The following is a 104,050-nucleotide window of genomic DNA, read 5'->3' as shown; positions in this document are numbered from 1 at the left end:
TTGGGGGTTTTGGGGGGTGGGGGGGGGGGTCCCCCCCCGCGGGGTTGGGGGGCAGCACTCGCCCAATTGTGCGTACACCTTTCCCGCGCGGTGCCGCGCCCCCCCCCCCCCCGGCGCACCCCCGACCCACCCCGCACCCCCAGGCGAACGCGAACCCCCACCCACCCCCAGCGGCCGCCGCAGGCATCCCCCACCCCACGCAGCCCGCCGCAGCCACCGTCACCCCCCAACCGCAGGCACCCCCGACCCCGCACCCCCCGTCGCCCTCGTACTCTTGAGCCCGTGCAGGAACGACACGACGCCCCCCTCGCCCCGCTGACCACCTTCCGCCTGGGCGGCCCCGCGACCCGGCTGTTGACCGCGACCACCGACGCCGAGGTGATCGACGCGGTGCGGGAGGCCGACGCCGCCGGGACGCCGTTGCTCGTGATCGGCGGCGGGTCGAACCTGGTGATCGGCGACAAGGGCTTCGCGGGGACCGCACTGCGCATCGCCACGCGCGGCTTCGAGCTCAGCGGCACCCAGCTGGAACTCGCGGCCGGTGAAGTGTGGACCGACGCAGTGGCCCGGACCGTCGAGGCGGGCCTCGCGGGCGTCGAATGCCTCGCCGGCATCCCCGGTTCGGCCGGGGCGACCCCGATCCAGAACGTGGGGGCGTACGGCCAGGAGGTCTCCTCCACGATCACCGAGGTGATCGCCTACGACCGCCGCGCCGGCGAGACGGTCGCCCTCACCAACACCGACTGCGCCTTCTCCTACCGCCACAGCCGCTTCAAGGCCGACCCGGAGCGCTACGTCGTCCTGCGCGTCCGCTTCGAACTGGAGGACGCGAACGGACTGTCGACACCCCTGAAGTACGCCGAGACGGCCCGCGCCCTCGGCGTCGAGGCCGGCGACCGCGTGCCGCTCTCCGACGCCCGCGACACCGTGCTCAAACTGCGCGCCGGCAAGGGCATGGTGCTGGACCCCGAGGACCACGACACCTGGTCGGCGGGATCCTTCTTCACGAACCCGATCCTCACCGACGCCGACTTCGCCGTCTTCCACGCGCGTGTGAAGGAGCGCCTGGGCGCCGACGTCGAGCCGCCCGCCTACCCGGCGGGCGCCGGACACACCAAGACATCCGCCGCCTGGCTGATCGACAAGGCCGGCTTCACCAAGGGTTACGGCACCGGCCCCGCCCGCATCTCCACCAAGCACACACTCGCTCTCACCAACCGCGGCGAGGCGACCACCGAGGATCTGCTGGCACTGGCCCGCGAGGTCGTCGCCGGAGTCCACGAGGCCTTCGGCATCACCCTGGTCAACGAGCCGGTGACCATCGGGGTCAGCCTCTAGACCGGCTGCTGGATCGGCTGGACCGGCTGGACCGGCTGGACCGGTTGCCGGACCGGCTGCGCCACCCAGTCGTCCACTCCCGCCAGCAGCTTCGCCTTCACGTCCTCCGGGGCCGCGGAACCCCGTACCGACTGACGCGCCAACTCCGCCAGCTCCTCGTCCGTGAAGCCGTGGTGGCGCCTGGCGATGTCGTACTGGGCGGCCAACCGGGAGCCGAACAGAAGGGGGTCGTCGGCGCCGAGGGCCAGCGGGACACCCGCGTCGAAGAGGGTGCGCAGAGGGACGTCCTCCGGCTTCTCGTAGACCCCCAGGGCCACGTTCGACGCCGGGCACACCTCGCAGGTGATGCCCCGCTCCGCCAACCGCCTCAGCACGCGCGGGTCCTCCGCGGCCCGCACCCCGTGACCGATGCGCTGCGCGTGCAGGTCGTCCAGACAGTCGCGCACCGAGGACGGCCCGGTCAGCTCGCCGCCGTGCGGCGCGGACAGCAGGCCGCCGTCCCGCGCGATCGCGAAGGCACGGTCGAAGTCCCTCGCCATGCCCCGGCGCTCGTCGTTGGAGAGCCCGAAACCGACCACACCACGGTCGGCGTAGCGGACGGCGAGCCGCGCCAGGGTGCGGGCGTCCAGCGGGTGCTTCATACGGTTCGCGGCCACCAGCACCCGCATACCGAGGCCCGTTTCCCGCGACGCCGTCTCGACCGCGTCCAGGATGATCTCCAGTGCGGGGATCAGCCCGCCCAGCCGAGGGGCGTACGACGTCGGGTCCACCTGGATCTCCAGCCAGCCCGAGCCGTCCCTGACGTCCTCCTCGGCGGCCTCCCGGACCAGCCGCTGGATGTCCTCCGGCTCCCGCAGACACGAGCGCGCCGCGTCGTACAACCGCTGGAAGCGGAACCATCCACGCTCGTCCGTGGCCCGCAGCCGCGGCGGCTCCCCGCTGGTCAGCGCCTCACTCAGCGCGTCGGGCAGCCGTACCCCGTACTTGTCGGCCAGTTCCAGAACCGTCCCCGGGCGCATCGACCCGGTGAAGTGCAGGTGCAGATGGGCCTTCGGCAGTTCAGAGAGATCACGTACACGCTCCATCGCCCGATCCTGCCGCACGCCGCCGCCGTCCCGGTAGCGGAATCCCTGAACGTGGTCTTGCTCGCACACATGACTCGCACCGATGAAGGGGGGCGGGCACCTCCCGAGTCAGGAAGGTGCCCGCCCCCCGGGGCGGCCCGGCGGCGGAACGTCAGTCCGTCGCCTCGGCCAGCAGCTTCTGGATCCGCGACACGCCCTCGACGAGGTCCTCGTCACCCAGCGCGTACGACAGCCGCAGGTACCCCGGCGTGCCGAAGGCCTCGCCCGGCACGACCGCCACCTCGGCCTCCTCCAGGATCAGCGCGGCCAGCTCGACCGTGTTCCGCGGCCGCTTGCCCCGGATCTCCTTGCCGATCAGCGCCTTCACCGACGGGTAGGCGTAGAACGCGCCCTCGGGCTCCGGGCAGAGGACGCCGTCGATCTCGTTGAGCATCCGCACGATGGTCTTGCGGCGCCGGTCGAAGGCCTCCCGCATCGTCGCCACGGCGTCCAGGTCGCCGGAGACGGCGGCGAGGGCGGCCGCCTGGGCGACGTTGGACACGTTGGAGGTGGCGTGCGACTGGAGGTTGGTCGCGGCCTTCACCACGTCCTTCGGGCCGATGATCCACCCGACGCGCCAGCCGGTCATCGCGTACGTCTTGGCGACGCCGTTGACCACGATGCACTTGTCGCGCAGCTCGGGCAGGAGCGCGGGCAGCGAGGTGAACGTCGCGTCCCCGTAGACGAGGTGCTCGTAGATCTCGTCCGTCATCACCCACAGGCCGTGCTCGACGGCCCAGCGGCCGATCGCCTCGGCGTCCTCGGCGCTGTAGACCGCGCCGGTCGGGTTGGAGGGGGAGACGAAGAGGACGACCTTCGTCTTCTCGGTGCGCGCGGCCTCCAGCTGCTCGACGGAGACGCGGTACCCGGTGGTCTCGTCGGCGACCACCTCGACGGGGACACCGCCTGCCAGACGGATCGACTCCGGGTACGTCGTCCAGTACGGCGCCGGGACGATCACCTCGTCGCCCGGGTCGAGGATCGCGGCGAACGCCTCGTAGATGGCCTGCTTGCCGCCGTTGGTGACGAGGATCTGCGCCGGGTCGACCTCGTAGCCCGAGTCGCGCAGCGTCTTGGCGGCGATCGCGGCCTTCAGCTCGGGCAGACCACCGGCCGGCGTGTAGCGGTGGTACTTCGGGTTCTTGCAGGCCTCGACCGCCGCCTCGACGATGTAGTCGGGGGTCGGGAAGTCGGGCTCACCGGCGCCGAAGCCGATCACCGGACGTCCGGCGGCCTTGAGGGCCTTGGCCTTGGCGTCGACGGCGAGGGTCGCGGACTCGGAGATCGCGCCGATGCGGGCGGAGACCCGGCGCTCGGTGGGAGGGATTGCAGCGCTCATGGGGCCCATCGTTCCAGACCGGAAACGAGCCCGGCACGCGGGTTTCACAGACTGAACAGCACAGGAACAACCGTCCGTATCCGGACGCGACGACCGTCGATCTTCGCCGGGCAACGCCCCTGCGGACGCCTTCTGTTCGACGACGGGCCCCGGACCACGTACACTCTCACCTCGTTGGCCTTCGGCGGCCGCGCCCGGCAGGTGCACACCGAGCACCCGGTCGGATGCGGTACGTTGGGGGAGAACCACAAAGGGTCGTAGCTCAATTGGTAGAGCACTGGTCTCCAAAACCAGCGGTTGGGGGTTCAAGTCCCTCCGGCCCTGCTACACACTCCTCACGCCAGGATGATGTGTGCGCATGTACGTACAGAAATGTTCCGCCGTGCGGCTCAGACCGGGCGCGGCACGGCCATGGACCCGGACCGGAATCAGGTGAGGATGAATGACGGACGCCGTGGGCTCCATCGACACGCCTGATGCCCAGGACGAGGTGCCCGAGGACAAGAAGAAGACCCGTAAGGGCGGCAAGCGCGCCAAGAAGGGCCCGCTGAAGCGCCTCGCGCTCTTCTACCGCCAGATCGTCGCGGAGCTGCGGAAGGTCGTCTGGCCCACCCGCTCCCAGCTGACGACCTACACCACCGTGGTCATCGTCTTCGTCGTCATCATGATCGGTCTGGTGACTGTGATTGACTTCGGACTCGACAAGGCCGCCAAGTACGTCTTCGGCTGAGCCGATCGCGAAGGGCGCCGTGCCAGGCGCCCCTTTCGCGTGTTCCACCCCTTGTATCCAGGAAGAAGCAGCCACAGTGTCTGACCCGAACCTGAACGACGCCATCGAGCCGGACCAGTCCGTGGATGATGAGCTCGACATCGTCGAGGGAGCGGACGAGGTCGACGAGTTCGAGGCTGCGGAAGCCGAGGCGGGGGAGCCGGCCGAGGAAGAGGCCGTGCACGTCGTGGACGACGAGGCAGAGGCCGCCGAAGACGAGACCGCCGAAGACGAGGCCGAGGCCGAGCCCGTCGAAGAGGAAGCAGAGGCCGAGCCGGTCGACCCGGTCGAGGCCCTCCGCGAGGAACTGCGGACCCTGCCCGGCGAGTGGTACGTCATCCACACCTACGCCGGTTACGAGAACCGCGTGAAGACCAACCTGGAGCAGCGCGCCGTCTCGCTGAACGTCGAGGACTACATCTTCCAGGCCGAGGTGCCGCAGGAGGAGGTCGTCCAGATCAAGAACGGCGACCGCAAGACCATCCGTCAGAACAAGCTCCCCGGCTACGTCCTGGTGCGCATGGACCTGACGAACGAGTCCTGGGGCGTCGTCCGCAACACCCCCGGCGTCACCGGCTTCGTGGGCAACGCCTACGACCCGTACCCGCTGACCCTGGACGAGATCGTCAAGATGCTGGCGCCGGAGGCCGAGGAGAAGGCCGCCCGCGAGGCCGCCGAGGCCGAGGGCAAGCCCGCTCCGCAGCGCAAGGTCGAGGTCCAGGTGCTGGACTTCGAGGTCGGCGACTCGGTCACCGTCACCGACGGCCCCTTCGCCACGCTGCAGGCGACGATCAACGAGATCAACGCCGACTCCAAGAAGGTCAAGGGCCTGGTGGAGATCTTCGGCCGCGAGACCCCGGTCGAGCTTTCCTTCGACCAGATCCAGAAGAACTGACAGAGCTCGAAAGCAGCAGGTCAGGTCGGGTCCTCGTGGGCCCTCCTGACCTGCTCGTTTTTGGCCGCGCATCCATACCCGTTATCGTTGTGCGGTATGCCTTCATCTGGCCGCGAACCGGATGAGGGCGCACTCGAATCGAAAGGACCCGGAGAGCTATGCCTCCCAAGAAGAAGAAGGTCACGGGGCTCATCAAGCTCCAGATCAACGCCGGCGCGGCGAACCCGGCTCCGCCGGTCGGCCCCGCGCTCGGTCAGCACGGCGTCAACATCATGGAGTTCTGCAAGGCCTACAACGCGGCGACCGAGTCGCAGCGTGGCTGGGTGATCCCGGTGGAGATCACGGTCTACGAAGACCGCTCCTTCACCTTCGTCACGAAGACCCCGCCGGCCGCGAAGATGATCCTCAAGGCCGCTGGTGTCGAGAAGGGCTCCGGCGAGCCGCACAAGACCAAGGTCGCCAAGATCACCGAGGCGCAGGTCCGCGAGATCGCCCAGACCAAGCTGCCCGACCTGAACGCCAACGACCTGGACGCCGCGTCGAAGATCATCGCCGGCACCGCCCGTTCCATGGGCATCACGGTCGAGGGCTGACCTCAGCCCGCGGCACCTTCGTAGAACCATGCGGCCTCGGCCGCACGTGGCAGGGCCTGCTCGGCCCGTACCACGACTCCTTTCAGAACACACAGGAGCAGTTGTGAGCAAGCGCAGCAAGGCTCTCCGCGCTGCGGACGCCAAGGTCGACCGGGAGAAGCTGTACGCCCCGCTCGAGGCCGTCCGTCTCGCCAAGGAGACCTCCACGACCAAGTTCGACGGCACCGTCGAGGTCGCCTTCCGTCTGGGTGTCGACCCTCGTAAGGCCGACCAGATGGTCCGTGGCACCGTGAACCTCCCGCACGGCACCGGTAAGACCGCCCGGGTCCTGGTCTTCGCGACCGGTGACCGTGCCGAGGCCGCTCGTGCCGCGGGCGCCGACATCGTCGGCGCCGACGAGCTCATCGACGAGGTGTCGAAGGGCCGTCTGGACTTCGACGCCGTCGTCGCCACCCCGGACCTCATGGGCAAGGTCGGCCGCCTCGGCCGCGTGCTCGGTCCCCGTGGTCTGATGCCGAACCCCAAGACCGGCACCGTGACCCCGGACACCGCCAAGGCTGTCACCGAGATCAAGGGTGGCAAGATCGAGTTCCGCGTCGACAAGCACTCGAACCTGCACTTCATCATCGGCAAGACGTCCTTCGAGGACGACAAGCTGGTGGAGAACTACGCGGCGGCCCTGGAAGAGATCACGCGTCTCAAGCCGTCCGCCGCCAAGGGTCGCTACATCAAGAAGGCCGCCATCAGCACCACGATGGGCCCCGGCATCCCGATCGACCCGAACCGCACCCGCAACCTCCTCGTCGAGGAGGACCCGGCCGCCGTCTGAGCCCACCGCTCACCCGGCAGCCGCGTCGCGCACGCGTAGCACGGACGAGCCCCGCACCTTCCGAGGTGCGGGGCTCGTCCCGTTCCGGCAACCGTCTCGACGGAGAGCCGGCCCGCGAGCGTACGGGGCGCCTTCTCCGCCCTACGGGCGGGCAGAGCCGCACCCGTGTGCCGCCCGGGCGACGGTCGGCCACCGGAAACCGCTCAGTACCCCGCCGGCCCCCTGAAACCCGGGGACAGCCGGGATCGCGCCGCGCTAATGTCCCCTCGGCCCCCACACAGGTGGGGCAGGAGTTCACGGGGGGACACATGAGGTTTTCCACGGCCGGGTCCGTACGCCGTCGCAGAGCGGCCGTCACGGCTCTCGCCGTCGCACTGCTCGGGGGCAGCACCGCCTGCGGCTCGGACACGGGCGCCGGGCCGGATCCCGAGCTGACGCCCGGCGAGGCGGTGTCCCGGGCCGCGGAGACGACGACGGACATCACCTCGCTGACGTACCGCGTGACGGGCACTCTGCCCCGGCACGGAAAAGTGCGGGCCCAGGCGTCCATGGGCCGGAAACCGCATGTCATGCGCATGAAAATCACCGGGCTCGGCGCGAGCGAGGACAAGCCCCTGGAGGTCCGGTTCGTCGGCGGTGCCATGTACACCGAGGGGGCGGCCGCCCTCGGGGACGCCGGGAAACGCTGGCTCAAGGCCGAGCCGGCCGTGTGGGGCCGCGGCAGCGCGTACAACCAGACCTACCGGGTCCTGCCGCGTCAGCTGGAGGGCAGCCCGCTCGTGCAGTCCACGATCCTGGGCGGCTCGGAGGACGTGCGGAAAGCCGGCTCCGAGACCGTGGACGGCACCCCGACCACCCACTACCGGGGAACCGTCACGGGCAGGGGCCTGCGGAAGTACCAGTCGGCGGCCGAGGGCAAGAAGGCCCACAAGCTCCGGACGGACAGCTTCGACCAGTTCATGGCGCTGGGACTGAAGGTCGGGAGCGCCCTCACCATGGACCTGTGGGTCGACGAGGACGGCCGTGCCAGGCAGTTCCGGATGCGGGGGCGGACCAACGCACTGGACGGCAAGGGGCGCTGGGTCGACACCGGACCGCTCGACATGACCGTCACCTTCCTCGACATCGACCCGTCGGTGGACGTCGAGCCCCCGGCGGCCGACGACACGGTGGACGTCGGCGAGCTGGTGGACGGGGCTCAAACGGGCTGATCACCGGCCCCGGGGAGCGGATTTGCCTGACGGCGCCGAGGTCCCGTACTCTTCCGAGGAAGCCAAAGACCGCTGGTCGTTGCCGTGTGCTCGTTGAGAGGGCTCGGTGGCCGAAGGATCCGCTGACTGCGGACGACCCGCGCAGGTGACTGTGGAAGTTGCTCCTGGATCAGTTCCGTGTCCCACGGAATTCATTCGGTTGAGCTACGCCCCGTGCGCCTGCGCCGGGGCGTTTCGTTTTGACGCAGCCCCTTCCGAGCGGTCCTCATCACCCGGAAGGAGGCCGACGCTCTATGGCAAGGCCCGACAAGGCTGCCGCGGTGGCCGAGCTCACGGAGCAGTTCCGTAGCTCGAACGCCGCCGTGCTGACCGAGTACCGGGGTCTCACCGTGGCGCAGCTCAAGACGCTGCGCCGTTCGCTCGGTGAGAACGCCCAGTACGCCGTGGTGAAGAACACGCTGACCAAGATTGCGGCCAACGAGGCCGGGATCACGACGCTCGACGACCTGTTCAACGGTCCGACGGCGGTCGCCTTCGTCACCGGTGACCCGGTGGAGTCGGCGAAGGGTCTTCGTGACTTCGCCAAGGACAACCCGAACCTCGTCATCAAGGGCGGTGTCCTTGACGGCAAGGCGCTGTCCGCCGACGAGATCAAGAAGCTCGCGGACCTCGAGTCCCGCGAGGTTCTGCTCGCCAAGCTGGCGGGCGCTCTGAAGGGCAAGCAGACGCAGGCTGCTCAGGTCTTCCAGGCGCTCCCGTCGAAGCTCGTCCGCACCGTGGACGCGCTTCGTGCCAAGCAGGACGAGCAGGGCGGTGCCGAGTAACTCGGCTCGCGAAATGACCGCGGCCTGAGGCGCTGAGCCACAGGCACCGGTCGTAGCGGGCCGCACGTACGCCCGCCAGACATGTACATCCGGCACCAGCCGAATTTAGTGGAAGGAAAGCCATCGTGGCTCTCACCCAGGACGAACTGCTCGCCGAGTTCGAGGGCATGACCCTCATCCAGCTCTCCGAGTTCGTGAAGGCGTTCGAGGAGAAGTTCGACGTCACCGCCGCCGCCGCGGTCGCCGTTGCCGGTCCCGCCGTTCCCGGCGCCCCCGCCGAGGCCGTCGAGGAGAAGGACGAGTTCGACGTCATCCTCACGGGTGCCGGCGACAAGAAGATCCAGGTCATCAAGGTCGTGCGTGAGCTCACCTCCCTCGGCCTGAAGGAGGCCAAGGACCTGGTCGACGGTGCGCCGAAGCCGGTTCTGGAGAAGGTCAACAAGGAGGCCGCGGACAAGGCCAAGGAGTCCCTCGAGGGCGCCGGCGCCTCCGTCGAGGTCAAGTAAGGCCTCGCTGGTCCGCCAGCTTCCAGGGCCCGCGAGGGCCCGTGCGACACAGATCTGAGACGAGTCGCAAAAACTCGTTCGAATCTGTAACGCGAACCTACTGAAGGGCGATCACCCAACTGGGTGGTCGCCCTTCGGCGTTCGGAACGTCGAGCGACGGCTGCCTTGCACTGTCGGTGGCGACGAGTATGGTGATCTTCGTCGTGCCTCCGAGCGCCCTGGGTGACGGGCCGCGAGTGACGATCGCGGCATGCGGATCGGGTGAGAGGGGCCTTGACGAACCGCACGCAGCGCGCAATTCTCAGGACGCGTCGTCACACCGATCCGAACTCCGAGGCATGGATCGACGGCGAAGAGGGCAGTATCAACGTGCATTGAGGGCGTGGGCTTGCGCAGGTGTCGAGAACGACGAGGGTCTCGAAAAACCCGCACTGGACATCAGTGTGCCAACTGGCTACACTGACCCTTTGCGCTGCCTGTTAGCTGTCCCCTGCCCGTCACCAGGGGCATGCCCTCACTTGAGCATCGACGAAGAGACCATTCCTGACCTGGCGATATCTGTCGGTTCAGGAGCAGCCTGTTCGCTTTGCGCAGGAGAGGGGCCGGTACGCGCGTAGTGAGTCCGAGCCCTCGGAAGGACCCCCTCTTGGCCGCCTCGCGCAACGCCTCGACCGCGAATACGAACAACGGCGCCAGCACCGCCCCGCTGCGCATCTCCTTTGCAAAGATCAAGGAGCCTCTCGAGGTTCCCAACCTGCTCGCGCTGCAGACCGAGAGCTTCGACTGGCTGCTCGGCAACACCGCTTGGCAGAGTCGGGTCGAGGAGGCTCTGGAGAACGGACAGGACGTCCCCACCAAGTCCGGTCTGGAGGAGATCTTCGAGGAGATCTCCCCGATCGAGGACTTCTCCGGGTCGATGTCGCTGACCTTCCGCGACCACCGCTTCGAGCCGCCGAAGAACAGCATCGACGAGTGCAAGGAGCGCGACTTCACGTACGCCGCCCCGCTCTTCGTCACGGCCGAGTTCACCAACAACGAGACCGGTGAGATCAAGTCCCAGACGGTCTTCATGGGCGACTTCCCGCTCATGACGAACAAGGGCACCTTCGTCATCAACGGCACCGAGCGTGTCGTGGTGTCGCAGCTGGTCCGTTCGCCCGGTGTCTACTTCGACTCCTCCATCGACAAGACGTCCGACAAGGACATCTTCTCCGCCAAGATCATCCCGTCCCGGGGTGCCTGGCTTGAGATGGAGATCGACAAGCGCGACATGGTCGGTGTGCGTATCGACCGCAAGCGCAAGCAGTCCGTGACCGTCCTCCTCAAGGCCCTCGGTTGGACCACCGAGCAGATCCTGGAGGAGTTCGGCGAGTACGAGTCCATGCGCGCCACCCTGGAGAAGGACCACACCCAGGGCCAGGACGACGCGCTGCTCGACATCTACCGCAAGCTGCGCCCGGGCGAGCCCCCCACGCGTGAGGCCGCGCAGACGCTCCTTGAGAACCTGTACTTCAACCCCAAGCGCTACGACCTCGCGAAGGTCGGCCGTTACAAGGTCAACAAGAAGCTGGGTGCGGACGCCCCGCTCGACGCGGGCATCCTGACCGTCGAGGACATCATCTCGACGATCAAGTACCTGGTGAAGCTGCACGCGGGCGAGACCGAGACGGTCGGCGACAGCGGCGGCACCATCGTCGTCGAGACCGACGACATCGACCACTTCGGCAACCGTCGTCTGCGCAGCGTCGGCGAGCTCATCCAGAACCAGGTCCGCACCGGTCTGGCTCGTATGGAGCGCGTCGTCCGCGAGCGCATGACGACCCAGGACGTCGAGGCGATCACGCCGCAGACCCTGATCAACATCCGGCCGGTCGTCGCCTCCATCAAGGAGTTCTTCGGCACCAGCCAGCTCTCGCAGTTCATGGACCAGAACAACCCGCTGTCGGGGCTGACGCACAAGCGTCGTCTCTCGGCACTGGGTCCCGGTGGTCTGTCGCGTGAGCGGGCCGGCTTCGAGGTCCGTGACGTGCACCCGTCGCACTACGGCCGTATGTGCCCGATCGAGACGCCCGAAGGCCCGAACATCGGTCTGATCGGCTCGCTCGCCTCCTACGGCCGCGTCAACGCGTTCGGTTTCGTGGAGACGCCGTACCGCAAGGTCGTCGAGGGCCAGGTCACCGACGAGGTCGACTACCTCACGGCCGACGAAGAGGACCGCTTCGTCATCGCGCAGGCCAACGCCACGCTCAACGACGACATGCGCTTCGCCGAGAACCGCGTGCTCGTCCGCCGTCGTGGCGGCGAGGTCGACTACGTCGCCGGTGACGACGTGGACTACATGGACGTCTCGCCGCGCCAGATGGTGTCGGTCGCGACCGCCATGATCCCGTTCCTCGAGCACGACGACGCCAACCGTGCCCTCATGGGCGCGAACATGATGCGCCAGGCCGTTCCGCTCATCAAGGCGGAGGCCCCGCTCGTCGGCACCGGCATGGAGTACCGCTCCGCCGTCGACGCCGGCGACGTCGTCAAGGCCGAGAAGGCCGGTGTGGTCCAGGAGGTCTCCGCGGACTACATCACCACCGCCAACGACGACGGCACCTACATCACGTACCGCCTGGCCAAGTTCGCCCGCTCCAACCAGGGCACCTCGGTCAACCAGAAGGTCATCGTCCACGAGGGCGACCGCATCATCGAGGGCCAGGTCCTCGCCGACGGTCCCGCCACCGAGAACGGTGAGATGGCGCTGGGCAAGAACCTGCTCGTGGCGTTCATGCCGTGGGAGGGTCACAACTACGAGGACGCGATCATCCTGTCGCAGCGCCTCGTGCAGGACGACGTCCTCTCCTCGATCCACATCGAGGAGCACGAGGTCGACGCCCGTGACACCAAGCTCGGCCCCGAGGAGATCACCCGGGACATCCCGAACGTCTCCGAGGAGGTCCTCGCCGACCTCGACGAGCGCGGCATCATCCGTATCGGTGCCGAGGTCATCGCCGGTGACATCCTCGTCGGCAAGGTCACCCCGAAGGGTGAGACCGAGCTGACGCCCGAGGAGCGCCTGCTCCGCGCGATCTTCGGTGAGAAGGCCCGTGAGGTCCGCGACACCTCGCTGAAGGTGCCGCACGGCGAGACCGGCAAGGTCATCGGCGTGCGCGTCTTCGACCGCGAGGAGGGCGACGAGCTTCCCCCCGGTGTCAACCAGCTGGTGCGCGTCTACGTCGCGCAGAAGCGTAAGATCACCGACGGTGACAAGCTCGCCGGCCGTCACGGCAACAAGGGTGTCATCTCCAAGATCCTGCCCATCGAGGACATGCCGTTCCTCGAGGACGGGACCCCGGTCGACATCATCCTCAACCCGCTCGGTGTGCCGTCCCGAATGAACCCGGGACAGGTCCTGGAGATCCACCTCGGCTGGCTCGCCAGCCGCGGCTGGGACGTCTCCGGTCTCGCCGACGAGTGGGCCCAGCGTCTCCAGGCCATCGGCGCCGACAGTGTCGCCCCCGGCACCAACGTCGCCACCCCGGTCTTCGACGGTGCCCGCGAGGACGAGCTGGCGGGTCTGCTGCAGCACACCATCCCGAACCGCGACGGCGAGCGCATGGTGCTCCCGTCCGGCAAGGCGCGGCTGTTCGACGGCCGTAGCGGTGAGCCGTTCCCGGACCCGATCTCGGTCGGCTACATGTACATCCTCAAGCTGCACCACCTGGTCGACGACAAGCTGCACGCCCGCTCGACCGGCCCGTACTCGATGATCACCCAGCAGCCGCTGGGTGGTAAGGCCCAGTTCGGTGGCCAGCGCTTCGGTGAGATGGAGGTGTGGGCGCTGGAGGCGTACGGCGCCGCTTACGCCCTCCAGGAGCTGCTGACCATCAAGTCCGACGACGTCACCGGCCGCGTGAAGGTCTACGAGGCCATCGTCAAGGGCGAGAACATCCCCGAGCCCGGCATCCCCGAGTCCTTCAAGGTTCTCATCAAGGAGATGCAGTCCCTGTGCCTCAACGTGGAGGTGCTGTCCTCGGACGGCATGTCCATCGAGATGCGCGACACCGACGAGGACGTCTTCCGCGCTGCGGAGGAGCTTGGCATCGACCTGTCCCGGCGTGAGCCGAGCAGCGTCGAAGAGGTCTGACGGGAGTCCGGCGGCCTTCGCCATGAAGGCCGCCGGCCCCAGGACCCCCGTATCAGACCCCATGACTTACAACCCTGAGAGGGATTGACGCATAGTGCTCGACGTCAACTTCTTCGACGAGCTCCGGATCGGTCTGGCCACCGCTGACGACATCCGTCAGTGGAGCCACGGCGAGGTCAAGAAGCCCGAGACGATCAACTACCGCACGCTCAAGCCCGAAAAGGACGGACTCTTCTGCGAGAAGATCTTCGGTCCGACCCGGGACTGGGAGTGCTACTGCGGCAAGTACAAGCGTGTCCGCTTCAAGGGCATCATCTGCGAGCGCTGCGGCGTCGAGGTGACCCGCGCCAAGGTGCGCCGTGAGCGGATGGGCCACATCGAGCTGGCCGCTCCCGTCACCCACATCTGGTACTTCAAGGGCGTTCCGTCGCGGCTGGGCTACCTGCTCGACCTCGCCCCGAAGGACCTGGAGAAGGTCATCTACTTCGCGGCGTACATGATCACGTACGTCGACGAGGAGCGCCGTACGCGTGACCTGCCCTCCCTGGAGGCGCACGTCTCCGTCGAGCGGCAGCAGATCGAGAACCGCCGGGACGCCGACCTGGAGGCCCGCGCCAAGAAGCTCGAGACCGACCTGGCCGAGCTGGAGGCCGAGGGCGCCAAGGCCGACGTGCGCCGCAAGGTGCGCGAGGGCGCCGAGCGCGAGATGAAGCAGCTGCGCGACCGTTCGCAGCGCGAGATCGACCGTCTCGACGAGGTGTGGACCCGGTTCAAGAACCTCAAGGTCCAGGACCTGGAGGGTGACGAGCTCCTCTACCGCGAGCTGCGTGACCGCTTCGGCACGTACTTCGACGGTTCGATGGGCGCCGCGGCGCTGCAGAAGCGCCTGGAGTCCTTCGACCTGGACGAGGAGGCCGAGCGCCTCCGCGAGATCATCCGCACCGGCAAGGGCCAGAAGAAGACCCGTGCGCTCAAGCGCCTCAAGGTCGTCTCCGCGTTCCTGCAGACCAGCAACAGCCCCAAGGGCATGGTGCTCGACTGCGTCCCGGTCATCCCGCCGGACCTGCGTCCGATGGTGCAGCTGGACGGTGGCCGCTTCGCGACCTCCGACCTGAACGACCTGTACCGCCGTGTGATCAACCGCAACAACCGTCTGAAGCGCCTGCTCGACCTGGGTGCTCCGGAGATCATCGTCAACAACGAGAAGCGCATGCTTCAGGAGGCCGTTGACGCCCTCTTCGACAACGGTCGTCGCGGCCGCCCGGTGACCGGTCCCGGTAACCGCCCGCTGAAGTCCCTCAGCGACATGCTGAAGGGCAAGCAGGGCCGTTTCCGCCAGAACCTGCTCGGCAAGCGTGTGGACTACTCCGCGCGTTCCGTGATCGTCGTCGGTCCGCAGCTGAAGCTGCACCAGTGCGGTCTGCCGAAGGCGATGGCGCTGGAGCTGTTCAAGCCGTTCGTGATGAAGCGCCTGGTCGACCTGAACCACGCGCAGAACATCAAGAGCGCCAAGCGCATGGTGGAGCGCGGCCGCACGGTCGTGTACGACGTCCTCGAAGAGGTCATCGCCGAGCACCCGGTTCTGCTGAACCGTGCTCCCACCCTGCACCGCCTCGGCATCCAGGCCTTCGAGCCGCAGCTGGTCGAGGGCAAGGCCATCCAGATCCACCCGCTCGTCTGCACCGCGTTCAACGCGGACTTCGACGGTGACCAGATGGCCGTGCACCTGCCGCTGTCCGCGGAGGCGCAGGCCGAGGCCCGCATCCTGATGCTGTCCTCGAACAACATCCTCAAGCCGGCCGACGGCCGTCCGGTGACGATGCCGACCCAGGACATGGTCCTCGGTCTGTTCTTCCTCACCACCGACGGCGAGATGCGGAACGTGAAGGGCGAGGACCGCTCCTTCTCCTCCGTGGCCGAGGCGATCATGGCGTTCGACGCCGGCGAGCTCTCGCTGCAGTCGCGCGTGGACATCCGCTTCCCGGTGGGCACCATCCCGCCGCGCGGCTGGACCCCGCCGGCGCGCGAGGAGGGCGAGCCGGAGTGGCAGCAGGGTGACACCTTCACCCTGAGGACCACGCTGGGCCGCGCGCTCTTCAACGAGCTGCTGCCCGAGGACTACCCGTTCGTCGACTACGAGGTCGGCAAGAAGCAGCTCTCCGAGATCGTCAACGACCTCGCCGAGCGCTACCCCAAGGTCATCGTGGCGGCGACGCTCGACAACCTGAAGGCGGCCGGCTTCTACTGGGCGACCCGTTCCGGTGTCACCGTGGCCATCTCCGACGTCGTCGTCCCCGAGGCGAAGAAGGAGATCGTCCGCGGGTACGAGGCGCAGGACGAGAAGGTCCAGAAGCAGTACGAGCGCGGTCTGATCACCAAGGACGAGCGCACGCAGGAGCTCATCGCGATCTGGACCAAGGCGACCAACGAGGTCGCCGAGGCGATGAACGACAACTTCCCGAAGACCAACCCGATCTTCATGATGGTGAACTCGGGTGCACGAGGCAACATGATGCAGATGCGTCAGATCGCCGGTATGCGTGGTCTGGTGTCGAACGCGAAGAACGAGACGATCCCGCGTCCCATCAAGGCCTCGTTCCGTGAGGGCCTGTCCGTGCTGGAGTACTTCATCTCCACGCACGGTGCCCGTAAGGGTCTGGCGGACACCGCCCTGCGTACCGCCGACTCGGGTTACCTGACCCGTCGTCTGGTGGACGTCTCGCAGGACGTCATCATCCGCGAGGAGGACTGCGGCACCGAGCGCGGTCTGAAGCTGCGGATCGCCTCGAAGGACGAGACCGGCGTCCTGCGCAAGGCCGACGACGTCGAGACCAGCGTCTACGCCCGCATGCTCGCCGAGGACGTCGTCATCGACGGCAAGGTGATCGCGCCGGCCAACGTGGACCTCGGCGACGTGCTCATCGACCAGCTCGTGCACCACGGTGTCGAGGAGGTCAAGACCCGCTCGATCCTGACCTGTGAGTCCAAGGTCGGTACGTGTGCCATGTGCTACGGCCGCTCCCTGGCCACCGGCAAGCTGGTCGACATCGGTGAGGCGGTCGGCATCATCGCCGCCCAGTCCATCGGTGAGCCCGGTACCCAGCTGACGATGCGTACCTTCCACACCGGTGGTGTGGCCGGTGACGACATCACCCAGGGTCTGCCGCGTGTCGTCGAGCTCTTCGAGGCCCGTACCCCGAAGGGTGTCGCCCCGATCTCCGAGGCGGCCGGTCGCGTCCGCATCGAGGAGACCGAGAAGACCAAGAAGATCGTCATCACGCCGGACGACGGCAGCGACGAGACGGCCTACCCGATCTCGAAGCGCGCCCGACTCCTGGTCGGCGAGGGCGAGCACGTCGAGGTGGGCCAGAAGCTCACCGTGGGTGCCACCAACCCGCACGACGTGCTGCGCATCCTGGGTCAGCGTGCCGTCCAGGTCCACCTGGTCGGCGAGGTCCAGAAGGTGTACAACTCGCAGGGTGTGTCGATCCACGACAAGCACATCGAGATCATCATCCGGCAGATGCTCCGCCGCGTGACGATCATCGAGTCCGGCGACGCCGAGCTGCTGCCCGGCGAGCTGGTCGAGCGCTCCCGCTTCGAGCAGGAGAACCGTCGTGTGGTCCAGGAGGGCGGTCACCCGGCCTCCGGTCGTCCGCAGCTCATGGGTATCACCAAGGCCTCGCTGGCCACGGAGTCCTGGCTGTCGGCGGCGTCCTTCCAGGAGACGACGCGAGTCCTCACGGACGCGGCGATCAACGCCAAGTCCGACTCGCTGATCGGCCTCAAGGAGAACGTCATCATCGGTAAGCTCATCCCGGCCGGTACGGGTCTGTCCCGCTACCGCAACATCCGGGTCGAGCCGACCGAGGAGGCCAAGGCCGCGATGTACTCGGCCGTCGGCTACGACGACATCGACTACTCGCCGTTCGGCACGGGCTCCGGCCAGGCCGTTCCGCTGGAGGACTACGACTACGGTCCGTACAACCAGTAAGGCGTACGTCCACCGAGGGGCGCCCACTCCGCTTCGTGCGGGGTGGGCGCCCCTCGGCGTTGTCCGGGGCGGTGCGCCCGCCGGTTGGTCCGCCGGTTCGCCGGCCGGGGCGGGCGGGTCAGCGCCCGCGGTCCAGGTGGCTCTGCAGGCGGTGGATCCGGGTGTGGACGTCGGGGTGCGAGGCGAGGAGCCGGGCGAGTACTCCCTCCGCCTCGACGCGGACGCCCATGGCCGCGGCGCCCACCCGGGTCGCCTGCTCGTTGGCGAGGTCCTGGCGCAGCACGGCCATCAGCTGCGGGGCGAAGCCGAGTCCGGCCGCGTGTTCGTCGGCACGGAGTTCCGAGCGGCGGGACAGCGCGGCGACCAGGCAGGGCGTGGCCAGGGGGAGGAGGACCAGGCCGTAGGTGGCGGTCGCCAGGGCGAACAGGGCGGCGCCCAGCACGCCGGTCACCACGGCGGCGGTGCCCACGGACAGGCGGTCGACATGTGCGGCCAGCCATCGGAGCAGGCGCCAGGCGAGCTTGGCCGGCAGGGTGTACCAGAAGGCCAGCAGCGAGGCCCAGGCGTGCCCTCCCACGTGGTGGCCCAGCTCGTGCGCGAGCACCCCGGCGAGCTGGGCCGGCGTCAGGGTTCCGAGGGAGTGGCTGGTGACGCCCACGATGTGCCCAGCGGCCGCCATGGCGTTGACGTCGTCGCCGTCCTGGACCCACAGCTGGTACGCGTCCGGGTCCACACCGGCCCGGGCGGTGACCTTCCGCCAGACCGAGGCCAGCCTTCGTTCCTCCTCCGGCGTGGGATGGCGCAGCCGGTACAGCCGGCGGGCGAGGAGGCGTTCGCAGGGCCGGTGGAAGGCCAGCGCGCCGCTCGCCGTCCAGCAGCCGACCGGGATCCACCAGGGAGGGCCGAGCAGGGCGTCGACGACGTACGACACCGCGAAGACCACGGCCAGGCCGGTCAGCAGGTGCGGCAGCTGGACGGCCAGCGTTCCGAGCGCGGTGGCGTCGACGCCCCGGTGCCGGGCCGATATGTGGATACGGCCCGCCGGGGGCCTCAGGTCGGCGCCGGGGTCGTGGGCGGGGTCCGGGTCGGGAGGTTTCCTGCGGCTCTCGGAGCCGTGCGGGGCGGACATGGCGCTCCTTGTCGGGTCGGGTACGCGGGTGGGTCCGGCGGGTGGATCCGGCAGGCGTGTCCGGTGGATGCCGGTGCGGGCCCCGGGCTCGGAGATGTCTGCTCAGGCCATGAGGGCGGAGACGGGCAGCAGGAGGGCCGCGCAGCCGAAGGCGACCAGACCGGTGCGGATCCAGAGGTGTTTGCGGGCCACGATGCGGCTGGTCTCCGCCAGCGCGGAACAGAGGCCGGCGGCGGGGTCGCGTCCGGTCTCCGCCACGGCCGCGACGAGCCCGCCGGAACGGGCCGCGCGCCGGACGTCCCCGAAGTAGGTGAGGGGCCGGCCGGGCTCCCAGCTGCTTCGGCGGTAGCGGGGGAGGACGGCGAGGAGCAGGGCGAACATCGCGGTGAAGAGGGAGGCCGCGCCCATCCACCACAGGACGGCGGCGGTCGGGGAGAGCGCGGCCGGGCCCCGGCCGTGTCCGCCGAGCAGCCCGGCCGTGATGCCGAGGGCTCCGACCAGGACGGAGGCCTTGGTGTCGGCGCGTGCGATCTCCGCCCGGAGGTCGCCGAGCAGCTGCAGGCCGGCCTGCACCTCGGGTGTGGGCGTCCGGGCGGGTACGGCGTTCATGCCGGGGCCTCGGGGATCTCGTCCTGGGGAGCGGCGCCGGACTTGAGCACGGTCGTCATCCACCGGGCCGTGAGCCGGCGGGGCTCCTCCATCTGGTAGCTCTCCAGGCCGTCCTTGTCGAGCACGCGGCCGATCAGATGGCGCTGGGTCTCGAACAGCTCCTTGCGCTGCTCACCGAGCTGCTTCAGGACGAGCTGGGTGTCCTCGGGGTGCTCGGTCAGATGCAGGGCCAGCGCGGCGGTGTCGCCTCTGGCCAGGCAGTCCTCGTAGAACTTGATCCGCTCGGACCTGATGCGGGCCTCGTGTCGCAGCCGGTGGACCATGACCGCGTGCTCGGGCGGCGCCGCCTCGGCCTCATGGCGCGCGACGCGCAGCCGTTCCTGGTGCGTGCGTTCGGTGGCGTCGCGCCGCAGGCGGACGGTGACGGTGGCGCGCAGTCCCTGGCCGGCGCCGATCGGCGCGGCGTCGTCCAGCGCCCGCTGTACCGCCCGCTCGGCACGGGCGCTGTCGCCGATGGCGTGGTCACGGCTCGCCGCGCGCATCAGCGGGACGAGTTCCCGCGTCAGGAGTCCCGGTACGTCGCGTTCCTGGCTGGCGACGAAGCGGGCGGGGTCGGTGACCCGCCAGGTGATGTCGGCGGCGAGGTCGAACTCGAAGCTGTCGACCTCGCTGGGCAGTTGTTCCCGCAGCTGGAAGAAGTGCGGGTCGGTGTTCACCTCGTACAGGGCGACATAGCGGCGGACGGTCGTGGGCCGGGCCGGGGGCAGGTAGGTCTCGTGCGAGCCCTTGCGGGTCACGAAGACCAGGGCGCTGTCGATCCGCCCGGTGAACCGCCGGCCGCCGAGACGGAGGCGGGGCAGTTGCCGGACGCTGATGACGGGGTCGGGGCGAGAGGCGGGGAGAGGGGCGTCTTCGTCGAGCCAGTCGGGTGCGTCGGGCTGGGGGTGCGTTTCTGACATGAGCAGCTCCGTATGCCAGGGCCAGGTTCAGGCGACGGTCGTGAGCAGCCGTGCGGCCACTCCGGTGGTGTCCTCGTCCGAGTCGCGCAGGGTGCGCAGGAGATGGGTGACGCGCTGCCGGTTGGCCGGGGTGCCCGTGAGCGCGGGCAGCAGGGAGGCGAGGGTGACCTCGGACCTCCGGTCCCGGCCGGCGGTGAGGACCCAGCTGCGCAGTGCTTGCAGGGCCTGGACGGTCAGCTCGTGGTCGCCGAGGGCGGTCTCCCAGAAGGCGGTCAGACAACGGGCGTCCGCCTCGTCCCGGTCCTCCACCGCCTGGGCGTACCAGTCGAGGACGATCGGGCGGTCGCCGTCCTCCTCGTACCGCTCGCAGGCCTGGACGAAGGCGCGCAGCGCACGGTCACGGACGGCACGGTCGGGGTGGGGCGGCAGGTACGCGGCCAGAGTGGCGAGCACCGGCCCCTTGACCGTGAGGAGGAGCAGCTCCAGGGCGTCGGCGAGTTGCCCGGCGTCCTCCTCCTCGTCGTCGCCGTCGCCTTTGAGGGGCCGGCGGACGGCGTCGAGCAGGGCGCGCAGGGTGGCCTCGTGGTGGGCCGGGCCCAGCAGGCCGTAGGCCCTGATGGCCGTCCAGCGCCGACTCTTGAGTTCGCCCGTGCACCAGTGGTGCAGGATCGCCGGGACCTGAGGAACCTCCAGGAGCACGGCCAGGGTCAGGGCGTTCGCGGCGGTCAGCCAGGCGGTGCGGCTGCCGGAGTCGGCCCAGGGCTCGACGAGGTGCGCCATCGCGGAGGCCGGTTCGGCGTGCGCGAGCAGAGCGGCGGCACCGGCCGCCCGGGTCCGCACGAGGGGGCGTCCGTCCTTGGCGAGCTGCTTGATCCAGCTCACGAGGGAGGGGCGCGCCGAGGGATGGAGGTTCCACAGTTCACGCAGGAGCAGTCGGGGGATCCGCTCGTCCTGGAAGCGTGCGACGAAGTGGCCGACCAGGACCGACTCACCCGGCTCGGTCTCCCACTGGCCCTCGGCACGGGCGAGTCGCAGCCGTTCGGCGCGGGAGCTGCCGAACACCGGGATGCGCGGTGGCTCGTCCGGGTTCTCGGTCCGGTGGAGGAGCTTGAAGAGCCTGTCTCCCAGCTCCGCGGCCACCGCGTAGGGAGCGCCGTCGAAGACGGCGAGTGAGACGAGGAACGCCTTGTCGAGCAGGTTCGGTGTCTCGCCCGTGAGCCACCGTTCGATCTGGGCCTCCGCGGCGGCCTCACCGTGGGCGGCGAGGGTCCGCTCGTCGATCTCTCCCCGGTGAAGGGCCACCAGGCGCTTCGCGAACTGGGCGGTCTCGTGCGGTGGATGCTCGCGTGCGAGGAACTCCTTGACGTACGGCAGCCCGCTCAGCTCCGTCCAGGGCGCCTCCCCGACAGCGTGGGTGACGTGGGAGTGCAGCACGTCGCAGGTCGGTGGCGGCTCCCAGCGCACATAGGGGACGTCCGTCGGCAGTGCGGATGACTCGACGGTGATGACCAGGTGGCCGCCGACGCGCTCCAACTGCTCGCGCAACCCCGAGAGGTGCGGGGTCCGCAGCGGATGGCGGCGGCGGGTGGTCCAGTCGCAGAGGAGGTACCCGACGGGCCGGTCCAGCTCGTCGCGCAGTGCGGGAGGTGAGCCGGGCGGTTCCAGCTCGCGCAGTTGCTCGACACCCAGCCGGGACAGCAACATCATCGCGGCCGACCGGCGTCCTGTCGCCTGCCCGCCGCTCAGGATCACGATCCGGTCGGCGCGCAGGCGGGTGAGCGCCTGGTCGAAGTGGGCTCCACCCCGGAAGACGGCTGCCAGCTCGGCGATCTCCTTCGGGGGGACCGGCCCGGAGGACCCGCCGCGGGGCGCCGCGCCGACGCCCCCGAAGTTGAAGATCGTGTCGCCGTAGTGCCGGCCCCCCGTCTGCCCGAACTGATCCCCGTCGATCAGCGTGGAGGCGAACGCGCGGGCCGTGTGTCTGACCAGGTCCTGGCGTGCGTCCCAGGCCTTCTGGCGCTGTTCGGGGGCCTGGGGCGACTCCTCCTGCCCCTCGTTCTCGTCCTTCGGCTGTTCGACGGCCTTCGCCGGGCCGGCGGTCACGGCCGCCGCCTCCTGGGTCAACGCCTCTCACCCCCGTCGGGCATGCCGAAGTGCAGGCTGCCGTGGACGGTGCCGCCGGTCACTCCGTACTGGTCGCCGCCGACCTGGGTGTGGTTGGCGGGGGAGGCGGGAGGCGTCGCGGCGGCCGACGGGGCCTGCGCGGTGGGAGTCGCCGCCGTCCCCGCGGCCGGTCCGCCGTGCAGCCAGGCGACCGTCGGCCCCTCCTTCGTGTCGACGGTGACGCGGTGGAAGTCGTCCGGGCGCACACCCAGGGGGCCGTGGCGCACGACGCCTTGGTAGACGCCGTCCGACACGCACAGGACGCTGCCGGCGTCGGACTGCTTGAGGGCGTCGCGCAGGGGGTCGGCATCGAGCAGCCGTACGGCGTGGTTGAGGTCGGAGCCGACCCAGCCGTCGAGTTCGTCCACGGCGACGTAGCCGGAGGAGAGCACGATCCGCAGGCGCATCCGCGCGCTGCTCGCGAGCAGGCGGTTCTTGCTGTGCAGGAGTGCGGGCGTCTCGGTGAGGAGGGTCTTCACCAACGCGGGTACGGAGACCCGGGTGTCGATGAGCTCCATCACCGAGTCGCCGCGGTCGGCGCGCAGCGAGGCCGTCTCGTCGACGTCGGCTGCGGTGAGCGTGGCGTCGACGACGTCGTACAGGACCCGGCGCAGGAACGCCTGTTCCACGTCGTCGCGGCTGCCGAACTGTTCGATGTCGAAGAGCAGGAGCGTGCGGTATACGGGGTCGGCCATCTGTCCCTGTCTGCCTCTCGCGAGTCGGTCCCTTTCGGCGGGCACGAAGCACGATGGCGTGCGGACGGCGCCGGGCCGAGGACCGATGACACGGACGGACTGTGACCATGTGCACAGAGCGGCACGTGGTCCTTCCGGGAGGGGACCGGGTCAGGAGGCGCCCTCGCCGACGATGCGGCGCAGGACGTCGGGGCGGAGCACGACGATGCGGCGGCGTCTGGTGATGACGACCTGCTTGGCGCGCAGTTCCTTGAGCAGGCGCGCGACCGCCTCCCGGGAGGAGCCCACCGAGCCGGCGAACTCCTGCTGGCTGAGCCCGAGGGTGAGTTCGATGCCCTCGTCGGTGCGGTTGCCGTGGGTGCGGACGAGTTCCAGCAGCAGGACGGCGAGCCGTTCCCGTACGGTGAGCGCCGCCCACTCCAGCCGGCGGCGGTCGGTCGCCCGCTGCCGGTCGGTGGCCAGACCCAGCAGTTGCAGGGACACCTGGGGGCTGCCCGAGAGGAACGCGGTGAAGCGGGCCTGGTCGATGACGACCGCCTCGACCGGCTCCAGTGCCGTCACCGTGGCCGAGCGGTGGTGCCCGCTGAGCGCGGCGCCCTCACCGAGGATGTCTCCGGGGCCGCGCAGGGCGAGCAGCGCCTCGTAGCCGTTGGCGGCGATGGCCGTCACCTTGGTCCAGCCGTGCAGGAGCAGCAGCACATGGGTGGACGGCTCGTCCTGGTGCATGATCACGGCGCGCTCCCGGTAGCGCAGGGGCCGGCCCACGGCCAGCAGGGCCGCGCGATCCTCCTTCTCCAGCCGGGCGAGGAAGGGCACGCGGTCGTCGAACCCGTCGTCGTCCCATGCGCGCGTACGCCCCCCGGTCATGCCCTCGCCCCCGCGTTCACCTGTAGCGACGTCGTCGATTCCGCAACCACTCAACGTACTTGAGGCGGCCGGGCGGGAAACCGGCGGCAACCGGCCGCTGGCCGACATACGCCCCCGATCACGTCGTCGTCGCGGAAGCCGATCGTCCGGTCGGCTCGCCGAATCGGGACACGGGCAGTCGCCGAACCGGGACACCGGTAGCGGAAACGAAACACAACCGGCGCCCGGGAACCTGTGCCGGGGGGCGTGCGTTGGAGCATCATTGGAGGCACAACCAGTCCGGGGGAGTGTTTCTCGTGTCGAACCCGTCGTGGCAGCCGATGCCGTGGCAGGCGCAGGGCAGTAGTCCGTCGCTGCTCGCCGCCCATGCCGATCGTGAGCGTGCCGTGGATGTCCTGCGTGCCGGATTCAGTGAGGGCCGCCTCCAGCAGGACGAGTATGAGAAGCGCATCGAGCGGGCCTACACGGCGCGCACGGTGGGCGAGTTGGCTCTCCTGGTCGCCGACCTGCCCCAGGGGCCCTCGGCCATGCAGCCGGCCGCCATGCCCGTCGCGCCCCCCATGGTCCCGAGAACGTTCATGCCGGCCCCGGTTCTGCCCCCGCCCACCAACGGCAAGGCCGTCGGCGCGATGGTCTGCGGTGTGCTCACCACCATGACCATGGGCCTCACCGGCATCCCGGCCGTCATCCTCGGCCACACCGCCCGTTCCGAGATCAAGCGCACCGGCGAGGGCGGCGAGGGCTTCGCCCTGGCGGGCATCATCCTCGGCTGGCTCTCGGTCGCCGGCTGGGCCTTCTTCCTCGCCATCATGATCATCGCCGGAGTGGCCTCGGAAAGCGGAGTGTGAGGACGGCCGGGCCGTTTGCCATGGTGTGAGCCCGGGAGACCCCAGGGGCGCGGGGAACTGCGCGACCGGCCACGGACGTCTCGCACGCACCCGGCAGCCCTCTCGCCCCGCCGGCGGCGAGGCGCCCCCGGCCGGGCACAGCGCGGTGGCTACCCATTTGTTTTGACCGTAGCGAATGCGATAGGTACGCTCAGACCTTGTGCCTGGGGTGTGCCCTGGCTCTCGTGCGTGCCTTGAACCGCACAGGTGGGAGCCGTAAGCGGCCGCCGTAATCTGCGCTCTTCTGCCTTGCGGCGGGACCCGCAGTATTCGACACACCCGACCGCGTGGGTCGGAGATGTTCCGGGTTAGCTTCACCATTCGGCACACAGAAACCGGAGAAGTAGTGCCTACGATCCAGCAGCTGGTCCGCAAGGGCCGGCAGGACAAGGTCGAGAAGAACAAGACGCCCGCACTCGAGGGTTCCCCTCAGCGTCGCGGCGTCTGCACGCGTGTGTTCACGACCACCCCGAAGAAGCCGAACTCGGCCCTGCGTAAGGTCGCGCGTGTGCGTCTGACCAGCGGGATCGAGGTCACCGCTTACATTCCGGGTGAGGGACACAACCTGCAGGAGCACTCCATCGTGCTCGTGCGTGGTGGCCGTGTGAAGGACCTGCCGGGTGTTCGCTACAAGATCATCCGCGGCTCGCTCGACACCCAGGGTGTCAAGAACCGCAAGCAGGCCCGCAGCCGCTACGGCGCCAAGAAGGAGAAGTAAGAATGCCTCGTAAGGGCCCCGCCCCGAAGCGCCCGGTCATCATCGACCCGGTCTACGGTTCTCCTCTTGTCACGTCGCTCATCAACAAGGTGCTGCTGAACGGCAAGCGCTCCACCGCCGAGCGCATCGTCTACGGCGCCATGGAGGGCCTGCGTGAGAAGACGGGCAACGACCCGATCATCACGCTGAAGCGCGCTCTGGAGAACATCAAGCCGACCCTCGAGGTCAAGTCCCGCCGTGTCGGTGGTGCGACGTACCAGGTTCCGATCGAGGTCAAGCCCGGTCGTGCCAACACGCTCGCGCTGCGCTGGCTCGTCGGTTACTCCCGCGCCCGTCGCGAGAAGACGATGACCGAGCGTCTGCTCAACGAGCTTCTCGACGCGTCCAACGGCCTCGGTGCCGCTGTGAAGAAGCGCGAGGACACCCACAAGATGGCCGAGTCCAACAAGGCCTTCGCGCACTACCGCTGGTAGTCGCAGACCCCATCGAGACCGAGAGAAGACCGAAGCCTTATGGCTACCACTTCACTTGACCTGGCCAGGGTCCGCAACATCGGGATCATGGCCCACATCGACGCGGGCAAGACGACCACCACCGAGCGGATCCTCTTCTACACCGGCGTCAGCTACAAGATCGGTGAGGTCCACGACGGCGCCGCCACCATGGACTGGATGGAGCAGGAGCAGGAGCGTGGCATCACGATCACCTCTGCTGCCACCACCTGTCACTGGCCGCTTGAGGGTGTCGACCACACCATCAACATCATCGACACCCCGGGTCACGTCGACTTCACCGTCGAGGTGGAGCGTTCGCTCCGCGTCCTCGACGGCGCCGTGACGGTGTTCGACGGCGTTGCCGGCGTGGAGCCGCAGTCCGAGACGGTGTGGCGTCAGGCCGACCGTTACGGCGTGCCCCGCATCTGCTTCGTCAACAAGCTGGACCGTACCGGCGCCGAGTTCCACCGCTGCGTGGACATGATCTCGGACCGCCTGGGCGCCCAGCCGCTCGTCATGCAGCTCCCCATCGGCGCTGAGGCCGACTTCAAGGGCGTCGTGGACCTGGTCCGCATGAAGGCGCTCGTGTGGTCCGCCGAGGCCGCCAAGGGCGAGATGTACGACGTCGTCGACATCCCGGCCACGCACACCGAGGCCGCCGAGGAGTGGCGCGGCAAGCTGCTCGAGGCCGTCGCCGAGAACGACGAAGAGCTGATGGAGCTGTACCTGGAGGGCGAGGAGCCCACCGAGGAGCAGCTCTACGCGGCGATCCGTCGCATCACCATCGCCTCCGGCAAGGGCACCGGCACCACGGTGACCCCGGTGTTCTGCGGCACCGCGTTCAAGAACAAGGGCGTCCAGCCCCTGCTCGACGCGGTCGTGCGCTACCTCCCGACGCCGCTTGACGTCGAGGCCATCGAGGGCCACGCCGTCAACGACCCGGAAGAGGTCATCAAGCGCAAGCCGTCCGACGACGAGCCGCTGTCCGCGCTGGCGTTCAAGATCATGAGCGACCCGCACCTCGGCAAGCTCACCTTCGTCCGGATCTACTCCGGTCGCCTGGAGTCCGGCACCGCCGTGCTGAACTCCGTCAAGGGCAAGAAGGAGCGCATCGGCAAGATCTACCGCATGCACGCGAACAAGCGTGAGGAGATCGACTCGGTGGGCGCCGGCGACATCGTCGCCGTCATGGGCCTGAAGCAGACCACCACCGGTGAGACGCTGGCCGACGACAAGCAGCCGGTGATCCTGGAGTCCATGGACTTCCCGGCCCCGGTCATCCAGGTCGCCATCGAGCCCAAGTCGAAGGGCGACCAGGAGAAGCTCGGCGTCGCGATCCAGCGCCTGGCCGAGGAGGACCCCTCCTTCCAGGTCCACTCCGACGAGGAGACCGGCCAGACCATCATCGGCGGCATGGGCGAGCTGCACCTCGAGGTGCTGGTCGACCGTATGCGCCGTGAGTTCAAGGTCGAGGCCAACGTCGGCAAGCCGCAGGTCGCCTACCGCGAGACGATCCGCAAGGCCGTCGAGCGCGTCGACTACACGCACAAGAAGCAGACTGGTGGTACCGGCCAGTTCGCCAAGGTGCAGATCGCGATCGAGCCGATCGAGGGCGGCGACGCGTCGTACGAGTTCGTGAACAAGGTGACCGGTGGCCGCATCCCGAAGGAGTACATCCCTTCGGTGGACGCCGGTGCGCAGGAGGCCATGCAGTTCGGCATCCTCGCCGGGTACGAGATGACGGGCGTCCGCGTCACGCTTCTCGACGGTGCCTACCACGAGGTCGACTCCTCCGAGCTGGCGTTCAAGATCGCCGGTTCGCAGGCCTTCAAGGAGGCCGCTCGCAAGGCCAGCCCCGTGCTGCTCGAGCCCATGATGGCCGTCGAGGTCACCACGCCCGAGGACTACATGGGTGAGGTCATCGGCGACATCAACTCCCGCCGTGGTCAGATCCAGGCCATGGAGGAGCGGGCCGGTGCCCGTGTCGTGAAGGGCCTCGTGCCCCTCTCGGAGATGTTCGGCTACGTCGGCGACCTGCGCAGCAAGACGTCCGGCCGCGCCAGCTACTCCATGCAGTTCGACTCCTACGCCGAGGTTCCGCGGAACGTCGCCGAGGAGATCATCGCGAAGGCCAAGGGCGAGTAACTCAGCCGAGTTCCAGCCCTTAGGCTTGACTCCGGAGCCTTACGGGGTCAAACCCCCGCGAACGCGGATGTTTGACCCCGGGGCCCGGGCTTTCCAGCAAAGATCACCTGGCGCCGATGAAGCAAGGCGTTCAGAACCACTCCACAGGAGGACCCCGTGGCGAAGGCGAAGTTCGAGCGGACTAAGCCCCACGTCAACATCGGCACCATCGGTCACATCGACCACGGTAAGACGACCCTCACGGCCGCCATTACCAAGGTGCTGCACGACAAGTACCCGGACCTGAACGAGGCCTCGGCCTTCGACCAGATCGACAAGGCTCCTGAGGAGCGTCAGCGCGGTATCACCATCTCCATCGCGCACGTCGAGTACCAGACGGAGTCGCGTCACTACGCGCACGTCGACTGCCCGGGTCACGCCGACTACATCAAGAACATGATCACCGGTGCTGCCCAGATGGACGGCGCCATCCTCGTGGTCGCCGCCACCGACGGCCCGATGCCGCAGACCAAGGAGCACGTGCTCCTGGCCCGCCAGGTCGGCGTTCCGTACATCGTCGTCGCCCTGAACAAGGCCGACATGGTGGACGACGAGGAGATCCTGGAGCTCGTCGAGCTCGAGGTCCGTGAGCTCCTCTCCGAGTACGAGTTCCCGGGCGACGACCTGCCGGTCGTCAAGGTCTCGGCGCTCAAGGCGCTCGAGGGCGACAAGGAGTGGGGCCAGTCGGTCCTGGACCTGATGGACGCCGTCGACTCCGCCATCCCGGAGCCGGAGCGCGACGTCGACAAGCCGTTCCTGATGCCGATCGAGGACGTCTTCACCATCACCGGTCGCGGTACGGTCGTCACCGGCCGTATCGAGCGTGGTGTCCTCAAGGTCAACGAGACCGTCGACATCATCGGCATCAAGACCGAGAAGACCACCACCACGGTCACCGGTATCGAGATGTTCCGCAAGCTGCTCGACGAGGGCCAGGCCGGTGAGAACGTCGGTCTGCTCCTCCGTGGCATCAAGCGCGAGGACGTCGAGCGCGGCCAGGTCATCATCAAGCCGGGCTCGGTCACCCCGCACACCGAGTTCGAGGCCCAGGCCTACATCCTGTCCAAGGACGAGGGTGGCCGCCACACGCCGTTCTTCAACAACTACCGTCCGCAGTTCTACTTCCGTACGACTGACGTGACCGGTGTTGTGACCCTCCCCGAGGGCACGGAGATGGTCATGCCGGGCGACAACACCGAGATGAAGGTCGAGCTCATCCAGCCCATCGCCATGGAAGAGGGCCTGAAGTTCGCCATCCGTGAGGGTGGCCGGACCGTGGGCGCCGGCCAGGTCACCAAGATCAACAAGTAAGTCCGTTGATCTGACCTGGTAGCTCCAGCACGAGCTCCAGAAGGGGCCCGTACGACTTCGGTCGTACGGGCCCTTTCGCTTGCCCTTTCGATGAAGTCGGTTCCTGGAGACCGGGACTCGGGGACTCTTCGAAACTATTCGACGCGTGCGACCCGTTGTCCCCTCGCTTCACTCCCTCCACCATTTGTCATGTCGCTGAGCAAATCCCGGCTTCGGGACGACCGGTCGAGGGGTGTGGCATGTCCGCGGACGTCAGCCGTAGAACCGTTCTGGGAGTGGGCGCGGGGCTTGCCGTTGGCCCCGCGCTGCCGGGGGCCGCGTCGGCGGGCGACGGTCCCAGGGCCGGCGGCGGCGCCGGGGCGCTGCGGGTGACGGACGCGGGGGCCTATCTGTCCTTCACCCCGGCCCCCGGCGCGTTCCCGCTGGTCGGGGTGCCGGTCGTGGTGAGTCCGGAGGACCACCCCGGGGTCGTACGGGCCGCGGGGGATCTGCGGGACGACATCGAGCGGGTGACGGGGGTGCGCCCGGGGGGCTCGATGGGCCGGGAGGTGGTCCTGGTGGGGACCATCGGGCTCAGTCCGCTGATCGACGGGCTGGTGGAGGCGGGGAAGCTCGACGTCGGCGGGGTGCGGGGGAAGTGGGAGACCTCGTTGCAGACGGTCGTGGAGCGGCCGATGCCCGGGGTGGAGCGGGCGTTCGTCGTCGCGGGGAGCGATCCGCGCGGCACGATCTACGGGGCGTACGACGTGTCGTACGGCATCGGGGTCTCCCCCTGGTACTGGTGGGACGACGTTCCGCCGGTGCGCCGGGACGAGGTGTACGTGCTGCCGGGCCGGTACAGCCAGGGCACGCCGGCGGTGAAGTACCGGGGGGTCTTCATCAACGACGAGAATCCGGCGCTCGGGACCTGGGCGCCGGCGTTCTTCGGGCCCGGCAAGGCGCCCGGGTACCCCGGCGGGTTCAACGCCGGCTTCTGGGCCAAGGTCTTCGAGGTGCTGCTCCGGCTGAAGGGGAACTACGTCTGGCCGGCGGTGTGGGGGCGGGCCTTCGCGGAGGACGACCCGGAGAACCACGCGCGGGCCAAGGAATACGGGATTGTCATGGGCACGTCTCATGAGGCGCCCATGATGCGGGGGATCGAGGAGTGGAACCGGCATGCCGTGCCGGCGGTCAGGGACTCCTCCGGGGCGATCGTGACCCCCGGTCGCGACCCCTACGGGGGGACGGGGGAGTGGTCGTACCGGCGTAACGCCGAGGCCATCAGGGCCTATTGGCGGGACGGTATCCGGCGCATGGTCGACGAGGACTTCGAGGGCGTCGTCACTCTCGGTATGCGCGGGAACGGCGACACCAGCCTCCCCGACGGCGACGGCATCGAGCTGATGACGGAGATCATCGAGACGCAGCGCCGGATCATCGAGGAGGTGACCGGGAGGCCGGCGGAGGAGACCCCGCAGGTGTGGACCCTCTACAAGGAGGTCCAGCGGTACTGGGACCGGGGCCTGCGCGCGCCCGATGACGTGACCGTCGTCCTGACGGACGACAACTGGGGGAACATCCGCAAGCACCCCGACCCGCGGGAGCCCCGGCCCGGCGGGTACGGGTTGTACTACCACTTCGACTACGTGGGCGTCGGCCGCAACTACAAGTGGGTCGACACGGCGAACCTCGCCAACCTCTGGGAGCAGCTCCACGAGGCCGACGCCTACGGCAACCACGGCCTGTGGGTGGCGAACGTCGGTGACCTGAAGGGGAACGAGCTGCCCACCGAGTTCTTCCTGAACTACGCCTGGAATCCAGGGCGTTGGGGGCTGGAGAACCTGGAGGAGTGGGAACGGGGGTTCGCCCGGCAGAACTTCGGCGGGCGGCTCGCCGACGAGATCGCCGAGGTGCTGAGCGCGTACGGGCAGTTGCAGGCGCGCCGCAAGCCCGAGCTGCTGAACCGGCGGATCACCCTCGACGCGTCGAAGGACCCGACGAAGGACGAGCGGGCGATCGTCTACGACGACCAGGAGACGCCCTTCTTCTTCGGGCACCGGGAGCTGGAACGGGTCACCGAGGAGTGGCGCGCGCTGGCCCGGCGGGCGGAGCGGGTGGGGCGGAAGCTGCCGGCCGGTGTCCAGGACGCGTGGTTCGAGCTGGTCGGCTATCCGGTGCTGGCGACGGCGAACCTGTACGGGTTACGGGAGGACGAGTTCACCAACCTGCTGTACGCGCGGCAGGGCCGGGCGGCGACCAACGACCGGGCGGCCGCCGCGGAGGCGGGCCTGGCCAGGGACTTCGCCCTCGCCGACCGCTTCAACACCGAGATCGCGGGCGGTAAGTGGCGGGGTTTCCAGACCCAGCCGCACATCGGGTACGGGGACGTCGAACGCTACGGGCCCAACGCGGGATGGCAGCAGCCGGAGAAGGATCACCAGGCGCTGCCGGACGAGATCTTCCCCAAGGTGCGGCGGATCGAGGTGCCGGAGGCGGCGGAGCTGGGAGTCGCCGTCGACGGGGCGGACGACCGGGGGGCGTGGTGGCCGGGCGGCGCGTCCGGGGCGGCGGCCGTGCTCCCCGTGTTCAGTCCGTACCAGACGCGGCCCCGGCAGTACGTCGAGATCTTCAACCGGGGCCGTACGCCTTTCTCGTACCGGATCGAGCCGTCGGCGCCGTGGCTGGTCGTCGACCGGTCGCGCGGCCGGGTCGACCAGCAGGTCCGGGTGGCCGTGCGGGTGGACTGGGCGCGGGTGCCGGCCGGTGGCGCGGAGGGGACGCTGACGGTGAGCGGGGCGGGGGCCTCGGTGACGGTGAAGGCGGTCGCCGAGAAGCCGTCGGCCCGGCAGGCGCGGGCGCTGCGGGGGTTCGTCGAGGCGGGCGGGTATGTCGCGATCGACGCGGAGCACCACACGCGGGCGGTGGGGTCGCCCGGCGGACGTGTGCGCTGGCGGCGGATCGAGCGGATCGGCCGTACGGGGGCGGGCATGACCCCGTGGCCGGTGACGGCGGCGCGGCGGACGCCGGGCGGGTCCGGGCCGCGGCTGGAGTACGAGGTCGGCCTGCTGTCGGTGCCGGCGGGCGGGGGCGGCGAGGTGACGGTGTGGGCGTACGTCTCGCCGCGGAATCCCGCCCTGGCGACGGGCGGCCTGCGCTACGCGGTGTCCTTCGACGACGCGGAACCCCAGGTCGTCGACATCCACGCCGTCACCGGCGCCGACGACGGGCTGATGAACAAGCAGTGGGCGCGCAACACCTCCGACAACGTGAACGTGACGGCGACCCGGCACACGGTCGCCGGACCCGGGGTGCGGCGCCTGAAGTTCTGGATGGTCGACCCGACGGTGATCCTGCAACGCCTGGTGATCGACACGGGTGGGCTGACGCCGACGTATCTGGGGCCGCTGGAGAGCCGGCGGATCTGAGAGCAGGGCCTGCCCGACCGGAAGAGACAGCCGGCCCGAGAACCGGCTCCGAGAAAGGGACCACGCATGAGGCACAAAAACCGCTTCCGCCTGCCCGCGCTCGCGCTGGCCGCCGGGACACTGCTGTCCACGGTGGTGGCCGTGCAGCCGGCGTCGGCGGGCGGGGGAGGACACGGGCCGTCGTTGCGGGCGCTGGCCGACCGGGCCGGCGTACGCATCGGAACGGCCGTGGACATGACGGCGCTCGCGGACGACCGGACGTACCGCAGGACGACCGGCCGGGACTACAACTCGGTCACCGCCGAGAACGCCATGAAGTGGGAGTCGGTCGAGCCCGAGCGGGGTGTCCACAACTGGAAGCCGGCCGACGACCTGGTCCGCTACGCGCGGGCGCACGGCCAGGTCGTCCGCGGTCACACCCTGGTCTGGCACAGCCAGCTGCCGACCTGGCTGACCAGCGGGGTGGAGGACGGCTCGATCAAGCGGGACGAACTGCGGAAGATCCTCCGCGACCACATCACCGCAGAGGTGAAGCGGTACAAGGGGAAGATCCAGCAGTGGGACGTGGTGAACGAGGTCTTCGAGGAGGATGGCAGCCTGCGCAACTCGATCTGGCTGCGTGAGCTGGGCCCCTCCTACATCGCGGACGCGTTCCGCTGGGCCCACGCGGCCGACCCGAAGGCCAGGCTCTTCCTGAACGACTACAACGTCGAGGGCGTCAACGCGAAGTCCACCGCCTACTACGAACTGGCGAAGCGGCTGCGCGCCGAGGGCGTCCCCGTCCAGGGCTTCGGTATCCAGGGCCACCTCGCCATCCAGTACGGCTTCCCGGGGCAGGTCGCCGAGAACCTGGCCCGCTTCGGGGCGCTGGGGATGCAGACCGCGTTCACCGAGGTCGACGTGCGGATGATCCTGCCGGTCGACGAGACGAAGCAGGCGACCCAGGCGAGCTACTACCGCCGCCTGCTTGACGCCTGCCTGGGCGCCCGGAGCTGCAAGTCCTTCACGGTGTGGGGCTTCACCGACAAGTACTCCTGGGTGCCGGGCGTCTTCGACGGGGAGGGCTCGGCGACCCCGATGGACGAGACGTACGGCCGCAAGCCGGCGTACGAGGCGCTGCGGGAGGGGCTGGCGGCGGGGAGGTGACCGGGCTCGCCCTCAGTCCTTGTCGGGGTAGCGGGGGAGGTTCTCCGTGGAGATGGTCCAGTCGGCGATGGTGACGTCCTCGCCGTAGACGAAGTCCTTGCGGGTCGCGTAGCGGGGGCCGTCCGGGGTGGAGTGGATGTCCGTGAGGACGGCGCCCGTGCCGGTGCGGGGGTCGAAGAGCGCGTACACGGGGATGCCGAGCAGCGGGTAGTCGCGCATCTTGGTGACCCAGTCGTTGTCGGGGTTGGAGCGGGAGACAACCTCGACGGCGGCGTGAATGGTGAGGGGATCGAAGGTTCCCTCGACCTCCATGTCGGCTTCGGCGATCACCATCACGTCGGGGCGTCGCATGATGCCCTCGGCTTCGCCCTCCACGTCCGGCTCACCGGTATGGGCCACGATCTCTTCCGGCATTGCCTTTTCCAGACGCTTCCGTAGGCGCAGCACGGTGAGTTCGTGCGGTCCGATGGGCGCCATCATGTCGTGGACGATCCCTTCCTTGGTGATCTCGAACTTGCCGGGGAGGGTGTCGTCCATCGACTGAACGAAGTCCCGCATGGCCCGGTATAGGGCGGAGGAGCCGGGCTGTGCGTCGTCCGGGGCGATGGGCATGGCACTCGCTCCTCGTCGTCTGTGGCCGGGGGCAAGGATCGTCACGTTCATGCTAGGTGGCCTCCGGGGGGTGGGAAGTGGGGCCGGGCCCGCAGTCGCGGCAACGGCTGCCCTCCGGTCCCCGGAAGCCGCGGTCGCAGCCGTCGCAGTTCGTCATGGGGTACCGGACCCGGACGGGCGGTGGCGTCGCGGGCGCCCGGAACGGGGGCGGGGGTGGCAGCTGGGTCGTGAGGCGGTGGGCCAGGAGGGCGGCCGGGCGGCGCAGGTCCTCGGGTGGGAGGTCGGCCGTCAGGGCGTGGCGTACGGCCGTGGGGCCCAGGTCCCGCTCCAACCAGGCGGCGACACCCGGAGCCAGGTGGGCCGTGTCGCAGGCCGAGAGGAGGAGGCGGGGGTCCGTGCGGCGCAGGTCGGCGAGGAGGTCGGTCGCGGTCTGGAGGAGGGTGGGGGAGGAGCAGGAAGGCTGGGGGACGGCAGGGAGGGGCTTGCGGGGCGGCTTCTTCCCCGGGCGGGAGGGGCGGTGTGTGGGCCCGGCCTCCGTGTGGCCGCCGCGACCGGGCTGGTTGCAGGAGATCGTGCGGGTGACGATGCGGCCCGCGGGCGTGCGTACGCGCTCGCGGCGCAGGTAGCCGTGGGTCTCCAGCTCGCGCAGTGCCGCCGCGATACGGGTCGCGCCCTCCGTGAAACGGGCCGCGAGGCTCTTGATGTCGACGCGGGCGCTCGGCGGCAGCGACTGGATGTGCGTGGCCAGGCCGATCGCGAGCAGCGACAGCTCCGGGTGCTGCGCGAGGTGGTTGCCGATCACCGTGAAGCGGGTGGTGTGGCGGGTGTGGTCGTGGATCAGACCGCCGACGCTGGAGCCGGAGTGGCTCCGTCGGTTCGGGTGCTTGTTGTCGGCAAGCCGGGACTGGGCGCGCGCGGGCGCGCTAGGGTTCTGCGTATCCATCGGGAAGCTCCTACTTCCTCGGTGGTCAGGCCCTCGCACTGGGATTGCCGTCCCGGCGGGGGCCGTCGCATGTCTGCGGTTGTGTTGCGCTGAGAGTAAGGCGCACAACCGGTCCCGGCGCCAGTCGAGTTCGCGATGTTCACCCGCCCGGGTGAGCTTGCTCGGCGGGCGGGAGGGGTGGGGCTTGGTGGGGGTTCTTTCACCCTTGAGTTCTTGGGAAAAGACGGCCCGTGCCACCGAAGCACGCATTGCTGGGTGCCGGTGCCGGTGCCGGTGCCGGTGCCGGGCGGAGGCCGACCTCCGCCCAGACGGTCTTCCGTGGGGGGCGCCCCGGCGCGGTTCCCCAACGCTCCGCGAGTGCCTCGACCAGCAGCAGGCCGCGCCCGGACTCGTCGTCGAAGGCGGGGCGCCGGGTGCACGGAAGCAGTTCGGCGCGGGTGTCGGTGACCTCGATGCGGAGGGTGGCGCCGATGACGTAGAGCGTCACGTCGAAATCGCGTCCCTGGACCCGCCCGTGCGTCGCCGCGTTGGCCGCCAGCTCCGCGACGATGTGCTCCGCCGGGTCGGACGGCAGCCCCCAGGTGCGCAGTTGCTCGGCCGCGAGCAGCCGGGCGAGGCGGGCTCCGCGTGGTGTGGAGGACAGTCGCACGCTGAAGTTGCGGATGGGGCTGTGGTGCTCGGTGTGGGGGCCGACGGTTTCCGTATTCACATCACTCAGCGTGGCGACGCGTGCGTACGGTGAAAAGTGACTACGCCGATACGTACGGTGACTGTCCGGACGTTGTCCGGTCGTGTCGGGCCTGTCCGGAAGGGCCGTACGGGTAGGGGGCGTTGAGGCACGACGGTACGGCGGAGAGGTGCGCGATGTTGGTGGACGGGGACGCGGGGCGGCTCAAGACGGAAGCTGACGAGCCGGGCTGGGAGGTGGACCCGGACGACGAGTGGGGCGTCGCGGTCATCGCCACGGTCGGGAGGCAGCTGAAGCTGCGGCGGGAGGCGGTGGGGATGAGCGCCGCCGATTTCGGTCGGGCGGTCGGGTACGGGGAGGACCTCGTCTACAAGATCGAGGGCGGGAAACGGATTCCCCGGCAGGAGTATCTGGACAAGGCCGACGAGGCGCTGGACGCGGGCGGGCTCATCACGGCGACGTGGGAGGACGTGAAGAAGGTCCGGTACCCGAAGAAGGTGCGGGCGCTGGGCAAGCTGGAGGCCAAGGCGGTCGAGATCGCAGGGTACGAGTGCAACATCATCGCCGGGTTGTTGCAGACGCCGGAGCATGCCAGGGCGGCGATCGAAGCGGCGCAGCCTCCGTACTCGCAGGACGACGTGGACCGAATGGTGGCCGCCCGCATGGCTCGGCAATCCGTCTTCGAGCGTGACCCCGGGCCCGCGATCAGTTTCGTGCTGGAAGAGGCGCCGCTGAGGCGTCCTCTTGGAGGCACAATGGTGTGGCGGCGGCAGCTCGAACGCCTGCTGGAGGTGGGTCGGTTGAGGAACGTCACGCTTCAGGTGATGCCGACGCACCGCGAGGTCCACTCGGGCCTGGACGGACGGATCGAGCTGCTGAAGTTCGCGGACGGTACGGCGGTGGGACGTTGCGACGGCGTATTCAGCGGGCGCCCTGTCACTGACCTCAAGCAGCTCCGGGTCCTTGAACTGCAATATGGCACCATCCGAGCGCAGGCCCTCCCGCCTGGGGAGTCGCTGGCCTTCATCGAGCAACTGCTGGGAGAGACATGATGCGCAAGGCCCTCGCCGGGGACGCCTCCGAACTGGTGTGGTTCAAGAGCAGCTACAGCGGCGGCAACAATGGCGAGTCCTGCGTCGAGATCGCCGTAGCCCCCGGCACCGTCCACGTCCGCGACTCCAAGAACCTCGCCGGACCTCAGCTAGCGCTCACGAGGGACGCGTGGGCGGAGTTCGTGACGTACGCGTCCGGTAGCTGACCCCCGCGAACTTCTCAGAGGGCCGGCTGCTGTCCGCGGACGAGGGAGAGATCGGGCCGGACTTTCGCGATCGCGGCGAAGTCGTCGTCGACGTGGAGCAGGGTCAGGCCGTGATGCTCGGCGGTGAGCGCGATCAGGATGTCCAGCGGAGACGGGCCGCGATGGTGGCCGATCTTCACCAGGTCCCGCTGTACCTCGATGATCTTCGGCCATGGGTCGTCGATTGCGGGCACCCAGCCGAAGGACTGGCCGAGCATGGTGAAGAAGGGCTCGTAGTCGCGGTCGGCGCGGAGTCCGGGCATCAGTTCGGACTCCACCGGAGGGCAGATGGCCACAAGGCCACGCGCCACTCGCTCGGGCCACGGAGCGCCGAGTTGGCCACGGAGTAGGCGCCACACGGCGGAGGTGCCGGCCAGGTAGGTCACAGCCCGTCTCGCTCCCTGGCTTCGAGGACGTCGAAGTCGAGGAACGTGTCGGCGTTCGTCTGGAGCCAGCGCAGCGCGCGTGCCCGGTCCTCGGTGCTGATCGCCGCCGCTATGGCCAGCGCCCGATTGATGGTGTCCCGCTTGGTCTTGGTGCCGAGCTGCTGCTGCGCGAAGGCCAGCATGTCGTCGTCGATGTCGACAAGCGTCCTGGACATGCGGACCCCCTGGAAGACCGATTGATATATCGCTTCCGCGGATATATCAACCGGCTGCTGAAGACGGCGAGCGTGACGTACGCCGGTGGGTGTCACGCCACCCCGCTGAGGCATGCATACGCCATTGATACTGTGCCGCTCCCCGAATCCATCTCCTCCGAAGAGGTGTGCATGCACACAGGCAGACGGTCCGTCGCGGTGGCCACGCTCGCGGGAGCGTTGGCGCTCTCCGTGCTGAACGCGCCGACGGCCGGCGCGGCGGACACCGGTATCACCGTGTCGGACATCGTCATCAACAAGGGCAAGCCGATCGTGGTCGGCACGTCGAAGGTGGTGGAGCCGCCCATCTCCTTCAACATCGCCCTGCCGACCGGGTACAGCACGGCTGACCCGTCCCGGTACGACGCGTACCCCTTCCTTTACCGCGGCACCATCACGACCGCGGCCGACACCGGCGAGAACTTCATCCAGCCGGGCGGCTACACCTGCTACGAGATCGACTCCAAGCACGCCCGCTGCGAGGGCGAGCTCTACATCGACCCGGATCCGAGTCAGGAGCACGTCGACTCCAACAGCGACGCCACGACGTGGAAGGTCGGTGTCTCGCTGCGGCTGTGGAAGGCCGACGGCGGTCTCAAGACCGGGGAACTGGAGACACGGTCCAAGACCGCCCAGCTCAAGCGCGCGGCCAGGGCGACCGCCAACGCCACGCCGGAGCCGGTCGCCAAGGGCAGGACGATCACCGTCACGGGCAAGCTGACCCGGGCGAACTGGAGCACCAAGACGTACGGCGCCTACGGCGGCCGTACGGTCAGCCTCCAGTTCCGCGCCAAGGGCGCCGACACCTTCCAGACGGTCAAGAAGGTCACCAGCAGCAGCACCGGCGGCCTCAAGGCGACGGTCACCGCCTCCACCGACGGTTCCTTCCGCTGGGTGTACTACGGCAACTCGACGACCGGCGCCGCGACCAGCGCGTCGGACTACGTCGACGTGCTCTGACCACCTCCGTACAGGGTCGGGTCAGTGCAGGGTCGGGATCTCGCCCCCCTCGGCCCGGGTGAGCGTGACCCCGTCCAGACCACGTAGCCGGCGTTCCGCCACGGCGGTCAGCGTCTCGGCGGCCGGTGGGGTCGGCCCCAGGCCGATGGCGAAGCGGGCGGGGGCCGTGCCGAAGGGGCGGGGCCAGGCATGGCACCCGGGGGCCGCTTCGGCGAGGTCGGCGATCAGGGCCCGCATCCTGCCCCGCACCCGGCCCTCGTCCGCACCCCCGCCCACCGTCACGATCGCCCAGGCGGCGTGGCGGCGGTGGAGTGGGGGAGGGGCGAGGACGCCCGACCAGGGGCGGCCCTCCTCCAGCAACTCCCAGGCCCGGAACAGCTCCTGTGTGATCAGGTCACGCATGCCCGTCGTGACCTGATCCGTGCAGGGGCGGACCGGGGGCGAGGGAGTGGTGATGGTGAGGGGAAGGGGAGACCGCTCGGCCCCACCGTCCACCGGCTCTCGCCAGTCCCACGCCGCCCACGTCGCGAAGAAGTGCCGCAGGAGGTCAGCCGGCGGCAGGTCAAGGTCACCGGCCTCGCGCGCCGTGCGGGCCGCCAGGACCGACCAGGCCAGACCCGGTACGCCGCCGAATGGTGCCGAGTCCAGCCCTCGCGCCTTCGCCCACGCTTTGACCTGCGTGGCCAGCCGGGCGAAGGCCGCCCGGTGGGGGCCCACCGAGGCGAGTACCGCGTCGGCGTCGCTCACCGCGCTCAGCGCGATCGCCGCCGCCTCGCCCAGCTCGTCCCGGCGGTCCACCGCCTCTGCGGGGTCCAGCGAGCCCGTGGCCACGACCACCAGGTCGACGTCCGTCCCGTCGAGCCGCAGCCGCAGCCCTGGCACCCGGGCGCCGACCACCTCCCGCACCCCGGTCGCGTCCGGGAGCGCCGCCGTCAACTCCGCTCGCAGCGAGGCGAGTTCGACGGAGCCGGGGAGGGTCGCGACCAGGTCCAGGTCGGCGCCCGGCAGCGCGCAGCCCATGCGCCGGGAGCCGACGACGTGGACGACGCCGTGGGGGAGGGCGGCCGAGATACGGCGGGCGAGGCGGTCGGCCACGGCGGTGTCGGCCGTCTCGTCCGCACCCGGCATCTCCTCCCGAGGCTCGGGGTGCGGGGTCTCCTCCCGCTCCCAGCGCACCTCACCCGTGCCCAGCTTCAGCCGGCCCCGCACCCGCATCGGCTCGTCCCCGCGTCGGGACAGCAGGGCCAGTTCGCCGACACGGACCGGCATCGGCGCCAGCCGGGCCGCGCAGTCGGCGGCCAGGGCGTTCGGGTCGGTGGTGCGGCCCAGGCTGAGGTGCGGGGTGAAGCCGTGACGGCGGCCGTGACAGCGAGGGAAGCGGCTCACCAGGGTGCGGTGCAGCTCGGCCCACGGCCCCTCGCCGGCCGCCGCCGGGTCGAGCCAGACCGTCGCGTCGTCCCGGTGCCCGAACCAGTGCACGCCCTCCAGCCGGGCGTCGAACGCGGCGGTCGGCGCCGACGCCAGCACGGCCGCCGCCTCCTCGAAGGCGTGTTCCGGTACAAAGCCGAAAAGCACGTTGACGTGCGGTGGCCAGCGGTGGATCTGCGGGTCGTGAGCCCGGCGGATGTCCTGCAACGGCGGCCACAGGCCGTCGGGCGGCAGCCACGCCAGCGCCGTACGGGCCGTCGGCGTGGCGTCGCAGACGTCGGCGGCGGATACGGACGTGTCCCGCGCCAGCTCCACCCGTACGCCGTAGTGGTCGGAGATGTGGAGACCTTCCGCCGTGGGCCGGTCGCCGTACAGCTCGGCCCGGCGCACGCGCAGGCCCTCGCCCGCCGAGCGCAGCAGCACCCGGTCCAGCCGGGAGGCCCGGCCGCTCAGGGAGGAGACCGCGGCGAGGGCATTGGCGCCGGGGTCGAAGGTCGGCGTCATGTCCCCGGGGCCGTGCGCCTCGCTCCACGCGTCCCGCATCCCGAGGGTGACCTGCGGTGTGTCACCGCCGTCGTTGAAGTCGCCCACGAGGACCAGCTCGGCGTCCAGACCGGCCAACCCCTCGGCCATACGGGAGAGTTCGGCCGTACGGCGACCGGCGCCGTCCACGGAGTGGTCGCTGCTGAGATGGGTCGCCGCCACGGCCAGGGGGCCGGTGGCCGTCTCCACGACCACGGCGGTCACCCCTTTGTGCGGGCCCAGCGCGTGATACGCCGCCTCCCGCACCGGCAGCCGGCTCAGCAGCAGCAGACCGCACTCGTCCACGTCACGGCCACCGGGGTCCGTGCCGAGCGTCCAGCCCGCCCGGAGCCAGGGCTCCCGCAGCAGCATGGCCAGCAGCTCCGCCTCGACCTCCTGCAGCGCGATCACGTCCGCGTCGGCCTCGCGCAGCGCCCGCAGCAGCAACGGCCGCCGCCGGGCACTGTCGATGCGGTCGGCGTCGTACCGGTCCCAGAGGGTGTTCCAGGTCAGGACGCGTACGGCGTCGGTCGGCGCGGGTGAGCCGCCGGGCCCCTCCGGGGCTCCCGGTGGCGCGGGCACCCAGCCCTCCTCCACGTCGTCCCAGACATGAGGCGTGCGGGGCGTGAAGAACGGCGCCCGCAGCCGCCGGGCCTCCCGCACGCGCCCGGCGTCCGTCGCGTCGATACGGTCCACGCCGGTGGTCCGGTCCCACACCACCTCGCCGTCGGCCTCGACGAACAGCACCCGGTGCCACGGGATCTCGCCGCCCGGCACGAACGCGGGCAGCGGGACGCGCTTGGGATCGGCGCCGCGCTGCATCACGCCCAGCACGAAGCGGGCCGGGTCGAAGCGGGCGTCCCAGCGCACCCGGTGGTAGATCTCCTCGCTCGTACGCATGCTCCTCAGACCTCTTCCTCCACGGTCCCACTCGCCCCGATGTACCAGGTGCGATGGGCGTCGCCCGGGTACGGCGGGCTGAACCGGCGTATCTGCGCGGTGAGCACCTCCGGCGGAACCCGGTGCTCGCGACGGGCGTTGCGCCGCACCAGCTCGTCCTCGTCGACGAGGACCACGGCGTGGGTGAGCAGGGCGTCCCGGCGGTGGGCGACCGCGTGCACGAGCGAGCGCTGCGGCCGGGTGAGCGAGGTGGCGTCCCACACCACGGTCCCCCCGGCGGCCAGCGCCGCGTCCAGCCGGTCGAGCCCGGCGCGCAGCACCTCCCCGTTGGCCCGCTGATCGGCGCGCGAACCCCGGGCCGCGCGCAGCTCGTCCAGTGAGACGTACGCGTCCACGCCCGGCAGCTCCCGCGCGAACGTGCTCTTGCCGCTGCCGGCCGGTCCCACCAGCTGGACCAGCTGCGGGAAGTCCCCCGAACGCCACCGCCAGGTCGCGGCCACGGCCTCCTCGGAGACCGTGCGGCAGCGGCAGGCGGAACCACTCCCGCCGCTCCCGTCACCTTGGCCGGGTCCGCCGTCCCCGGCGATCGCGCTGATCCGCCCCCGCGCGTACGCCTCCCGCGCCTCGGCCCGGCACCGGACGGCCGCGTGGGCGGGCAGGTCGCCGAAGGCGTCCCCCAGGGCGCCCCATTCCGGGTCGCCGATCTCCTCCGCGTGCAACGCGGACCACTCCACCTGTTCCCGTGCCCCGTCCGTCTCCGCCGTGGCCCGGGCGACCGCGTGCAGCAGCCCGAGATCCGCGGCGTACGACATCCGCACCAGACCGCTCCGCCGGTCCTCGTCCGGATAGGGCCGGTGCAGCGCCGGGTGCAGCCCGACGAGATCCGCCACGCGCCGCGCGAGCGGCAGGCCCACGGCCGCGGCGAGGCGGCCCGCGAGCCACCCCCGCCGCCCGTGCCGGGCGTGCAGCAGCACGGCGAGGGACCCCACGAGCCGGTCGTCCCCGGTGAACCCGGCCGCGTCGAACCGCGTCAGAGCCCCCGCGTCCCCCTCACCGGGCAGCCCGGCCGCCTCCGCCAGCGCCTCCGCGTCGACACGGGCACCCGAGCGCACGTCCCACAGGGCGGCCCGCGCTCCCAGCCCGTTCTCCACGACCGCCGCGTGCATCCAGTGCGTGTCCGTCCGGACGTGCCCGGCCCGTACCCACTTGGCCACGCGCGCCCCGAACTCCGCCGGGCCGAAGCCGTCCGCGACCCGGACGACGTACCCCTCCTGCCGTCCGAGGTCCAGCCGCAGCGCCCGCAGCGCCCGCTCGTCGAACTCGCCCCGCCACAGCACACGCGGCACCGGGACACCGAGCCCGTGCAGGAAGCGGACCGTGCCGTCCCAGTCCAGGCAGCGGCTCTCGGCGTCCCACACCGAGAAGCCGTAGAACCAGCTCTCCAGGTCCTCGTACGCGAGCGAGTGCCGGGCGAACATGTTCTCCCCGCACACCCGCCAGCCCTCGGGGATGTACGGACCGACCCGGGCCTGGAGCGCCTTGACCCAGGTGCGTGAGGGATGGTGGGCGGAGTCGAGCGACCGGGCGTGCAGGCCGTCGGCGTACAGCGTCGTGTTCTCGCCGTCGAGCTTCTCGGTGACGACCACCTCGCGCCCGCGCAGCCCGGACAGATCCGTGACCCGGAGATCGTCCGAAGTGGCTCCGGGGGACCAGGGCAGATGCCGGGTCCGCGGATAGTGCGTACGCATGATGGATGTCCCCCCGCCGAGCGCCGTCCGGGACCTCCGACCAGCCGCCCCACCGCCCCACGGGACCATCGGCGAGCCGCCCGGTCGCCGTACCGGCGTGCCTGATCAGCGTAGGAGCGCGTGGCGACGGCGGGCCAGCGGATTAACCGGTCTTAGGGTCCCGCCATGAAACCCCGAGCGGGTGTCGTACTCACCTCGGTGATGCTGGTGCTCACGCTGACGACCGGCATGATCGAGGCCGTGAGCTTTCTCGTCCTGGGCCCGGTGTTCACCGCCGTCCAGACGGGGAACCTGCTCTTCCTCGCCTTCGCGCTCACCGGTGCCGCCGACCTGTCCCCGGCCGCCTCCGGTGTCTCCATCGCCGGCTTCACGGTCGGCGCGGTGCTCGGCTCCCGGCTGGAGTCGGGGGTGGACCGGCGGGGACGCCGCTGGTTCGTGGTCGCGCTGCTCGCCGAGGCCGTCCTGCTGGGGCTCGGCGCCCTCGTCGCGTGGCGCACCGGCGTCCACCCGCCGACCGGGTCGGACGAGCCGCTGACCGGCCGCCACTTCACGGTGGTCGCGCTGGTGGCCGCGGCCATGGGCCTGCGCAACGTCACCGCGCTCAGGGTGGCGGTCCCGGACGTGCCCACCACGCTCTCCACCCGCACGCTGACCGCCCTGCTCAGCGGCCTCCCGCCGACCGCCGACACCCGGATCGGCTCCGGCGCCCGGCACGAGGGCCGCCGTCTCGCGTCGGTGGGCGCCATGTTCACGGGCGGCGTGCTGGGCGCCTGGCTCCTCGACGAGGCGGTGGACCCGGCAGTCGTCCTGCTCCTGCCCGCCGCGGTCGCCCTGTGCCTGGGCACGGCACACTGGGCGACCCCGGTGGAGCGCACCTCGGTACAGGGCTGAGGCCACGCCCCGAAGTCGGCGCGGACAGGGCGCTCCGTGGGCGTGCGCGCCCACTCCGGGCGCCTCTCCGGGGACCTTGGTTTGACCTCGGTCACTCTCGGGGTAATCTCTCCGGCTCGATTGGCGGAGCCCCTGCCCCATATGGCAGACTGTCCGAGTTGCTCGGTCGAGTGTTGATGCTGCACGCCTCCCGCCGGGGGGACCGGAAGCGAGTCCCACAGTACTCGTCGCTCTAACTGCCTCACGGCAGCGCTGGGGCGGACGTACGGGAATCTTCCGGGAAGTGTGACGCGGCACCGGCCAGGCACCCGGTGGGCCTCCGCCCCCGGTCCGCGGTTCCGGAAGGGCCGTGTTTCCCAGGCAGGGAATGTTCGAACAAGGGACATCTGTGTCAGCGGAAGCGCGACACGCCCGACCGCGTGGGTCGGAGGACGGGACTGGGAACACCGGGTTCCAGAGCGTTAGAGAGACAGGACTACTGAGTAGCCATGGCGGGACAGAAGATCCGCATCCGGCTCAAGGCCTACGACCACGAGGTCATCGACTCCTCGGCGAAGAAGATCGTCGAGACGGTGACCCGCACTGGTGCGTCGGTCGCGGGCCCGGTGCCGCTGCCCACTGAGAAGAACGTGTACTGCGTCATCAAGTCGCCGCACAAGTACAAGGACTCGCGCGAGCACTTCGAGATGCGCACGCACAAGCGCCTGATCGACATTCTCGACCCCACCCCCAAGACCGTTGACTCTCTGATGCGACTCGACCTCCCGGCCGGTGTCGACATCGAGATCAAGCTCTGAGGGCGGTGATCTGAGAATGGCTAAGCAGATCAAGGGCATCCTGGGCGAGAAGCTCGGCATGACGCAGGTGTGGGACGAGAACAACCGTGTTGTTCCGGTCACCGTCGTCAAGGCCGGCCCCAACGTCGTGACCCAGGTTCGTACCAACGACGTCGACGGCTACGAGTCGGTCCAGATCGCCTTCGGCGAGATCGACCCGCGCAAGGTGAACAAGCCCCTCAAGGGCCACTTCGCCAAGGCCGACGTCACCCCCCGTCGCCACCTCGTCGAGATCCGCACCGCGGACGCCTCCGAGTACACGCTGGGCCAGGAGATCACCGCTGAGGTGTTCGAGGCCGGCGTGAAGGTCGACGTCACCGGCAAGAGCAAGGGCAAGGGCTTCGCCGGTGTCATGAAGCGTCACAACTTCGGTGGCCTCGGCGCCGGTCACGGCACCCAGCGCAAGCACCGCTCGCCCGGTTCCATCGGTGGCTGCGCCACCCCGGGCCGTGTGTTCAAGGGCCTCCGCATGGCGGGTCGCATGGGCAACGAGCGGGTCACCACCCAGAACCTGACCGTCCACGCCGTTGACGCGGAGAAGGGTCTGCTGCTCATCAAGGGCGCGGTTCCCGGTCCGAACGGCGGCCTCGTCCTGGTCCGCACCGCGGCCAAGGGGGCCTGAGGTACCGATGAGCACTGTTGACATCCTTTCGCCTGCCGGCGAGAAGACCGGAAGCGTCGAGCTCCCCGCGGAGATCTTCGGCGTGGAGAAGGTCAGCATCCCGCTGATCCACCAGGTCGTCGTCGCGCAGAACGCGGCTGCCCGTCAGGGCACGCACAAGACCAAGACCCGCGGCGAGGTTCGTGGTGGCGGTAAGAAGCCTTACCGTCAGAAGGGCACCGGCCGTGCGCGCCAGGGCTCGACCCGCGCGCCCCAGTTCGCCGGTGGTGGCGTCGTCCACGGCCCGCAGCCGCGTGACTACTCGCAGCGGACCCCGAAGAAGATGAAGGCCGCGGCCCTGCGCCACGCCCTCACCGACCGGGCCCGCCACAACCGCATCCACGTCGTCTCCGGCGTGATCGAGGGCGAGAACCCGTCCACCAAGGCCGCCAGGAGCCTGTTCGGCAAGATCTCGGAGCGCAAGAACCTGCTCCTGGTCGCCGAGCGCTCCGACGAGGCCGCGTGGCTCTCCGCCCGTAACCTGCCCCAGGTCCACATCCTGGAGCCGGGCCAGCTGAACACGTACGACGTGATCGTCTCGGACGACGTGGTCTTCACCCAGGCCGCTCTTGAGTCCTTCGTGTCCGGCCCGAACAAGGCCAACGACACCGAAGGGAGCGAGGCCTGATGGCTACGCGTCACCCGAGCATCGCCTCCAAGGCTGCGAAGGCCGCCAAGGCCGCGCGCGTCGCCAAGGCGCGCCGCCACGCCACCGAGGGCAAGAACACCGTCGTCACCCCGGCGAGCAAGGCGTACACGGACCCCCGTGACGTCCTGATCAAGCCGGTCGTGTCCGAGAAGAGCTACGCGCTCCTCGACGAGAACAAGTACACGTTCATCGTCGACCCGCGGGCCAACAAGACCCAGATCAAGGAGGCCGTGCAGTCGGTCTTCTCGGTCAAGGTCACCGGGGTCAACACGATCAACCGCCAGGGCAAGCGCAAGCGGACCCGCACGGGCTTCGGCAAGCGTGCCGACAGCAAGCGCGCGATCGTGACCCTCGCTGAGGGCGACCGTATCGACATCTTCGGCGGTCCGACCGCGTAAGCGGGTCGGAGCGTCCAGATAATCGGAAACTTCCGAGGACTGAGAGACAATGGGTATCCGCAAGTACAAGCCGACTACGCCGGGCCGCCGTGGCTCCAGCGTCGCCGACTTCGTCGAGATCACGCGGTCCACGCCGGAGAAGTCGCTGGTCCGCCCCCTGCACAGCAAGGGCGGCCGTAACAACGCCGGTCGTGTGACCGTTCGCCACCAGGGTGGCGGACACAAGCGCGCCTACCGAGTGATCGACTTCCGTCGTCACGACAAGGACGGCGTGCCGGCGAAGGTCGCGCACATCGAGTACGACCCCAACCGCACCGCGCGCATCGCGCTGCTGCACTACGCCGACGGCGAGAAGCGCTACATCCTCGCCCCGCGCAACCTGCAGCAGGGTGACCGCGTCGAGAACGGTCCCGGGGCCGACATCAAGCCGGGCAACAACCTGGCCCTCCGCAACATCCCGGTCGGTACCACGATCCACGCGATCGAGCTCCGTCCCGGTGGCGGTGCCAAGTTCGCCCGCTCCGCCGGTGCCTCCGTGCAGCTGCTCGCGAAGGAGGGCGCCTACGCCCACCTCCGCATGCCCTCCGGTGAGATCCGCCTGGTCGACGTGCGCTGCCGCGCCACCGTCGGCGAGGTCGGCAACGCCGAGCAGAGCAACATCAACTGGGGCAAGGCCGGCCGCAAGCGCTGGCTGGGCGTCCGCCCGACCGTTCGCGGTGTGGCGATGAACCCGGTTGACCACCCCCACGGTGGTGGTGAGGGCAAGACCTCCGGTGGTCGCCACCCGGTCAGCCCCTGGGGTCAGAAGGAAGGTCGTACTCGTTCGCCCAAGAAGGCGTCGAACAAGTACATCGTCCGCCGCCGCAAGACGAACAAGAAGCGCTAGGAGCGGGTTTAGATGCCGCGCAGTCTCAAGAAGGGGCCCTTCGTCGACGACCACCTGATCAAGAAGGTGGACGCCCAGAACGAAGCCGGCACCAAGAACGTCATCAAGACCTGGTCCCGTCGCTCGATGATCGTCCCGGCCATGCTCGGCCACACGATCGCGGTGCACAACGGCAAGACCCACATCCCGGTGTTCGTCACCGAGTCGATGGTCGGCCACAAGCTCGGCGAGTTCTCGCCGACGCGCACCTTCCGGGGTCACGTCAAGGAAGACCGGAAGTCGAAGCGCCGCTAGTAGCGGATCGCATTCAGACACGTAAGTAACTGAAGGGACAACCATGGAAGCCAGGGCCCAGGCGCGGTACATCCGCGTCACGCCCATGAAGGCCCGCCGCGTGGTGGACCTTATCCGTGGCATGGACGCCACGGAGGCTCAGGCGGTCCTGCGATTCGCTCCGCAGGCCGCCTCCGTGCCCGTCGGCAAGGTGCTCGACAGCGCCATTGCCAACGCCGCGCACAACTACGACCACACGGACGCCTCTTCGCTGTTCATCAGCGAGGCGTACGTCGACGAGGGTCCGACCCTGAAGCGGTTCCGTCCGCGCGCCCAGGGCCGTGCCTACCGGATCCGCAAGCGGACCAGCCACATCACTGTGGTCGTCAGCAGCAAGGAAGGAACCCGGTAATGGGCCAGAAGGTTAACCCGCATGGGTTCCGGCTCGGTGTCACCACGGACTTCAAGTCCCGGTGGTACGCCGACAAGCTGTACAAGGACTACGTCAAGGAAGACGTCGCCATCCGTCGGATGCTGACGTCCGGCATGGAGCGCGCCGGTATCTCCAAGGTGGAGATCGAGCGCACCCGTGACCGTGTCCGCGTCGACATCCACACCGCGCGTCCGGGCATCGTCATCGGCCGCCGCGGCGCGGAGGCCGACAAGATCCGCGGTCAGCTGGAGAAGCTGACGGGCAAGCAGGTCCAGCTGAACATCCTCGAGGTCAAGAACCCCGAGACCGATGCTCAGCTGGTTGCTCAGGCCGTCGCCGAGCAGCTGTCCTCCCGCGTCTCCTTCCGTCGGGCCATGCGCAAGAGCATGCAGTCCGCCATGAAGGCCGGCGCCAAGGGCATCAAGATCCAGTGCGGTGGCCGCCTCGGCGGCGCCGAGATGTCCCGCTCGGAGTTCTACCGCGAGGGCCGCGTGCCCCTGCACACGCTCCGCGCGAACGTGGACTACGGCTTCTTCGAGGCCAAGACGACCTTCGGCCGCATCGGTGTGAAGGTCTGGATCTACAAGGGCGACGTCAAGAACATCGCCGAGGTCCGCGCCGAGAACGCCGCTGCCCGTGCGGGTAACCGCCCGGCCCGCGGCGGTGCCGACCGCCCGGCCCGTGGTGGCCGCGGTGGCGAGCGGCGCGGTCGCAAGCCGCAGCAGGCTGCCGGCGCCGAGGCCCCCAAGGCCGAGGCCCCCGTGGCTGCTCCGGCTGAGAGCACCGGAACGGAGGCCTGACCGACATGCTGATCCCCCGTAGGGTCAAGCACCGCAAGCAGCACCACCCCAAGCGCGACGGCGCTGCCAAGGGTGGCACGCAGGTTGCGTTCGGCGAGTACGGCATCCAGGCGCTCACCCCGGCGTATGTGACGAACCGTCAGATCGAGGCCGCTCGTATCGCCATGACGCGTCACATCAAGCGTGGTGGCAAGGTCTGGATCAACATCTACCCGGACCGTCCCCTCACCAAGAAGCCTGCCGAGACCCGCATGGGTTCCGGTAAGGGTTCCCCGGAGTGGTGGATCGCCAACGTCAAGCCCGGACGCGTGATGTTCGAGCTGTCGTACCCCAACGAGAAGATCGCCCGTGAGGCCCTGACTCGCGCCGCTCACAAGCTGCCGATGAAGTGCCGGATCGTCAAGCGCGAGGCAGGTGAAGCGTGATGTCGGCCGGTACCAAGGCGTCCGAGCTGCGCGAGCTGGGCAACGAGGAGCTTCTGGCGAAGCTCCGCGAGGCCAAGGAAGAGCTGTTCAACCTCCGCTTCCAGGCGGCGACCGGACAGCTCGAGAACCACGGCCGTCTGAAGGCGGTCCGCAAGGACATCGCGCGGATCTACACCCTGATGCGCGAGCGTGAGCTGGGCATCGAAACGGTGGAGAACGCCTGATGAGCGAGAACAACGTGACTGAGACGAACACTGAGGCGCGGGGCTTCCGCAAGACCCGTGAGGGCATCGTCGTCAGCGACAAGATGGACAAGACCGTCGTCGTCGCCGTCGAGGACCGCAAGAAGCACGCCCTGTACGGCAAGGTCATCCGCAGCACGAGCAAGCTCAAGGCGCACGACGAGCAGAACGCCGCCGGCGTCGGCGACCGTGTCCTCCTGATGGAGACCCGGCCGCTGTCCGCCACCAAGCACTGGCGCGTCGTCGAGATCCTCGAGAAGGCGAAGTAATCAAGCGGGGGTCCTGCCCCCGCTGACCCCCGCCGGGGCTCCGTCCCGGACCCCGGCGTGGGTTCTCGCCCGAAGAGGCGCAAGTAATTCCTGCGGGGTAAATCCGCAGGACGGTTCCGCCAGGCTCTCCGGTCAACTCCCGGAGGGAACCGGCAGACAATCAGGAGATAGACGTGATCCAGCAGGAGTCGCGACTGCGCGTCGCCGACAACACTGGTGCGAAGGAAATCCTTTGCATCCGTGTGCTCGGTGGCTCCGGTCGCCGCTACGCGGGCATCGGTGACGTCATCGTCGCCACCGTCAAGGACGCGATCCCCGGTGGCAACGTGAAGAAGGGTGACGTCGTCAAGGCGGTCATCGTTCGCACCGTCAAGGAGCGCCGCCGTCCGGACGGCTCGTACATCCGCTTCGACGAGAACGCCGCCGTCATTCTGAAGAACGACGGCGACCCTCGCGGCACCCGTATCTTCGGCCCCGTCGGCCGTGAGCTGCGCGAGAAGAAGTTCATGAAGATCATCTCGCTCGCGCCGGAGGTGCTGTAAGCATGAAGATCAAGAAGGGCGACCTGGTCCAGGTCATCACCGGTAAGGACAAGGGCAAGCAGGGCAAGGTCATCGCGGCCTTCCCCCGCGAGGACCGTGTCCTGGTCGAGGGTGTCAACCGGGTCAAGAAGCACACCAAGGCCGGCCCGACCGCCAAGGGTTCGCAGGCCGGTGGCATCGTCACGACCGAGGCCCCGATTCACGTGAGCAACGTTCAGCTCGTCGTGGAGAAGGACGGCAAGAAGGTCGTCACGCGTGTCGGTTACCGCTTCGACGACGAAGGCAACAAGATCCGCGTTGCCAAGCGGACGGGTGAGGACATCTGATGGCGACCACCACCACTCCGCGTCTGAAGACGAAGTACCGCGAGGAGATCGCGGGCAAGCTGCGTGACGAGTTCAAGTACGAGAACGTCATGCAGATCCCCGGCCTCGTCAAGATCGTGGTCAACATGGGTGTGGGCGACGCCGCCCGCGACTCCAAGCTGATCGAGGGCGCCATCCGCGACCTCACCACGATCACCGGTCAGAAGCCGGCCGTCACCAAGGCCCGCAAGTCCATCGCGCAGTTCAAGCTGCGTGAGGGCCAGCCGATCGGTGCCCACGTCACGCTCCGTGGCGACCGCATGTGGGAGTTCCTGGACCGCACCCTGTCGCTCGCGCTCCCGCGCATCCGCGACTTCCGTGGTCTGTCCCCCAAGCAGTTCGACGGCCGTGGCAACTACACCTTCGGTCTCACGGAGCAGGTCATGTTCCACGAGATCGACCAGGACAAGATCGACCGCACCCGGGGTATGGACATCACCGTGGTGACCACGGCGACCAACGACGCTGAGGGCCGCGCGCTCCTTCGTCACCTCGGCTTCCCCTTCAAGGAGGCGTGAGCGAGATGGCGAAGAAGGCTCTGATCGCGAAGGCTGCCCGTAAGCCGAAGTTCGCCGTGCGCGGCTACACCCGCTGCCAGCGGTGTGGCCGTCCGCACTCCGTGTACCGCAAGTTCGGCCTGTGCCGCGTGTGCCTCCGTGAGATGGCTCACCGTGGCGAGCTGCCGGGCGTGACCAAGAGCTCCTGGTAATCCCAGCTTTTAGGGATTCCGGAAGCTCTCGGTAAGCACTGGGCGTGTCAGGCGCCCTCCCCTCCATGGCTTAGGCTGGGAGGGTTGGGCGCCTGATGGTCGCCCGTACGACTTACTACGCCGTAGGTCCACCGCACCGCACCCGCCTCGTCTCGGATCGAGGAGAGGGATGGGCACCTGGAAACCCCGGCGAGAGAGGCCGAAGGCCAATTCATGACCATGACTGATCCGATCGCAGACATGCTTACGCGTCTGCGGAACGCGAACTCGGCATACCACGACTCCGTGACGATGCCGGCATCGAAGATCAAGTCCCACATCGCGGAGATCCTCCAGCAGGAGGGCTTCATCACGGGCTGGAAGGTCGAGGACGCCGAGGTCGGCAAGAACCTCGTCCTGGAGCTGAAGTTCGGCCCCAACCGTGAGCGCTCCATCGCGGGCATCAAGCGGATCTCCAAGCCCGGTCTCCGGGTGTACGCGAAGTCCACCAACCTGCCGAAGGTGCTCGGCGGCCTCGGCGTGGCGATCATCTCCACGTCGCACGGGCTCCTCACCGACAAGCAGGCCGGCAAGAAGGGCGTAGGCGGAGAAGTCCTCGCCTACGTCTGGTAGCGGAAGGGAACGGAGGAAACAGCTATGTCGCGCATTGGCAAGCTCCCCATCACGGTTCCCGCCGGCGTGGACGTCACCATCGACGGCCAGACGGTCTCGGTCAAGGGCCCCAAGGGCACGCTGACCCACACCGTCGTGGCGCCGATCGAGATCGCCAAGGGTGAGGACGGCGTCCTGAACGTCACCCGCCCCAACGACGAGCGTCAGAGCAAGGCCCTGCACGGCCTGTCCCGCACGCTGGTGGCGAACATGATCACCGGCGTGACCCAGGGTTACGTGAAGAAGCTCGAGATCAGCGGTGTCGGTTACCGCGTGCAGGCCAAGGGTTCGAACCTCGAGTTCGCGCTCGGCTACAGCCACCCGATCACCGTCGAGGCGCCCGAGGGAATCACCTTCAAGGTGGAGACCCCGACCCGCTTCCAGGTCGAGGGCATCGACAAGCAGAAGGTCGGCGAGGTTGCGGCCAACATCCGCAAGCTGCGCAAGCCCGACCCGTACAAGGCCAAGGGCGTCAAGTACGAGGGCGAAGTCATCCGCCGCAAGGTCGGAAAGGCGGGTAAGTAAGCCATGGCATACGGCACGAAGATCGCTAAGGGCGACGCTTACAAGCGTGCTGCCATCAAGCGGCGCCACATCCGTATCCGTAAGAAGGTCAACGGTACGGCTGAGCGTCCCCGCCTGGTCGTGACCCGCTCGAACCGCCACATCGTGGCCCAGGTGATCGACGACCTCAAGGGTCACACCCTTGCGTCGGCGTCCACCCTGGACTCGTCCATCCGTGGCGGCGACGACGACAAGTCGGCGCAGGCCGGCAAGGTCGGCGCCCTGGTCGCCGAGCGTGCCAAGGCCGCTGGTGTCGAGGCCGTCGTGTTCGACCGTGGTGGTAACCGGTACGCGGGTCGCATCGCGGCCCTGGCCGACGCCGCCCGCGAGGCCGGGCTCAAGTTCTGAGCTCGCTGCGTAGCTAGCGGAAAGAGAGAGGTAAATCCAATGGCTGGACCCCAGCGCCGCGGTGGCGGTGCCGGTGGCGGCGAGCGGCGGGACCGGAAGGGCCGTGACGGCGGCGCAGCTGCCGCCGAGAAGACCGCGTACGTTGAGCGCGTCGTCGCGATCAACCGCGTCGCCAAGGTTGTGAAGGGTGGTCGTCGCTTCAGCTTCACCGCGCTGGTCGTGGTGGGCGACGGTGACGGCACCGTGGGTGTCGGTTACGGCAAGGCCAAGGAGGTGCCGGCCGCCATCGCCAAGGGCGTTGAGGAGGCCAAGAAGCACTTCTTCAAGGTCCCCCGTATCCAGGGCACCATCCCGCACCCCATCCAGGGTGAGAAGGCTGCCGGCGTCGTGCTGCTCAAGCCCGCGTCCCCGGGTACCGGTGTTATCGCCGGTGGTCCGGTGCGCGCCGTGCTCGAGTGCGCCGGTATCCACGACGTGCTGTCGAAGTCGCTCGGCTCCGACAACGCGATCAACATCGTGCACGCGACCGTGGAGGCCCTCAAGGGCCTGCAGCGTCCCGAGGAGATCGCGGCCCGCCGTGGTCTGCCCCTCGAGGACGTCGCCCCCGCGGCTCTGCTCCGTGCGCGTGCCGGGGCGGGTGTGTGATCATGGCGCAGCTCAAGATCACGCAGGTCAAGTCCTACATCGGCAGCAAGCAGAACCACCGTGACACCCTGCGCTCCCTTGGTCTCAAGGGCATCAACACGCAGGTCGTCAAGGAGGACCGCCCCGAGTTCCGCGGCATGGTGCACACCGTCCGCCACCTCGTGACGGTCGAGGAGGTCGACTGATCATGGCGGAGAACAACCCGCTCAAGATCCACAACCTCCGTCCCGCCCCCGGTGCCAAGACCGCCAAGACCCGTGTCGGTCGTGGTGAGGCCTCGAAGGGTAAGACGGCCGGTCGTGGTACCAAGGGCACGAAGGCCCGCTACCAGGTTCCGGAGCGCTTCGAGGGTGGCCAGATGCCCCTCCACATGCGTCTCCCGAAGCTGAAGGGCTTCAAGAACCCCTTCAAGACCGAGTTCCAGGTCGTGAACCTGGACAAGCTCGCCGCCCTCTACCCCGAGGGTGGGGAGGTCACCGTTGCCGACCTGGTCGCCAAGGGTGCCGTCCGCAAGAACAGCCTCGTCAAGGTCCTCGGCCAGGGCGAGATCTCCGTGGCGCTGCAGGTGACGGTCGACGCCGTCTCCGGCTCCGCCAAGGAGAAGATCACCGCCGCCGGCGGCAGCGTCACCGAGCTCGTCTGAGCCCGGGCGGCCGCGCCGCGCAGCACATACGAAGGCCGGGTGGTTCCCCTCACGGGGGAGCCGCTCGGCCTTCGGCGTTCACTCGCCGCGAAATGGCGGCCGACGGAGCCCCCGGCCCCGCCCCGCCGGGAACCCTGCCGCACGGGGATTCGTCGTACACCGTGGTGACTGTGCGGTAGCTTTCCGCGCGCCTGCCACGGAGTCCGCCACGCCCTGTGTGCCGGTTCGTCCCATTCGCCGCCGTGGTCGACGGCGAGGGGAGGGGCTCTGCGGTCGATCCCGTTCGGCGTACGGGACTCGAACGTGTGACGGGATCTGGTGGATGGCGGGTGACCGCGAATTGCTTGCAGGGCAAGCGAACTTCACCTGGCTGCACAGGCACTGTTAGAGTCCGTGAGGTCCACCTGTGCCCGCGCGAGGAATGCCGTTCGGTGTCGGGGTGGTAGAAAACATCGTTCGGCCCACCGGGCCCTGTTGAAACGACTAGTCCCTACCGCGCGCGTCGCGGGGGTCGCAGGAGGAACCGTGCTCACCGCGTTCGCCCGGGCGTTCAAGACGCCCGACCTGCGCAAGAAGCTGCTCTTCACGCTCGGCATCATCGTGATCTACCGGATCGGTACGCACGTCCCGATCCCCGGCGTCGACTACAGCGCGGTCCAGTTCTGCGTCGATGCCACGAAGACCAACTCGGGGATCTTCGGGCTGGTCAACATGTTCAGTGGTGGTGCGCTGCTGCAGATCACGATCTTCGCGCTCGGCATCATGCCGTACATCACGGCGAGCATCATCCTGCAGCTGCTGACCGTCGTGATCCCGCGCCTCGAAGCCCTCAAGAAGGAGGGTCAGGCCGGTACGGCGAAGATCACGCAGTACACGCGGTACCTGACCGTGGCGCTGGCGATCCTTCAGGGCACCGGTCTCGTGGCGACGGCCCGCAGCGGTTCGCTCTTCCCCGACTGCGCGCAGGCCGGCCAGATCGTGCCGGACCGGTCGATCTACACCACCGTCGTCATGGTCATCACCATGACCGCCGGTACGGCGCTCGTCATGTGGCTGGGTGAGCTCATCACCGACCGCGGCATCGGCAACGGCATGTCGATCCTGATGTTCATCTCGATCGCCGCCACCTTCCCGGCCGCCCTGTGGGCCATCAAGGAGCAGGGCAGCCTGGCGGACGGCTGGATCGAGTTCGCGACGGTCATCGCCGTGGGCTTCGTGATGGTCGCGCTGGTGGTCTTCGTCGAGCAGGCCCAGCGCCGCATCCCGGTGCAGTACGCGAAGCGCATGATCGGCCGCCGGTCCTACGGCGGTACCTCGACGTACATCCCGCTGAAGGTGAACCAGGCGGGTGTGATTCCCGTCATCTTCGCCTCGTCGCTGCTCTACATCCCGGCGCTCATCGTCCAGTTCTCCAACTCCACGGCCGGCTGGGCCGCTTGGATCCAGAAGAACCTGGCGCAGCCGGACGCGCCCGTGCACATCACGATCTACTTCTTCCTGATTGTCTTCTTCGCGTTCTTCTACGTGGCCATCTCGTTCAACCCCGAGGAAGTCGCGGACAACATGAAGAAGTATGGTGGCTTCATCCCGGGCATCCGGGCTGGCCGACCGACCGCTGAGTACCTCTCCTACGTGCTCAACCGGATCACCTGGCCGGGTTCGCTGTACTTGGGTCTGATCGCTCTCGTCCCGACGATGGCGTTGGCTGGTTTCGGGGCAAACCAGAACTTCCCGTTCGGCGGTACCAGCATCCTCATCATCGTGGGTGTGGGTCTGGAGACGGTGAAGCAGATCGAGAGCCAGCTCCAGCAGCGCAATTACGAAGGGTTCCTCCGCTGATGCGAATCGTCCTCGTCGGGCCGCCGGGTGCGGGCAAGGGAACGCAGGCCGCGTTCCTCGCCAAGAACCTGTCCATCCCGCACATCTCCACGGGCGACCTGTTCCGGGCCAACATCAGCAAGCAGACGGAGCTCGGCAAACTCGCGAAGTCCTACATGGACAAGGGCGAGCTGGTGCCGGACGAGGTCACCATCGCGATGGCCAAGGACCGCATGGAGCAGCCGGACGCCGCGGGCGGCTTCCTGCTCGACGGCTTCCCGCGCAACGTCTCGCAGGCCGAGGCGCTGGACGTGACGCTCCAGGAAGAGTCCATGACCCTGGACGCGGTGCTGGACCTGGAGGTCCCCGAGGAAGAGGTCGTCAAGCGGATCGCCGGCCGCCGCATCTGCCGGAACGACTCGGCGCACGTCTTCCACGTCACGTACAAGAAGCCCCGGCAGGACGGCGTGTGCGACGCCTGCGGCGGCGAGCTCTACCAGCGCGACGACGACTCCGAGGAGACCGTCCGCAAGCGCCTGGAGGTCTACCACACCCAGACCGAGCCGATCATCGACTACTACAAGGCCCAGGGCCTCGTGGTGACGATCTCGGCGCTCGGCAAGGTGGAAGAGGTCACCCAGCGCGCGATGGACGCGCTGAAGCGCGAGGACGACGGCAAGTAGCCGTCAGCGGTACGCCGGCCGCGGTGCCCGTCAGGGCGCCGCGGCCGTACTGTTGTACAGGCAACCCCGAGAACGACGAGCCCCAGGCACAGAAGACGCCCCCAGGCGGAGAAGACGGAGAGCGCAGGACCTCATGGTGCAGATCAAGAGCCCCGAGCAGATCGCCAAGATGCGCGAGGCGGGGCTGGTCGTCGCCGCCATCCACGCGGCCACCCGTGAGGCGGCCGTGCCGGGCGCCTCCACGAAGGACCTCGACGACGTGGCCCGCAAGGTGCTCGCGGAGCACGGCGCCAAGTCGAACTTCCTCGGGTACGGCGGCTTCCCCGCGACCATCTGCACATCGGTCAACGAGGTCGTCGTGCACGGCATCCCGAGCGACGACGTCGTCCTGAAGGACGGCGACATCATCTCCATCGACTGCGGCGCCATCGTCGACGGCTGGCACGGGGACGCCGCGTACACGGCGTTCGTGGGCTCCGGCCACGCCCCCGAGCTGATCGAGCTGTCCCGGGTCACCGAGGAGTCCATGTGGGCCGGGATCGCCGCGATGAAGGTGGGGAACCGGCTCGTCGACATCTCCCGCGCCATCGAGACGTACATCCGCCGGCAGCCCAAGCCGGGCGGCGGCAAGTACGGGATCGTCGAGGACTACGGCGGCCACGGCATCGGCACGGAGATGCACATGGACCCGCATCTGCTGAACTACGTCGAGCGGCGGCGCGGAAAGGGGCCCAAGCTGGTGCCCGGCTTCTGCCTGGCGATCGAGCCGATGGTGTCCCTGGGCACGCCGCGGACGGAGGTCCTGTCGGACGACTGGACCGTGGTCACCACGGACGGCACGTGGTCGTCGCACTGGGAGCACTCGGTGGCTCTGACCGAACAGGGTCCGCTGGTGCTGACGGCGCCGGACGGCGGCAAGGCGAAGCTGGCGGAGCACGGCATCACGGCGGCGCCCGACCCGCTCGCCTGACACCCGGCTCGCGCTCCCGGAGCTCCTGACGAGCCGACCTGCCCCGCCCGTTGCGCATATCGCGCCGACGGGCGGGGCATCGTCATGAATGACGGCAGGAGCCAATTCGTCTTTCCGGGTGCGCTGACGTAGACTGACTCGTCGGCTCTCGTGTACCCGCATGTCCGCATGCGCCCGTAAGGGACAAGGGGACGGGAATGCAGGAGTCGATCAAGGTAGTCGATTCGAAGGGCGAAGCGTGGCCAAGAAGCAAGGTGCCATCGAGATCGAGGGCACTGTCGTCGAGTCTCTGCCGAACGCCATGTTCAAGGTCGAGCTCCAGAACGGCCACCAGGTCCTGGCACACATCAGCGGCAAGATGCGTATGCACTACATCCGCATCCTCCCTGACGACCGGGTCGTGGTGGAGCTGTCTCCGTACGACCTGACGCGTGGCCGGATCGTCTACCGCTACAAGTAGATCTTGCCCGCACTCCGTGCCCCGGTCTCCGGGACGCGGGTGATGGCACTGACCCGGAGAACCTCACCCAATGAAGGTCAAGCCGAGCGTCAAGAAGATCTGCGACAAGTGCAGGGTGATCCGCCGTCACGGTCGGGTCATGGTCATCTGCGAGAACCCGCGCCACAAGCAGCGCCAGGGCTGACGCACGTTCGACCGCTCCCTCTGCATCGATATCGCAGGGATTCGCGCGACGCGAGCTGAATATGTTCATACGCAGGGCCCAGGCGCCGAAGGTGTCTGATACCCCCGGTCGGAGGCCGGGGACCCGGTTCGTACCTGGTACGGCGGCCGGGAGCCGGTTCTGCGGAAGACCTCCGAAGATCACCAGGAGCCATTGAATGGCACGCGTTTCCGGTGTTGACATCCCGCGCGACAAGCGCGTGGAGGTCGCCCTCACCTATGTGTTCGGCATCGGCCGGACCCTCTCCCAGCAGACGCTGGCCGAGACCGGCATCGACCCGAACACCCGCGTTCGCGACCTCTCCGAGGAGCAGCTCGTCGCGATTCGTGAGTACGTCGACAACAACATCAAGACCGAGGGTGACCTCCGTCGCGAGATCCAGGCCGACATCCGCCGCAAGGTCGAGATCGGCTGCTACCAGGGTCTCCGTCACCGTCGTGGTCTGCCTGTCCGCGGTCAGCGCACCAGCACCAACGCCCGCACCCGCAAGGGCCCGCGTCGCGCCATCGCCGGTAAGAAGAAGCCGGGCAAGAAGTAGTCCACAGCGGACTTCGCCGTCCAGCGGTCTTCGCTGTAGGACCGACCACCTCCCGTAGGAGTACAGATGCCCCCCAAGGGTCGTCAGGGCGCTGCCAAGAAGGTGCGCCGCAAGGAAAAGAAGAACGTCGCTCACGGCCACGCGCACATCAAGAGCACGTTCAACAACACGATCGTCTCGATCACGGACCCCTCGGGCAACGTGATCTCCTGGGCCTCCGCCGGCCACGTCGGCTTCAAGGGCTCCCGGAAGTCCACGCCGTTCGCCGCGCAGATGGCCGCCGAGTCGGCTGCCCGTCGCGCGCAGGAGCACGGCATGCGCAAGGTCGACGTGTTCGTCAAGGGCCCGGGTTCGGGTCGTGAGACGGCCATCCGTTCGCTGCAGGCGACCGGTCTCGAGGTCGGCTCCATCCAGGACGTCACGCCCACCCCGCACAACGGCTGCCGTCCCCCGAAGCGTCGTCGCGTCTGACCTCGGTCAGCGCTGCGCGGTTCTGGTCTCGGGCGGTACGACCCTTCGGGGGCGTATCGCCCGTACCCTTGCAGTACCCACGCTTTTCACGGGCGTGGTTTCCGTCGGGCGTCAAATAGCGGGCGTCCACGACAGAAGGATCTGATCCACACATGCTGATCGCTCAGCGTCCCTCGTTGACCGAAGAGGTCGTCGACGAGTTCCGCTCCCGGTTCGTGATCGAGCCGCTGGAGCCGGGCTTCGGTTACACCCTCGGCAACTCCCTCCGCCGCACGCTCCTGTCGTCGATCCCGGGTGCGGCGGTCACGTCCATCCGTATCGACGGTGTCCTGCACGAGTTCACCACCGTGCCGGGCGTCAAGGAGGACGTCACCGACCTGATCCTCAACATCAAGCAGCTGGTCGTCTCCTCGGAGCACGACGAGCCGGTCGTGATGTACCTGCGCAAGCAGGGCCCGGGTCTGGTCACCGCCGCCGACATCGCGCCCCCGGCCGGTGTCGAGGTGCACAACCCCGACCTGGTCCTCGCCACGCTCAACGGCAAGGGCAAGCTGGAGATGGAGCTGACGGTCGAGCGCGGCCGCGGTTACGTCTCCGCCGTGCAGAACAAGCAGGTCGGCCAGGAGATCGGCCGTATCCCGGTCGACTCCATCTACTCGCCGGTGCTCAAGGTCACGTACAAGGTCGAGGCGACCCGTGTCGAGCAGCGCACCGACTTCGACAAGCTGATCGTCGACGTCGAGACCAAGCAGGCCATGCGTCCCCGTGACGCCATGGCGTCCGCCGGTAAGACCCTGGTGGAGCTGTTCGGTCTGGCGCGCGAGCTCAACATCGACGCCGAGGGCATCGACATGGGTCCGTCCCCGACGGACGCCGCGCTCGCCGCGGACCTGGCCCTGCCGATCGAGGAGCTGGAGCTCACGGTCCGCTCCTACAACTGCCTCAAGCGCGAGGGCATCCACTCCGTGGGTGAGCTCGTGGCGCGTTCCGAGGCCGACCTGCTCGACATCCGCAACTTCGGTGCGAAGTCGATCGACGAGGTCAAGGCGAAGCTGGCGGGTATGGGCCTGGCGCTCAAGGACTCGCCTCCCGGGTTCGACCCGACCGCCGCGGCCGACGCGTTCGGCGCGGACGACGACGCGGACGCCGGGTTCGTGGAGACCGAGCAGTACTAAGAGCTCGGGCCGAACGGTCCGTACTCGCGTGCGGGTGCGCTGTGGCTTGTCGCGACCACGCGGCGGAGCCGCAGACGTAACACAGCCCCGCGCCCCTTCCAGGCCCCTTCGGGGGCCTGGATCTCCGACGGGCGACCGCCCGCTCGGATACTGACCCCGGTACCTGATACGGCCGGGGCAGACACCTAGGAGAAACACCATGCCGAAGCCCACCAAGGGTGCCCGTCTGGGCGGCAGCGCCGCGCACGAGAAGCTGCTCCTCGCGAACCTCGCGAAGTCGCTCTTCGAGCACGGCCGCATCACCACCACCGAGGCGAAGGCCCGCCGTCTGCGGCCGTACGCCGAGCGTCTGATCACCAAGGCGAAGAAGGGTGACCTTCACAACCGCCGTCAGGTGCTCTCGGTCATCACGGACAAGGGCGTCGTGCACACGCTCTTCACCGAGATCGGCCCGCGGTACGAGAACCGTCCGGGTGGCTACACCCGTATCACCAAGATCGGTAACCGCCGTGGCGACAACGCGCCCATGGCTGTCATCGAGCTGGTCGAGGCGCTGACGGTCGCGCAGCAGGCCACCGGTGAGGCCGAGGCCGCCACCAAGCGTGCCGCCAAGGACGCCGACGCGGCTGCCGCCGAGACCAAGGTGGACACCACCAAGGCCGACGAGGCTCCCGCCGAGGAGGCTGCCGAGGAGTCGAAGGACGCGTAAGCGTTCCTGGGGCTGCGTTCTCGGCCGCGGCGATTTCGTGGCTGGTCGCGCAGTTCCCCGCGCCCCTTGATCGGCGTCGGAGTGGGCCCGTTCCCTGGAGGAGCGGGCCCGCTTTCGTGTTCCTGAGAGGATCTCTGTGTGAGTGATGATGTGGCGCCCGGGTTCGTGCGTGTGCGGCTTGATCTTTCGTATGACGGGACCGAGTTCTCCGGGTGGGCCAAGCAGGCCGGGGGGCGGCGGACCGTACAGGGGGAGATCGAGGACGCCCTGCGGACCGTGACGCGGTCGCGGGAGACGTATGAGCTGACGGTGGCCGGGCGGACCGACGCCGGGGTGCACGCCCGGGGGCAGGTGGCCCATGTCGACCTGCCGCGGGAGGTGTGGGACGAGCACCACGGGAAGCTGCTCAAGCGGCTCGCCGGGCGGCTGTCGCGGGACGTACGGGTGTGGGCGCTCAGGGAGGCGCCGAGCGGCTTCAACGCGCGGTTCTCGGCCGTCTGGCGGCGGTACGCCTATCGCGTCACCGACAACCCCGGCGGGGTCGATCCCCTGCTGCGCAACCATGTGCTGTGGCACGACTGGCCGCTGGACGTGGACGCCATGAACGAGGCCGCGCGGCAGCTGCTGGGGGAGCACGACTTCGCGGCCTACTGCAAGCGGCGCGAGGGGGCGACCACCATCCGTACGCTCCAGGAGCTGAGCCTGGTGCGGGGCGACGACGGGATCATCACGGCGACCGTGCGGGCCGACGCCTTCTGCCACAACATGGTGCGCTCCCTCATCGGGGCACTGCTCTTCGTGGGGGACGGGCACCGGGGAACCGAGTGGCCCGGCAAGGTGCTGGCCGCCGGCGTACGGGACTCCGCCGTGCACGTCGTACGGCCGCACGGACTGACCCTGGAGGAGGTCGGGTATCCGGCCGACGAGCTGCTGGCCGCGCGGAACAAGGAGGCGCGGAACCGGCGGAGCCTGCCCGGGGTGCCCGGGGCCGGCTGCTGCTGACCCCGGGGCCGGTCGGTTCCCCGCTACTGCCCCTTGGCGGCGGCGGAGGCCTGCGCCTGGCCGCGGCGGTGGATCTGCTTGAAGGTGAACTTCGCCAGGGCGTCACCGGTGGTGAAGACGGCCTTGTCCTTCTTCGTCGCGTCCTTGCCGTTGGTGAAGCCGGTCACGGTGAAGTAGGCGTAGCGGCCGTAGGAGTTGGTGGTCGTGTAGCAGATCGTCGTACGGCAGAAGGTGGGGACGCCCTCACCGGAGAGCGAGGTGACGAGGCTCTTCTCGTCCGCGTCCGCCTTGGCCTTGTCGGCCTGGGCCTCGGTGTCGAACAGGGCGACTCCTGCCGTGACCGCGATGTCGCCCCTGTAGTAGGTGACACGCATGACGCGGGTGCAGTCGTTGCCGCTCAGGACCTTGTCGAGGGTGCCCTGGACGGCCGAGGCGCAGTCCGTCGTCGAGGCCGTGGGGCCCTTGCGGTAGACGCTGTCGTCCTCGTCCGTCATCTGGGAGCCCGGGAAGAGGATGTCCGGGCTGATCGGCGCCTTGTCCTTGCCCGAACTGGAGATGAAGTCCTTCGGGTCCAGCGGGGGCGGGGCGGTGGTGGGCTCGAACGACGGATCCGTCTTGGGGCTCGCGCTCGGGATGTCCGTGGTGGCCGGGAGGTTGCTGTTCGGGCCGCTCGCCGTGGGGGAGCCGCCGTCCGCGTTGACCACGGCAAAGGCCACGGCGGCGCCGATGCCGACCGTGGCGAGGGCGCCGCCGACGATCATCAGGAGTCGGCGGCGCCTGTTGCGTGTCTCGGACTGTTCGGCCATGGCGGCCCAGTCCGGGGTCTGGTTACTGGAGGAACTCCACTGATCGTCCCACGGAGTGCGGGAACCCCCGGGGCTCCACTGAGACCCCCCCTGCCCAAAGCTCATGGGCCGCAGTTTAGACGCGCGAGGGGAGGCCGTCTCCCGTTACGGGTCACGGCGGTCGCGAACCCGTGGGCGAAGTGGTTCGGCGGGCATCCGGCCCCTCCGGTACGGGGCCGTTTTGACCCGTCCGGGGCCGCACGGCTATTCTTCAGGTTCGTTATGTGTATTGGCTTCCTCATTCTCACGTGAGACGCCCTTACACCGGTCCACCGGGCCGATGACCAGCGACCAGCACGCGGTTTGCGTCACCGCTGTGCGGTCAGGGCTGTCGTGATCGTCTTCGGTGACCTTGTCAGGAACCTCACTGAAGAAGCGAAGGCTACGAACCGTGCGTACGTACAGCCCCAAGCCCGGCGATGTGACGCGCCAGTGGCACGTCATCGACGCCCAGGACGTTGTCCTGGGCCGTCTCGCCACCACCGCCGCGACCCTGCTCCGTGGCAAGCACAAGCCGATCTACGCCCCCCACGTCGACACTGGTGACTTCGTCATCATCATCAACGCGGACAAGGTGCACCTGTCCGGTAACAAGCGGACCCAGAAGATGGCCTACCGCCACTCCGGCTACCCGGGTGGTCTGCGCTCCGTCCGTTACGACGAGCTGCTGGCGAAGAACCCCGAGAAGGCCGTCGAGAAGGCCGTCAAGGGCATGCTTCCCAAGAACTCCCTGGGCCGTCAGATGCTCTCCAAGCTGAAGGTCTACTCGGGCGACCAGCACCCGCACGCTGCCCAGCAGCCGGTGCCGTTCGAGATCACCCAGGTCGCGCAGTAAGTCCGGCCACCCCCTAAGCCTGAAGAGAATCTGAGGAGAATCGTGGCCGAGACCACTGCCGAGCAGCCGCTCGAAGAGCTTGACATCGACAGCTACACCACGGAGTCGGACGTCCCCGTCGAGGGCGAGTACACCACCGAGTCCATGGCCTCCCGCTTCGGCGAGCCCCAGCCGGCCGCCGGCCTGGGCCGCCGCAAGAACGCCATCGCGCGCGTTCGCATCGTGCCGGGCTCCGGCAAGTGGAAGATCAACGGGCGTACGCTCGAGGACTACTTCCCGAACAAGGTGCACCAGCAGGAGGTCAACGAGCCGTTCAAGGTTCTTGAGCTCGAGGGTCGCTACGACGTCATCGCCCGCATCGCCGGTGGCGGCGTCTCCGGCCAGGCCGGTGCGCTCCGTCTCGGTGTCGCCCGCGCCCTGAACGAGGCCGACGTCGACAACAACCGTGGCGCCCTCAAGAAGGCCGGCTTCCTCCGCCGCGACGACCGTGCGGTCGAGCGCAAGAAGGCCGGTCTGAAGAAGGCCCGCAAGGCTCCGCAGTACAGCAAGCGCTAATCACCGCTTCGCCGCACCGCACGCAACGCCCCGGTGGCACGTACCTGTGCCGCCGGGGCGGTTTGCGTAGCAGGGTCGCGTGCTTCGCGCACGACTACACGCAGACTGCCGGTACAACCCCGCACGGCGGAGGACGGTCTCAGGGGATGTACTTGGTCGGGGGAGTGCCGGGAGACTCGGGGGACAACCGGCGGGAGACGCCCGGTACGGGACCACCTGGTACGAGCCGCACATTCTCAGCAATTCGGAGGACACCACAGTGGGACGACTCTTCGGCACGGACGGCGTGCGCGGTGTCGCCAACGCGGATCTGACGGCCGAGCTCGCGCTCGGACTCTCCGTCGCGGCGGCACATGTACTCGCCGAGGCGGGCACGTTCGAAGGCCACAAGCCGGTGGCGGTGGTCGGGCGGGATCCGCGAGCGTCCGGGGAGTTCCTGGAGGCGGCCGTCGTGGCCGGCCTCGCCAGCGCGGGCGTCGACGTGCTGCGCGTCGGTGTGCTGCCCACCCCCGCGGTGGCGTTCCTCACCGGCGAGCTGGGCGCCGACCTCGGCGTGATGCTCTCCGCCAGCCACAACGCCATGCCCGACAACGGCATCAAGTTCTTCGCCCGCGGCGGGCACAAGCTCGCCGACGAGCTGGAGGACAAGATCGAGGCCGTGTACGAGGAACACCGGACCGGGGCGCCCTGGGACCGGCCGACCGGTGCGGGCGTCGGGCGTGTCCGCTCGTACGACGAAGGATTCGGGCGGTACGTCGAGCACCTGCTGTCCGTGCTGCCCAACCGGCTGGACGGGCTGAAGGTCGTCCTCGACGAGGCGCACGGCGCGGCCGCCGGGGTCTCGCCGGAGGTGTTCACCCGGGCGGGGGCCGAGGTCGTCACGATCGGGGCCGAGCCGGACGGGCTCAACATCAACGACGGGTGCGGGTCCACGCACCTCGGGAAGCTGCGTGCGGCCGTCGTCGAGCACGGGGCACACCTCGGCATCGCGCACGACGGGGACGCCGACCGGTGCCTCGCCGTGGACCACGAGGGCAACGAGGTCGACGGGGACCAGATCCTCGCGGTGCTCGCCCTCGACATGCGGGAGCGCGGGCAGCTCCGCTCGGACACCGTGGTCGCCACCGTCATGTCCAACCTCGGCTTCAAGCTGGCGCTGGAGCGGGAGGGGCTGCGGCTCGTCCAGACGGCGGTCGGCGACCGGTACGTGCTGGAGGAGATGAAGGAGCACGGGTACGCCCTCGGCGGCGAGCAGTCCGGGCACGTGATCGTCCTCGACCACGCGACCACCGGTGACGGCACGCTGACCGGGCTGCTGCTGGCGGCGCGGATCGCGCGGACGGGCCGTACGCTCAAGGACCTCGCCGGGGTCATGGAGCGGTTGCCGCAGGTGCTCATCAACGTGCCGGACGTGGACCGGGCGCGGGTGGGCACGTCCCCGGAGCTGGCCGCCGCCGTGGCCGACGCGGAGCAGGAGCTGGGGTCGACCGGGCGGGTGCTGCTGCGGCCCTCGGGCACCGAGCCGCTGGTGCGGGTGATGGTGGAGGCCGCCGATATCGAGCAGGCTCGGTCCGTGGCGGGGCGCTTGGCCGATGCGGTGAAGTCGGCGCTCGGGTAGGGCGCCGGTTCCCTTGCCGGGTTCGGGGCGGGGGGGTCTGTGGTGTGCGGGCTGCGGGTTCGTCGTGGCGTGTCGCGCCCACGCGGCGGAGCCGCACATCGACACAGCCCCGCGCCCCTTGAATACCCGGGAGTCATCGGGCGGCCTTTGTTGCTGCTCGTTGCCTTGACCAGAGGTACTTCTGGAGGATCAGGGTCAGGGTGGCCGCCAGGATGATGCCCGCCAGGTTCAGCAGAAGCTGGTTCGTCGAGCCCACCGTCTGCTTCGTGTCGCCGTAGGCCAGGGCGACCGCCGCGTTGGCGGCGGCCGGTACGGTCGTGACCGAGATGGCCACGCCCACCAGCGCGCCCGACTTGGCCGAGGTCAGGGAGAGGGTGCCCGCGATGCCGGCGAGGACGGCGACGATGAACGAGAAGGCGTCGGGGGCGTAGACGAAGGCGGTGTTGGGGCGGTCGGCCTCCAGTTCGGCCTCGGTGAAGTAGCCGAGCGCGTCCATGAAGACGCTGAAGCCGACCGTCACCGCCATCGCCACCGCGAAGCCCACGAGCAGGGCGATCAGGGAGCGGAGCGCGAGGCGCGGGCGGCGCTGGACGATGGCCGTGCTGAGGCCGGCCAGGGGGCCGAACTCGGGGCCGACGGCCATCGCGCCGACGATGAGGATCGCGTTGTCGAGGACGACACCGCACGCGGCGATCATCGTGGCGAGGGTGATGAAGGCGACGTAGGTGACGGAGATCGTCGACTCCTCGTGCGTCGCGTCCGTCAAGTGCTCCCACAGCACGGCGTCGGCGCTCTCGCCCGGTGCCTCCTTCTCGGCCTCGTCGGCGCGCCGGGAGAGCGACAGGTCGATGTTCTCGACGGCGATCGAGCCGGTCTTGTCCAGGTGCAGCTCGCGGAGCGCGCCGATCAGTTCGTCGCCCGCCTCGCGTGCGACGTCGCACATGACGACGTCTCCGGCGGGGTTGCGGGCGGCGCCCGGCATCACGACGAGGTGGGTCGTCCCGATCGTCGACTCGATCAGGCGCACCACCTCGTCGGTCCGGTCGGCCGGGGTGATCAGGCGCAGATGCAGCATGGTGCCTTTTTAACAGCCCCCGGTTACCGGCGTGTCCACTCGGTCGGGCCTCACAGTTTGCGCAGGCTGAGGCGTTTCACCTTGTGGTCGGAGCCCTTGCGGATGATCAGGGTGGCACGGCCCCGGGTGGGGGCGATGTTCTCGATCAGGTTGGGCTTGTTGATGGTCCGCCACTGGGTGCGGGCGTAGTCGAGGGCCTCCTCCTCGGAGACCTGGGTGTACTTGCGGAAGTACGAGGACGGGTCCTGGAAGGCGGTCTCGCGCAGCTTCCGGAAGCGGTTGAGGTACCACTGCTCGACGTCGTCGGGGGAGGCGTCGACGTACACGCTGAAGTCGAAGTAGTCGGCGAGACCGACGCGGGTGCGGCCGTCCTTGCCGGGGAGGGCGGGCTGGAGCACGTTCAGCCCCTCGACGATGAGGATGTCGGGGCGGCGGACCGTGAGCCGCCTGTCCGGGACGATGTCGTAGATGAGGTGGGAGTAGACGGGGGCCGTCACCTCGTCCTTGCCGGCCTTGATGTCGGCGACGAAGCGGGTGAGCGTACGGCGGTCGTACGACTCGGGGAAGCCCTTGCGGGAGACCAGGCCGCGTTCGCGGAGGTCCTTCATGGGGAGCAGAAAGCCGTCCGTGGTGACCCGCTCCACACGTGGGTGCTCGGGCCAGCGGGCGAGCAGGGCCTGGAGGAGGCGGGCGACGGTGGACTTGCCGACGGCCACGGAGCCGGCCACGCCTATGACGAACGGGGTGCCCGACTGGGAGCCCTGCTCGCCCAGGAACGTGTTCAGGGCGCCGCGCAGGCCGTCGGTGGCGCCCACATAGAGGTTGAGGAGCCGGGAGAGCGGCAGGTAGATGTCCCGTACCTCGTCGAGGTCGATGACGTCGCCCAGGCCGCGCAGCTTCTCGACCTCCTCGGCGCTCAGTGGCAGCGGCGTCTTGTCACGCAGCGCGCTCCACTCGGTACGGGTGAGGTCGACGTAGGGAGTCGCCTCCGGCCTGGGCCGGTGGGCGCTCCGCGGCAACGAGGAGACCGGTGAGATCACAGTCCATTGTTAACGGAGTTCGAACGGGCGGCGGGGTGGGGTGCGTCACCTCCGGCTGGAACACCGGAGCGAATGAGTTCCTCACTGTGGGTGAACTGTGGCGAAGGTATGGACCTCGGGTGTCGGAGGGGTCTACCGTCCCCGGCACTCGGGAGGGAGCCGCCTCCCGACTTACCTGAGGGGCGATCGGGTGGCTTCCGTATGGTCTACGCGCGCTGAACAGGAGTTCGCCGGGCAGGTCTGCAGTGAGCTGGCGGACGATCTGCCGGACGAGGATCTGGGCGAGTGTCTCGACGACGCCATGGACATGTACCGGATGGGGAGCAAGCCGCGGTGTGAGGAGGTCGAGTATCTGGGGATGGTGCGGGACGCCATCGCCCGGATCGAGGAGGGGGAGTGACGGCCTCCGGACGAGACCGCCACCGGGTGAAGTGTGCGGTGGACGTGTGGCGTCGGGTGGGTGTGGCGTCTGGTGGGTGAGGCGTGCGGTGGGTGACGGTCAGTTGCCGATGTCGCGCCAGGCCGCCGGGATGGCGTCCGCGACGTCCTGGGCCGCGGCGGGGGCGCCGTTCGCGGCGTAGCGGCCCGCCAGGCCGTGGAGGTACGCCGCCGCGCTCGCCGCGTCCAGGGGCGCGAGCCCCGCGGCCAGCAGGGAGCCGGTGAGGCCGGAGAGGACGTCGCCGCTGCCGGCGGTGGCCAGCCACGGGGTGCCGGTGGGGTTCACGCGGACCGGGGTGTCGTCCCCGGGGCCGGCGATCAGGGTGGTGGAACCCTTGAGGAGGACCGTGGCGTCGTAGCGGCGGGCCAGCTCCCGTACGGCGGCCAGGCGGGCGGACTCGACCTCCTCGCGATCGACGCCCAGCAGCGCTGCGGCCTCTCCCGCGTGCGGGGTCATGACGGTGGGGGCCGTACGTGCCCGGACGGCGGCCACGTCCGCGAGGCGCAGTCCGTCGGCGTCGAGGAGCACGGGGACGTCGGTGGAGAGCGCCTCCGCGACCGGGGCCGCGTCGTCGCCCGCGCCGGGGCCGGTCACCCAGGCCTGGACGCGGCCGGCCTTCTTCGGGCCGCTGTCCGAGACCAGGGTCTCCGGGAAGCGGGCGAGGACGGTGCCGGCGGCCGGGCCGACGTAGCGGACGGCGCCCGCGCCGGAGCGCAGGGCGCCCGCGACCGCGAGGACCGCGGCTCCCGGGTAACGGGTGGAACCGGCGGCGATGCCCACGACTCCCCGGCGGTACTTGTCGCTCTCCGGGGCCGGGTGCGGGAGGAGGGCGGCCATGTCGGCGTGCTGGAGGGACTCCAGGTCAGGGGTGGCGGGGAGGGTGCTCGCCAGGCCGATGTCGATCAGGCGCACCGAGCCGGCGTACTCGCGGCCCGGGTCGACGAGCAGGCCCGGTTTGTGGGTGCCGAAGGTGACGGTGAGGTCGGCGCGGAGGGCGGTGCCGTGCACCTCGCCGGTGTCCGGTTCGATGCCGCTCGGGAGGTCGACGGCGATGACCGTGGCGCGGGAGGCGGTGACGAGGTCGGCGAGGCGGGCCGCTTCGGGGCGGAGGCCGCCCTTGCCGCCGATACCGACGATGCCGTCCAGGACGAGGTCGGCGCGGGTGATGGGGTCGGCGGCCGAGGCGGGTGTGGCGGTGGTGCCGCCCGCCCGGAGCAGGGCCTTGAGGGCGTCCGGGTGGGTGCGGTCCGGGGAGAGGAGGACGGCGGTCACTCCCGCGCCGCGTCTGGCGAGTCGGGCGCCCGCGTAGAGGGTGTCGCCGCCGTTGTCCCCACTGCCGGTGAGGAGGACGACGCGGCTGCCGTAGACGCGGCCGAGGGCGTCGGCGCAGGTCGCGGCGAGACCCGCGGCGGCGCGTTGCATCAGGGCGCCCGGGGGGAGCCGCGCCATGAGGGCGCGTTCGGCGGAGCGGACTGTTTCCACGCGGTGGGCTGAGCGCATGGGGTCGAGTGTGCCGTGTTCTTCTGGGCCGGGGGAGGAGGGCCTGGGCTCGGGGTGTTGGGCGCCCGGTGTTCAGCCCTCGGCGACGACCACCGCCGACGCCACCCCCGCGTCGTGGCTCAGCGAGATGTGCCAGGACTTGACGCCGAGCGCGGCCGCGCGGGCGGCCACCGTGCCGGTCACCCGGAGGCGGGGCCGGCCGGAGGGTTCGACGTAGACCTCGGCGTCGGTCCAGTGGAGGCCGGCGGGGGCGCCGAGGGCCTTGGCGAGGGCCTCCTTCGCGGCGAAGCGGGCCGCGAGGGAGGCGATGCCCCGGCGTTCGCCGCTCGGGAGGAGGAGCTCGTCGGGCAGGAAGAGGCGTTCGGCCATGGAGGGGGTTCGCTCCATGGCCGCGCGGAAGCGGTCGATCTCGGCGACGTCGATGCCGACTCCGATGATGGGCATGGCCTGCACCCTACGGCGCGGCGTCCCGGCGGGGGGCGCCGCACCCGGCCCCACGCCGCACGGGAACTCCGGTCACTCCACGGTCACCGACTTCGCCAGGTTCCGGGGCTGGTCCACCTCGTTGCCCCGGGCGGTCGCCAGTTCGCAGGCGAAGACCTGGAGGGGGACGGCGGAGACGAGGGGCTGGAGGAGGGTGGGGGTGGCGGGGATGCGGATGAGGTGGTCGGCGTAGGGGGCGACCGCTTCGTCGCCTTCCTCGGCGATGACGATCGTGCGGGCGCCGCGGGCGCGGATCTCCTGGATATTGGAGACGATCTTGTCGTGGAGGAGGGAGCGGCCCGCCGGGGACGGGACCACGACGACCACGGGGAGGTCCTCCTCGATGAGGGCGATCGGGCCGTGTTTCAGCTCGCCCGCCGCGAAGCCCTCGGCGTGCATGTAGGCCAGTTCCTTCAGCTTCAGGGCGCCCTCCAGGGCCACCGGGTAGCCCACGTGGCGGCCGAGGAACAGCACCGTGTTCTTGGTGGCGAGGGTGCGCGCCAGCTTCCGTACCGGCTCCATCGTCTCGAGGACCCGCTCGACCTCTCGGGAGATGTGGGAGAGGTCGCGGATCACCGCGCGGATCTCGTCGCCCCACTTGGTGCCCCTGACCTGGCCCAGGTACAGGGCGACGAGGTAGCAGGCCACCAGCTGGGTCAGGAACGCCTTGGTGGAGGCGACGGCGACCTCCGGGCCCGCGTGGGTGTAGAGGACCGCGTCCGACTCGCGGGGGATCGTCGAGCCGTTGGTGTTGCAGATGGCGAGGACCCGGGCGCCCTGTTCGCGGGCGTGGCGCACGGCCATCAGCGTGTCCATCGTCTCGCCGGACTGGGAGATCGCGATGACCAGGGTGCGGGGGTCGAGGATCGGGTCCCGGTAGCGGAACTCGCTCGCCAGCTCCACCTCGCACGGCACGCGGGTCCAGTGCTCGATCGCGTACTTGGCGATGAGGCCGGCGTGGAAGGCCGTACCGCACGCGACGATGACCACCTTGTCCAGCTCGCGCAGCTCCTGGTCGGAGATGCGGACCTCGTCCAGCGCCAGCGAGCCCGCCGCGTCGATACGGCCGAGCAGGGTGTCCGCCACCGCCTTCGGCTGCTCGGCGATCTCCTTGAGCATGAAGTAGTCGTAGCCGCCCTTCTCGGCGGCCGAGGCGTCCCAGTCCACGTGGTACGGGCGGACGTCGGCGGGGCGGCCGTCGAACGTGGTCACCGTCACGCCGTCGCGGCGCAGCTCCACCACCTGGTCCTGGCCCAGCTCGATCGCCGAGCGCGTGTGGTCGATGAACGCGGCGACGTCCGACGCGAGAAACGCCTCGCCCTCGCTCACGCCGACCACGAGGGGTGAGTTCCGGCGGGCGCCCACGACCAGGTCGGGCGCGTCCGCGTGGACCGCGACCAGGGTGAACGCGCCCTCCAGACGGCGGCAGACCAGCCGCATCGCCTCCGCGAGGTCGTCGCACGACGAGTACTCCTCGGCGAGCAGATGGGCGACGACCTCGGTGTCCGTCTCGGAGACCAGCTCGTGCCCCCGCTCGGCCAGCTCGGCGCGCAGCGCCGCGAAGTTCTCGATGATGCCGTTGTGGACGACGGCGACCCGGCCCGCGTTGTCCAGGTGCGGGTGGGCGTTGATGTCGGTGGGGCCGCCGTGGGTGGCCCAGCGGGTGTGGCCGATGCCCGTGGAACCGCTGGGCAGCGGGCGGCTGACCAGCGCCTTCTCCAGGTTCAGCAACTTCCCGGCCTTCTTGGCGGTGGCCAGACCCCCGTCGGCCGTCACCGCCACGCCCGCCGAGTCGTACCCCCGGTACTCCAGCCGCTTCAGCCCGGCCAGGACCACGTCGAGCGCGGACTGCGAGCCGATGTATCCCACGATTCCGCACATATCAACCCCTGTGGTGTCCGGTGAAGTCGTCCTGGTGGAGTCGTCCTGGTGGTGCTGCCGTCTTCCGATGATGCCGTCGAACCCGACAAAACGTGCGGCCTCTGTGACTGTACGTGACGGCCCGGCTCTGGGTGAGCCCCACATCGGGTGACCTGGCGCGCGATATTCGGGTGACCCGGCGCGCGCGGCGCACTCCCGCGCGTGTGAGCGGCACGTATGGCTGGATCACATGACGAGCGGACGCATCACGCCATCCGGAGCGACGACCCGCACCGCAGCGCGCCGGAGGGCGACGAGTCGGCGTACGACCTTTCGGTGTGCCGCCGTGCGCCCCACCGGGGTGAGCGCCCTGCCGTTGGGCAGTGCCGCGGCCGGGACGTGCGACCTCAGCGAGGCCCTGTGGGGGGTGCTGAGGACCAAGGACCGGGTCTTCGTCCGGGGGCGGCGGGCGGGGAGGTGAGCCCCCGGTCACGGGGCCCCGTGGGGGTGTCCCCGGGCTCTGAGACACTGGGGCTGACATGAGTGAGACAGCGCCTTCGCGGACCGCGCCCCTGCGGGCCCGCGCCGAGATCGATCTGGATGCCCTGCGGGCCAATGTGCGGACGTTGCGCGCACTGGCGCCCGGTGCCGCCCTGATGGCCGTCGTCAAGTCGGACGCGTACGGCCACGGGGCGGTGCGGTGTGCGCGAGCGGCGGTCGGCGCGGGGGCCGCCTGGCTGGGTACGGCCACGCCCGAGGAGGCGCTGGCGTTGCGCGCGGCCGGGCTGCCGGGGCGCATCATGTGCTGGCTCTGGGCGCCGGGCGGGCCCTGGCGGGAAGCGATCGAGGCCGATCTCGACGTGTCGGTGAGCGGGCTGTGGGCGCTGCGGGAGGTCGTCGACGCCGCTCGCGCGGCGGGCGCACCCGCCCGTGTGCAGCTGAAGGCCGACACCGGGCTCGGGCGGAACGGCTGTCAGCCGGACGACTGGGCGGAGCTGGTCGCCGAGGCACTGGTCGCCGAGGCCGAGGGGCTCGTCACCGTCACCGGGCTCTGGTCGCACTTCGCGTGCGCCGACGAGCCGGGGCACCCGTCGATCACGGCCCAGCTCGGCCTCTTCCGCGAGATGGTGACGTACGCGGAGGACCAGGGACTCCGGCCCGAGGTGCGGCACATCGCCAACTCGCCCGCCACGCTCACCCTCCCGGACACCCACTTCGACCTCGTACGGGCGGGCATCGCCCTCTACGGGATCTCGCCCAGTCCGGAGCTGGGCAGTTCGGCCGACCTCGGGCTGCGTCCCGTGATGCGGCTCAGCGCCTCGCTCGCACTGGTCAAGCATGTGCCCGGCGGCCACGGCGTCAGCTACGGGCACCACTACGTCACCCCCGGCCCCACGACCCTCGGCCTCGTCCCCGTCGGTTACGCGGACGGCATCCCCCGGCACGCCTCCGGCACCGGACCCGTCCTCGTCGGCGGGAAGTGGCGGACGGTGGCGGGCCGGGTCGCGATGGACCAGTTCGTCGTCGACCTCGGCGGGGACGAACCCGCCGTCGGCGACGAGGTGGTGCTGTTCGGCACGGGCGACGGCGGCGAGCCCACCGCCGAGGACTGGGCCAAGGCGGCCGGAACCATCGGGTACGAGATCGTGACCCGCATCGGAACCCGCGTGCCGCGCGTCTACGTCAACACGGGTGAGCAACCGTGAGGAATCCCGTACCCACGAACGGGTGAGCATGTGAGCCGCCACGCACGCGTGAACACGCCCGCGCCGGCGCGAGTACTTGAACACGAGTAAGTGGAAAGACGAACGAGACGGGTAACTCCGTACAGGTGTGCGGAGCGGTAGGACCGGAACGTCGGCGAAGAGGAGCCGGATGTGAGCGAGAGCAGCGCGGAGGCCGTGGAGGCCGTCGCGAGCGCGGCCGCCACAGCCGCGTCCGCCGCCGGCGGGACCTGGCGCAGGGCCGGGATCGCGGGGGCGGCGATAGGTGTGGTCGCCGCGGGCGCGGCCGCCGGTGTCGCCATAGAGCGGCTCACCGTCGGCCGCGGCATGCGCAGGAAGGCCCGCCTCGCGCTCGACTCCACGGGACCGTACGGGACGCTGCGCGGCACCCCCGGCAAGGCGTACGCGGACGACGGCACCGAGCTGTACTTCGAGGTCGACGACCTGGAACCCGAGGCCGGTCTCTCGCCCCGCAGACGCCGGCTCTTCGGCCGCAAGGCCCCCGCCCCCGTCACCGTCGTCTTCAGCCACGGCTACTGCCTCAACCAGGACTCCTGGCACTTCCAGCGGGCCGCGCTGCGCGGTGTCGTCCGGACCGTGCACTGGGACCAGCGCAGCCACGGCCGCTCCGGGCGCGCCCAGGCGCCCGACGCGGCGCCGGTCACCATCGACCAGCTCGGGCGCGACCTCAAGGCCGTGATCGACGCGGCCGTGCCCGAGGGCCCCATCGTGCTCGTGGGCCACTCCATGGGCGGGATGACCGTCATGGCCCTCGCCGCCCACTACCCCGAGCTGATCCGCGAGCGGGTCGTCGCCGTCGCCCTGGTGGGTACGTCGTCGGGGGGACTCGGCGAGGTCAACTTCGGGCTGCCCGTGGCGGGTGTCAACGCGGTGCGGCGGGTGCTGCCGGGAGTGCTCAGGGCGCTCGGGCAGCAGGCCGCGCTGGTGGAGCGGGGGCGGCGGGCGACCGCCGATCTCTTCGCCGGGATCATCAAGCGGTACTCGTTCGCGTCGCGGGACGTCGACCCGGCGGTCGCGCGGTTCGCCGAGCGGATGATCGAGGGAACGCCCATCGACGTCGTCGCCGAGTTCTACCCGGCGTTCACCGAGCACGACAAGACGGATGCGCTCGCGGCGTTCGCCGAGCTGCCGGTGCTCGTACTGGCCGGGGTCAAGGACCTCGTCACGCCGAGCGAGCACAGCGAGGCGATCGCCGATCTGCTGCCGGAGGCGGAGCTGGTGCTCGTACCGGACGCCGGGCACCTGGTGATTCTGGAGCACCCCGAGGTGGTCACCGACCGGCTCGCCGACCTGCTCACCCGGGCGGGTGCCGTGCCCGCGGGGGCTACCGTAAGTGGTTATGGAAGCGCCAGCAGCACGGTACGTCCCGGGTGAGCCCGGGGTCTCCTCATCGTCCTCGTCCTCATCGTCCTCGCTGTCCTCGTCGTCCTCGTCGTCCGTGTCGTCCCCGGCATCGTTCGCGTCGGCTTCGTCGTCCGTGACGTCCTTCGAGACCGTCGTGCAGTCTCCCGAGCAGATGCTGGAGTTGGGCCGCCGCCTGGCCGAACTGCTGCGTTCGGGTGACCTCGTCATGCTGAACGGGGAGCTGGGCGCCGGGAAGACGACCCTGACCCGGGGACTGGGGGAGGGGCTCGGGGTACGGGGAGCCGTCACCTCGCCGACGTTCGTCATCGCGCGCGTGCACCCGTCGCTGGGGGAGGGACCGCCGCTCGTCCACGTCGACGCGTATCGCCTGGGCGGCGGACTGGACGAGATGGAGGACCTCGATCTCGACGTCTCGCTGCCCGACTCGGTGATCGTGGTCGAGTGGGGCGAGGGGAAGGTCGAGGAGCTGACCGACGACCGGCTCCACGTCGTCATCCACCGGGCGGTCGGCGACACGACCGACGAGGTGCGGCGGGTGACCGTCACCGGCCTCGGGGAGCGGTGGGCCTCCGTCGAGCTGGGTGTGCTGTCGGCCTGAGCGGGGCGGCTCCGCGCGGCCGGGGCGCCTCCGGTGTCGGTTCCGACAAGGCGTCGGCAAGATGTTGCTTTGACGCTTCCGGCGTGGTCACATGGTAACCAGTCCTTGGTTAGGTCTACCTAACTTGGTTCGCCGGTGGCACCAGGAGGCGTCCATGCAGGGTTCGGAGCGACGGGACGGGCGGCCGTCCGGAGTGGCCTCCGCGGCGGCCTCCGGGGTCGCCGGGGTGTCGATGCGGGACCTGCTGGCGGCGTGCGCGGCGGCTGAGGCGGTGTCCACGCCGCCGGCGGCTCCGCCCGTTCGGGTGGAGGAGCGGCGGGCAAGGAAGGGGCGGCACCCCAGGGCTGCGTGAGCGGTACGACCGGGCTGTGTGCGGCGTGCGCCCCGCGAGGGGTGACCGGGGTCGGGTCGCGGCTGCGGGTGAGTGGGGGCTTGACGCGCGGTTCTCCGCGCCCCTGTTGTGTGCCCCCTTGCCTCGACAGGCCCTTAGAGCTCCGAACAAGAGTGGAGTCCGAGCAGGGCTCCACTCTTGTTCGGAGCTCTTACTCGACCACGACCACCTTGGTGCCGATGCCCGCGAACCGCCACATCGCCTGGCCGTCCTTGCGGGACTCCCGGATGCCGCCCGTCTTGACGGCGGGGTCCGGCCGGGGTGTGGAGCCGTCCACCGCCGCGCTGAAGCCGATCACCACGCCGTCGACCGAGGCGAAGCGGACGACGTGTTCGATGGGGGTGCCGTCGGAGCCCGTGACGGAGGCCGAGCGGGACGTGACGGTGTAGGTGGCGGGGGTGGGGTCGACCGCGCTGGGGGTGACCTCGAAGGTGCGGGTGACCTTCTCGTTGGCGCCGACCAGCCAGACGCGGTCCTCGTCCAGGGAGTAGACGACACGCTCGCCGGTGCCCGAGTCCTCGGGAAGGCGGTCGTCCCTCTCGCTCTCCTTGCCGGCGGGCGCCTTCGACTTCTTGGCCGACGGCGTCTCGGAGGCGCGCGGTTTGCCGAGGTCGTCCGGCGCGTTGGCCGACGCCTGGTAGGTGAGGAAACCGACTGCGGCGATCGCCGCCGCCGTGAGCCCGGCCACGAATCCCGAGCTGCTGCTGGCCACCTTCTGCGCCCACCTCTCGTACCCACGTACGCCCTTGAAGTACGTATGTGCTGTGACGGTAGCAGCAGAGGGACGGTGCACCGGGTCGGCCGTCGTCGGGGCCGAAGCGCCGTAGGCTGTTTGCGTGCTCTTGCTCGCTCTGGATACCGCCACCCCCGCCGTCACCGTCGCGCTGCACGACGGGACGGATGTCGTCGCCGCGTCGAGCCAGGTGGACGCCCGTCGCCATGGGGAACTGCTGCTGCCCGCCGTCGACCGGGTCCTCGCCGAGGCGGGCGCCCGCCTCGACGCCGTCACCGCGATCGTCGTGGGCACCGGGCCCGGCCCCTACACCGGGCTCCGCGTCGGCCTGATGACCGCCGACACCTTCGGCCTCGCCCTCGGGGTCCCCGTCCACGGCCTGTGCACCCTTGACGCGCTCGCGTACGCGGCCGACGTCGAGGGGCCGTTCGTGGCGGCCACCGACGCACGGCGCAAGGAGGTGTACTGGGCGCGGTACGAGGACGCGCGCACCCGGGTGACGGACCCGGCCGTCGACCGGCCCGCCGAGATCGCCGAGGCCGTGGCCGGGCTGCCGGCCGTGGGCGCGGGGGCGCTGCTCTACCCCGACACCTTCCCCGACGCCCGCGCCCCCGAGTACGTGTCGGCGGCGGCGCTCGCCTCCCTCGCGGCGGAGCGGCTGGCCAAGGGCGAGGAACTGGAGGCGCCGCGGCCGCTGTATCTGCGCCGGCCCGACGCCCAGGTGCCCAAGAACTACAAGGTGGTCACCCCCAAGTGACGACCGCGGTGCTGCGCGAGATGCGCTGGTGGGACATCGAGCCCGTACTGGTGCTGGAGAAGGACCTCTTCCCCGAGGACGCCTGGTCCCGCGGCATGTTCTGGTCGGACCTGGCCCACGCGCGCGGGCCGGAGGCGACCCGCCGGTACTACGTGGCCGAGTCCCCGGAGGACGGCCGGATCATCGGGTACGGGGGCCTCGCGGCCGCCGGTGACGTCGCCGACGTCCAGACCATCGCCGTCGCCCGCGACCACTGGGGCACCGGCCTCGGCGCAGTGCTCCTGACCGAGCTGCTGCGGGCCGCCACCGCCTTCGAGTGCGCCCAGGTGATGCTCGAATGCCGGGTCGACAACGTCCGCGCCCAGAAGCTGTACGAGCGCTTCGGCTTCGAGGCGATCGGCTTCCGGCGCGGCTACTACCAGCCGGGGAACGTGGACGCCCTCGTCATGCGCCTCAACGACCCCTCCACATCCGTACAAGGAACCGAGATCAATGGCTGACGAACCCCTGGTCCTGGGGATCGAGACCTCCTGCGACGAGACCGGCGTGGGCATCGTCCGCGGTCACACCCTCCTCGCGGACGCGATCGCGTCCAGTGTCGACGAGCACGCCCGCTTCGGCGGCGTCGTACCCGAGGTGGCCTCCCGCGCCCACCTGGAGGCGATGGTCCCGACCATCGACCGCGCGCTGAAGGAGGCGGGCGTCAGCGCCAGGGACCTCGACGGCATCGCCGTCACCGCCGGTCCCGGCCTCGCCGGCGCGCTGCTCGTCGGCGTCTCGGCGGCGAAGGCGTACGCGTACGCGCTGGGCAAGCCGCTCTACGGCGTCAACCACCTGGCGTCCCACATCTGCGTCGACCAGCTGGAGCACGGGGCGCTGCCCGAGCCGACGATGGCGCTGCTCGTCAGCGGCGGCCACTCGTCGCTGCTGCTGTCGACGGACATCACGTCGGACGTACGGCCCATGGGCTCGACGATCGACGACGCGGCCGGTGAGGCCTTCGACAAGATCGCCCGTGTGCTCGACCTCGGGTTCCCCGGCGGACCGGTCATCGACCGCTACGCCAGGGAGGGCGACCCGGACGCGATCGCCTTCCCGCGCGGACTGACCGGCCCCCGCGACCCCCTCTACGACTTCTCCTTCTCCGGGCTGAAGACCGCCGTGGCCCGCTGGATCGAGGCCAAGCGGGCGGCGGGCGAGGAGGTGCCGGTGCGGGACGTGGCGGCCTCCTTCCAGGAGGCGGTGGTCGACGTCCTCACCCGCAAGGCCGTTCGGGCGTGCAAGGACGAGGGTGTCGACCATCTGATGATCGGCGGCGGGGTCGCCGCCAACTCCCGGCTGCGGGCGCTCGCCCAGGAGCGCTGCGAGGCGGCCGGTATCCGGCTCCGGGTGCCGCGCCCCAAGCTGTGCACGGACAACGGGGCGATGGTGGCCGCGCTCGGCGCCGAGATGGTCGCACGGGGCCGCGCCGCCTCCGCCTGGGACCTGTCGGCCGACTCCTCCCTGCCGGTCACCGACCCGCACGTACCCGGCACGTCCCACACGCACGACCACGTCCACGAGGTGAGCAAGGAGAACCTGTACTCGTGACCGTGGCCCTGATGTGGGAGGCCCGGGCGGTCCCCGGGCGGGGTGGGGAACTGCTCGCCTGGGCCCGGGACCAGCGGCTCCCGGTACGGCCGCTGCGCCGCGAGACCCTGCGGGCTCCGCAGGACCGGGTGCTCGTCATCACCTGGTGGGACGCGGACTACGACGCCGAGCTGCCGGAACTGCCGGAGCCCGAGGCCGAGTTGGTCAGCCGGGCGGTGCACCGCTGGCGGTTCGAGTCGCTGGGTGAGTGATGTGGCTCGGTGACGCGGCTTGATCAGGCGTGTCAGGCGCTGAGGGCCGTGCGCAGGGTGGTGGCCATCAGGTCGATGGCCTCCTTCCCGGCCGCCACCGGGCCGGTGTGCGTGAAGTAGTGGTCGACGCCCTCGAAACAGCGGTGGGTGACCGGAACGCCCGCGGCTTCCAGGGCCTTGGCGTAGGCGTCGCCCTCGTCGCGCAGGCGGTCGTGCTCCGCGGTGATGACCAGCGCGGGCGGCAGTCCGGCCAGGTCGTCGGCCAGTGCGGGCGACACCAGCGGATGCGTCAGATCGGCGGGGTCCGGGACGTAGGCGGCGGTGAAGATCCGCATGAGCCCCGGCGCGAGCAGGGGTTTGGCGATGGGGGACTGCTTGGTGGCCGGGTCCTCCAGCTGGTCGAGCGGAGCCGAGTCGATGATCTGCAGCCGGGGTGTGAAGGTGCCGCGGTCCCGGGCCGTGCGGCAGACCGCGGCGGTCAGGTTGGCCCCGGCGCTGTGCCCGCCCACGGCGATGCGCGAGCCGTCCCAGTTGTGGGCGGAGCCGTTCTCGGCCACCCAGGCGGTGACGTCGTACGCCTGGATGACGGGTGCGGGGTACGGGTGCTGCGGGGCGACCCCGTAGTCCACGTTGATCACCACGCAGCCGGCCGTGGCGGCGATGTAGCGGCACAGGTGGTCGTCCTGCTGGGGGCGGGCGACCACGAAACCGCCGCCGTGGAAGTTCACGTACACCGGAGCGGGGTCGGGGGTCGTGGCGGGCGGGCGGTAGACGGTGCAGGTCACCGTCCCGGCGCCGGTCTCCACCTGGATGGTTTCCGTGTGCCGCGGGATGTCGGTGAAGCGCAGGTCCTCGTGCACCCGGCTCATGATGCGGCCGAAGAGCAACTGGACGCCTCTGGCCTGTATCTGTGACTTGAGTGACATGGCGAGCCCCATCGCTACAAAGTTAAATCATCAGGATTCCTGATGATGGGGGCTCGTCGGGTGCGCACGCAAGAGGGAACCCGAGCCGATTGCCGCGACCCTTGCCGCGACCCCCGCCTTCTCGCGGGCCTTGGCCCGGATCTGCGGCTGCCACCGGGCCTTCACCCCGCGCTCCAGGCGCGCGGCGAGGTCCGGACGCGGCTTCTTGATCTCCTTCACATACCGCTCGACGGTGCGCTGGGAGACCCGCAGCATCTGGGCGACCGCCTTCGTGCCCTTGAGCTGCTTGACCAGGTACCGCTTCTGCGCGCCGGCCGACTTCGGCGCCGGGCGGGTGAACGCCTTCTGCACCGCGGCCTCCAGGCCGTCCCCGAACAGGCTCATCGTGGCCTACTCCTCCTCTCCGGCACCTGACCAGCGAGCTGGTGCGGTGCGCGGTGGGGCTTCGCTGCCCGGCGGCGACGCAGTGGGCCCCCGCCGGGAGCCCGGCAGGGGCCGACTGCGTCGTTGTCGTCTACTTGGTGGTGCGGTAGGCGCGGTGGATGGTCTGGGTCAGGGTGTTGCCGTCGGCGTCGGTGAGGGCGACCCGAAGGGAGACGGGGCCGGGCTCGGCGGGGCTGCGCAGCTTGAGCAGCTTGCCGTTCACCGCGGGGGCCTTCTTCCAGGTTCTGCCGTCGTCGTAGGAGACGGTGAAGGCCAGCTTGCGCAGCGTGGCGGCCTTGGTGGCCGCGCCCTGGAGCCTGAAGGGCACGGTGAGGGTCGTACCGGCCTTGGCAGTACTGGCCGTCGACAGGTTGGGCGTGTAGCGGACGACCGTCAGCGGGAGCCGCTCGGGGGTGTCGCCGGGGACATGGGCCGAGGTGAAGGTCCAGGTGGCGGTCGTACGGGTGCTGACCGCGAACCGTGCCGGGTCGCGGGAGACGTCCACGGCGAGCTTGTAGGTTCGCTTGCCCGCGGGAACCGTGTACGAGTCGCCGTCGAGCGGGGCGTTCACGGCGAAGATCTTCTTGCCGTCGGCGTGGAGGGAGCTCCTGGCCTTGGTGTGATCGGAGGTCCCCAGGTTGCCCGCACCGTCGGAGAACAGCGGTAGGTACGCCGTGAAGGTGTCGCCGACGCGGACCGCTTCGGGCCGGTCGAGGACGGCCGAGAGGGGGCCCGAGGGGAGGGACGGGCCGAAGACGCCGACGTTGAAGCGCTGGGTGTGGTCCTTGCCCGCCGCGTACGCCCTGGGGACGCCGGCCTGCGTGCTCTCCCACGTCGGCTCGCCCTCGGCGTCGGGGGCGCCGTACTGGCTGGCCTGGTGGAACCACTTGATTCCGTTGGGCAGCACGTAGTCGGTGCCGGTCAGCGGCAGACGGCCCTCGGTCGAGTGCGGGTTGTAGAAGCCGCCGTACATCAGCGGTGCGGCGTTGATGGTCGTGGTCCTGCCCTTGACGGGCGTACCGACGACGACCTTGACCTTGGTGAGCTGGGCGCGCTTCACGTTCTCGGTGAAGCCGGACAGGTCACCCGTACGGTTCCAGGCCAGCCGGTAGTTGACGGCCTTGTGGGTCCAGATGCCGTGGTACATCGCGGACACCTCGGCGGCCGGGGCCGGGGCGCCGAGCTGTCCGACGCGGATGCTGCCGAAGGAGGGGACGTCGTACACGGAGGTGTACGGCTTGTCGTTGACGTCGACGTGGAGGAAGAACATCGCGCCTGCGGGCTTGGCCGCGCCGTCCGGCACGGTGATCCTGACGGGCTTCGTCTTCCGGGCGTCCATGACCAGGGTCGTGTCCTCGGTCAGCGCGAACTTCGGGTGCAGCAGCACGGACCCTCCGGTGCTGACGGTGCGGAGCACGCCTTCCAGGGCGTAACGCCCCTTCGGCAGACGGATGGTGACCTCGCCGTCCTTCTCGTCGGAGGCCTCCGTCCAGATGTCGTTGTCCAGGCCGTAGATACTCGTCGAGGCGTCGCCGAGGGCCTTGCCCTTGAGGTCGAGGTGCTTGAGGGTCAGGTCGTACGACTCGACCTCGCGGACCACGCCCAGGGAGGTGCGCGCGGTCGCCGTGCCGTCGGCGGTGGTGGCGGTCAGCGAGCCGCCGAAGCTGCCTTCGGCCGTTCCCACGCGGGTGTCGGTGGTCACGGTGGCGCTCGCCTCACCGCCCGCCGGGACGGTGAGCCGCTGCGGCGAGACGGTGAACAGGCCCTCGGCGGCAGGTTTTCCGTCGTTGCCGTAGGCCTCGGTGGCCAGGTCGAGGGTGACCGGCTCGGTGCCCGCGTTGCGGTAGGTGACGTCCTTGGTGATCGGCCGGTCGTCGGTGTGGGGGTACGTCTGGGTCCCGAAGCCCAGCGCGGTCGGACTGCTGGTGAGCTGCTGGGTGATGGCCCTGGCGACGTCCACCCGGCCGGTGCCCTGGGTGTACGCGGAGGTGGTGGCGGCCGGTTTCGCGGAGGCGGTGAGGGCGGCCTTGATCTGCGGGCCGGTCCAGTCCGGGTGTTCCTGCGCCAGGATCGCCGCGGCGCCCGCCACGTGCGGGGTCGCCATCGACGTACCGCTCATGGAGACATAGCCGTCGGCGGCGGGGTCGCCCATGCCGCCGTCGGCGGCCTTGGCGGCGACGATGTCCACGCCCGGTGCGGTGACGTCGGGCTTGAGGAAGCCGTCGGCCGTGGGGCCTCGGCTGGAGAACTCGGCGATGGCGTCCCGGCGGTCGACCGCGCCGACGGTGAGCGCGGCGGCCGCGCTGCCGGGGGTACCGATGGTGCCTTCGCCCGGGCCCTCGTTGCCGGCGGCTATGACGAACAGGGTGCCGGAGTCGGCCGACAGGTCGTTGACGGCCTGCTCGACGGGGTCGATGCCGGGGCGGTCCTCCCCGCCCAGGCTCATGTTGACGACCTTGGCGCCCTGCGCCACGGCCCACTGCATGCCGGCGATGACGCCGGAGTCGTCGCCCTCGCCGGAGTCGTCGAGCACCTTGCCGACGAGGAGCCGGGCGCCGGGCGCGACGCCCGCGTACTTCGCGCCCGAGGGAGAGGCTGCCCCGGAACCCGCGATCGTCGAGGCCACGTGCGTGCCGTGGCCCGCTCGGTCGACGGTGTCCGCTGACGCGGAGAAGTTCTTCACCGCCTCGATACGGTCCTTGAGGTCCGGATGCGTGGCGTCGATGCCGGTGTCGAGGACGGCGACCTCGACGCCCTTGCCGTCGTATCCCGCCGTGTGCGCCGCGGGCGCGCCGATCTGCGGCACGCTCCTGTCCAGGGTCGCCTTCACCTTCCCGTCCAGCCAGATCTTCCTGACCTTCGCGGAGCCGGTGCCGCTGGTGAGGGTCTCCCACAGATCCGCGCCCTCGGACTTACGGGCGCGTACGGCGTCACCGTTGATGCTCGGCAGATCCCGTCGGACGGTCGCACCCGCGCTGCGGAACGTGCTCGCCGACAGGGACGTGCCCTTGTCGTAGGTGACGATCAGCGGCAGGTCGGAGCGGCGGGCGTCGTCGTAGCGCGAACTCACCAGTCTCGTCACGTCGAACAGCCGCCGGTCGGCGGTCCCGTTCGCGATCAGCGGTTCGGCGTCGCGCGGCAGGACGTACGCGTGGCCCTCGGCCTGCTGGACGCGGAAGGCCATCCCCTCGCGGCCCTCGGCGGCCACCACGCCGGTGACCTTGCCCTCGGCGCCGAGGGTCACTCTGTCGCCGGTGACGAGGGTGACGGTCCTCGCGGGGACGCCGGCCAGGGGCCCCGACGGGGCGGCCTGGGCACTGTCGGACGTGCTCATCAGCAGTCCGGCGCCGAGCGCGGCCGCCAGGGCGGCCGCCAACGGGACGGTGGTGACCACTCGTTTTCTGCGCTTGTGCGACTTCAACTCAGGCCTTTCGACATGGTTCATGGCGATTCACTCGCCGAATCGGGGCAGCATCAGGGCGCGACCGAGCGGCACTGTGGCCGCTCGGCCGCGTACAGAGAGAGAACTGCGAGGAGGATCGGGTCGGACGAGGCGCTCGGACAGATGTCAGACGAGGCGCTTGCGACCCCAGAGGATGACGAACGCCGCGATGCCGGCGGTCAGGGCCAGCAGGATCGAGGCGCCGAGCCACTGCATGGCCGGCATCTGGGAGAACGGGATGTAGTCGACCGACCAGCCGACGACCTGCGCCTCGTCCAGGCAGGCGTTGCGGGCCTTCTCCGTGGCCTCGGCGCAGCTGCCCCAGCCGATGAGGTCGCCGGAGGCCGTGAGGTAGAACTCGTCCAGGACGTAGGCGTTGTCGGGCAGGTGCGGCCGGCTGTTGTCACCCACACCGTTGTGGCTGGTGACCGTGATGACGTTCCCGAGGGACGTCCGGACGTACGACCACACCACCTGCAGCGCGACGGCGAAGCCCAGGGTGACGACCATGGCCAGCAGGGTCCGGCGCAGCAGCATGCCGATGGCCACGCCACCGACGACCGTGAGCAGGGTGAGCGCCACGGGCACGGGTCCGCTGTTGTCGAAGGCGCCGGGTTCGGCCCACGTCAGGACGTATGACGTCGACTTGACCGGCGACCACCACCAGGTGAACGCGGCGGAGACCGCCGTGGCGCACACCACGACCACGAGCGTGGTCACACCGAGCTTGGTGACGAGCCAGCGGACGCGGCTCACGGACTGCGCGTTGACCAGCTTGGCGGTGCCGCTCTCCAGGTCGCCGGCGAGCAGGGGCGGACCGAGGAGCACGCCGATCACGACGGGCAGGAGCCCGAGCAGACCGGCGGCCGCATTGAGCGGCTTCTGATCGAACTTGTCCTCCCAGCCGGACTTGAGGTGGGGATAGCCGTACCCGTCGAGGTACGTGATCATCTGCTGGCGTTGGTGGACGAGCACCGCGACGGTGACCGCGGCGGCGGCCAGCAGCGTCCAGTAGGCGGCGCGGTGCTGACGCCAGACGAGCCAGGTCATGCCGCTGAGCCGGAGGCCGCGACCGCGACCACGGCCGGCTTCTGCGGCGGCGGAGTCGTAGGAGGTGCCGCCGGTGCCGGTCATCGTGCTCATGCCGCCACCGCCTGCGGGGCGACGTAGGAACTGGGACTGATCAGCGGCGGGGCCTCGGGCGAGCGCAGATAGGCGAGCAGGAGTTCCTCCAGGTTCGGGGTGCTCGCCTCCCAGGGGCCGCCGTTGACCGGCCCGTCGGGGCGTATCAGTGAGGTGAACTGCCGTCCGCTGGTGCGGGTCTCGACCACGGTGTGATACACCAGCTCCGCCGGCGTCCGCCCGTCTGAGTGGACCCCGGTCAGCACGGCGTGGGAGGTGCGCAGTTCTTCGACCTCACCGGCCAGACGCAGCCGGCCGCCCGCGATGACCAGCAGGTAGTCGCAGGTGTTCTCCAGTTCGGCGAGCATGTGGGTGGACATCAGCACGGTGGTGCCGCGCTCGGCGGCCTCGGCCAGCAGGGTGCCCATCAGCTCATGGCGCACCAGCGGGTCGAGGTCGGACATCGGTTCGTCGAGGAGCAGCAGGTCGGGACGCTTGCCGAAGGAGACGGCGAAGGCCACCCGGGTGCGCTGGCCGCCGGAGAGGGTGCCGATCTTCGCGTCGAGGGGCACATTGCCCGCGCGGACGATGTCCTCGGCGGCCCGCTGGTCCCAGCCGGGGTTCAGTTCTCGCCCCATCCGCAGGGTCTCGGCGACGGTGAAGCGCCGGAACAGGGGTTTCTCCTGGGCGAGGAACGCGGTACGCCGGGTTGCCTCCGCCGACTCCGGGGCCGCGCCGAACACGCGCAGGGTGCCGGTGGTCGGCGCCAGCAGGTTGGCGGCGATGGCCATCAGCGTGGTCTTGCCGGCCCCGTTGGGACCCACCAGACCGCAGATCCGCCCGGCCGGCAGCCGGAAGGAGCAGTCCCGCAGCGCCCAGCCACGGCGGTACTTCCGGCCCACCCCGCGGGCTTCTATCGCGGACGTTTCGGCCGGGCCCCCGTAGCCCGTTTCGTAACTCATCATGCGTGTCCCCTTGTCCCCGTCGTTCCTGTGGTTCCTGTGGTTCCTGCGGTTATTGCTGGTGCTGTGGTTCCTGCTGGTGCTGCGGTTCCTGCTGGTTCCACTGGGCCCGTCGGTCCCGCGTGGTCGGCGGCAGGCCCGGTCCCGGCGTACCGCTCCTCCATCACCGACGTGACCAGAGCAGTCACGTCGTCCTGCTCAAGACCCGCCTCGCGGGCCCGGTCCATCCAGCTCTCCAACTCGCCGCGCAGCAGCGAATCCACCGGCGCCTGCGGACGGGCCAGCGACTGACGCACGAACGTCCCCAGCCCCGGCCGCGCTTCCACCAGCCCCTCCCGCTCCAGCTCGCGGTACGCCTTGAGCGTGGTGTTGGGATTGACCGCGGAGGTCTGCGCCACCGACTTGGCCGTGGGCAACTGGTCGCCGGGCCCGAGTACGCCGAGCCGCAGCGCCTGCTTGGTCTGCTGAACGATCTGCTGATAGGCGGCGACCCCGCTCCGCCTGTCGATGCGGAACTCCAACCCCTTCACCACCATTTCACTAGTCGACTAGTGATTTGATGATGGGGCACAGATCGCGAACCTGTCAAAGCCCACAGGTCGGGGCGTGCCGGGGCCACGGAGGGCCACCACAAGCGCGATCATGAACGGCCGTGGGTGATGCGTTCCTCCAGGACCTGTGGTTCCACCAGGTCGATGGCGTAATGAACGAAAACGCAGTGGCCGACGGCGAGTTGGTGGTAGTGCGGGCCCGTGCATCGGCGGAACGGGCCGCATGTCCCGCCTGCGGGACGGTGTCCGGCCGGGTGCACGGTCGATACGTGCGCCGCCTCGCCGATACTGCGGTCGCCGTGCGTCCCGTGTTGATCGAGTTACAGGTCCGGCGGTTCCGCTGTCGTGACCGCGCCTGCCGGCGGGCCATGTTCGTCGAGCAGGTCGACGGACTCACGTTCCGGCACGGGAGGCGAAGTACCGGGCCGCAGAAGGTGCTGCAACAGGTAGGGGTGGCGCCGGCCGGCCGGGCCGGGGGCCCGCTTGGCGAACACGCTCGCGGTCCGGGCGAGCCGGTCGACGCTCCGGCGGCTGATACGCCGTCTGCCGGAGCCAAAGCGCACACGCCGCGGGTGCTCGGGGTGGACGAGTTCGCCCTGCGCACGGGACACGACCACGGCACGATCCTGCTGGTTGTCGACACGCGCCGTCCCATCGATCTGCTGCCCGACCGGGCCACGGCGACGGTGGCCGCCTGGCTCGCCGACCATCCCGGCGTCGAGGTGATCCGTCGCGACAGGGCCACCGCATACGCCGAGGCCGGACGACTCGGCGCCCCGGACGCGATTCACGTCGCGGACCGGTGGCACATCTCGTCACCGACGTGTCGTGGGACCACCTCTAAGGAGAGGACGAGCCGCTGTGTCTGAGCGTGTACTCCGTGTTCGAGCTGCCCGATGAGGAGGACGAGGACTGAGGATCCGGTGTCACGAGGCGCGGGCGGCCCGTGCCTCGCCGACGCGGTCCAGGACGAGGAAGGCGAGCGGGTGGCAGAGCACCGGGACGCACAGGACCAGCAGGAACGTATGCGTCGGCCGGTCGGTGAAGAGGAGCCAGCTGTCGAACACGAACATGATGGCCGCGACCACCACGACGGTGATGGCCGACCGCTGCCATGCCTTGCGCCGCCGCGCCCCGCGCTCGATCCGCTCCTCCATGTCGGGCCGCGTCTGCGGCGACACGAGCCCGAGGCTTACGGCGGTGGCGTACAGGTCGGCGACCTCGGCGATCGGGTCGGCCAGCTGGTACTCGTCGATCTGCGGGAGGCGGGCCCGGCGCCCGTCGACGGCGTACAGATACCCCGACCAGCGGGGGAAGCCGTGCCTGTTGTCCTCGACGCGGAGGCCGTACACGTCGGACCAGGGCCAGGTACGGGTGCGGAGCGGTCCGCGTACGGTGACGCCGTCGGCGGTGACGGACGTCCGCGCCCGCCACTGCTCAAGCGCGGTCCGGGCGACGACGGCCGTCCAGGTCGCGAGGGCGAAGCCGTTCCAGGCAGACTCGCGGGAGGACACCGTCATCGACAGCACGGAGACGGTGCCGACCAGTGCGGCGGCGGTCATCGTCAGGGCCGCCTGGGGCGGTATCCGCCGGGTCCTGCGGTACTCCCGCGCTATGCCGCCGCTCTCCTGCTCGCCCATCGCAACTCCGTTCACATGCCCCGCGTACTGAGAGGAGAGTACGTGGCGTTCGATGGACAGTACGGTGATCGTCCCGTCACGCTGGGTTGATGGTGCACGGTGTTGAGTGGGCGTCACAGGGGCCGGGTGGTGAGCCCGAGTCGTCGGACAGCATGAAGGCGTTCGGTGCGGTGGTGCAGGCGCTGCGGGAGCACGCCGGGTTGAGCCGGGAGGAGTTCGGGGCGCGCGTCCATCTGTCCAAGCACTCGGTGGCGTCGATCGAGTTGGGACGCCGGTTGGCGGACCAGCGGTTCGTGGAACTGGCGGAGGGGGCGACGGGCACGACGGGGGCGGTGCGCGGTGCGTTCCGGCACATGAGCCGACAGCCGGGGTTGGCGGCTTGGTTCAGGACGTGGGCGAGGTTGGAGCGGGAGGCGGTGTACCTCGCGACGTATGAGTGCCGCTTGGCGCCGGGGCTGTTGCAGTCCGAGGGGTACGCACGAGCGGTGTTCAGCAACCGTCTTCCGCCGCTGTCGGACGAGCAGTTGGAAGCGCAGGTCGCGGCGCGCATGGAGCGGCAGCGGATGTTTCGTGAGCGCCCCAACACGTCGTTCAGCTTCGTCCTGGACGAGCATGTCGTCCGGCGTCGGCTGGGGGGCGCCGAGGTCCTGCGGGGGCTTATCGATTACATGCTGGCGTGCGCTCACCTGCGCAACGTCGAGATCCAGATCGTGCCGTTGGAGTGCGAGGCGCACGCGGGGCTGGATGGTCCGCTGGCTCTGCTGGAAACACCTGACGGGCGCCATCTCGCCTATGCGGAGGGGCAGGAGACCGGGCGGCTGGTCGCCGACGCAAAAGAGGCCGCCGTTCTGCACCGCCGATATGCGACACTCCGCGCACAGGCCCTCAATCCGCTGGACTCCGTGGGCCTGTTGGAGCGGATTAGAGGAGCGCTATGAGCACCCCCGAACTGGCCTGGTTCAAGCCCAGTTACAGCGGTACCGAGGGCGACAACTGCGTCGAGGTCGCCCTGGAATGGCGCAAGTCCACCTACAGCGGCACCGCAGGCGACAACTGCATAGAGGTCGCCGCAACCCCCCGCACCATCCACGTCCGTGACTCCAAGGACACCACCCTCACCCCCCTCGGCCTCCACCCCTCCGCCTGGGCCGCCTTCGTTCCGTTCGCGGCGGCCCAGGCCGGCTGAGCGCGCGCGTCAGTCCACCGCTCGGACCTCCGTCTCGCAGTGCAGGCGGCGGTCCGGGCCCACCTCGCGTACGGGGCCCGTCAGTTCGACCCGCACCCCGTGGCGTACGTCCGTGCTGGACGCGGCCATACGGAGTTCCAGCGCGCCCGGTTCCACCACACGGCGCCCCGTGCGGTCGGCGAAGCACGACACGTCGGCGTGGAAGCGGAACCGCACACGGCGGGCCTCGCCGGGGGCCAACTCGACGCGCTGGTAGGCGATCAGGCGGATGTCGGGGCGGGTCACCGTGGCCACCGGGTCGTGGAGGTAGAGCTGCACGACCTCCGCGCCGGGGCGGTCCCCGGTGTTGCGGACGGTCACCGCGATGTCGTGCTCGCCGTCCGTGCCGATCTCCGGGACCCGGTCGCCGTCACCGCCGCCCTCGAAGTCCGTCCACTCGAACGTCGTGTACGAGAGGCCGTGCCCGAAGGGGTACAGCGGGGTCGGGTCGATGTTGCTCGCCCCGCCGAACAGGCCCATCGGCGGCTGGAGGTAGGTCCACGGCTGGCCGCCGGGGCGGTTCGGGACGCTGACCGGGAGGCGGCCGGAGGGGGAGATGCGGCCCGACAGCACTCCCGCCACCGACGGGCCGCCCTCCTCCCCCGGGAAAAAGGCCTGGACGGAGGCCGCGAGCCGGCCGTGCCAGCGGCCCAGCGCGTAGGGGCGGCCGGTGAGGAGGACCAGGACCACCGGCGTGCCCGTGGCGACCAGCGCGTCCAGCAGCTTCGCCTGGACGCCGGGCAGCCGGAGGTCCTCCGCGTCGCAGCCCTCACCGGAGGTGCCCCGGCCGAACAGCCCCGCGCGGTCGCCGAGGACCGCCACGCAGATGTCGGCCTCGGACGCGCGGGCTACCGCCTCCGGGAACCCTTCCGTGTCGTCGCCGTCGACCGCGCTGCCCGCGGCGTACGTGATCTTCGCGTCGGGGAGTTCCGTGCGCAGGGACTCCAGGACGGTCGGGAGCTCGATGCCGAGGGCGGTGCCGGGGTGGAAGGGCAGGACGTGGGAGGGGAAGGAGTAGCAGCCCAGCATGGCCAGGGGGTCGTCGGCACGCGGACCCACGACGGCGATGCTCAGGTCCGGGGCGAGCGGCAGTACGGCGTCGGGGTTGTCCAGCAGCACCACCGACTCCTCGGCCAGGCGGCGGGCCAGGTCGCGGTTGCGGGGCGGGTCCAGGTCGACCGAGACGGTGGCGGGCTCGGGGCTCCAGTCCTCGTCCAGGAGGCCCAGCTCGCACTTCTGGAGCAGGACCCGGCGGGCGGCCACGTCCACCAGGGACTCGGGGATCTCGCCCGCCTTCACGGCCTCGATGAGGGGCTCGCCGTAGCAGCGCAGGCTCGGCAGTTCCACGTCGATCCCGGCGGCCAGCGCGGCGTGCGCGGCCTCCGCGCGGCTGCTCGCCACCCGGTGGTTGGTCTCCAGGAAGCCGATGCCGAAGTAGTCGGAGACGACCGTGCCGGTGAAGCCCCAGTCGCCGCGGAGGAGTTCCGTGAGCAGGGCCCGGTCGGCCGACACGGGGATGCCGTCGGTCTCCGTGTACGCCGCCATCACCGAGCGGGCGCCGCCCTCGCGCAGCGCCATCTCGAACGGCGGCAGGACCACGTCCGCGAACTCGCGCACGCCCGCGCGTACGGGCGCGTGGTTGCGGGCGCCCACGGACGCGGCGTACCCGGCGAAGTGCTTCAGCGTGGCCACGATCCCGGTGGACTCCAGGCCCCGGACGTACGCCGAGCAGATCGTGCCCACCAGGTACGGGTCCTCGCCCACGGTCTCCTCGACCCGCCCCCAGCGCGGGTCGCGGACGACGTCGAGGACGGGGGACAGGCCCTGGTGGACGCCGACCGACGCCATGTCCCGGCCGATGCTCCGGGCCATCTCCTCGACCAGGGACGGGTTGAAGGTCGCGCCCCAGGCGAGGGGGACCGGGTACGCCGTCGCGCGCCAGCTCGTGAAGCCGGCCAGGCACTCCTCGTGGGCGACGGCCGGGATGCCGAAGCGGTTCGCGGCCATGATGCGGCGCTGGAAGCGGGCCAGGACCCGCGCGCCCTCCTCGGGGTCGAGGGGTGCCGTGCCGAAGACACGGGTGAGCTGTCCGAGACCCCGGGTGATCAGCTCGTCGAAGTCGAACGCCTCCGTCATGCCCGCCTCGTCGGGGGCGATGTCCTCGCCGTTCGCGTCGTTCTTCACCCACACGCCGTACAACTGCGCGGTCTTCTCTTCGAGGGTCATCCGGGACAGCAGGTCCTCGACCCGCTCGGCGGCGGGCAGGGCGCGGTCACGCCAAGGGGTGGTCATGAAACTCCTGTCGGTGGTGGTGAGTTTCAGGGGTGCGGAAAGGGTTCGCGGGAGCGGGAGCGCTCACGGATACGGAAGGGGCTCGGGGCCGGTGGGCGTGCTCACTTGCCGCCCACGCCCATCAGCCCGCCGATCAGGGCCCGTCGCGCCACCAGGTAGACGGCGAAGATCGGGATGCCGGAGAGGACGACCGAGGCGAGCACGGCGGGGATGTTGACGCCGAACTGGCTGACGAAGTTGAAGAGGCCGAGGGTGAGGACCCGCGGCCCGTCGGACTGGGTGAAGATCAGCGGGAACAGGAAGCCGTTCCACGCCTGGAGCGCCGAGTAGATCACCACGGTGCTGATGCCGCCCTTGGCCAGCGGGATCGTCAGCTGGAAGAGCATCCGTGCGGGTGAGGCGCCGTCCAGGGCCATCGCCTCGTACAGGTCCTCCGAGACGTCCCGCAGGCTGCCGACGAGCACCAGCACGGACACCGGCATCGCGAAGGCCGCCGTCGGCAGGATGACCGCGAGGAGGGTGTCGTACAGGTCGAGCTTCGCGATCAGCAGGTACAGCGGGACGACGACCGCCTGGGCGGGGATCGCCACGCCGAGGAGGAACAGCCGGAACGCGGCGTTCGACCAGCGGTTCCTGGTGCGGACGGCCACGTACGCGAGCGGGACGGACAGGGCGAGGACGATGCCGACGACCGCCACGGCGACGATCGCCGTGTTGGTCAGCAGATGGCCGAAGCCGCTGCTCAGGACGGTGTTGTAGTTGTCGAGCGTCGGGTCCGTGGGCGGCTTGAGCGGATTGCCCGTCAGGGCCTTGTCCGCGCTCGTGAGGGAGGCCGACAGCATCGCGTAGATCGGGATCAGGACGATGACCAGCCAGACGAACGCGCCGAGGCCCGCGACGGGGTTGGCCCGCCGCGTCCAGTGGCGCCGTCGGCGGGAGGCCGTCGGCGGTTCGCCGCCGTCCGGCCGCCGGGTCTTCGAGGGGCGCGCCAACGTGTCGTGTGACATGCCGTCACATCCCTTCGCGGGTGCTGCGCATGGAGCCGAACCCGGTCAGTCGCACCAGGACGAGCGAGAGGCCCGTAGCGGCGATGACCAGGGTCGTCGCGATGGCGCTCGCGTAGCCGAAGTCGTACTGCTTGAAGCCCGCCTCGTACATCAGGTACGGCAGGACCGCGGTGTCCGTGCCCGGGCCGCCCTTGGTGAGGATCAGGACCGTCTCGAAGTACGTCAGCGAGCCGACGACGATCAGGACCGTGGACGTGGTGATCGTGTGCCGCAGCTGCGGCAGCGTGATCGAGAAGAACTGGCGGTAGCGGCCGGCGCCGTCGATCGCGGCGGCCTGGTAGAGGACCTCGGGGATCTGCCGGGCCCCGCCCTGGTAGATCAGCGTGTGGAACGGCATGAACTGCCAGCCGCCGACGAAGACGATCGCGAGGAACGCGCCGCTCTGCGAGCCCAGGGTGTCCGCCTGGATGATGCCGAAGTTCGGGTCGAGCAGTGCGTAGAACAGGATCGCGATGGCCGTGGACGACAGCAGGAACGGCACGAAGAAGATCGCGGACAGCACCGCCCGGTTGCGCTGGCGGCCCGCCGCCCACACGCCGAGCAGCAGGGCCACGACCGTCTGGAACACCCAGCTGGCCACGGTCAGCACCACCGTCAGCGTCAGCGACTGGGTGAGACGGGGGTCGTCGAGCAGCTTCTTCCAGTTGTCGAGGCCCACCGGCCGGGGGTCGCCCAGGCCGTCCCAGCTGGTGAACGACAGATAGAGCGCGAGGCCCATCGGCACGACGGCGAAGAAGGTGAAGAAGAGCACGGCGGGCAGGGCCCAGACGGCGTGCGGGCGGCCCACCCGCGACGCCTTCCGGGACCCCTGCTCGACCGTGGAGGTCTTCTGGACCGTCGAGGTCACTTCAGCCCCTTGCAGGCGGTCACGAACTCGCTCGGCGACGACTTCCCCGCGAACAGCTTGCCTATCTCCGTGTGCATCTTGGTGCCGAGCGCGTCGCCGAGCGCCTGGTCCCAGGAGAGGGTGAAGGCGGGCGCCTTCTCCACCAGGTCGTACTGGAACGCGGCGTACTCGGGGTTCGGCGCGGACGCCAGGAGCTTCTTCGCGTTCGAGGTGGTCGGGACGTCACCGTTGGCGACCAGGTCCTTGGCGTACGCCTCCGACGCGCACTCCCTCAGGAAGCCGATCGCCAGGTCCTTGTTCTTCGTACGGGCGTTGATCGACCAGTAGTTGGTGGGGTTGCCGACGACGTTGCGGACGTCGCCCGTGCCGCCCTCCACGGTCGGGAACGCGGCCCAGCCCAGGTTGCTCTTGGCGAAGTCCGGGAACTTGCCGAGCTGCGTGGAGTACTCCCAGGAGCCCATCAGGTGCATGGCCGCCTTGCCCTTGGCGAAGACCGCCGGGGCGCCGCCGTTGACGTACGACACCGAGGTGAACTTGGAGCCGAAGGCGCCGTCGTCGACGAGCTGCTTGACCAGTTCGGCGGCCTTGAGGACCGCCGGGTCGCCCCAGCCCTCGGAGTCGCCGTCCTGGATGCGCTTGAAGACCTCGGGGCCGCCGAGGCGGTCCACGAGGTACTCCAGCCACATCAGGTTGGGCCAGAGGTCGGAGCCGCCGAGCGCGAACGGGGTGATCCTCGCCTTCTTCAGCTTGGCGTTGATGTCGAGGAGCTGGTCCCAGGTGGTGGGCGGCTGGAGCTTGTGCTCGGCGAAGACGGACTTGTTGTAGAAGAGGATCACCGGCTGCATGCCGCGCATCGGGATGCCGTAGTGGCGGCCCTTGAGGTCGCCGGCGGACAGCACGGACGGCAGGAAGCCGCTCTTGAGGACCGGGTCGTCCGCGATGATGTCGGTGAGGTCGACGAGCTTGCCGGCCTCCTCGTACGTCCGGATGGAGCCGCCGCCCCAGTTGAAGAACACGTCGGGGGCGCTCGGGGAGCCCATGGCCGTGCGGAGTTTGGGGGAGTAGTCGGAGCCGGGGACCTTCTGGAGCTTGATCGTGCCGCCGGCCTTCTTGGCGGCGGCCGACTTGTTGTAGCGGTCGACGGCGGCCTGCTGGACCTTCACCGCGTCGTCGCCGTAGACGAACGCGGTGACCGTCTTGCCGTCGCCGGCCCCGGAGCTGCCGGAGCCGCAGGCCGTGAGGCCCGCGCCGAGTCCCGCGGTGGCCAGGGAGGCGGTACCGGCGCCGAGGAACCAGCGCCTGCTGAAGTTCCGCCCTCTGTTCGACTCCATTGACAGCACCTCTCACGAACGTCTCGGATGTATCGGCCGTGCGGTTGTGCGGGTGGTACGGCTGTGCGGGACGCGCGTCCGCAGGGTCCTGCGGTCACGCGGCGGTGCGAATGTTTCGCGTGTCTCTTCGAATGTTCCGGGAACGTATGGCCGTCGAAAGGGTTCGTCAAGAGGTCGCGCAGGGATACGATCCGGCTCATGAACTCCGCGAAGCCAGAGGAAACCCAGACAAGAGCGCGCGTGTCGCAGTCCACGCAGACCGCGACGCTCGCCGAGATCGCCCGGCAGGCCGGCGTCTCCGCTCCGACTGTTTCGAAGGTGCTCAACGGCCGTGCGGATGTCGCCCCCGCCACCCGCACCCGGGTCGAGGAGCTCCTGCGCGAGTACGGCTACCGGCGCCGGCGCGCCGAGGCGACCCGGTCCCCGCTGATCGACCTCGTCTTCCACGAGCTGGAGAGCGCCTGGGCCATGGAGGTCATCCGGGGCGTCGAGAACGTCGCCCGCGAGGAGGGCCTGAGTGTCGTGCTCTCCGAGAGCGCCGGCCGGCTCACCCCCGGCCGCACCTGGGCCGACCAGGTCGCCGCCCGCCGCCCGCACGGCGTGGTGCTCGTGCTGTCCGGGCTCGACGAGTCCCAGCGCGCCCTGCTGACCAGCCGCTCCATCCCGTTCGTGGTGATGGACCCGGCGGGCGACCCCGGCGCCGACGTGCCCTCGATCGGCGCCACCAACTGGCAGGGCGGACTGGCCGCCACCCGCCACCTCGTCGAACTCGGCCACCGCCGTATCGGCGCGATCACCGGGCCCTCCCGGATGATGTGCAGCCGCGCCCGCGTGGACGGCTACCGGGCCGCCCTGGAGACCGCGGAGCTGCCCGTCGACCCGGGTCTGATCAGGGCCGGGGACTTCCACCACGAGACGGGGTACCGGCTGGGCCTGGAGCTGCTGCGCCGCCCCGACCGGCCCACCGCCGTCTTCGCCGGGAACGACCTCCAGGCGCTCGGCCTGTACGAGGCCGCCCGTGAGCTGGGGCTGCGCATCCCGGAGGACCTGAGCGTCGTCGGGTTCGACGATCTGCCGGTCGCCCGCTGGGTGGGGCCGCCGCTGACGACCGTACGGCAGCCGCTGATGGAGATGGCGGAGGCGGCGGCCCGGCTGGTGCTGGACCTGGGGCGGCAGGAGGGCGCCTCGTCGGCGACCCGGGTGGAGCTGGCGACCAGCCTGGTGGTGCGCAGCAGCACGGGGGCGCCGCCGGAGGCGTGACCGGACGGAGTTGGTGCCGTCTCGCGAGGGTGCCGTCTCGCCGGGTGCTCCAGGGGTGCCGTCCGGCGTCCGGTGATCCGTGGTGCCGTACGGGCGGGTGTTCCGTGTGTATTGACGTGGGTTCCGGGCGCCCCCACACTGCTCCGCAGTCAATCGGATGCACAACCGAAACTTTCGGAGGCACCCGCAATGAGAACCTCCCGAACCTCCCCCGGAAACCGGCGCCCTTCTTTAGGGGCCCGCCTCGCCGCGCTGTTCACCGGCGTGTCAGCGGTCACCGCCCTGCTCGTCGCCGCCCCCGCCGCCCATGCCGCCGACACACCGCTGCGCGACCTCGCCGCCGCCAAGGGCAAGGCGATCGGCACCGCGGTGACCGGCTCCAAGCTCACCGGCACCTACGGCGACCTCGCCGGCCGGGAGTTCAACTGGCTCACCCCCGGCAACGCCATGAAGTGGGGCTCGGTCGAGCCCACCCGGGGCAACTTCAACTGGACCGAGGCGGACCAGATCGTCGACTTCGCCGAGGCCCACGACCAGGACGTACGCGGCCACACCCTCGTCTGGCACAGCCAGAACCCCGACTGGCTGGCCAACGGCACCTGGACGCCCGCCCAGCTCCGCCGGCTGATGACCGACCACATCGCGCTCGAAGTGGGCCGCTACAAGGGCCGTCTGGCCGCCTGGGACGTGGTGAACGAGCCGTTCAACGAGGACGGCACCTTCCGCCAGACCCTCTGGTACAACGGCCTCGGCACCGACTACATCGCCCAGGCCCTGACCGCCGCCCGCGCCGCCGACCCGGCCGCGAAGCTCTACATCAACGACTACAACGTCGAGGGCGTCAACGCGAAGTCCACGGCCCTCTACAACCTGGTCAGGGACCTCAAGGCGCGCGGTGTCCCGATCGACGGGGTCGGCCTCCAGGCCCATCTGATCCTCGGCCAGGTCCCGTCGACCTTCCAGCAGAACATCCAGCGCTTCGCCGACCTGGGCCTGGACGTCGCCGTCACGGAGCTCGACATCCGGATGCAGACGCCCGCCACCGACGCCAAGCTGGCGCAGCAGCGCACCGAGTACGAGGCCGTGTTCAAGGCGTGCGTCGCCGTGCCCCGCTGCACCGGCGTGACCGTGTGGGGCTTCACCGACTCCGACTCGTGGATCCCGGACGTCTTCCCGGGTGAGGGCGCGGCGACCCCGTACGACGCGAACTACCAGCCCAAGCCGGCCTACTACGGCATCGTGACCGCGCTCGGCGGCACCGTCACCCCGACCCCGACCGGCTGCTCGGCGGCGTACAGCGTCACGAGCCAGTGGAACACCGGCTTCACGGGCAGTGTGACGATCAGCTGCGCCGCCGGGTCCTCGCTCTCCTCCTGGCGCGCGAACTGGACGTTCGGCGCGGGCCAGCGCATCGGTCAGGCGTGGAACGCGACCTGCAACCAGACCGGAGCGAACGTCAGTTGCTCGAACGCGTCGTGGAACGGGAGTGTGCCGAGCGGCGGTTCGGTGACCTTCGGCTTCAACGCGTCCTGGAGCGGCGGCAATCCGCCTCCGACGGTGACGCTGGGCTGAGCGGCGCTTCGAGAAGTATGAGAATTTCCGAAGGAACGGCGACAGGAGTTCCTGCCCGTAATAATTCGGACGTACGTTCTTGTGTGTGAAGGGTGAAGAAGACGAGTGCGGGGACGGCAACGGGGGCGCGGGCAGCGGGGCCGACGGGCCGCCGCTCGGCGGATCGGCCGACGGGCCCTCACTCGGCGGACGGCCGCGATGGCTGAAGATCACCGGGTGCACGCTCGCCGGTGTCCTGGTACTCGGTGCCGCCGGGGCGGGCTGGGCGTTCTGGCGGCTCAACGACAACATCAGGAGCGTCGACATCAACAGCGCGCTCGGTGACGACCGCCCGCCGAAGGCCCGGCCGGTGACGGCGCCCTCGGCGTCCGCCGCCGAACCGCTGCCCAGCGGCGCCCTGAACATCCTGGTCCTCGGCTCCGATTCCCGAAGCGGCAGGGAGAACGCCGAGCTGGGTGGCGGCGGCGAGACCTCCGGCGCCCGCTCCGACACCGCGATGGTGGTCCACGTCGACGAGGGCCGCACCGCGGCGACGGTCGTCAGCATCCCCCGCGACACCCTGGTCACCCGTCCCTCCTGCCCGCTGGAGTCGGGCGGTTCGACGGCGCCGGCGTACAACGCGATGTTCAACAGCGCGTACGCGGTGGGCGGCCCCGTCTGCGCCGTGAAGACCGTCGAAGCCCTGACGGACGTCCGCATGGACCACTACATCGAGATCGACTTCGCCGGCTTCGCCGCGCTGGTCGACGCCCTCGGCGGCGTCACCGTCACCACCGACGAGGACATCGACGACGAGGACAGCCATCTGACCCTGGAGGCGGGCACCCACCACCTCGACGGCGAGCAGGCCCTGGCACTCGCCCGCACCCGCCACGGCATAGGCGACGGCAGCGACCTCGGCCGCATAGGCCTGCAGCAGACGCTCGTGAAGGCCCTGCTGGACCAGATCTCCGCCACCAGCCTCCTGACCGACCCGGCCGAGCTCTACCGGGCCGCCGACGCGATCACCGGCAGCCTCACCACCGACACCGGCCTCGACTCCCTGAGCGAACTGGTGGAACTGGGCCGGAGCCTGAAGGGGCTGTCGTCCGACGCGACGGAGACGGTGATGATGCCGGTCGTCCCCGCCCTCCACGACCGCAACCGCGTGGTGGCGAACGAGCCGGAGGCGAAGGAGCTGTGGGAGTCGCTGCGGTGAGGTGACCTGCGGAGAAGAGCGCCGAAGGAATTCCTCGAAGAATTTCCTCGAAGAAGCCCGGCAGGCGTGTCGATCCGGTGTCTCCTCGTTCGACGTAGGGGTGAGAGGCGGGGAGAGACCCCGCCGCCCCCACCGAAGGAGCGACCATGCCGCGCTATCTGTCGATGGTCCGGATCGACGAGTCCACCGCGCCCGCCGAGGGCCCGAGCCCCGAGCTGATGCAGCGGATGGGCGACCTGCTGGAGGAGATCACCAAGGCCGGGGTCATGCTCGACACCGCCGGCCTGCTGCCCAGCGCCCAGGGGAAGCGGGTCCGCTGGGAGGGCGGTGAACTGTCGGTCACCGACGGGCCGTTCACCGAGACCAAGGAGGTCGTCGGCGGATACGCCCTCATGCAGTGCAAGGACATGGACGAGGCGGTCGAGTGGACCACACGGTTCCTGAAGGTGCACGAGGAGCACTGGACCGTGACCTGCGAGGTCCGGGAGATCGCGGAGGGCTGAACCCGCTTGGCCGGGGCGCCTCGCGGGTGTCTGATGGTGGGTTGTGACACCACAGCCCACCACCGGCGACGCCGGTTCCGGCGGCGACGGCGGCGCCGGTCCCCGCACGGCCGGCTCAGCCGCGGATCGCGACCCGTCGGACCACCGGAAGGCCATCGAGACCGTCTTCCGCATCGAGTCGCCCCGGGTGATCGCCGGGGTCGCCCGGATCGTGCGGGACGTCGGCATCGCGGAGGAGCTGGCGCAGGACGCGCTGGTCGCCGCGCTGGAGCAGTGGCCGCGCGACGGCGTGCCGGACAACCCGGGCGCCTGGCTCATGACCGCCGCCAGGCACCGGGCGATCGACCTGGTGCGCCGCCGGGAACGCTACGCCCGCAAGCTCGCGGAGGTCGGCCGGGACCTGGAGGCGGCGGGACCGGCCGGGCAGTACCTGGACACGCCGTCCGACCCCGACGACATCGACGACGACCTCCTGCGCCTGGTCTTCACGGCCTGCCATCCCGTGCTCTCCGCCGAGGCCCGCATCGCCCTCACCCTCCGTCTCCTGGGCGGCCTCACCACCGCGGAGACCGCCCGCGCCTTCCTCGCACCGGAGGCCACCGTCGCCCAGCGCATCGTCCGCGCCAAGCGGACCCTCGCCGCCAAGGGCGTCCCCTTCGAGGTGCCGTACGGCCCCGACCGCGCCGCCCGGCTGGGCTCGGTCCTGGAGGTCATCTACCTCATCTTCAACGAGGGGTACGCCGCCACCGCCGGCGACGACCTGCTGCGCCCCGCGCTGTGCGAGGACGCGCTGCGGCTCGCCCGGGTCCTCGCGGAGCTGATGCCCAAGGAACCCGAGGTGCACGGGCTGGTGGCGCTGCTGGAGCTCCAGGAGTCACGGGCCGCCGCCCGCACCGGCCCGTCCGGTGAGCCGGTGCTACTCAAGGACCAGGACCGCCGCCGCTGGAACCGCCTCCTCATCGCCCGCGGCTTCACCGCGCTGGGCCGGGCCACCGCCGCGGCCCACGGCAGCCCCGGCCCCTACGCCCTCCAGGCCGCCATCGCCGCGTGCCACGCCCAGGCGTACACCTACGAGGAGACCGACTGGCCGCGCATCGCGACCCTGTACGCCCTGCTGGCCGCCCGTTCCCCGTCACCGGTCGTCGAGCTGAACCGCGCGGTCGCCGTCTCGATGGCCGACGGCCCCGCCGCCGCCCTGGACATCGTCGACCGACTGGCCGCCGAACCCGCGCTGCGCGACTACCACTTGCTGCCGAGCGTACGAGGCGACCTCCTCGCCCGCCTGGACCGCACGGACGAGGCCCGCACGGAGTTCGAACGTGCGGCCGCCCTGGCCCGCAACGAACGGGAGCGAGGGCTGCTGCTGGCCCGCGCGGAGAGGGCCGGCGAGACGGCGGGGGACGGCACCGGCGGCGCCCTGTGAACACCGGGCGGGACCGCGCCGGCGCGCCCCGGGGCACCTGAGCCGTGGTCGGGGCGCCACCGGGAAGTGATCGTCCGGACCTGCCACCCCACCGGCGGGGCCGCGTGGACGAGGACCGGTGTCCTCAGGCCGGGCGGCCGATCAGCATCGTCGGCGCGCCCGCCACCCGGGTGAGGAAGACCGTCGCCGATCCGGTGCCCTGAGGCTTCGGCAGGGCCTTGCGGCGCAGTTCCTCCGGCTCGACGGCCGACCCCCGCTTCTTCACGGTCAGGATGCCGATCCCGCGGTCGCGCAGCAGGGCCTTGAGCCTCTTGACGTTGAACGGCAGCTCGTCGGTGATCTCGTACGCCGTGGCGTACGGGGTGACGTGGTGCTCGTCGGCGGTGATGTACGCGATCGTGGGGTCGATCAGCCCACCGGTCAGGTCCGCGGCGACCTCGGCGACGAGATGGGCGCGGATGACGGCGCCGTCCGGCTCGTACAGGTACCGCCCGACCGGCCGGACCGGCGGGTCGGGCAGCATCGTGTCGGGGAAGGCCTGGATTCCGGCCCCCGAGGGGAGCAGCATCGCCCGCCGCGCCCCCGGCGTCCCGCCCGCGCGGAACCACAGCACGGCCTCCTTCACGTCCCCGCCGTCCGAGATCCACTCGGCCTCGGCCTCCGGCGGAATCGCCTCGTGCGGGACACCGGGTGCGATCTTGAGCGCGCCGAGCGGCGCCTTCAGCGCGGCCGAGACGGCCCACGACAACGGAGGGGAGTAGGCCTCCGGATCGAAGATCCGGCCACGCCTGGAGGAACGCCGGGCCGGGTCGACGAACACGGCGTCGTGGCGGGCCGTGTCCACCTCCGTCACATCCGCCTCGCGCACCTCGATCAGATCGGCCAGGCCGAGCGCGTCCGCGTTGGCACGGGCCGCCGCCGCGGTCAGCGGGTCGCGGTCGACGGCCAGCACGCGGATGCCGGCCCGCGCGAACGCGATCGCGTCCCCGCCGATCCCGCAGCACAGATCGGCGACCGACCGCACGCCGAGCGCCCGGAAGCACTCCGCGCGGTACGTGGCCACACTCGTCCGCGTCGACTGCTCGACCCCGTTCGGCGTGAAGAACATCCGCGCCGCGTCCTCGGCCCCGAACTTGGCCACGGCCCGCTGCCGCAGCCGCGCCTGGGCGATGGCCGCCGAGACGAGTTCCGCCGGGTGCCTGCGCCGCAGCCGGGTCGCCACGGCCAGCTCCCGGGCCGGTTCCACACCGCGCACCTCGTCGAGGAGGGCGCGGCCCTCGGGAGTCAGCAGGGGGGCGAGGGCGGAGTCGGGGGAGAGGTCGTTCACCGGGCCATTGTGGGCCACTCGGTGGACGGCGTGCCGGGTGGTGGGCGGTGTCAGCCGAAGCGGCCGTGCGCGCCCTGCGAGGATGCGGCGCCATGCGACTCGTGCGACGAGATGACGAAACG

104 protein-coding genes, 1 tRNA gene and 1 pseudogene are annotated in these 104,050 nt (G+C 69.9%); 72 read left to right on the top strand and 34 right to left on the bottom strand.

The window, feature by feature from the left end:
- Positions 1 to 282 precede the first annotated feature (282 nt).
- A complete protein-coding gene (locus AC067N_RS22390; protein WP_478680615.1) occupies positions 283 to 1,338 on the top strand; it encodes a UDP-N-acetylmuramate dehydrogenase in 1,056 nt (351 codons plus the stop codon).
- Here AC067N_RS22390 and AC067N_RS22385 read toward each other — a convergent pair.
- The gene (locus AC067N_RS22385; RefSeq protein ID WP_478680614.1) at positions 1,335 to 2,423 is read right to left on the bottom strand and encodes an adenosine deaminase; all 1,089 of its coding nucleotides are present in this window, start codon (positions 2,421 to 2,423) and stop codon (positions 1,335 to 1,337) included. The two genes, AC067N_RS22390 and AC067N_RS22385, sit on opposite strands and share 4 nt — an antisense overlap.
- A 151-nt stretch (positions 2,424 to 2,574) precedes the next feature.
- Positions 2,575 to 3,801, bottom strand: coding sequence for a pyridoxal phosphate-dependent aminotransferase (locus AC067N_RS22380; protein ID WP_478680613.1), 1,227 nt, complete (start codon positions 3,799 to 3,801; stop codon positions 2,575 to 2,577).
- Between the two features lie 251 nt (positions 3,802 to 4,052).
- Here AC067N_RS22380 and AC067N_RS22375 point away from each other — a divergent pair.
- The 10 genes from AC067N_RS22375 to AC067N_RS22330 all read left to right on the top strand — a co-directional run bounded on the left by AC067N_RS22375 (position 4,053) and on the right by AC067N_RS22330 (position 17,554).
- Positions 4,053 to 4,125 (top strand) — tRNA-Trp (locus AC067N_RS22375).
- 118 nt (positions 4,126 to 4,243) lie between these two features.
- Positions 4,244 to 4,531: a preprotein translocase subunit SecE gene (gene secE, locus AC067N_RS22370; RefSeq protein ID WP_033528314.1), complete on the top strand. Its 288-nt coding sequence runs from the start codon at positions 4,244 to 4,246 to the stop codon at positions 4,529 to 4,531.
- Between the two features lie 76 nt (positions 4,532 to 4,607).
- The gene (gene nusG, locus AC067N_RS22365) at positions 4,608 to 5,465 is read left to right on the top strand and encodes a transcription termination/antitermination protein NusG (protein WP_478680612.1); all 858 of its coding nucleotides are present in this window, start codon (positions 4,608 to 4,610) and stop codon (positions 5,463 to 5,465) included.
- Positions 5,466 to 5,623: 158 nt separating this feature from the next.
- Positions 5,624 to 6,058, top strand: coding sequence for a 50S ribosomal protein L11 (gene rplK, locus AC067N_RS22360; protein ID WP_037858373.1), 435 nt, complete (start codon positions 5,624 to 5,626; stop codon positions 6,056 to 6,058).
- A gap of 103 nt (positions 6,059 to 6,161) precedes the next feature.
- A complete protein-coding gene (rplA, locus tag AC067N_RS22355; protein ID WP_478680611.1) occupies positions 6,162 to 6,887 on the top strand; it encodes a 50S ribosomal protein L1 in 726 nt (241 codons plus the stop codon).
- Between the two features lie 308 nt (positions 6,888 to 7,195).
- Positions 7,196 to 8,098, top strand: coding sequence for an SCO4651 family lipoprotein (locus tag AC067N_RS22350; protein WP_478680610.1), 903 nt, complete (start codon positions 7,196 to 7,198; stop codon positions 8,096 to 8,098).
- 293 nt (positions 8,099 to 8,391) lie between these two features.
- On the top strand, positions 8,392 to 8,922 hold the full coding sequence (gene rplJ / locus AC067N_RS22345) for a 50S ribosomal protein L10 (RefSeq protein WP_009330729.1): 531 nt from the start codon (positions 8,392 to 8,394) through the stop codon (positions 8,920 to 8,922).
- Between the two features lie 122 nt (positions 8,923 to 9,044).
- Positions 9,045 to 9,428 (top strand): 50S ribosomal protein L7/L12, encoded by a 384-nt coding sequence (gene rplL, locus AC067N_RS22340; RefSeq protein WP_478680634.1) that lies wholly within the window; start codon positions 9,045 to 9,047, stop codon positions 9,426 to 9,428.
- A 646-nt stretch (positions 9,429 to 10,074) separates the two neighbouring features.
- Complete coding sequence (gene rpoB / locus AC067N_RS22335) at positions 10,075 to 13,560, top strand: DNA-directed RNA polymerase subunit beta (protein ID WP_478680609.1); 3,486 nt, start codon at positions 10,075 to 10,077, stop codon at positions 13,558 to 13,560.
- A gap of 94 nt (positions 13,561 to 13,654) precedes the next feature.
- Positions 13,655 to 17,554: a DNA-directed RNA polymerase subunit beta' gene (locus AC067N_RS22330; protein WP_478680608.1), complete on the top strand. Its 3,900-nt coding sequence runs from the start codon at positions 13,655 to 13,657 to the stop codon at positions 17,552 to 17,554.
- Between the two features lie 118 nt (positions 17,555 to 17,672).
- Here AC067N_RS22330 and AC067N_RS22325 read toward each other — a convergent pair whose 3' ends face one another.
- The 6 genes from AC067N_RS22325 to AC067N_RS22300 all read right to left on the bottom strand — a co-directional run bounded on the left by AC067N_RS22325 (position 17,673) and on the right by AC067N_RS22300 (position 23,976).
- Positions 17,673 to 18,683, bottom strand: a complete 1,011-nt coding sequence (locus AC067N_RS22325; RefSeq protein WP_478680607.1) for a M48 family metalloprotease — start codon at positions 18,681 to 18,683, stop codon at positions 17,673 to 17,675.
- Between the two features lie 102 nt (positions 18,684 to 18,785).
- A complete protein-coding gene (locus AC067N_RS22320; protein WP_478680606.1) occupies positions 18,786 to 19,292 on the bottom strand; it encodes a Pycsar system effector family protein in 507 nt (168 codons plus the stop codon).
- The gene (locus AC067N_RS22315) at positions 19,289 to 20,251 is read right to left on the bottom strand and encodes a hypothetical protein (RefSeq protein ID WP_478680605.1); all 963 of its coding nucleotides are present in this window, start codon (positions 20,249 to 20,251) and stop codon (positions 19,289 to 19,291) included. Before AC067N_RS22315 ends, AC067N_RS22320 begins: the two co-directional genes overlap by 4 nt.
- A gap of 27 nt (positions 20,252 to 20,278) precedes the next feature.
- Positions 20,279 to 22,354 (bottom strand): hypothetical protein, encoded by a 2,076-nt coding sequence (locus AC067N_RS22310; protein WP_478680604.1) that lies wholly within the window; start codon positions 22,352 to 22,354, stop codon positions 20,279 to 20,281.
- Positions 22,355 to 22,371: 17 nt separating this feature from the next.
- Entirely contained in the window at positions 22,372 to 23,109 is a 738-nt protein-coding gene (locus AC067N_RS22305) for a hypothetical protein (protein WP_478680603.1), read from the bottom strand.
- A gap of 150 nt (positions 23,110 to 23,259) precedes the next feature.
- A complete protein-coding gene (locus AC067N_RS22300) occupies positions 23,260 to 23,976 on the bottom strand; it encodes a Crp/Fnr family transcriptional regulator (protein WP_478680602.1) in 717 nt (238 codons plus the stop codon).
- 320 nt (positions 23,977 to 24,296) lie between these two features.
- Here AC067N_RS22300 and AC067N_RS22295 point away from each other — a divergent pair, with 320 nt between their 5' ends.
- From AC067N_RS22295 to AC067N_RS22265, 7 genes are all read left to right on the top strand, one after another.
- Complete coding sequence (locus AC067N_RS22295; protein ID WP_478680633.1) at positions 24,297 to 24,824, top strand: DUF1707 and DUF4190 domain-containing protein; 528 nt, start codon at positions 24,297 to 24,299, stop codon at positions 24,822 to 24,824.
- 385 nt (positions 24,825 to 25,209) lie between these two features.
- On the top strand, positions 25,210 to 25,581 hold the full coding sequence (gene rpsL, locus AC067N_RS22290; protein ID WP_003948652.1) for a 30S ribosomal protein S12: 372 nt from the start codon (positions 25,210 to 25,212) through the stop codon (positions 25,579 to 25,581).
- 2 nt (positions 25,582 to 25,583) lie between these two features.
- Positions 25,584 to 26,054: a 30S ribosomal protein S7 gene (gene rpsG / locus AC067N_RS22285; protein WP_003992340.1), complete on the top strand. Its 471-nt coding sequence runs from the start codon at positions 25,584 to 25,586 to the stop codon at positions 26,052 to 26,054.
- A 39-nt stretch (positions 26,055 to 26,093) separates the two neighbouring features.
- Complete coding sequence (gene fusA / locus AC067N_RS22280; protein WP_478680601.1) at positions 26,094 to 28,220, top strand: elongation factor G; 2,127 nt, start codon at positions 26,094 to 26,096, stop codon at positions 28,218 to 28,220.
- 156 nt (positions 28,221 to 28,376) lie between these two features.
- Positions 28,377 to 29,570 carry an elongation factor Tu gene (gene tuf, locus AC067N_RS22275; protein ID WP_055515262.1) on the top strand — a complete coding sequence of 398 codons (1,194 nt, stop codon included), beginning with the start codon at positions 28,377 to 28,379 and terminating at the stop codon, positions 29,568 to 29,570.
- 239 nt (positions 29,571 to 29,809) lie between these two features.
- Positions 29,810 to 32,974, top strand: a complete 3,165-nt coding sequence (locus tag AC067N_RS22270) for a glycosyl hydrolase 115 family protein (protein WP_478680600.1) — start codon at positions 29,810 to 29,812, stop codon at positions 32,972 to 32,974.
- Between the two features lie 66 nt (positions 32,975 to 33,040).
- Complete coding sequence (locus AC067N_RS22265) at positions 33,041 to 34,120, top strand: endo-1,4-beta-xylanase (RefSeq protein ID WP_478680599.1); 1,080 nt, start codon at positions 33,041 to 33,043, stop codon at positions 34,118 to 34,120.
- Between the two features lie 12 nt (positions 34,121 to 34,132).
- Here the strand turns inward: AC067N_RS22265 and AC067N_RS22260 are convergent, their stop codons facing one another.
- From AC067N_RS22260 to AC067N_RS22250, 3 genes are all read right to left on the bottom strand, one after another.
- Complete coding sequence (locus AC067N_RS22260; protein WP_478680598.1) at positions 34,133 to 34,732, bottom strand: Uma2 family endonuclease; 600 nt, start codon at positions 34,730 to 34,732, stop codon at positions 34,133 to 34,135.
- A gap of 52 nt (positions 34,733 to 34,784) precedes the next feature.
- The gene (locus AC067N_RS22255) at positions 34,785 to 35,675 is read right to left on the bottom strand and encodes a helix-turn-helix domain-containing protein (RefSeq protein ID WP_478680597.1); all 891 of its coding nucleotides are present in this window, start codon (positions 35,673 to 35,675) and stop codon (positions 34,785 to 34,787) included.
- Positions 35,676 to 35,874: 199 nt separating this feature from the next.
- Positions 35,875 to 36,384: an ATP-binding protein gene (locus AC067N_RS22250; RefSeq protein WP_478680596.1), complete on the bottom strand. Its 510-nt coding sequence runs from the start codon at positions 36,382 to 36,384 to the stop codon at positions 35,875 to 35,877.
- Positions 36,385 to 36,539: 155 nt separating this feature from the next.
- Here AC067N_RS22250 and AC067N_RS22245 point away from each other — a divergent pair, with 155 nt between their 5' ends.
- Complete coding sequence (locus AC067N_RS22245) at positions 36,540 to 37,415, top strand: helix-turn-helix domain-containing protein (protein WP_478680595.1); 876 nt, start codon at positions 36,540 to 36,542, stop codon at positions 37,413 to 37,415.
- The gene (locus tag AC067N_RS22240; protein WP_478680594.1) at positions 37,412 to 37,621 is read left to right on the top strand and encodes a DUF397 domain-containing protein; all 210 of its coding nucleotides are present in this window, start codon (positions 37,412 to 37,414) and stop codon (positions 37,619 to 37,621) included. The genes AC067N_RS22245 and AC067N_RS22240 overlap by 4 nt, the downstream gene beginning before the upstream one ends.
- A gap of 14 nt (positions 37,622 to 37,635) precedes the next feature.
- On the opposite strand, the gene AC067N_RS22235 is transcribed toward AC067N_RS22240, so the two are convergent.
- Positions 37,636 to 37,956 (bottom strand): PIN domain-containing protein, encoded by a 321-nt coding sequence (locus AC067N_RS22235; protein WP_478680593.1) that lies wholly within the window; start codon positions 37,954 to 37,956, stop codon positions 37,636 to 37,638.
- An 86-nt stretch (positions 37,957 to 38,042) separates the two neighbouring features.
- Positions 38,043 to 38,261 (bottom strand): type II toxin-antitoxin system VapB family antitoxin, encoded by a 219-nt coding sequence (locus AC067N_RS22230; protein WP_355400776.1) that lies wholly within the window; start codon positions 38,259 to 38,261, stop codon positions 38,043 to 38,045.
- A 171-nt stretch (positions 38,262 to 38,432) separates the two neighbouring features.
- Between AC067N_RS22230 and AC067N_RS22225 the strand changes: the two genes are divergently transcribed.
- Positions 38,433 to 39,260 (top strand): hypothetical protein, encoded by an 828-nt coding sequence (locus tag AC067N_RS22225; protein ID WP_478680592.1) that lies wholly within the window; start codon positions 38,433 to 38,435, stop codon positions 39,258 to 39,260.
- 21 nt (positions 39,261 to 39,281) lie between these two features.
- Here the strand turns inward: AC067N_RS22225 and AC067N_RS22220 are convergent, their stop codons facing one another.
- On the bottom strand, positions 39,282 to 42,110 hold the full coding sequence (locus AC067N_RS22220; protein WP_478680591.1) for an RNA repair domain-containing protein: 2,829 nt from the start codon (positions 42,108 to 42,110) through the stop codon (positions 39,282 to 39,284).
- 5 nt (positions 42,111 to 42,115) lie between these two features.
- Complete coding sequence (locus AC067N_RS22215) at positions 42,116 to 43,858, bottom strand: RNA ligase family protein (protein WP_478680590.1); 1,743 nt, start codon at positions 43,856 to 43,858, stop codon at positions 42,116 to 42,118.
- Positions 43,859 to 44,023: 165 nt separating this feature from the next.
- Between AC067N_RS22215 and AC067N_RS22210 the strand changes: the two genes are divergently transcribed.
- The 32 genes from AC067N_RS22210 to truA all read left to right on the top strand — a co-directional run bounded on the left by AC067N_RS22210 (position 44,024) and on the right by truA (position 63,137).
- Positions 44,024 to 44,749 (top strand): YoaK family protein, encoded by a 726-nt coding sequence (locus tag AC067N_RS22210; protein ID WP_478680589.1) that lies wholly within the window; start codon positions 44,024 to 44,026, stop codon positions 44,747 to 44,749.
- Between the two features lie 488 nt (positions 44,750 to 45,237).
- The gene (rpsJ, locus tag AC067N_RS22205; RefSeq protein ID WP_003948644.1) at positions 45,238 to 45,546 is read left to right on the top strand and encodes a 30S ribosomal protein S10; all 309 of its coding nucleotides are present in this window, start codon (positions 45,238 to 45,240) and stop codon (positions 45,544 to 45,546) included.
- A gap of 16 nt (positions 45,547 to 45,562) precedes the next feature.
- Positions 45,563 to 46,207 (top strand): 50S ribosomal protein L3, encoded by a 645-nt coding sequence (gene rplC / locus AC067N_RS22200; protein WP_103781446.1) that lies wholly within the window; start codon positions 45,563 to 45,565, stop codon positions 46,205 to 46,207.
- 7 nt (positions 46,208 to 46,214) lie between these two features.
- Positions 46,215 to 46,874 carry a 50S ribosomal protein L4 gene (gene rplD / locus AC067N_RS22195; RefSeq protein ID WP_478680588.1) on the top strand — a complete coding sequence of 220 codons (660 nt, stop codon included), beginning with the start codon at positions 46,215 to 46,217 and terminating at the stop codon, positions 46,872 to 46,874.
- The gene (gene rplW / locus AC067N_RS22190; RefSeq protein WP_468074815.1) at positions 46,874 to 47,293 is read left to right on the top strand and encodes a 50S ribosomal protein L23; all 420 of its coding nucleotides are present in this window, start codon (positions 46,874 to 46,876) and stop codon (positions 47,291 to 47,293) included. Before rplD ends, rplW begins: the two co-directional genes overlap by 1 nt.
- A gap of 49 nt (positions 47,294 to 47,342) precedes the next feature.
- A complete protein-coding gene (gene rplB, locus AC067N_RS22185; protein ID WP_055517283.1) occupies positions 47,343 to 48,179 on the top strand; it encodes a 50S ribosomal protein L2 in 837 nt (278 codons plus the stop codon).
- Positions 48,180 to 48,191: 12 nt separating this feature from the next.
- Entirely contained in the window at positions 48,192 to 48,473 is a 282-nt protein-coding gene (gene rpsS / locus AC067N_RS22180; protein ID WP_004984529.1) for a 30S ribosomal protein S19, read from the top strand.
- A 43-nt stretch (positions 48,474 to 48,516) separates the two neighbouring features.
- Complete coding sequence (rplV, locus tag AC067N_RS22175; RefSeq protein WP_009327087.1) at positions 48,517 to 48,864, top strand: 50S ribosomal protein L22; 348 nt, start codon at positions 48,517 to 48,519, stop codon at positions 48,862 to 48,864.
- Complete coding sequence (gene rpsC / locus AC067N_RS22170) at positions 48,864 to 49,685, top strand: 30S ribosomal protein S3 (protein ID WP_055710748.1); 822 nt, start codon at positions 48,864 to 48,866, stop codon at positions 49,683 to 49,685. The genes rplV and rpsC overlap by 1 nt, the downstream gene beginning before the upstream one ends.
- Before the next feature lie 5 nt (positions 49,686 to 49,690).
- The gene (gene rplP, locus AC067N_RS22165; protein ID WP_046732372.1) at positions 49,691 to 50,110 is read left to right on the top strand and encodes a 50S ribosomal protein L16; all 420 of its coding nucleotides are present in this window, start codon (positions 49,691 to 49,693) and stop codon (positions 50,108 to 50,110) included.
- The gene (gene rpmC / locus AC067N_RS22160) at positions 50,110 to 50,334 is read left to right on the top strand and encodes a 50S ribosomal protein L29 (protein WP_007494763.1); all 225 of its coding nucleotides are present in this window, start codon (positions 50,110 to 50,112) and stop codon (positions 50,332 to 50,334) included. The genes rplP and rpmC overlap by 1 nt, the downstream gene beginning before the upstream one ends.
- Positions 50,334 to 50,621 (top strand): 30S ribosomal protein S17, encoded by a 288-nt coding sequence (rpsQ, locus tag AC067N_RS22155; RefSeq protein ID WP_006130775.1) that lies wholly within the window; start codon positions 50,334 to 50,336, stop codon positions 50,619 to 50,621. Before rpmC ends, rpsQ begins: the two co-directional genes overlap by 1 nt.
- A gap of 173 nt (positions 50,622 to 50,794) precedes the next feature.
- Positions 50,795 to 51,163 (top strand): 50S ribosomal protein L14, encoded by a 369-nt coding sequence (gene rplN, locus AC067N_RS22150; RefSeq protein WP_003998823.1) that lies wholly within the window; start codon positions 50,795 to 50,797, stop codon positions 51,161 to 51,163.
- Positions 51,164 to 51,165: 2 nt separating this feature from the next.
- Positions 51,166 to 51,489, top strand: coding sequence for a 50S ribosomal protein L24 (rplX, locus tag AC067N_RS22145; protein WP_055517275.1), 324 nt, complete (start codon positions 51,166 to 51,168; stop codon positions 51,487 to 51,489).
- Complete coding sequence (gene rplE / locus AC067N_RS22140; protein ID WP_020135807.1) at positions 51,489 to 52,046, top strand: 50S ribosomal protein L5; 558 nt, start codon at positions 51,489 to 51,491, stop codon at positions 52,044 to 52,046. Before rplX ends, rplE begins: the two co-directional genes overlap by 1 nt.
- A 5-nt stretch (positions 52,047 to 52,051) precedes the next feature.
- A complete protein-coding gene (locus AC067N_RS22135) occupies positions 52,052 to 52,237 on the top strand; it encodes a type Z 30S ribosomal protein S14 (RefSeq protein ID WP_049567381.1) in 186 nt (61 codons plus the stop codon).
- A gap of 213 nt (positions 52,238 to 52,450) precedes the next feature.
- The gene (rpsH, locus tag AC067N_RS22130) at positions 52,451 to 52,849 is read left to right on the top strand and encodes a 30S ribosomal protein S8 (protein WP_007384075.1); all 399 of its coding nucleotides are present in this window, start codon (positions 52,451 to 52,453) and stop codon (positions 52,847 to 52,849) included.
- Positions 52,850 to 52,873: 24 nt separating this feature from the next.
- Positions 52,874 to 53,413, top strand: coding sequence for a 50S ribosomal protein L6 (gene rplF / locus AC067N_RS22125; protein WP_055517273.1), 540 nt, complete (start codon positions 52,874 to 52,876; stop codon positions 53,411 to 53,413).
- 3 nt (positions 53,414 to 53,416) lie between these two features.
- Positions 53,417 to 53,800, top strand: coding sequence for a 50S ribosomal protein L18 (gene rplR, locus AC067N_RS22120; RefSeq protein ID WP_478680587.1), 384 nt, complete (start codon positions 53,417 to 53,419; stop codon positions 53,798 to 53,800).
- Positions 53,801 to 53,839: 39 nt separating this feature from the next.
- Positions 53,840 to 54,445 (top strand): 30S ribosomal protein S5, encoded by a 606-nt coding sequence (rpsE, locus tag AC067N_RS22115; protein ID WP_004984517.1) that lies wholly within the window; start codon positions 53,840 to 53,842, stop codon positions 54,443 to 54,445.
- A gap of 2 nt (positions 54,446 to 54,447) precedes the next feature.
- Complete coding sequence (gene rpmD, locus AC067N_RS22110) at positions 54,448 to 54,630, top strand: 50S ribosomal protein L30 (protein WP_003974250.1); 183 nt, start codon at positions 54,448 to 54,450, stop codon at positions 54,628 to 54,630.
- A gap of 2 nt (positions 54,631 to 54,632) precedes the next feature.
- Positions 54,633 to 55,088 carry a 50S ribosomal protein L15 gene (gene rplO / locus AC067N_RS22105; RefSeq protein ID WP_184591439.1) on the top strand — a complete coding sequence of 152 codons (456 nt, stop codon included), beginning with the start codon at positions 54,633 to 54,635 and terminating at the stop codon, positions 55,086 to 55,088.
- 525 nt (positions 55,089 to 55,613) lie between these two features.
- Positions 55,614 to 56,927, top strand: a complete 1,314-nt coding sequence (gene secY / locus AC067N_RS22100) for a preprotein translocase subunit SecY (protein ID WP_478680586.1) — start codon at positions 55,614 to 55,616, stop codon at positions 56,925 to 56,927.
- Positions 56,927 to 57,589 carry an adenylate kinase gene (locus AC067N_RS22095; protein ID WP_478680585.1) on the top strand — a complete coding sequence of 221 codons (663 nt, stop codon included), beginning with the start codon at positions 56,927 to 56,929 and terminating at the stop codon, positions 57,587 to 57,589. Before secY ends, AC067N_RS22095 begins: the two co-directional genes overlap by 1 nt.
- A 133-nt stretch (positions 57,590 to 57,722) precedes the next feature.
- A complete protein-coding gene (gene map, locus AC067N_RS22090; RefSeq protein ID WP_478680584.1) occupies positions 57,723 to 58,559 on the top strand; it encodes a type I methionyl aminopeptidase in 837 nt (278 codons plus the stop codon).
- A gap of 238 nt (positions 58,560 to 58,797) precedes the next feature.
- Positions 58,798 to 59,019 carry a translation initiation factor IF-1 gene (infA, locus tag AC067N_RS22085; protein ID WP_003948620.1) on the top strand — a complete coding sequence of 74 codons (222 nt, stop codon included), beginning with the start codon at positions 58,798 to 58,800 and terminating at the stop codon, positions 59,017 to 59,019.
- A 70-nt stretch (positions 59,020 to 59,089) separates the two neighbouring features.
- Positions 59,090 to 59,203, top strand: coding sequence for a 50S ribosomal protein L36 (rpmJ, locus tag AC067N_RS22080; RefSeq protein WP_003998809.1), 114 nt, complete (start codon positions 59,090 to 59,092; stop codon positions 59,201 to 59,203).
- 196 nt (positions 59,204 to 59,399) lie between these two features.
- Positions 59,400 to 59,780, top strand: a complete 381-nt coding sequence (gene rpsM, locus AC067N_RS22075; protein ID WP_030571236.1) for a 30S ribosomal protein S13 — start codon at positions 59,400 to 59,402, stop codon at positions 59,778 to 59,780.
- Positions 59,781 to 59,846: 66 nt separating this feature from the next.
- Positions 59,847 to 60,251: a 30S ribosomal protein S11 gene (gene rpsK / locus AC067N_RS22070; protein WP_003956432.1), complete on the top strand. Its 405-nt coding sequence runs from the start codon at positions 59,847 to 59,849 to the stop codon at positions 60,249 to 60,251.
- 152 nt (positions 60,252 to 60,403) lie between these two features.
- On the top strand, positions 60,404 to 61,426 hold the full coding sequence (locus AC067N_RS22065; protein WP_003966937.1) for a DNA-directed RNA polymerase subunit alpha: 1,023 nt from the start codon (positions 60,404 to 60,406) through the stop codon (positions 61,424 to 61,426).
- A 199-nt stretch (positions 61,427 to 61,625) separates the two neighbouring features.
- A complete protein-coding gene (gene rplQ / locus AC067N_RS22060; RefSeq protein ID WP_478680583.1) occupies positions 61,626 to 62,135 on the top strand; it encodes a 50S ribosomal protein L17 in 510 nt (169 codons plus the stop codon).
- A gap of 138 nt (positions 62,136 to 62,273) precedes the next feature.
- Positions 62,274 to 63,137, top strand: coding sequence for a tRNA pseudouridine(38-40) synthase TruA (gene truA / locus AC067N_RS22055; protein ID WP_478680582.1), 864 nt, complete (start codon positions 62,274 to 62,276; stop codon positions 63,135 to 63,137).
- Between the two features lie 23 nt (positions 63,138 to 63,160).
- Here the strand turns inward: truA and AC067N_RS22050 are convergent, their stop codons facing one another.
- On the bottom strand, positions 63,161 to 64,048 hold the full coding sequence (locus AC067N_RS22050; protein WP_478680581.1) for a hypothetical protein: 888 nt from the start codon (positions 64,046 to 64,048) through the stop codon (positions 63,161 to 63,163).
- Between the two features lie 325 nt (positions 64,049 to 64,373).
- Between AC067N_RS22050 and rplM the strand changes: the two genes are divergently transcribed.
- The 3 genes from rplM (at position 64,374) to glmM (ending at position 66,990) form a co-directional block, all read left to right on the top strand.
- On the top strand, positions 64,374 to 64,817 hold the full coding sequence (rplM, locus tag AC067N_RS22045) for a 50S ribosomal protein L13 (protein WP_391331950.1): 444 nt from the start codon (positions 64,374 to 64,376) through the stop codon (positions 64,815 to 64,817).
- 42 nt (positions 64,818 to 64,859) lie between these two features.
- Complete coding sequence (gene rpsI / locus AC067N_RS22040) at positions 64,860 to 65,372, top strand: 30S ribosomal protein S9 (RefSeq protein ID WP_478680580.1); 513 nt, start codon at positions 64,860 to 64,862, stop codon at positions 65,370 to 65,372.
- A gap of 259 nt (positions 65,373 to 65,631) precedes the next feature.
- Complete coding sequence (gene glmM, locus AC067N_RS22035) at positions 65,632 to 66,990, top strand: phosphoglucosamine mutase (RefSeq protein WP_478680579.1); 1,359 nt, start codon at positions 65,632 to 65,634, stop codon at positions 66,988 to 66,990.
- Positions 66,991 to 67,123: 133 nt separating this feature from the next.
- Here glmM and AC067N_RS22030 read toward each other — a convergent pair whose 3' ends face one another.
- Positions 67,124 to 68,065: a DUF389 domain-containing protein gene (locus tag AC067N_RS22030; RefSeq protein WP_478680578.1), complete on the bottom strand. Its 942-nt coding sequence runs from the start codon at positions 68,063 to 68,065 to the stop codon at positions 67,124 to 67,126.
- Between the two features lie 50 nt (positions 68,066 to 68,115).
- Positions 68,116 to 69,105 (bottom strand): type I pantothenate kinase, encoded by a 990-nt coding sequence (coaA, locus tag AC067N_RS22025; protein WP_478680577.1) that lies wholly within the window; start codon positions 69,103 to 69,105, stop codon positions 68,116 to 68,118.
- A 190-nt stretch (positions 69,106 to 69,295) separates the two neighbouring features.
- Here coaA and AC067N_RS22020 point away from each other — a divergent pair, with 190 nt between their 5' ends.
- Complete coding sequence (locus AC067N_RS22020) at positions 69,296 to 69,505, top strand: hypothetical protein (protein WP_478680576.1); 210 nt, start codon at positions 69,296 to 69,298, stop codon at positions 69,503 to 69,505.
- A gap of 99 nt (positions 69,506 to 69,604) precedes the next feature.
- Here the strand turns inward: AC067N_RS22020 and AC067N_RS22015 are convergent, their stop codons facing one another.
- From AC067N_RS22015 to glmS, 3 genes are all read right to left on the bottom strand, one after another.
- Complete coding sequence (locus AC067N_RS22015; RefSeq protein WP_478680575.1) at positions 69,605 to 71,044, bottom strand: NAD(P)H-hydrate dehydratase; 1,440 nt, start codon at positions 71,042 to 71,044, stop codon at positions 69,605 to 69,607.
- Positions 71,045 to 71,116: 72 nt separating this feature from the next.
- Positions 71,117 to 71,488 (bottom strand): holo-ACP synthase, encoded by a 372-nt coding sequence (locus AC067N_RS22010; protein WP_478680574.1) that lies wholly within the window; start codon positions 71,486 to 71,488, stop codon positions 71,117 to 71,119.
- A gap of 72 nt (positions 71,489 to 71,560) precedes the next feature.
- Complete coding sequence (gene glmS / locus AC067N_RS22005) at positions 71,561 to 73,408, bottom strand: glutamine--fructose-6-phosphate transaminase (isomerizing) (RefSeq protein WP_478680573.1); 1,848 nt, start codon at positions 73,406 to 73,408, stop codon at positions 71,561 to 71,563.
- Between the two features lie 518 nt (positions 73,409 to 73,926).
- Between glmS and alr the strand changes: the two genes are divergently transcribed.
- The 3 genes from alr to tsaE all read left to right on the top strand — a co-directional run bounded on the left by alr (position 73,927) and on the right by tsaE (position 77,095).
- Entirely contained in the window at positions 73,927 to 75,093 is a 1,167-nt protein-coding gene (gene alr, locus AC067N_RS22000; protein WP_478680572.1) for an alanine racemase, read from the top strand.
- A gap of 171 nt (positions 75,094 to 75,264) precedes the next feature.
- Entirely contained in the window at positions 75,265 to 76,506 is a 1,242-nt protein-coding gene (locus tag AC067N_RS21995) for an alpha/beta fold hydrolase (RefSeq protein ID WP_478680571.1), read from the top strand.
- A gap of 103 nt (positions 76,507 to 76,609) precedes the next feature.
- Positions 76,610 to 77,095, top strand: a complete 486-nt coding sequence (gene tsaE / locus AC067N_RS21990) for a tRNA (adenosine(37)-N6)-threonylcarbamoyltransferase complex ATPase subunit type 1 TsaE (RefSeq protein ID WP_478680570.1) — start codon at positions 76,610 to 76,612, stop codon at positions 77,093 to 77,095.
- 542 nt (positions 77,096 to 77,637) lie between these two features.
- Here the strand turns inward: tsaE and AC067N_RS21985 are convergent.
- A complete protein-coding gene (locus AC067N_RS21985; RefSeq protein WP_478680569.1) occupies positions 77,638 to 78,198 on the bottom strand; it encodes a hypothetical protein in 561 nt (186 codons plus the stop codon).
- A 124-nt stretch (positions 78,199 to 78,322) separates the two neighbouring features.
- Here AC067N_RS21985 and tsaB point away from each other — a divergent pair, with 124 nt between their 5' ends.
- From tsaB to AC067N_RS21965, 4 genes are read left to right on the top strand one after another with little or no spacing between them, the layout of a single operon-like run.
- Positions 78,323 to 78,976 (top strand): tRNA (adenosine(37)-N6)-threonylcarbamoyltransferase complex dimerization subunit type 1 TsaB, encoded by a 654-nt coding sequence (tsaB, locus tag AC067N_RS21980; protein WP_478680568.1) that lies wholly within the window; start codon positions 78,323 to 78,325, stop codon positions 78,974 to 78,976.
- Positions 78,973 to 79,476, top strand: coding sequence for a ribosomal protein S18-alanine N-acetyltransferase (gene rimI, locus AC067N_RS21975; RefSeq protein WP_478680567.1), 504 nt, complete (start codon positions 78,973 to 78,975; stop codon positions 79,474 to 79,476). Before tsaB ends, rimI begins: the two co-directional genes overlap by 4 nt.
- The gene (gene tsaD, locus AC067N_RS21970) at positions 79,469 to 80,566 is read left to right on the top strand and encodes a tRNA (adenosine(37)-N6)-threonylcarbamoyltransferase complex transferase subunit TsaD (protein WP_478680566.1); all 1,098 of its coding nucleotides are present in this window, start codon (positions 79,469 to 79,471) and stop codon (positions 80,564 to 80,566) included. Before rimI ends, tsaD begins: the two co-directional genes overlap by 8 nt.
- Positions 80,563 to 80,817, top strand: coding sequence for a hypothetical protein (locus AC067N_RS21965; protein WP_478680565.1), 255 nt, complete (start codon positions 80,563 to 80,565; stop codon positions 80,815 to 80,817). The genes tsaD and AC067N_RS21965 overlap by 4 nt, the downstream gene beginning before the upstream one ends.
- Positions 80,818 to 80,849: 32 nt before the next feature.
- Here AC067N_RS21965 and AC067N_RS21960 read toward each other — a convergent pair whose 3' ends face one another.
- The 6 genes and pseudogenes from AC067N_RS21960 to AC067N_RS21935 all read right to left on the bottom strand — a co-directional run bounded on the left by AC067N_RS21960 (position 80,850) and on the right by AC067N_RS21935 (position 88,228).
- Complete coding sequence (locus AC067N_RS21960; protein ID WP_478680564.1) at positions 80,850 to 81,743, bottom strand: alpha/beta hydrolase; 894 nt, start codon at positions 81,741 to 81,743, stop codon at positions 80,850 to 80,852.
- 96 nt (positions 81,744 to 81,839) lie between these two features.
- A pseudogene (tpg, locus tag AC067N_RS21955) lies at positions 81,840 to 82,127 on the bottom strand (telomere-protecting terminal protein Tpg); the annotation flags it as partial.
- Positions 82,128 to 82,257: 130 nt separating this feature from the next.
- Entirely contained in the window at positions 82,258 to 85,611 is a 3,354-nt protein-coding gene (locus AC067N_RS21950) for a S8 family peptidase (RefSeq protein WP_478680563.1), read from the bottom strand.
- A gap of 123 nt (positions 85,612 to 85,734) precedes the next feature.
- Positions 85,735 to 86,751 (bottom strand): ABC-2 transporter permease, encoded by a 1,017-nt coding sequence (locus AC067N_RS21945; protein ID WP_478680562.1) that lies wholly within the window; start codon positions 86,749 to 86,751, stop codon positions 85,735 to 85,737.
- On the bottom strand, positions 86,748 to 87,695 hold the full coding sequence (locus tag AC067N_RS21940; protein ID WP_478680561.1) for an ABC transporter ATP-binding protein: 948 nt from the start codon (positions 87,693 to 87,695) through the stop codon (positions 86,748 to 86,750). The genes AC067N_RS21945 and AC067N_RS21940 overlap by 4 nt, the downstream gene beginning before the upstream one ends.
- Positions 87,692 to 88,228, bottom strand: coding sequence for a GntR family transcriptional regulator (locus AC067N_RS21935; protein ID WP_478680560.1), 537 nt, complete (start codon positions 88,226 to 88,228; stop codon positions 87,692 to 87,694). The genes AC067N_RS21940 and AC067N_RS21935 overlap by 4 nt, the downstream gene beginning before the upstream one ends.
- 116 nt (positions 88,229 to 88,344) lie before the next feature.
- On the opposite strand from AC067N_RS21935, the gene AC067N_RS21930 reads away from it, so the two are divergent.
- Complete coding sequence (locus AC067N_RS21930; protein ID WP_478680559.1) at positions 88,345 to 89,112, top strand: transposase; 768 nt, start codon at positions 88,345 to 88,347, stop codon at positions 89,110 to 89,112.
- Between the two features lie 57 nt (positions 89,113 to 89,169).
- On the opposite strand, the gene AC067N_RS21925 is transcribed toward AC067N_RS21930, so the two are convergent.
- A complete protein-coding gene (locus AC067N_RS21925) occupies positions 89,170 to 89,883 on the bottom strand; it encodes a PH domain-containing protein (RefSeq protein WP_478680558.1) in 714 nt (237 codons plus the stop codon).
- 89 nt (positions 89,884 to 89,972) lie between these two features.
- Here AC067N_RS21925 and AC067N_RS21920 point away from each other — a divergent pair, with 89 nt between their 5' ends.
- A complete protein-coding gene (locus AC067N_RS21920) occupies positions 89,973 to 90,821 on the top strand; it encodes a helix-turn-helix domain-containing protein (protein WP_478680557.1) in 849 nt (282 codons plus the stop codon).
- Positions 90,818 to 91,069 carry a DUF397 domain-containing protein gene (locus tag AC067N_RS21915; RefSeq protein WP_478680556.1) on the top strand — a complete coding sequence of 84 codons (252 nt, stop codon included), beginning with the start codon at positions 90,818 to 90,820 and terminating at the stop codon, positions 91,067 to 91,069. The genes AC067N_RS21920 and AC067N_RS21915 overlap by 4 nt, the downstream gene beginning before the upstream one ends.
- A gap of 9 nt (positions 91,070 to 91,078) precedes the next feature.
- Here the strand turns inward: AC067N_RS21915 and AC067N_RS21910 are convergent, their stop codons facing one another.
- The 4 genes from AC067N_RS21910 to AC067N_RS21895 all read right to left on the bottom strand — a co-directional run bounded on the left by AC067N_RS21910 (position 91,079) and on the right by AC067N_RS21895 (position 96,645).
- Positions 91,079 to 93,400: a beta-xylosidase/alpha-l-arabinosidase gene (locus AC067N_RS21910; protein ID WP_478680555.1), complete on the bottom strand. Its 2,322-nt coding sequence runs from the start codon at positions 93,398 to 93,400 to the stop codon at positions 91,079 to 91,081.
- A gap of 101 nt (positions 93,401 to 93,501) precedes the next feature.
- A complete protein-coding gene (locus tag AC067N_RS21905; RefSeq protein WP_478680554.1) occupies positions 93,502 to 94,407 on the bottom strand; it encodes a carbohydrate ABC transporter permease in 906 nt (301 codons plus the stop codon).
- A gap of 4 nt (positions 94,408 to 94,411) precedes the next feature.
- The gene (locus AC067N_RS21900) at positions 94,412 to 95,314 is read right to left on the bottom strand and encodes a carbohydrate ABC transporter permease (RefSeq protein WP_478680553.1); all 903 of its coding nucleotides are present in this window, start codon (positions 95,312 to 95,314) and stop codon (positions 94,412 to 94,414) included.
- On the bottom strand, positions 95,311 to 96,645 hold the full coding sequence (locus AC067N_RS21895; protein WP_478680552.1) for an ABC transporter substrate-binding protein: 1,335 nt from the start codon (positions 96,643 to 96,645) through the stop codon (positions 95,311 to 95,313). Before AC067N_RS21895 ends, AC067N_RS21900 begins: the two co-directional genes overlap by 4 nt.
- A gap of 198 nt (positions 96,646 to 96,843) precedes the next feature.
- Here AC067N_RS21895 and AC067N_RS21890 point away from each other — a divergent pair, with 198 nt between their 5' ends.
- The 5 genes from AC067N_RS21890 (at position 96,844) to AC067N_RS21870 (ending at position 102,601) form a co-directional block, all read left to right on the top strand.
- On the top strand, positions 96,844 to 97,905 hold the full coding sequence (locus AC067N_RS21890) for a LacI family DNA-binding transcriptional regulator (RefSeq protein ID WP_478680551.1): 1,062 nt from the start codon (positions 96,844 to 96,846) through the stop codon (positions 97,903 to 97,905).
- Positions 97,906 to 98,094: 189 nt separating this feature from the next.
- The gene (locus AC067N_RS21885; RefSeq protein ID WP_478680550.1) at positions 98,095 to 99,477 is read left to right on the top strand and encodes a glycoside hydrolase family 10 protein; all 1,383 of its coding nucleotides are present in this window, start codon (positions 98,095 to 98,097) and stop codon (positions 99,475 to 99,477) included.
- An 85-nt stretch (positions 99,478 to 99,562) separates the two neighbouring features.
- Positions 99,563 to 100,675, top strand: a complete 1,113-nt coding sequence (locus AC067N_RS21880; RefSeq protein WP_478680549.1) for an LCP family protein — start codon at positions 99,563 to 99,565, stop codon at positions 100,673 to 100,675.
- Positions 100,676 to 100,821: 146 nt separating this feature from the next.
- Complete coding sequence (locus AC067N_RS21875; protein WP_478680548.1) at positions 100,822 to 101,178, top strand: YciI family protein; 357 nt, start codon at positions 100,822 to 100,824, stop codon at positions 101,176 to 101,178.
- 43 nt (positions 101,179 to 101,221) lie between these two features.
- Positions 101,222 to 102,601, top strand: a complete 1,380-nt coding sequence (locus tag AC067N_RS21870) for an RNA polymerase sigma factor (protein WP_478680547.1) — start codon at positions 101,222 to 101,224, stop codon at positions 102,599 to 102,601.
- Between the two features lie 124 nt (positions 102,602 to 102,725).
- On the opposite strand, the gene AC067N_RS21865 is transcribed toward AC067N_RS21870, so the two are convergent.
- Entirely contained in the window at positions 102,726 to 103,928 is a 1,203-nt protein-coding gene (locus AC067N_RS21865; RefSeq protein WP_478680546.1) for a THUMP-like domain-containing protein, read from the bottom strand.
- Positions 103,929 to 104,050: the final 122 nt, after the last annotated feature.

The organism is Streptomyces sp. NPDC042364, from assembly GCF_056437585.1.
This window is presented reverse-complemented; position numbering and strand designations above follow the sequence as displayed.

Coding starts and splice junctions, on each gene's coding strand:
- glmS (WP_478680573.1), bottom strand. CDS start 73,408: ATGTGCGGAATCGTGGGATACATCGGCTCGCAGTCCGCGCTCGACGTG.
- AC067N_RS22315 (WP_478680605.1), bottom strand. CDS start 20,251: ATGTCAGAAACGCACCCCCAGCCCGACGCACCCGACTGGCTCGACGAA.
- tsaD (WP_478680566.1), top strand. CDS start 79,469: ATGGCTGACGAACCCCTGGTCCTGGGGATCGAGACCTCCTGCGACGAG.
- rpsE (WP_004984517.1), top strand. CDS start 53,840: ATGGCTGGACCCCAGCGCCGCGGTGGCGGTGCCGGTGGCGGCGAGCGG.
- rpmJ (WP_003998809.1), top strand. CDS start 59,090: ATGAAGGTCAAGCCGAGCGTCAAGAAGATCTGCGACAAGTGCAGGGTG.
- AC067N_RS22215 (WP_478680590.1), bottom strand. CDS start 43,858: ATGCGTACGCACTATCCGCGGACCCGGCATCTGCCCTGGTCCCCCGGA.
- AC067N_RS21950 (WP_478680563.1), bottom strand. CDS start 85,611: ATGAACCATGTCGAAAGGCCTGAGTTGAAGTCGCACAAGCGCAGAAAA.
- rpmC (WP_007494763.1), top strand. CDS start 50,110: ATGTCGGCCGGTACCAAGGCGTCCGAGCTGCGCGAGCTGGGCAACGAG.
- AC067N_RS22135 (WP_049567381.1), top strand. CDS start 52,052: ATGGCGAAGAAGGCTCTGATCGCGAAGGCTGCCCGTAAGCCGAAGTTC.
- AC067N_RS22350 (WP_478680610.1), top strand. CDS start 7,196: ATGAGGTTTTCCACGGCCGGGTCCGTACGCCGTCGCAGAGCGGCCGTC.
- rplB (WP_055517283.1), top strand. CDS start 47,343: ATGGGTATCCGCAAGTACAAGCCGACTACGCCGGGCCGCCGTGGCTCC.
- rplF (WP_055517273.1), top strand. CDS start 52,874: ATGTCGCGCATTGGCAAGCTCCCCATCACGGTTCCCGCCGGCGTGGAC.
- map (WP_478680584.1), top strand. CDS start 57,723: ATGGTGCAGATCAAGAGCCCCGAGCAGATCGCCAAGATGCGCGAGGCG.
- rplW (WP_468074815.1), top strand. CDS start 46,874: ATGGCTACGCGTCACCCGAGCATCGCCTCCAAGGCTGCGAAGGCCGCC.
- AC067N_RS22030 (WP_478680578.1), bottom strand. CDS start 68,065: ATGCTGCATCTGCGCCTGATCACCCCGGCCGACCGGACCGACGAGGTG.
- AC067N_RS21875 (WP_478680548.1), top strand. CDS start 100,822: ATGCCGCGCTATCTGTCGATGGTCCGGATCGACGAGTCCACCGCGCCC.
- AC067N_RS22245 (WP_478680595.1), top strand. CDS start 36,540: ATGTTGGTGGACGGGGACGCGGGGCGGCTCAAGACGGAAGCTGACGAG.
- AC067N_RS22380 (WP_478680613.1), bottom strand. CDS start 3,801: ATGAGCGCTGCAATCCCTCCCACCGAGCGCCGGGTCTCCGCCCGCATC.
- rpsS (WP_004984529.1), top strand. CDS start 48,192: ATGCCGCGCAGTCTCAAGAAGGGGCCCTTCGTCGACGACCACCTGATC.
- AC067N_RS22095 (WP_478680585.1), top strand. CDS start 56,927: ATGCGAATCGTCCTCGTCGGGCCGCCGGGTGCGGGCAAGGGAACGCAG.
- rplX (WP_055517275.1), top strand. CDS start 51,166: ATGAAGATCAAGAAGGGCGACCTGGTCCAGGTCATCACCGGTAAGGAC.
- AC067N_RS21890 (WP_478680551.1), top strand. CDS start 96,844: ATGAACTCCGCGAAGCCAGAGGAAACCCAGACAAGAGCGCGCGTGTCG.
- AC067N_RS22065 (WP_003966937.1), top strand. CDS start 60,404: ATGCTGATCGCTCAGCGTCCCTCGTTGACCGAAGAGGTCGTCGACGAG.
- AC067N_RS21945 (WP_478680562.1), bottom strand. CDS start 86,751: ATGAGCACGATGACCGGCACCGGCGGCACCTCCTACGACTCCGCCGCC.
- rpsK (WP_003956432.1), top strand. CDS start 59,847: ATGCCCCCCAAGGGTCGTCAGGGCGCTGCCAAGAAGGTGCGCCGCAAG.
- AC067N_RS22295 (WP_478680633.1), top strand. CDS start 24,297: ATGCCGTGGCAGGCGCAGGGCAGTAGTCCGTCGCTGCTCGCCGCCCAT.
- AC067N_RS22225 (WP_478680592.1), top strand. CDS start 38,433: ATGCACACAGGCAGACGGTCCGTCGCGGTGGCCACGCTCGCGGGAGCG.
- rplJ (WP_009330729.1), top strand. CDS start 8,392: ATGGCAAGGCCCGACAAGGCTGCCGCGGTGGCCGAGCTCACGGAGCAG.
- rpsG (WP_003992340.1), top strand. CDS start 25,584: ATGCCTCGTAAGGGCCCCGCCCCGAAGCGCCCGGTCATCATCGACCCG.
- AC067N_RS22325 (WP_478680607.1), bottom strand. CDS start 18,683: ATGTCCGCCCCGCACGGCTCCGAGAGCCGCAGGAAACCTCCCGACCCG.
- AC067N_RS21885 (WP_478680550.1), top strand. CDS start 98,095: ATGAGAACCTCCCGAACCTCCCCCGGAAACCGGCGCCCTTCTTTAGGG.
- AC067N_RS22010 (WP_478680574.1), bottom strand. CDS start 71,488: ATGCCCATCATCGGAGTCGGCATCGACGTCGCCGAGATCGACCGCTTC.
- AC067N_RS22260 (WP_478680598.1), bottom strand. CDS start 34,732: ATGCCCATCGCCCCGGACGACGCACAGCCCGGCTCCTCCGCCCTATAC.
- rpsH (WP_007384075.1), top strand. CDS start 52,451: ATGACCATGACTGATCCGATCGCAGACATGCTTACGCGTCTGCGGAAC.
- AC067N_RS22385 (WP_478680614.1), bottom strand. CDS start 2,423: ATGGAGCGTGTACGTGATCTCTCTGAACTGCCGAAGGCCCATCTGCAC.
- AC067N_RS21895 (WP_478680552.1), bottom strand. CDS start 96,645: ATGGAGTCGAACAGAGGGCGGAACTTCAGCAGGCGCTGGTTCCTCGGC.
- AC067N_RS22255 (WP_478680597.1), bottom strand. CDS start 35,675: ATGGATACGCAGAACCCTAGCGCGCCCGCGCGCGCCCAGTCCCGGCTT.
- AC067N_RS22265 (WP_478680599.1), top strand. CDS start 33,041: ATGAGGCACAAAAACCGCTTCCGCCTGCCCGCGCTCGCGCTGGCCGCC.
- rpsC (WP_055710748.1), top strand. CDS start 48,864: ATGGGCCAGAAGGTTAACCCGCATGGGTTCCGGCTCGGTGTCACCACG.
- rplR (WP_478680587.1), top strand. CDS start 53,417: ATGGCATACGGCACGAAGATCGCTAAGGGCGACGCTTACAAGCGTGCT.
- AC067N_RS22240 (WP_478680594.1), top strand. CDS start 37,412: ATGATGCGCAAGGCCCTCGCCGGGGACGCCTCCGAACTGGTGTGGTTC.
- secE (WP_033528314.1), top strand. CDS start 4,244: ATGACGGACGCCGTGGGCTCCATCGACACGCCTGATGCCCAGGACGAG.
- fusA (WP_478680601.1), top strand. CDS start 26,094: ATGGCTACCACTTCACTTGACCTGGCCAGGGTCCGCAACATCGGGATC.
- rpsM (WP_030571236.1), top strand. CDS start 59,400: ATGGCACGCGTTTCCGGTGTTGACATCCCGCGCGACAAGCGCGTGGAG.
- AC067N_RS22050 (WP_478680581.1), bottom strand. CDS start 64,048: ATGAGCTTTGGGCAGGGGGGGTCTCAGTGGAGCCCCGGGGGTTCCCGC.
- AC067N_RS21940 (WP_478680561.1), bottom strand. CDS start 87,695: ATGATGAGTTACGAAACGGGCTACGGGGGCCCGGCCGAAACGTCCGCG.
- alr (WP_478680572.1), top strand. CDS start 73,927: ATGAGTGAGACAGCGCCTTCGCGGACCGCGCCCCTGCGGGCCCGCGCC.
- AC067N_RS21915 (WP_478680556.1), top strand. CDS start 90,818: ATGAGCACCCCCGAACTGGCCTGGTTCAAGCCCAGTTACAGCGGTACC.
- AC067N_RS22300 (WP_478680602.1), bottom strand. CDS start 23,976: ATGACCGGGGGGCGTACGCGCGCATGGGACGACGACGGGTTCGACGAC.
- AC067N_RS21910 (WP_478680555.1), bottom strand. CDS start 93,400: ATGACCACCCCTTGGCGTGACCGCGCCCTGCCCGCCGCCGAGCGGGTC.
- AC067N_RS21960 (WP_478680564.1), bottom strand. CDS start 81,743: ATGTCACTCAAGTCACAGATACAGGCCAGAGGCGTCCAGTTGCTCTTC.
- AC067N_RS22230 (WP_355400776.1), bottom strand. CDS start 38,261: ATGTCCAGGACGCTTGTCGACATCGACGACGACATGCTGGCCTTCGCG.
- AC067N_RS22015 (WP_478680575.1), bottom strand. CDS start 71,044: ATGCGCTCAGCCCACCGCGTGGAAACAGTCCGCTCCGCCGAACGCGCC.
- rpsJ (WP_003948644.1), top strand. CDS start 45,238: ATGGCGGGACAGAAGATCCGCATCCGGCTCAAGGCCTACGACCACGAG.
- rplQ (WP_478680583.1), top strand. CDS start 61,626: ATGCCGAAGCCCACCAAGGGTGCCCGTCTGGGCGGCAGCGCCGCGCAC.
- AC067N_RS22320 (WP_478680606.1), bottom strand. CDS start 19,292: ATGAACGCCGTACCCGCCCGGACGCCCACACCCGAGGTGCAGGCCGGC.
- rpmD (WP_003974250.1), top strand. CDS start 54,448: ATGGCGCAGCTCAAGATCACGCAGGTCAAGTCCTACATCGGCAGCAAG.
- AC067N_RS22270 (WP_478680600.1), top strand. CDS start 29,810: ATGTCCGCGGACGTCAGCCGTAGAACCGTTCTGGGAGTGGGCGCGGGG.
- AC067N_RS21920 (WP_478680557.1), top strand. CDS start 89,973: ATGGTGCACGGTGTTGAGTGGGCGTCACAGGGGCCGGGTGGTGAGCCC.
- AC067N_RS21905 (WP_478680554.1), bottom strand. CDS start 94,407: ATGTCACACGACACGTTGGCGCGCCCCTCGAAGACCCGGCGGCCGGAC.
- AC067N_RS21925 (WP_478680558.1), bottom strand. CDS start 89,883: ATGGGCGAGCAGGAGAGCGGCGGCATAGCGCGGGAGTACCGCAGGACC.
- rplO (WP_184591439.1), top strand. CDS start 54,633: ATGGCGGAGAACAACCCGCTCAAGATCCACAACCTCCGTCCCGCCCCC.
- rplE (WP_020135807.1), top strand. CDS start 51,489: ATGGCGACCACCACCACTCCGCGTCTGAAGACGAAGTACCGCGAGGAG.
- AC067N_RS22220 (WP_478680591.1), bottom strand. CDS start 42,110: ATGCGTACGAGCGAGGAGATCTACCACCGGGTGCGCTGGGACGCCCGC.
- AC067N_RS22210 (WP_478680589.1), top strand. CDS start 44,024: ATGAAACCCCGAGCGGGTGTCGTACTCACCTCGGTGATGCTGGTGCTC.
- rplP (WP_046732372.1), top strand. CDS start 49,691: ATGCTGATCCCCCGTAGGGTCAAGCACCGCAAGCAGCACCACCCCAAG.
- AC067N_RS22305 (WP_478680603.1), bottom strand. CDS start 23,109: ATGGCCGACCCCGTATACCGCACGCTCCTGCTCTTCGACATCGAACAG.
- rplC (WP_103781446.1), top strand. CDS start 45,563: ATGGCTAAGCAGATCAAGGGCATCCTGGGCGAGAAGCTCGGCATGACG.
- rplD (WP_478680588.1), top strand. CDS start 46,215: ATGAGCACTGTTGACATCCTTTCGCCTGCCGGCGAGAAGACCGGAAGC.
- rpsQ (WP_006130775.1), top strand. CDS start 50,334: ATGAGCGAGAACAACGTGACTGAGACGAACACTGAGGCGCGGGGCTTC.
- rplV (WP_009327087.1), top strand. CDS start 48,517: ATGGAAGCCAGGGCCCAGGCGCGGTACATCCGCGTCACGCCCATGAAG.
- AC067N_RS21935 (WP_478680560.1), bottom strand. CDS start 88,228: ATGGTGGTGAAGGGGTTGGAGTTCCGCATCGACAGGCGGAGCGGGGTC.
- rplK (WP_037858373.1), top strand. CDS start 5,624: ATGCCTCCCAAGAAGAAGAAGGTCACGGGGCTCATCAAGCTCCAGATC.